We start from the raw sequence: 115,343 nt of genomic DNA on the forward strand, positions 1-115,343 counted from the left end.
AAGTTAATTAACGCAACAATCCAACTTCATCAGGATTATCACCATGTTTGACCATCAAAACACCTTAGCCAAAACCGATCCGCAATTATGGGCAGCTATTCAGAGCGAAAACAAGCGTCAGGAAGACCATATTGAGCTCATTGCTTCTGAGAACTACACCTCACCAGCGGTAATGGAAGCTCAAGGCTCCCAGTTAACCAATAAGTACGCCGAAGGTTATCCGGGCAAACGTTACTACGGCGGTTGTGAATTTGTAGACATTGCTGAGCAACTGGCGATTGATCGTGTAAAAGCGCTTTATGGCGCTGAAGCCGCAAACGTGCAACCGCATTGCGGCGCATCCGCCAATCAAGCGGTGTTCTTGGCCTTCTTAAAGCCAGGTGATACCTTTATGGGTATGAGCTTGGCCGAGGGTGGTCACTTAACTCATGGCATGGCTCTGAACATGAGTGGTAAATGGTTCAACCCTATTTCTTATGGCCTCGATAAAAATGAAGCAATCGACTATGAGCAAATGGAGCGTTTGGCACGTGAGCACAAACCTAAATTGATTATTGCTGGCGCATCTGCCTATTCTCTCGTCATTGATTGGGAGCGTATTGGTAAGTTAGCAAAAGAAGTGGGCGCGATTTTTATGGTGGACATGGCGCATTACTCTGGTTTGATTGCTGCTGGTGTTTATCCAAGCCCAGTGCCACATGCAGACATTGTTACTTCTACAACTCATAAGAGTTTGCGTGGTCCCCGTGGCGGCATCATCTTGATGAAGGCTGAGCACGAGAAGGCGATTAACTCCGCAGTCTTCCCAGGCTTGCAGGGCGGCCCTCTGATGCATGTAATTGCTGGTAAAGCCGCAGCATTTAAAGAGGCACAGGAGCCTAGATTTATTGATTATCAAAAGCAAGTGATTGCGAATGCAAAAGCACTTGCAGAAACTTTAATTGCTCGTGGATTGCGTATTGTTTCTGGCGGTACAGATTCTCACGTGATGTTAGTTGATTTGCGTGCCAAGAAAATGACCGGCAAAGAAGCTGAGCGTGTATTAGGCGAAGCGCATATCACTTGTAATAAGAATGGCATTCCAAATGATCCAGAAAAACCAATGGTGACGAGCGGTATTCGTTTGGGTTCACCAGCGATGACTACACGTGGATTTAAAGAAGCAGAAGCAAGACAAGTTGGAAACTTTATTGCTGACGTTTTGGATAATCCAAATGATGCAGACAACATTGCTAAGGTGCGTGCTCAAGTTTCTGAGCTCACTAAGCGTTTCCCGGTTTACGGTTAAGCACTTATTAAGAACTTAGTAACCCAGCTAAGAAAAGAAGAGCTCATTGCGCTGCCCCTTTTGCCATAATGAAGATACCCAGGTTCTCGATACCCGGGTATCAGACGAGGGCGATGCTATTCGCCGCCGCCGCCGTTGCGCCAAATGCGATAAGCGCTTTACAACTTATGAGCGCGTTGAATTAGTACTGCCAGCCATTGTTAAAAAGAACGGTAGCCGGGTTGAGTACAGTCACGATAAGCTAGCTAGTTCAATCAAGCTAGCGCTGCGTAAGCGCCCAGTATCTTCAGACTCCGTTGATGAATCTATTGCGCGTATTGAAGAGAAGCTTCTTAGTCTTGGTGAAAAAGAAATCCCGAGCGAGCGTGTAGGTGAGCTGGTGATGCGTGAGCTCAAACGTCTGGACAAAGTAGCCTACATCCGCTTTGCTTCGGTCTATAGAAGCTTTGCGGATATTGAATCTTTTGAGAGCGCTCTCAAAGAGCTGAAGTAATCAACGAACTTTTCTGTCGCTAAATTAGGTGTCCCCTGAGGAAAGTATGAAGACAATTTTAGTTACTGGCGGGACAGGCTATATCGGATCGCATACCGTAGTGCAGTTATTGAATGCTGGTATCAATGTGGTGATTTTGGATAACCTCTGTAACAGCAATAAAGCAGTTATCCAACGAATTGAAAACCTTACGAATAAGAGCCCCTATTTTGTTGAAGGGGATATTCGGGATCGGACAACCTTAAGACATTTATTTGAACAATATTCATGTGATGCGGTGATTCACTTTGCGGGATTAAAGGCGGTTGGTGAGTCTGAAGAAAATCCTTTGAAATATTTTGATAACAATGTCTCTGGAAGTGTGACCCTCTTTGAAGAAATGCTTCGGGTCAATGTCAATACCCTAATATTTTCATCCTCGGCTACCGTATATGGTAACCCAGGAGTTGTTTGTTATAGCGAAAGTACTCCGTTACAGCCAATTAATGTTTATGGTCAAACCAAATTGATGGTTGAGGATATTTTGCGATCCCTCAAAAAGTCAAAACCAGACTTTCAGATTGCATTACTACGCTATTTCAATCCGGTTGGTGCTCATGAATCCGGGCAAATGGGGGAAGACCCATTTGGAACCCCCAATAATTTGATGCCATTCATTTCTCAAGTGGCTATTGGTACGAGACCCCAGTTAATGGTTTACGGCAACAATTACCCAACACCAGATGGAACGGGCTTGAGAGACTATATTCATGTTGAAGATTTAGCTGCCGGGCATTTAGCTGCTTTAAATCATTTGGGCCCCGACAATTCGTTTATTACGGTCAACCTTGGCACAGGGAGGCCTTATAGCGTCCTTGAAGTCATTAAGTCGTTTGAGAAAGCTTCTGGCAAGACAATTCCGTATGAGGTCGTTGGACCTCGCTCTGGTGATTTAGCCGAGTACTATGCTGACCCTAGCTTTGCTAAAACAGTTTTGGGTTGGGAAGCTAAATTAGGTATTGATCGGATGTGCGCGGATTCGTGGAGATGGCAGAAAAATAACCCAAAGGGTTATCTATAAACATTCTCAATAGATAAATAAAAAAGGACTGCATTGCAGTCCTTTTTTGCTTTATAGGTTGAATTACTCTAATTCAGCAAAAATCGAAGTAGTAATGTCTTCGACGCTGCCAGTACCATTCACCTTGCGATAGGCTGGAGCTTTTACCTTGTCTGTTGAGTTGGCCTGCGCAGCCCATGAGGAGTAGTACTCCACTAATGGACGGGTCTGATCGTCGTAAACCTGTAAGCGTTTACGAACAGTTTCTTCTTTATCATCATCACGCTGAATAAGATCATCACCAGTCACATCGTCTTTACCCGCAACCTTTGGTGGGTTGTACTTGATGTGATAAGTACGACCTGAAGCTGGGTGAACACGACGTCCTCCCATGCGATCGATGATGGCATCAAATGGCACATCGATTTCTAGAACGTAATCAATAGGAACGCCAGCATCTTTCATGGCTTGTGCTTGAGGAATGGTTCTTGGAAAACCATCAAACAAATAACCTTTGCTGCAATCAGGTTGAGTTAAGCGATCTTTCACAAGGCCGATGATGATGTCATCAGAAACAAGTCCGCCAGCATCCATAATTTTTTTAGCAGCAACGCCGAGTTCAGTTCCCGCTTTCACAGCAGCGCGCAACATATCGCCTGTGGAAATTTGTGGAATAGCGAATTTTTCGCAAATGAACTGAGCTTGTGTGCCTTTTCCAGCACCTGGTGCACCGAGCAGAATCAACCGCATTGTTTTCCCCTTAGAAGAGCTGTCATTGTCCCGTATTTTGTCGGGATCTTAGTTACCTATTGCCTAGGATTATCCCCGAGAAACTTAAAGCCACGGTGGCTTTGGCTTTTGGCCCTCAGTTAGCCCAGGAGCGAGCCAGTAACTGACGTACTCTTTCAAGGTCTTCTAGGGTATCAACCCCAGCTGGGGGTGCTTCTGATGCGGTATGAACAGCTATGCGATAGCCATTCCACAGGGCGCGTAATTGCTCTAATGCTTCAGCTTGCTCTGGGGGTGCTGGTTCTAGGCGGGTATAGGCCTGTAAAAAGTCAGCTCGATAGGCATAAATCCCCAAATGGCGTAAATGCTCTATTTTTTGATTGGCTTGAAGATCTCTCACAAAAGGAATCGGCGCTCTTGAAAAATACAGTGCCTCACCTAAGCGATTCAGCACTACTTTCACCACATTGGGATTATTGATCTCTGATGCTTCAGTAAGGGGTACGGCTACTGTGGAGATGGCGCACTCTTTATGCTGCGCCAAAGTGCTAGCAACTTGATTAATGAGTTCTGGAGGAATGAGAGGCTCATCACCTTGTACATTCACGATTAATGCATTGTTGGGTAATTTGAGTAACTGCGCTACCTCTGCAATGCGATCGGTTCCTGTTGGGTGATCTGCGCCAGTCAGTAAGCACTCGATGCGGTGCTCATCACAAGCGGCTTGTACCTCTGGTGAATCAGTAGCTACCACTACGCTTTGTGCAAGTGATTGCTTGGCACGTTCAGCTACGCGGATCACCATAGGCTTGCCGCCAATGTCCGCCAAAGGTTTACGCGGTAAGCGTGTTGATCCTAGTCTAGCTGGAATAACAACTAAAAATTCGGGAGCCTTGGAGTCAGCGTTCATTGAAAGGTGATGTTTATTTAATTAAACGATTTCATCAGCGCTTATGCTGCGTGCTTCATCAACAAGCATCACTGGCACATCATCTCGAATGGGGTAAGCCAAGCGGTCTGCTTTGCAAATAAGTTCATGTTTCTCGGCATCTAAATGCAGTTGGCTTTTGCACAAAGGGCAAACCAAAATATTGAGCAGTCGTTTATCCATGATTTCTTTGCAGTGATCTAAATGAAGAGTTTAAATAAAAGAGGACACAGTGTAGTGCTATGTAGGCTAAACCTACAAGGTGTAGCGATAAGGATCCGGTCTTTGTAGGATAGATTGCAGCCAGTCAGCCAGACTATCTGGGAGGGTGAGATTCATTGGGACCACCCAAATACGCTCGTCTGCAATCGCTGCGCATTTCACGGCATCTTTTTCGGTAATGAGGATGCATTGCGCATTGATCTTGGTAAAGAACTCAGGAGTGAAGGTTGCGTGATCTGAGAGAGGAATGGATTTGCCGGCAATACCTTGTTTGAGCAAATCATCAAAAAAGCGTTGTGGATTACCCAGGGCGGCAACAGCAGTAATCTTATTAGGTAAATAACTATCGGCAATCTGAGCAAGCGTCTGTGTATTTGTTGGGTTGATCAATTGATAGGCATTTCCCAAATTGCCCTGCAGCGAAAATGCACGGCGCCCCAAAAAGTATTCTTCCTGATGGCCAGACCTGGATTCAGAACCTTTTGTTTTTCCAGTAAATAAAGTCGCATCACGTCCACGTGTAGCTGGTTCGCGCAAAGGACCGGCCGGCAGTAAAAAGCGATTGCCCTCGCCCCGTCCATCACGCACTACAAATTCGATATCGCGACCACCCTCGCGAGCAGGCCAGCGGGCTAACCCGCTATGTTGAAGGCCGTCATCGCTGATGATGACATTCACATCTGGTGAATGCTTGAGTAAAGACCGAATACTTTTCTGACGCTTTGGAAATACCCAGATCGGAAATTGATCATGCGTACGTTTTGCAATTAATACAGGTTCATCACCCACCAAAGATGGTTCAGAATGACTGCTAACTTGCAATGGAGTGGTTTGTGCAGAAGAACCATAGCCTCTGCTAATGATGCCGGGTCTCCAGCCAAGTTGTTGCAGGCGCTCTGCTAAAGCAATGACGATGGGTGTCTTTCCTGTTCCGCCTACGCGAATATTACCCACAATAATGACTGGTACTGAAGCAGGCTTTTGTTTTACTAGGCCGGTATCCTGAATCAATTTTCGTACGCGTATCACCAAGCCATACAGCCAAGAAATTGGCCATAAGAATAGGCTAGTAGGACCTCGTCTTTCCCAAAACTTGGGCGCTTTACGGAAAAAAGAAAATGACATGAAGAATAGTTTCTTTATTCGGAAATTATTTCTTAGTTTGATTACTAAATTGGCTGCTAAAGACAATATTAGAGAGATTGGCATCGCGTGCCGCCTCAAGCGCGCTCATGACCGCCTGGTGGGGCGCTCTTGCATCAGCATCGATGTTGACCTGCAAAGAGTTGGCGCCATCTTTCTGAGAGCTTTGTCCATTGAGCTGAGTTAGCGCATAACCGAGTTGTGATCGATCGGTGACTTTGCCATTAACCGCAAAGCGGCCATCACGACTGACTGCAATATGAATTTGCTTTATCTCTGCTTGGCTTTCACTGCCATTGGCAGTGGGTAAGGTAATAGCTAATTCTTGATAGCGTGTAAAAGTTGTGGAGATCATTAAGAAGATCAGCACTACTAAGAGCACATCAATAAAAGGAATGAGATTAATTTCTGGTTCTATTGATGCAGCGCTAGAGTCACTAACGCCTGCCCCCAGAGAAAATCTTCTCTTAGCTTGTGGGTGTGTATCTAACCAACTCATTTTGAAGTATCAATAGCGTTGTTTGGAACGTTTGGAGTGTTTGGATAGAGCTTCTTAAATAGTTGACGCGTAAATTCTTCGCATTCGCGTTGACGTTGATTGGCCATTGCACGTAGACCTCTCCATGCAGCAAGCGCTGGAATGGCGATCAATAATCCAAATGCAGTGTTGTACAACGCCACTGAGATACCATGCGCCAATTGTTGCGGGCTACCCGCAGTGCCATTCATTGCGCCTTGGCTACCAAAAATTTCAATCATGCCAACCACTGTGCCAAATAAACCAAGCAAAGGGGCAATCGTCGCAATCGTAGCTAGCGCGCCAAGGTAGCGATCTAAATTTTGCCAAGTCGCTTGTGCGCTAGCCTGTAATTCTTCTAAAGCAGCCTCGGAACTACTGCCAGACAATTTTTCTTTTAGTGCGCATGCCAATAAAGGGCTTGCTGGGGAAAGGCTGGCTAATGCTGCAATCTGCTGTTCAGAAACTGGGGATTTGCTCCCAACAATCTGATTTGCAAGAGAAAAGACACTTTCCAGACTGTTTTTGGGAAAAATATGGGTTTGTCGTAGATACCAGGTTCGCTCTAAGGCAATAGCCAGGCCAATAATGGAAATAATCAAGAGGGGCCAAATGGGCCAGCCAGCGGATAGTAAGATGGAGTACATAAGCTCAGTACTTTAGCTGAATTAAAAAGCCTGTTTCAGAAAGCTAGCCTGTGGATAACTCTGTGCAAAACTTTTTTCAATTTGCCCCGTAAGTCCTTGATAGATGGTTGACTAGGTTTTATATTGATTTAAATTGAGCTTATTGAGCAGATTAATTCTTATATAAATCAATGACTTGTATTTTGTATGTTGGATTTATGAGACGTTTTGGGTCAGTAATTACTTACTTATGAGCATTTAACCTAGAGTGAGTCTGTATCTGTGGATATTTATTGGCGCCTAAGCCAGATGGCCGTGTGATTAAAGAGAAAAAATGTCGGAAATATCAAGGGAAATTCTAAGTGTCGGTGATCTAAACCGCGCCATTGCTGCCTCTTTGGAGGATCGTTTCGATGCCGTTTGGGTTAGCGGGGAGATTTCGAACTTTAAAGCTTATGACAGTGGGCACTGGTATTTCTCTTTGAAAGACGAAGAGGGGCAGATTCGCTGTGTCATGTTCCGTGGCCGTAATGGTCAGGTCGGGTTTATGCCGCAATCCGGAGATTTGGTTGAGGTAAGCGCCAATCTGGGTATGTATGTTCCTCGCGGAGATATTCAGCTCACCATTCAGACTTTACGTCGCGCAGGTATGGGTGGACTTTATGAAGCCTTCTTAAAACTCAAAGCCAAACTCGCTAAAGAAGGTTTGTTTGATGATGAGCGCAAACGCGAGATCCCAACGCATCCAAGATCCATTGGCATCATCACATCACCACAAGCAGCTGCACTCAAAGATGTCTTAAGCACTTTGGCAAGAAGAGCGCCGCATATTCCGATTGTGATTTATCCAACCTTGGTTCAGGGTCCCGATGCTCCCGCTGGAATTGTTGCATCACTCAAAGCTGCTAATAAAGAAAAAGCAGTTGATGTCATCTTGCTGGTGCGCGGTGGTGGCAGCATTGAAGATCTGTGGGCATTTAATGATGAGCAACTCGCTTATGCGATTGCAGATTCATCCATCCCGGTCGTAAGCGGCGTTGGACATGAAACTGATTTCACGATTGCTGACTTTGTTGCTGACCTGCGTGCACCAACGCCGACGGGTGCGGCAGAGCTTGCGGCGCCACGTAGGGATCAAATGTTGCAAGAACTTGATGCCATCATGCAGGCCTTGCTTCAGCGCATCAGTCAGCGAGTTGAGCGCGAGGCACAAACCTTAGATCAATTGGCTTTGAGACTCAGTCATGCCTTGCCCAACCCGGACCGCATGCGTGAACAAATTTATGGCTGGCAGCAACGATTAAACCAAGCGTGGTCAGTGCGCATGGAAAACTGGAAGCGTAATCAAGTGCACTATCAATCTCAGTTAGAGATGCTCAATCCACAGAGAACGTTGGAGCGTGGATATGCGGTGATACTGAGTAAAAACAAAGAAGAGTTGCATGCAGTGCGCAAACCAAATGAACTGGTTACGGATCAAGAATATGAAATACAGGTTGCCGAGGGTAGTGTGACAGTAGAGTTAGCTAAAGTCGCTCGTGTGAAGTAGGCAAAATTCTACTTAGTGCTATGACTAGAGGATGTTCGGTTCAATCTGTAAGCTAACACCAAATTTATCGTGCACTTTTTCCTGAATGCATTTGGCCAAGCCCAGAATGTCTTGAGCGGTACCGCCACCATGATTGACTAGTACAAGCGCTTGATTTTCATAAACACCAACCGAGCCCATACGTTGGCCCTTAAAGCCGCATTGATCAATTAGCCAACCGGCTGCGAGTTTGCGCTTACCGGCTGCGTCTGGATAAGACACTAGATCTGAATGAGTCTTAAGCAAAGTTTCATACTGCTCAATAGGAACTACAGGGTTCTGAAAGAAGCTCCCAGCATTACCAATCACCTTGGGATCTGGCAGCTTATGAGTACGCACTTTACATACCGCTAAGAAGATATCTTCAGGACTTAGGCTGGAGTTCTCAGAAAATTGCTTTGCAAGATCTGCATAGTGGATACGCGCCTGCCAAGCTTTAGGCAGTTTAAAAACGACCTTTGTCACAATAAAGCGGTAGGGATTTTTCTTGAAGTAGCTATCGCGGTAAGCAAAGTGGCACGCCTCATTTTGGAGGGTGACAAAGGCATGCTCTTTTGTATCAAAGGCTTCAATGCTGTCTATGTAATCTGCAACTTCTACACCATAGGCGCCGATGTTCTGGATGGGTGCTGCCCCAACTGTCCCAGGGATAAGTGCTAGGTTTTCTAAACCAGGCAAATCATTCTCGAGCGTCCAGGCAACGAGTTCATGCCAGTTAACACCACCACCGACTGCTAGATAGCTTGCCTTGTCATCGGAGGAAATGATTTCTTGCCCAGCGATATTCATGAGGAGGGTGGCACCTGGCAAAGTGCTTGGGAGAATGACATTGCTACCCCCGCCTAAAACCCGCCATGGCAGTTTTTTTTCAGCAACCTCTGCGATTACTCCCGGAATTTGCTCGGGCGCGGTAATTTCGTAGGCCAGTTCCGCGCTAGCGTCAAAGCCAAAGGTGTTGCGGTGCTTCAATCCCAAATTTGGGATCAATTTTGCGGGCTGGGGCGCATTTTGAGCACGGTTCATGCCACAATCTTATTCGTAAAAGAACCCTGAGCATATTTTTTGGCAGCATAGGAAGCAAGAAATCTGTGATGGACGCCAAAATAGCCAGGAAATGTAAAGATTACGAGAGTAATTACGAGAAAACATAGGGAGTAAAAATGCCAACATTTGACGTAGTTTGTGAGCCTGACATGGTTGAGCTCAAAAATGCCATCGAGCAATCAAATAAAGAAATTACCAATCGTTTTGACTTCAAGGGGTCTGATAGCCGTGTTGAACAAAAAGACGAGGCACTCATTTTATTTGGTGATGACGATTTTAAATTAGGTCAAGTGCGTGATGTCTTGATTAATAAAATGGCTAAGCGCAATGTGGATGTGCGTTATCTCAAAGATGAGAAAACAGAAACCATTGGTAGCGATAAGCGTAAGCAAACGATGAAGATTCAAAAAGGGATCACTTCGGACTTAGCAAAAAAAGTTGTGCGCATCATTAAAGACAGCAAGCTCAAAGTACAAGCCAGTATTCAGGGTGATGCAGTGCGTGTCACGGGTGCAAAGCGTGATGACTTACAAGAAACAATGGCCTTGCTTAAAAAAGAAGTAACAGAAGCGCCATTGGGCTTTAATAATTTCCGTGACTAAGAAGAAGCTTAGTGCAATGAAGATGCTTAAACCCATTCCTATATTTCAATCAGAACTTGATGAAAGACGGTTTTGGGAAATGAATGATGCTTCTGATTATTTTGATTTAAATAAAGCATTAAGAGTGGCAACACCAAATCTAAGACCCCACTCTGCGACTATGAAGTCTCAAGTTGGGGTATTTGGAAAATTGATATAGGACTTTATTTGGTGAAGGAACCCGGAAATTAGTTAAATCAGGTATCCGTAATTTGCCGTTGATTTGGGTTAAATCCCATCTATTCAATGGGAGCGTAAAGATTGCAATTACACCCAAAATAGTATATATTTTATATATATATAAATTAACGAGGTGCCATCATGAGAGCTTCAAACGAAAACCTGTTGGTCAAATTCCGCTCTAAAGACACCCAATTTGGCGTGACTCGAACAACGGTTAAGGCAATTGCTAAAGAGCTCGATGTCAATGAAACGCAGGTTATCCATATGGCCTTGTCAAAATTTGCTACTGATGTTTTGCCTTCTTATGCCCCTGATGATGGCCCGTTGACCGCAAAACAAGTCTTGGCATTGCGCAAGGATGCGGCCAAGCGCTTACCAAAAGGAAAATTGCTTGCACGCGATGCATTGTTTGCATGAGTCAGGCTTGGATGTTGCCAGCACCTGGCGATATCGTTTGGTGTTTGTTTCCAGAAGTTCCTGATAGTGAGCCAGGACCCAAACCCAGACCAGCCATTGTCCTGAGTGTCGAGCGTAGGGATGATGGCAATCAGGTCAGCGTGGTGTATGGAACATCCCAAAATCTGACAAGGCTCAAAGCTGGCGAAGTAGCAATAACCCAGACCAAGAATCCAGCTGCTTACGCACTAGCTGGATTGGCTTACGACACAAAGTTTGATTTCAAGATGATTGTGGATCTGCCGTGGTCTGAGCGCTATTTCAAAGTGCCCGCTAGAAGCCCGCATGGCAATACACCCAAGCTAGGCACCTTGCACGCAACTATTCTTCGCGCTGTTGAAGCGGCTTATCGTGCAGCATCAAATCGATAGGATGAAAAAAAATACACCTCCAATTTCGGTGATAAGCCAGGAGGCCATTGAGCGCTTCTGCGATGCTTGCTGGCTAGAGGATGGGCTAGCCCAAAATAGCTTGTCTGCATACCGTAGAGACTTATTGTTATTGGCCCAGTGGCTATATAAGGACTCTGGAGCTGACCTGTATGGCGTTACTGAAAAAGATCTTACAGCCTACATAGCGCATCGACGTGCCGACAAAGCAACTACCGCTAATCGACGCTTGACGGTATTTAAGCGCTTCTATCGTCATGCACTCCGTATCAATTTAGTGAAGAGCGATCCCTGTATTGGTTTGCGCGCAGCTAAACAAGCTCTGCGTTTTCCAAAGACGCTGAGTGAAGATCAAATTACTGCATTGCTTAATGCGCCTGATATTGATACGCCATTGGGACTGCGCGATCGCACCATGTTGGAATTAATGTACGCCAGTGGTTTGCGTGTATCTGAAATTGTTTCTTTAAAAACAGTTGCCTTAGGTTTGAATGAGGGTGTAGTGAGGGTGGTTAATGGTAAGGGCGGCAAAGAGCGCTTAGTGCCATTTGGCGGTGAAGCAGGCCAGTGGTTAAGGCGTTACTTGGCGGAAGCACGAACACCCTTATTGGAGGGTAAAACAACGGATGCCGTTTTTGTAGGGCGCCACACTGGTACTGGTTTAACTCGACAAGCATTCTGGGCGCTGATTAAACGCTATGCAACATTGGCCAATATTCCGGTTGCTCTATCACCCCATACCCTTCGTCATGCATTTGCCACCCATTTACTCAATCATGGAGCGGATTTAAGGGTGGTCCAGCTCCTTTTGGGTCATGCTGATATTTCTACTACGCAGATCTATACCCATGTGGCAAGAGAAAGACTGAAATCCATACATCAGCAGCACCATCCCAGGGGTTCATAAGTGTTTAAGATAGCGGTATGGAATTGACTCTTGATCTCTTGCTTATCCCGATTGCCTATTTAATAGGCTCCATTTCATTTGCGGTAGTGGTGAGTAAGTGCATGCGCTTGCCTGATCCTCACTCCTACGGCTCTGGCAATCCAGGCGCAACAAACGTGCTGCGAACGGGCAATAAGTTAGCTGCTGTCTTAACGCTGATTGGCGACGCTTTGAAGGGTTACTTTGCTATCATGCTGGCGCGATTATTGCTTGGAGATGAATCTCTGACTTCCACGATGAACTCATGGCTTTTGTGCGGTGTTGTGCTCGCAGTATTTTTAGGACATCTCTTTCCAGTGTTTCATGGCTTTAAGGGTGGCAAAGGCGTTGCTACTGCTTGCGGTATTTTGTTTGGCATCAATTGGATTTTGGGATTAGCTACCCTCAGTACTTGGATTATTGTGGCGATGTTTATGCGCTACTCCTCTTTGGCGGCATTGGCTGCTGCAATCTTTGGCCCCATCTATTTTGTTTTCTTATTCGGCTTTCAGCCGATGGGCTTAGCCCTTCTGGTTGTATGTGCATTACTCATCTGGCGCCATCGAAGCAATATCAAGAATTTACTCAATGGCAAAGAGAGTCGCATTGGCTCCAAAAAAACTCCAACATAACTAAAAATAACTAACGGTACTTCTTATGACTATTGCTTACGCTTGCATTCTCTTCATGGGTCTTTTGCCTTATGTGGCAGCAGGCATCGCAAAAAAAGGTTTTGAAGGTTATGACAATGCGATGCCTAGGCAATGGCTGGCTAAGCAAACGGGGTTTAGAGCTAGAGCAAATGCTGCTCAAGCTAACTTATTTGAGTCTTTACCTTTGTTCTTTGCTGCAGTGATCATTGCTTCAGTTGCCAATGCTCCACAAGACAGAATTGACTTACTGGCAATGGGTTTTGTGCTGGCACGTATCGCCTATCTGATTTGCTATATCGCCAATTGGCCAACCACTAGATCAATCGTCTGGTTGTTTGGGATCATTTGTGTAGTGGCATTGTTTTTCCAGATCTAAACAGCACAATAGCTAATTCAGGCTAAGTTACGTAACGTCACCAATCAACATACCTAGAACCATTAACACCGAGACAAATTACTTTATGCCAACAAAAAAAACAGCGGTAACGAAAAAGCCAGTAGCAGTAAAAAAGGTAGCGGTTACTAAAAAAGAATCTGCAAAAGATGATTCTGGATTGCCATTGTCAGTAGTAATTCGTCGCCGTATTGAAGCGCAAAAAGCCCGCTTTCACGCTAATGACAATATTTCTGCATTTATTAAGCCAGGTGAGTTAGAGGGTCTGTTAGATGAGGTGGCAGAAAAGATGCAGGCCGTCTTAGAAAGCCTTGTCATTGATACTGAAAATGACCACAACACTCAAAATACGAGTCGTCGCGTAGCGAAGATGTATGTCCAAGAAGTTTTTAATGGACGCTATGTAGATCAACCGACCTTAACGAAATTTCCTAATGTGAGTCGCTTAAATGAGCTCATGATTATTGGGCCTATTACTGTTCGTAGCGCTTGTTCACACCATTTATGTCCAATCATGGGCCGTATTTGGATCGGTGTATTGCCAAGCAAAGCATCCGCTCTGATTGGCCTTTCTAAGTATTCGCGCTTGACCGAGTGGGTTATGTGCCGCCCCCAAATTCAAGAAGAAGCCGTTGTGGAATTGGCAGACATGCTTGAGAAAAAGATCAAGCCGGTAGGTGTAGCTGTCGTGATGGATGCAGATCACTTTTGTATGCAATGGCGCGGAGTTAAAGATCGAGACTCAAAGATGATCAATAGCGTGATGCGTGGAGCCTTTTTAAAAGATTCTAATTTGCGTAGAGAGTTCTTGGCATTAATTGATCGTAAGTAAGTTGGGGCACGTATTGAACACCAAGATATTTCGAATTAGATATCGGTTTTCACTGCTCTTACTTGTTTTGACCGTTGTCGCTTGCACAACTTTTCCCTCGGAAAATCAAGATCCAGCTAAGAATAACAAAGCGGCTTACAACAAAGATATCAAAGAGTGCAAGGAGGATTACCCCGAATCTGGTTCGGGGGTCCACATCCGTCAGTGGATTAATTGCATGAAGCTAAAGGGCTGGAATTAATCGATATTTCCAGTGTGAAATTTTATGAGAACAATTCTCAACTATATTCCCATATAAATCATTGACTTAGGTGTCAGCAAGCATCCCTAAATCTTCTCCACTATGATCACTATGACTTTTCAAAGTTGCGTATTGCTTCTTGATGCGTTTGCAAGTTAATCACTGATTTATTTTTGGAGAATCCATGAAAAATAGTCGTCGCCAATTTATGATTTTGTCTGCTGCTGGTGCCTGTACTTTGGCATTGAACGGTAAAGTTCAAGCTCAAGCAATGGTTGCAGAAACCGATCCACAAGCTGCAGCATTGGGTTACAAAGCGGATGCCTCTAAGGTAGATAAGGCAAAGTACGCGAAATATGCTGCTGGTCAACAGTGCAGCAATTGTGCTTTGTTCCAAGGTAAAGCTGACGCAGCTGCAGGTCCTTGCTCATTGTTTGCTGGTAAGCAAGTTGCTGGCAAAGGCTGGTGCTCTGCTTACGCTAAGAAGGCGTAATAAGATATCAAGCAGTTGTAATAAATTGTTTTGATGCCCTGTTTTAATGGGCACAATAAAAAGCCACTCTAGGGTGGCTTTTTGTATTCTGGCGATTAATGACTATAAGAGTGGGTTGAATAAATGACCGCATCTTATAGTGTCGCGCCTTCCTAATTGCTGCATTGGCTAAGACTCTGATTAAGGGGTGTATCCTTTTCGTAAAAGTCATCCAAGGAGATTTACCCTGAAAGTCTGGATCAAAAAGAATTTGCAGCGCTACGCTTTTTATTTTGGTGGCGACCAGCCTCCCGTAGCTATGTTGGAGCGATTACGCTCTGGTTTTGGCGCTTTTATTGGTCTTATGTTAGTGCTTACTACCGCTAAGTACCTTGGAGAACTTGGGGGCATTGATGAGTGGCTTATGGCTTCATTGGGAGCTAGCGCCTTGTTGGTATTTGCATTGCCAGGTAGTCCAATGGCTCAGCCATGGGCTGTGATCGCCGGCAATACTTTATCCGCCTTGGTTGGAATTTGCATTCTCCATGCAGTTGGGGAGCCTCTGATAGCCATGCCGTTAGCGGCTAGCTTTTCTATTTTGGGAATGTTTTTACTTCGGTGTTTACATCCTCCAGCTGCTGCAGTGTCTTTAATTGTGGTGCTAGGACATGTTTTACATTTCCGCTATGCGTTTTTTCCGGTAATGGTTGATTCGATTCTATTGGTTCTGGCTGGAGCGGCTTATAGCAACCTCACTGGTAAGCGCTACCCTAATAGACCAAGCTAGTCATTCGCGATGAGAACCAGCTTTACGAGCGTAGGGCTATAAAAAAGGGGCAAAGTGCCCTTTTTCTAAATTGTAAAAGGATCTATTTGATGCGTCCGGCTACTATGGAGGCCTTGCAGTCCTTAATTCCATAATTTTGGTATTTACCCGCATTTTCTTTGCGAATGGACTGACCACACTCTGTTAGTGAGTTTCGAAGGTTAATCTTCGGAATATTGCTTATTGTCATTTTGACTCCTTATTTATGGTTTTAAATACTGGCGCGTAACAGCATCTCCTATTGTGCGCCTGAAGAATATTAATAAATAATTGGCACTTTGTAACGAACTAAACCCTATAAAATGGAACTATTCAAATAAAAAAGGCTTTCGATAGACACATGGCTTTAGTTATCCCAGTCATCCTTTGCGGTGGGTCAGGCACCAGACTTTGGCCTTTATCGCGTTCCGGATTTCCTAAGCAGTTTTTAGTTTTGTCGGGTGATGGTTCTTCTGAAAGCCTATTTCAGCAAGCGGTAGATAGAATTAACTCCGCTGCTAGTCCAGATATAAAGCTTGGCAATACATTGGTAGTGACTAATGAAGACCATCGATTCTTGGTATTAGATCAATTGCGCGATTTGCCCTCCATTCATTCAACTTTATTGCTTGAACCAGTTGGACGAAATACAGCACCTGCATTAAGTATGGCTGCACTATGTGCACAGCAACTATCGAATAGCGAAGATCCTATTTTGGTGATTACACCCGCAGACCAAACCATTCAAAATCAAAACGCTTTCACCAAGGCATTACGGGATTGCATTCGATCTGTAGAGGTTACGCCAAACTCAATTGCTATTTTGGGTATTACACCAACCACACCAGAAACGGGATATGGTTATATTCAGCGCGCAGTAAGTAAGGATGTCAATGGTGCTTACGAGGTCAAACGTTTCGTGGAGAAGCCTAATAGCAAGACTGCAGAGATCTATCTGGCCGAGGGCTCATACCTCTGGAATAGCGGCATGTTTGTTATGAAAGCGAGTACATGGTTATCTTGTATCAAAGAGTTTCGTCCTGATATTGATGGCGCCACACGTAATGCATGGCAAGCAAAGTCTGAAGATAGCTCGGGTGGAGTGAGTTTCATTCGCCCAGGAAAGGCTGAGTTTGAAGCTGTTCCAAGCGAGTCGATTGACTATGCAGTCATTGAAAAATGTCCGCAATCCCATTTCCCTATAAAGATGATAGAGCTAAATGCGGGTTGGAGTGATCTGGGCGCATGGGATGCAGTCTGGCAAGTAGGTAAGCAGGATGCAAATGGTAATGTCACGAGTGGCGATACATTGCTTGCAAATACTAAAAACTCTTTAGTGCATGCTAGTAGCCGCTTAGTAAGTGCTGTTGGCATTGAAAACTTGGTCATTGTGGAAACCGCAGACGCAGTTTTAATTGCTAATCGCCAAAATAGTCAGGATGTTAAAAACATTGTTAGCCAACTTGATCTGCAGGGGCGCGAAGAAAAGAGTTTACATCGCAAAGTATCAAGGCCTTGGGGTTGGTATGATAGTGTAGACGAGGGCGAGCGTTTTAAGGTTAAGCGCATCCAGGTGAAGCCTGGCGCAAGCCTCTCATTGCAAATGCATCACCATAGGGCCGAACACTGGATTGTTGTGAGGGGTATAGCGGAGATTACCAATGGCGATCAAGTGGTAACTTTAAAAGAAAATGAAAGTACATTTATCCCCCAAGGACAAACTCATCGCTTAGCTAATCCTGGCAACACACCACTCGAAATTATTGAAGTGCAGTCAGGCAGTTATTTGGGTGAAGACGATATTATAAGATTTGAAGATACATACGGAAGAAGTTAAAAAATGAGCATTAGCATTCATGACAAAAAAATAGCACTCATTACCGGCATTACTGGGCAAGACGGCTCTTACCTTGCAGAGTTCTTGTTAGAAAAAGGATATATTGTTCATGGCATCAAACGTCGATCATCCTCCTTTAATACCGAACGTATTGATCACCTTTATCAAGATCCCCATATAAATCATCCTGATTTGATCTTGCATTATGGTGATCTCACGGATACTAGTAATTTGGTACGGATTATTCAAGAATGCCAGCCAGATGAAATCTATAACTTAGGCGCACAAAGTCACGTAGCCGTTTCATTTGAGTCTCCTGAATACACGGCTGACGTAGATGCCATCGGACCATTGCGTATTTTGGAAGCTATTCGTATTTTGGGTTTAGAAAAGAAAACTCGGTTTTACCAAGCATCTACTTCTGAGCTGTATGGTTTAGTGCAAGAAATTCCGCAAAAAGAAACCACTCCTTTTTATCCAAGAAGTCCCTATGCAGTAGCTAAGCTTTATGCCTATTGGATTACCGTTAATTATCGCGAGGCTTATGGGATGTATGCCTGTAATGGCATTCTCTTTAATCATGAATCTAAGCGACGCGGGGAGACCTTTGTTACGCGCAAAGTCACTCGTGGACTAGCCAATATCGCTCAAGGTCTAGAAAAATGCCTATTTATGGGTAATATTGATGCATTGCGCGATTGGGGGCATGCAAAAGACTATGTTCGAATGCAATGGCTCATGCTTCAGCAAGAACAGCCATCTGATTTTGTTATTGCCACAGGCGTTCAATTTACTGTGCGTGAATTTATTATTCGGAGTGCGAAACAATTAGGTATTAACCTTAAATTTGAAGGCATTGCTGAAAATGAGAAGGCCATTGTTGCATCCATTGAAGGTGATAAAGCCCCGGCCCTCAAGGTGGGGGACGTGATTGTACAAATTGATCCTCGCTACTACCGACCTACTGAAGTGGAAACATTGCTCGGCGATCCTGCAAAGGCAAAAGCAGAGCTTGGTTGGGTGCCTGAAATTACTCTTGACCAGATGATTGTAGAAATGGTTGCTAACGACTTAGATAAAGCTAAACAGCATGCCTTACTACTCAAGCATGGACATAGCGTCTCTGTTGGTAAGGAAAATTAAATGCGTAGCACGATTATTGGAGTGCTTGATTAATGTCTGCAGATTTAAAGCAAAAGATTTATGTAGCTGGCCACCGAGGCATGGTCGGCGCAGCTATTGTTCGCGCTCTAAAAGAAAAGGGATATCAGAATATTGTGACCCGAACGCATGCTGAACTCGATTTAACGAATCAGGAGGCAGTGAAATCTTTTTTTGAGTCTGAGAAGCCGGCCCAAGTATATTTAGCGGCTGCAAAAGTGGGCGGTATTTATGCTAACAATACTTTTCCAGCGCAATTTATTTATGAAAATTTGATGATGCAAAATAATGTCATTCATCAAGCCTTCGTATCCGGTGTAAAAAAACTTCTATTTTTGGGATCTAGCTGTATTTATCCAAGACTGGCTAAACAGCCAATGAGTGAGGATGATCTATTGACTGGAAAATTAGAGCCAACAAATGAGCCCTATGCGATTGCAAAGATTGCTGGAATTAAGATGTGTGAAAGCTACAACCGTCAGTATGGCATGACGCATGGTATTGAATATAGATCGGTAATGCCTACCAATCTATATGGTCCAGGCGATAACTATCACCCAGAAAATAGCCATGTAATTCCTGCACTCATTAGGAGATTTCATGAGGCTAAGGTAACCAACGCACCTGAAGTGGTCATTTGGGGCACGGGGAGTCCAAAGAGAGAATTTTTGTATGTAGATGATATGGCTGCAGCTTCAGTGTTTGTGATGGACCTAGATGAGTCTATTTATGGACAGCAAACTAGCTCAATGCAAAGCCATATTAATGTGGGCTTCGGTTCTGATGTGACCATTGCAGAGCTAGCTAGTACCATTGGCAAGGTGATTGGATATCAGGGCAATATCAGTTACGACTCCACAAAGCCCGACGGCGCTCCAAGAAAATGGATGGATTCCTGCCGTTTGAATAAGTTGGGTTGGAATCCCAAGGTTGATTTGGAGCAGGGGTTGCTGCTGGCTTATGCTGATTTTCAGAAAATAAATTCTCAATAAAACCCTTTATCAACATGATCATTTCCAATGCTCTATTGGGACAGCAGAAGCCGAAAGTTCCTAATTGGGTGATTTGGGTGCAATGCATTGCTTTCGTAGCTCTCTACGCGGTGTGGATATTGCCGGAAGTAGTGGGCGTACGTAATACGACTCTCATTGTGGGCGCACTTTTTGGTGCCTATGTCATTTTTCAATATAAAGAGTTATTTCTCAAGAAAAACGCATTCCCAGGCTATTTCCTCCTCATGTTATTTGCTTGGGCTACGTTGCACCTATTATTCATATCCCACGACTTTAATGCGCAATGGCGTGAATATTTACGAATCTGGAAGTACGCAGTCATTGGGTTTATTTTTGCGTTGGGTCTTGGTTTATCGCTTGCAATGAGTCGGGATAAGAAATATTGGAATGTGATTTATTTTGGAATGTGTATTCCAGTCACTATCTATGTTGTTAAATTTCTACTCACTACCTATGGTCCAAGCTTTGGATATATTGCTCCTAATTATTTGCAGATATACCAAAGTTCCGCTCCTTTTTATATTCCAAAGTCGGACTACATTCCATTTTGCCTGCCTGCTTTAGCGATTGCACTAGGGGAGATAAAGCATATTTTGCAAACTAAACAGTTAAATATGTTTGCAAGTCTATGGAAAATGCTCCCTTATTTAGTGGTAATTTTTATGACTCTTTTGCTGTTTTACGTACAAACCATGAAGAATGGTTTTCTGTATGTACTTCTTTGCGTGATAGTTTTTGTTGGATTTCTATTATTTGAAAAATCTACCAAGTCTATAAGACAAAGAATATTTCTCGCATTAGCGGGAGTGCTTATAACTAGCGTTGTCATGTTTGTGCATGTCCAACAAAATGCGCCGTGGAAAGCCTTAATGGCAGATGCAAAGATTGCAATCCAATTGGATAAATATGACAACTGGAAATATAACGAACGCAAAGGACTGCCAAAAAATGAGTTTGGACTTCAAGTATTCGGAACCAACTATCAAAGAATTGCGTGGGGTATTGCTGGCACTCAATTAAGCTTAGAAAACCCTTTGGGTTACGGTTTAATTGAAGACTCATTTTCTAAGCTTGCCAAGGAAAAGTGGCCAGATTCCGTAGATCTTTCTCATACTCATAGCGGTTGGTTGGATATTGCATTGGCTATTGGATTGCCAGGTCTTGCGCTTATATTGATGACATTGCTAATGCTCATTTGGCAAAGTTTTCAGGTCTCCTACCCATGGGGTGGTTTTGTATTTTGGTCTCTTCTTTCTATATTATTTCTTTGGATTACTACCGAGGCCGCCCAAACAATTACTTTTGTAGGCTTGATATTTTGGCTTTCATTCTGCACCGGGTTGGTTCAAGAGCAATCTTGTCAATCTGATTCCTTAAGGAAGATCTTATGAATATCCTTCTCACTGGTGGCGCAGGATATATTGGTAGTCATACGGCAGTTACCCTCACTGAAGCGGGTCATCAGATAGTTATTTTTGATAATTTTTGTAACAGCGATAAAAGTGTCTTAGATCGCTTGGAGAGAATTTTAAAAAAACGCCTGCCTTTGATTGATGGTGATGTCCGTAATACGGCGCTCATCGCTCAAACCCTCGAAAAATTTCAAATTGATACGGTGATCCATTTTGCCGGCCTCAAGGCTGTAGGTGAATCAGTTGATAGACCCATTGAGTACTATGCCAATAATGTCCAGGGAACGATTAGTCTGCTTGAGGCTATGAGCTTGGTAAATGTCAAAAGTTTAGTATTTAGTTCAAGTGCAACCGTTTACGGTGATCCACAATACTTACCCATTGATGAAGAACATCCTACTAGCGCAACCAATGCCTATGGACGCAGCAAGCTTCACATTGAGGAAATGTTAAAAGATGTGGCTAACTCGGATCGCGAATGGAAAATCATTTGCTTAAGATATTTCAATCCAGTGGGCGCCCATGAATCTGGGCTGATTGGAGAAGATCCTAATGGGATTCCTAATAATCTGGTTCCTTATATTGCACAAGTGGCAATTGGTAATTTAGAAAAACTCAGTGTTTATGGAGGCGATTACCCAACGCTTGATGGAACTGGAGTGAGAGATTACATCCACGTCATGGATTTAGCCGAGGGGCATTTGGCTGCATTAAATTATCTTTCGACTAATCCCGGTTGGATTGCGGTCAATTTAGGCGCTGGTAAGGGCATTAGTGTTCTTGAAGTTCTCAATGAATACGAAAAGGCTTCAGCAAAGTCAATACGCTATTCGATTGAAAAAAGACGTGCTGGCGATATCGCATCTTGTTTTGCTAAAGTAGATAAAGCCAAGAAAATTCTTGGCTGGCAAACAAAACGCAATGTTCATGACATGTGCGCTTCAGGATGGTTGTGGCAACAATACCGGAAAAATCTACCTTAATTGAAGCTAGAAACTTTTTTTGACCCGATACAATATAAGGCCTTATTTCAAAGCCAATTAGCTCGTAATATTTTTACGAATTACTTGGCGGTAATTTGGATGGGAGGGTTATCTATCCTACTGATTCCCTTTTATTTGAAATTTTTAGGTTCGGAACAGTGGGGAATAGTGGCCATATGCATGGCTCTTCAAGGTTTTTTTAATCTATTGGATGCGGGCTTGGCGCAAATTATGCCAAGGGACGTCGCTAGAGTTTCACACGATCCTGATGCCTGTCTAAAAACATATGTTATTTACCAAAGAACTTATCTGTTTTTAGCCTTAAGTGGTTTTCTCATTGGGCAGTTCTCTGTCCCTTGGTTAGTGGATCATTGGTTTAGTGGGGGCAACTCATTTAGCGCTCAAGATAGTTGGGCATTTCATTTGGTGATCGTTCAATTTTTATTTCAGTTTTCTAATAATGCCAATATTGGTTATTGGAATGGAAAACAACTTCAAGCTATGGCCAATTTTCGACAATGCGCTTTTGGCTCTTTAAAACATTTTGGAGCGCTCAGTCTCGTCTATTTTTGGCAGGCCGATGCTATCGCGTATCTCATCCCATTTACTGTGGTGTCTGCTTTTGAATTTTTCACAAATAGACATGCTATTTCTCAATCCCTAAAGGGCTCTCATGCGCAGCCCATTGATTGGATGGATTATAAAAAATTAGGAAGTGAAGGGGGTATGTTGTTTGTAGGCGTGCTCATTGGCATGCTTGCTTCGCAAATGGATCGCATTGTCTTATCAAAGTATGTCGATGTGGCATCCTTTGGTATCTACGTAATTGTAGCTAATTTAGGTTTGGCGGTGATGCAATTACAGCACCCTTTGGTAAGGGCCTTTTTACCGCGGATGACTCAAGATCTTGCCGGTAACAATAAGTCCTCATTCAGAAGGCTGGCCTTTGGAATGACTTTCCTTTGTATTGTGCCTTGTCTGGTTTTGGCCTTATTGTCACCCTGGATTCTTAAGGTGTGGATCGGAAATCCTGAAGTAGTTTCCGAAGGTTCCCTTGTTCTAAGTCTACTTTTTTGCGCGGTAGCATGTAATGCGATTTATCAGCTTATCTACCAGCGAGTTTTAGTTAGCGGTGATGGTAGGTGGGTTATCAAAACAAACGCAGTGATTCTGATATTAATTTTGCCTCTTATATTGTCTATAGTTTCAATTTTTGGAATTACAGCGGGCGGCATATACTGGCTAGCCATGACATTCTTGCAGTTAATCTTTGGTTTGCTATGGTTAAATATGCAATCTAGAGCGACAAAAGACTAAATAAACATGTTCTTTCAACATAAAATTTTATCAATTAAGGCGGGCGATAAAGTCTTGGAAATTGGTCCGGGTGCCACACCGCATCCAAGAGCCAATACATTTCTAGAATACCGGTTTCTTGATGAGAATGAGGCAATTGAGCAAAGGGGCGATATAAAAGCCTCTCCAAATTTTCAAGGTCGACCAGTTATTTATTATTCTGGAGAAAAGTTTCCATTCAACGACGGGGAATTTGACTATGTAATAGCTTCGCATGTTCTTGAGCACGTTCCCAACCCTGAAGTATTTATGTCGGAGATCTACCGAGTGGGAGGCGGGAGAGGATACTTAGAGTTCCCATTGCCTCCTTATGAGTATTTATTCAATTTCGATGTACATACGCAATTTGTGTGGTTTGATCTGCAAGAGTGCGTGATTAAATATTTACCAAAACGAAAAACTGCATTATCTCAATTTAACTCTATTTCTTCTGAAATGCGCACGGCCCTTGAGTTGGGTTGGGATGACTTAGTGAGCAACAATTTAGAACATTTTTTTATTGGCTTTGAGTATGAGAGCCCAGTTTCAATTATTGAGCAGAAAGACTTGTCGCAATATGACAGTAAATGGCAGCAAAATGGTAATACATTATCTCGTAGACTGATTAGAAAGTTCTCTCGTTTAATTAAACTATTGGGGCTCGGTAGGAGCTAATTCTACCTATGAATCTCAATGATTATTACTAAACTAAATGGAGGGTTGGGCAATCAATTATTTCAGTATGCTGCTGGGCGCTCACTTGCAGATCACCACAATACTGAGTTAATTCTTGATTTAGAGTGGTTTAAGAATGCTCCAGTTGGAAATACTCGCAGAAAGTTTGAGCTAGGTAAATATCCTATTATTGCTAGAGTAGCCTCACCAAAAGAAGTTGCTGCTTTTACTTTTTATCACGGTAGGGTTCTGCGCAGAATTCCTTTTTTACCGCGCCTTTGGAAATATCAACGTGAAAAACACTTTCAATATGATCCGTGCTTTTTTAACTTTGCTAATAATTGTTATTTAGATGGATATTGGCAGAGTCATCTATATTTCGATGATATCGGAGGGTCCCTTAGGGCTCAATTACAGCCCAATATAGAGCCTGGACCCGCTAATCAAAAACTTTTGGATGAGATAGCTATCGAAAATTCGGTTGCAGTTCACATTCGTCGAGGTGATTACTTAACTAATCCTAGCGCATCGAGTCACCATGGAGTATGTTCTCTAGATTACTATCAACAAGCGGTTGAGCAGATTACCTCAAAGGTAGCAAATCCACATTTTTATGTATTTTCGGATGACCTTGCTTGGGCTCGTGAAAATTTAATCTTCCATTTTCCAGTAACATTTGTTGGGCATAACCTTGCAGAGCAATCTTTTCAAGATTTGCATTTGATGTCGCACTGCAAACACCAAATTATTGCCAATAGTAGCTTTAGTTGGTGGGGTGCTTGGCTTAATTCCAATCCTGAAAAGATTGTAATTCACCCTAAAAGATGGTTCTTGGTGAATAAAGATACGAGCACTTTGTTTCCTTCTACTTGGCTTGGAATATGATGCGGGATGACCCCCTCTTTTCCATCATTATTCCGATCTTTAATCGCTCCTGGCAATTAAGGCGATCATTAGAGTCTTTGAAGTCTCAAACCTTTAAAGATTTTGAGGTCATCGTTTGTGATGATGGCTCTACTGAAGATATTGCCTCGGTCGTAAAAGAATTTGAGCAGACACTAGACATTGGACTTAATCAAATTCCAAACTGGGGCGGTCCCGCTAAACCCAGAAATGAAGGTTTAAAACTTGCACAGGGCGAATGGATTGCTTTCTTGGATTCAGATGATTGGTGGGATGAAAATCGCTTAGAGGCGGTTGCACAAGCCTTAAGTGAAAGCGTAGATTTTCTCTATCATCCCTTAAGGGTGATTAGGGAATTTGACTCTGGTAGCTCTCGAGAAAAACGCTCACGCTTAGGGGATCCTCTAAATGGTGATCCTTTTCAGCAAATGCTTTTGTTGGGCAACCCAATCCCAACCTCAGCTGCGGTAGTGAGAAAAGATCTGATTCTTTCTCATGGTGGCATGTCTGAGGAGAGGGGTTTAATTGCACTTGAGGATTTTGATTGTTGGCTCCGACTGGCAAGTTCGGGAGCCCATTTTTATTTTCTCAATCAATGCTTAGGTAATTACTGGGTGGGGTCTGATGCCATCAGCACTATCTCCCCTAAACAGATTGATGGTCAAAAGCTTCTTTATCAAAGGATAGAGTCTCGAATTAATCAAACCGTCATTCGGAGCGCATTAGGCCGCCAAAATTATGTATTGGGTTTACTCTACTTCAAAATTGGAAATCCTCATTTAGCATTTAAGCATTTGAAATTAGCATGCCCTCTGAGTTCTTGGAAGTTGCTGACTAAGCGTTGGGTGCTGATTGGTTTTTCCTTAATTAAAATGGCTGAAATGAAGCTCCATTATTTTTTGACTGGTGCTCATTAGTGCGAATTACATTAATTTCACGTTCTTGGCCGCCATTTGAGCGCTCTGGGGTATCGCTCAGTGCTTTCAGCCATGCTCGGATACTGCTCAAACAGGGCCATGAGGTTTCTATTATTGGCGCCATGCAGGGGCTAGATGCAATTTCGCTCTCATTAACTAGTAGAGTTCAAATTCCTGCATCTGGGTCGGGCGCGCTGTACTCACCAGTTCAGCTCGATAAAAATAGACTAAAACAAGTGCTCTCTGAAAATAAACCCGATCTAGTTATTGTTGAGGCTTGGCAAACTGCTTTAACCGATAGCGCGATTGAGATTGCCTCTGAATTGCATATCCCTATTTTGATGATTAGTCACGGAATCTCTTTGCATCCTTATGAGAATTCGCTTTCTCAATTTTTGCGTTCAATAGCATGGTTGCCGTATCGTATTTTCAAGCTTCCTCGCTTGATGAAAAAGTTGAGTGCGATTACCACCCTAGACGATCAATCCACTTCCAATAGATTTGCAGATCGAGATCTTGCAAAGGGAATGGGCGTCCCATTAGCAGTGCTCAAAAATTTTCCAGCCCATGAAATTAAATTGAATGTGCCTAGGGTAGAGCGCAAAATTCAGATCCTCGTGATAGGTTATTTTTCTTCGGTCAAAAATCAGCTTGCTGCCATACAACTGTTGTCTCGCTTAGAAAACCACATTAGCTGTCGTTTTATTGGTGATCGTCAGGGCAGATATTTTGAGGCATGCCAAAAACTTGTTTCTCAATTGAAGCTTCAAAATCGAATTAGCTTTTTACAGGATGATGAGTGCAATATTGCTCAAGAGATTGCTGAAAGTCTTTTGGTATTCTCACCATCCATTACTGAGGCATTACCAATGACCCTAATCGAGGCAATGGCTTGCGGCACCCCCTTTGTCGCAACGAGCGTTGGGGCTGTTAGTAGTTTTAAGGGGGGCATTTTGGCCAATACTGCGGATGAGCAATTGAAGGCCCTTCAGATCTTGATAGATATCCCAGAACTCTGGGAAACATATTCTGTGGCCGGTGAAAAACAATATCAAGCAGATTTTACGGAGGCAGCAATTTCAATTCAGTTGACCAATGCAATTGATCTTGCAGCTCAAGGGTATTCCAACATTAAAGGCTAATCTTGAGTACTTTGTATACTTTTCCTGGTGGATTTTGTGTGTTGATGGCGCTTTATGGCAAAGATAAGCCGACTTTATTTAAAAGGGCTTTGGCTAGTGTATTTGCCAATACCCTATTGCCTGACCAATGCATTGTGGTGATTGACGGACCTCTTCCAGCCGAGTTAGAGAATTTGGTTGGTCAACTCAAGGTTGATTACCCTCTAATTGAATTTATTGTCTTACCCCACAATGTTGGATTGGCTAAAGCCCTTAATGTTGGATTAAAGATGGTTAACTACCCTTGGGTTGTCAGGGCAGATTCGGATGATGTGAATTTGCCGATACGCTTTGAAGTCTTGGCAAAAACCCTAGATCAGCAGCCTGATTTGAAGCTCTTCGGTAGTGCCATATTGGAAATTGACGAGAATGAAAAGCCGCTGACTATGAGAGAAGTTCCTTGCAATGAGAAAGATATTCGCCAATTTGCTAAGACTCGTAACCCTTTTAACCATATGGCGGTGGCATATAGTCTTGAGGCTGTTTTGGCTTGTGGTTCTTACCCCAGTATTTTTCTCAAAGAGGATTACGGTTTATGGTGCCGCTTTTTAGAAAAACAATTTCCAGTAGCCAATATCAAAGAAGTGCTAGTACATGCTTCTGCTGGCATAGGGATGTTTCGTCGGCGGGGAGGAGTGGGTTATGCTAAATCTGAATGGCAGATTCAAAAAGTGTTGGTGGAATCTGGCTTGAAGGGAAGAGTACGAGCGGTATTGGATGGAGCGATACGCGCTATCTTCTTTTTAATACCATCGAGTGTGCGGGGCTTTCTGTATGTGCGACTCTTGCGTAAGCCAGCTGCAAAAGAGTCCGTTTAAAAATGCTTCAGAGTTTTTGGCGCTTACTTTAACCACCGTGGCGTATTAAATTGCACGATGCTGCGATAGATATAAACGTAAGATATGCAAAATAGAAGGCTGAAAGCTTCTAGCATCCAAGTATTATTCCACCAAAGTGCCGCAGGAAATACTGCAAGGCTAGATAAAACCCATAGAAATGGAGATGTTCTCGCATTGCTGGAAAAAAAAGGATTTTTTTGATCGGGATTTATCCAACGTGCAATCCGGCCATAAATGAGCATATGCAAATGCGTACCATCTGGCAATCCAGGATTCATTTTTTTGATAACCTTTTTTCTCCAAATAGAAAATAGAGTTTCAAAAATAGGGTATATGTTAATCAGACAGGCAAACCAAGGAGAAACGTCAGGGTTACGCATAATTAATAAAATAGACAGAGCGCCAATCCAAAAGCCGATTAGATATGCGCCACCATCACCCAGAAAAATCAATCCGCGTGGGAAATTCCAGATGAAAAATCCCATGATGCTACCGATAGTGGTAACCGCTATAAAAACCAACGCATAGTCATGATTACGAAAGGCGACATAGCCAATTGCTGTTAATGTAATCATGGCCACCATACAGGCAAGACCATTAAAGCCGTCAATAATATTGTACGAGTTTGTTAAGCCTGCAATCATGAGGCACGACAAGCTAGCCGCCACTATCGGAAAGCTTAGGATAGGATCAATCCAAGCAACTGAAATGGTGGTAATGGAGGTATGAAGAACCCAGTAAGCCAAAATACCAGATCCAAAACAGGCGCTTAATCTTGTCAACGGACTAATGCGTTTAGTGGCATCTTCAATTAATCCAGAAAGAAAGGCTGGTAGTGCGCAGATTAACATTTGTAGCATCAAGATGCCACTCGGCCAATCGGACAATAGTCGAACCAGTGCACCAGCAAGGAGTGCTGAGAAAATAGCAACTCCACCAATGCGCGGGACCGCAACGGTATGAAATTTCTGCGGCCCATCAAAATTATTATCCGTTGAAAAGCTCTCGTGAATAAATCGATAACGCACAATCAGCGCTGTCAATAGACAAGAAAGTACAAAAGCAACAAATAAGGCGGCCATTTAAAATCCAAGGCAATGTTAGGTGGTAAGATTGATCATTAAAACATGATCATCCAATTTTCAAATAATTTTGAGGTCTTAGGGGAATTGATCAATATCAAAAAGTTAAATATAAACATAAATGATAGAAGAGTCATTTATGCCATGCTATTCCCGGTGTTGCTATTTGTGATACAAGCCATAGTGGCGGCTAATTCACATCTCAATAATGTATTAAATTATTACCTAACTTTTCTTATTTCCTATTGCTTATTTTTTTCATTAGCCTATAAATTTACTAAAAAAGCTGAAAAAAATCAGCCTATCGAAGCTGCTTATTGGCTATTTAACTTTTTCTTGCTATTGAAATTAATTGTTATTGTGTATTTTTCATTGATTTTTGCCGAATATATAAGTCAAAATGGGTATTTGGGTATTCGTGGATATATGACTAGTGAAGCCATAAAAAATAATTCATTTTATTATGCGCCATTAATGTATTTAGATTCGTATATATTATCCCCTTTAAATTACATTGCCATTATTTTCTTTATTCAAACTAAGAAATTTGTTAAATTAATACTTTTGGCTTTAGAGATTATTATCCACTTTTCGTTATTCTACGCATCTAGAATGATTATATATAATTTCTTTATATTATTTATTATATATAGTTTGTATGCTGGTCAATGGAAAAAGGGATACACAGTTGCGCTATTTGTATTGGGTATCAGCTTAGCAACTGTATTACAAATGAATCGTGACAAGGACCCCTTTTTTTTGAGTCTAAGTCACAATTAGCTTCCAGTCTAGCAAGTTTTAATAGTGTGATTGCATACCATGAAGTGCCGCCATTCATTTTAAGTAAAATAAAAGAGAGGTCCGAGCTATTTAATAGCCCTATTAGACATAGTTTGGCGACTTTTGGATTTATATCTGACCCTTTCGTAGCTTTATTTGTTAAGGATAATTCGCGACAATATATGGACTCAAAGCTGATGAGTCAAGAAACTCAAAAATTTACGATAGAACATAAAGGTAATATTTATAATGGGTTTACAACCTTTTTATGGCCAGCTATCTATGACTTTGGGTTTTGGGGGCCAATAATATATGGGATATTTTTTGGTACTGTGCTAGGTTGGTCCCTAAAGTGTCGAGATCTTAGCCGGCAATTAATTTTTATTATTACCTCTTTCTTTATCTATTTCAATTCATTCACCTTTTTTATTACTGGAGACTGGTTTATTGTCCTTTTAATAGGCTATTTCTTTTACAGAAAAAATAATGTGAATTCGAAGTCTCCATTTAATGCATGAGTATTTAATCGGTTGCCTAATTTGCAGGGTTGATCTATTGAGGTATGGTCTTTAACCCAATTAAGTCAAAGTTAAGCAACAATTAATTGCGTAGTTCCTTAATCAATTGGCAACATTTGCAGTTATTTTGGTAAACTAAACTTGTGTGCTTTTAGCTGAATATTTTTTGTTAAGGTGGGATATGAAAATTAGTAAAATTGTTACAACAGGTTTTTCTGCCTTAGCCCTATGCTTAGGTCCATGGTTAGCTCAAAATGCTTTTGCGCAGTCCGATGCTGCGGCCCTATCTGGTAGCGGTGTTACTGCAACGGTAACACCAAGCACAACGGATGCAGCAGGTGCAGCACTTCTTCAGACAGGTGGCGGGACTACTGGTGCAGCAGGTGCGGCAGGTGCTACCGCAGCAGCAGCTGGAGGTTTATCTACCTTAGCTATTGTTGGCGGCGTTGTGGTGGTTGGCGCAGCGGTAGCTATTGGAGCATCTGGTGGCGGCGGCGGCGGCGGTAGTTCTGGCACGACCGGTACACGGTAATTCATTGAATGATGAAACCCCCCACTGTGTAGTGGGGGGTTTCATTTTTTAGAAGCAGCGTTTGCTAAGCTCATGAATCTATGTGAGTTCTTGATGGTCTCCTTTTGTGCCAACCCGATTAAACTCTAAGCCGCGCTTTTGTAGCGCTCTCTTCACCCTCGCTCTTTTAATCAACCTTAGTGGCTGCGTAGGAGAGAAACAATCCCTTATTTGGGATACTTTCAAGCTGGGTATTTTAGGCAATGACAGTCTCATTGATCAGGCGAATTTAAATCCCAGTTACCGTTACTTACGTGCTGATGTCAATGGCAACCCTGCGCTTTTAGTGCTCGGTTATGAAAATACTAAAGCGGGTAGTGCCATTGAAACTTGGTACTCAAGTAGTAAAGAGGTTTTACAGCTAGAGGGTGGGCGCCTAGCCGGAACGGGTGGCCTGGATACCAATTGGACAGACGTTTCTTTAATGGATGCACCCGCCATTACTTCACCAGAACTCTTTCCCAGTGATGACAGCAACACAGCAAAAGGAAAGCGCAATCCAAAACTCTTTTTCTTTCGTATCCGTAGTGTTATGCCGCAATACATAGTTAATATTCGTGAGGCCGTGGTGATGCAGGGCTTAAATGAAGCTCCAGAAGACGCACCAAAAGTATTGCGTGATCCTGCAAATAATTTAAATCTAAGATGGGTTCAAGAAACGGTTGTACTCCAGCCAAATAATCCAAGTTTGCCAACTCTGAAGGCAATTTATGCCTACGACAAAGCTACGAAAAAGATTATCTTTGGCCGTCAATGTTTAAATGAAAAAGAATGCCTATCCTGGCTTGCATGGCCATACCCTCAAGGGCAATCACAAGTGAGAGCAGTACGATGAGGGAAGTATTGCTCCGAGCAAGAATGCATTTCCTCATGAACTCTATGACGAGTGAGGATGGCACTCCACAATCGTTTTGGATTCAGTTTCCGTACCCTTTTTTGGTCAAATCCTTGTTATGGTCTTTTGCCACTATTTATTGTGTGTTGAATGCTGGGCAGAGTCAGGCTCAAGCCAGAATAAATGAAGTAGGTACTCAGGCTGTAGACCAAGTGAGCGTCTCATCAGTAACTGCTGAAGAGTCTTTGTCGCCAAAAATAGTAAAAGGTGAGCGCTTAAGCGATTGGTTATTACGAGATCATCAGGCGGAGCAATCTCCCGCTCAACAACAAACCCCTGAAGGCAATCCTAAAGCACCTTTCTATCTAGGAAGCTCATGGCTAACGCCTGTAGAGATACCGGACCAAGCAAAAGCGAAACAGAACTTATTAGATAGCTTGGATAAAATCCCGTTTCCTGTGGATGACCCAGCAGCTTTGCAAACGAAGGCATCTTTAACGAGGTTGATTGATTCCATGTCGGTGACTGGGCGCGTGGTGTTGCCCAATACCAATCCCCGTTTCTTGCAGGCTAACCCAAAGCAAGATCCCATTTTGCGTGGTAACGAGAAGGTGGTTGTTCCAATCACGCCGCAAAGTGTGACAGTGATTCGGAATAACGGAACTTTGTGTCAGATTGCCTATCGCCCTCATATTGAGACTCGGGTTTATTTAGAGGGATGTGCGCTCAAAGGCAAGGATCGAGAGCGTCAGCCAGATTGGGCATGGCTAGTCGAACCAAATGGCTCAGTCCATCAAGTTCCCACAGCCGCTTGGAATGCTGCCCAACAAATATTTCCGGCGCCTGGCTCTTGGATTTGGGCTCCTCCTCGGTATAGTGAGTGGACCAGTGCAGCAGGGGAAGCTTTTTCAAAAAATCTGGCACAGTTCTTGGGGACACAAGGACCCTCTGGTTTACCGCAAAGCCCTGGTATCAATGAGTCACAAATCGCCTATTTACCAAGATTAGGACCTCGAGAAATTTATAGCGCCTCTCGTAACCTCCCCATCTCTAATAATTTATGGGGTGAGACCGGCTTACTTCAAGTCCCATCAGCAAGAGTAGCTCCTGCCGGAACAGGTTCAGCCTCCTTGGCTTTGTGGCAGCCTTATGGCACAGTCAATTTAGGCTTTGCCCCATTAGATTGGTTTGAATTTGCCGTTCGATACACCAACATTAATAACGTACCGTACGGCTCCCAAGAACTCGCGGGTGGGCAGTCTTATAAAGATAAAAGTGCAGGTGTGAAATTTAGAGTTTGGGAGGAAAGTGCTTATATTCCCCAAATTGCTGTAGGTATACGTGATATTGCTGGTACAGGATTATTTAGCTCCGAATACGCTGTTGCTAGTAAACGGTATAACGATTTTGACTTGAGTTTGGGTGTGGGCTGGGGTCAGTTGGGTACCCGCAATAATATGAGCAATCCCATGAGTATTTTTGGCTCAAGTTTTAAAACTAGACCAGCACCAACGGTGGGCCAAGGCGGCACCGTCAATACTGGCGCCTTGTTTCATGGTACGAGTGCCCTGATCGGGGGGGTCCAATACCATACCCCTTGGGATCCTTTGGTCTTAAAGTTGGAGTTGGATGGCAATAGTTATCAACAAACACCGCAGCCAGATTTACCGTTTGGGCAAAACTTGACCACCAAAACGATGTTCAATTTCGGCGCAACCTATCAAGGCAGTTTTTGGGACGTCACAGTGGGTTTGCGTGGTGGACAGCAGGTGATGTTTGCCCTCAATTTACATGATCGCATCGATCTATTAAGCACTCCGAAAGTGGCTCAAGCAAAACCCGTTACAGTTGCACTCAAACCTGTTGGCTCCTATGACCCGGTAATGCCTGAAGTACTTGCTTCCAATAGCGGCAATGTAAATGGTGTGATTGGCTTCAGTCAAACTCAGAGTGCCACCAAGAGTCAGACTCAAGCAGCCCTCAAAACAAACCTTAAGGCTTCAGTCAACAACATCACGAACCCTAGCAATCAAAATGCTCAAGACATCGCAAATCGAGCGATTAAAAAATATGCTTTAGAGGCTCAGTCAAACAAGGGGCTGGTTTCTCAAAATGGAGGGGGGATTGATTTAAATACCCCATCAACAATGAGGGGCAGCTCCTCCTTGGAGGGGGGTTCTGCAAATGGCCTACGTGAGGCTAGTCAGTTAACTGCGGTCTACCACCAGACCTTGCTCGATTTTGAGGCTCAAACCCAGTGGAAAGTAAGCAGTCTGAGTGCGCAGGGTGATGTTTGGACATTGAATTTACAGGATGCCAGCGGTATTTTCATTCGCAATCGACTGGCTCGCGGTGTTGCGGTAATGCATCGTGATGCGCCCTCTCAAATTCAGTATTTTGAGATTCGTCTCAATAACTGGGGAATGTTAGTCAGTCAGTATCGTATTAATCGCAAAGATTGGATGTTGGCAGAGACGCAGTTATTACCACCCTCTGAGAGGCATCCTACTGTCCTCACGCAAAATCCTAGCGCTTACTCCACGCTGTGGAGCAACCGTTCATTGCCATCGGAATCTTCTTCTGCGCCTCCTTTATCAAATGCTACGGAGGAGTCCTTAGGAAAAACGCTAGCGACTCTGGAGCAAAATCCACTACAAACCAATTTGGGTGTCAGCTATAACCAGATCGTTGGCGGCCCTAACACGCCCTTGCTATTTGCATTGGGCGCGAAAGGTGACGCATCTTATAAATTCAGAGAGAACACCTGGGTTACGGGAACCGTGAATGCCCGTGTATTGGATAACTTTGGAAAGTACACCTATCAGCCTCCCCCCGATGGACTTTACCCAGTTCGCACTAATATTAGGCAATACATGACTACTTCAGTAGTTACCATGCCTAATTTGCAGGTGACCAATGCCGGTCAGTTAGGCGGGAATCACTTTGCGAGTGTATATGCAGGCTACTTGGAGATGATGTTTGCTGGAGCAGGTGCCGAGTATCTTTGGCGTCCTGTGGATAGCTCTATTGCATTAGGAGCAAATATTAACCGGGTCTATCAGCGCCAATTTAACCAGTGGACTTCATTTCAGAACTACAAGGTAAATACTGGCTTTGTAACGGGCTACTGGGATACTGGTGTACAAGATATTTTGGTAAAGCTCAGTTTAGGTCAATACTTAGCAGGGGACCGCGGAGGCACCTTGGATTTATCTAGGGTCTTTCAAAACGGGGTCAAAATTGGTGCATATGCAACTCGTACCAACGTGAGTTATTCGGCATTCGGTGAAGGCAGTTTTGATAAAGGTCTTTATGTAACTGTGCCCTTTGATGCCTTCTTTGCCAGAAACAGCGACTCTACAGCCAATTTATTGTTTACCCCCCTTATTCGTGACGGTGGTGCCATGCTCTTTAGGAAATACCAGCTCTACGATATGACGCGCACCCGCGATAGTCGGGCATTGTCATTTGGACCGGATTAAGTTCGGCAACATGAAATTAGCGGCATTAAGATTCTAAAAGGCCGGAATTGGGCTGAAAAGCGTGTTTGAGCGGGGAATTTTGCTAAAATCGTCCACTTAGTATTAAGTATTTTAAGTATTAAAACTTATTTTTTTAAATTGAAGACAGGTTACTAGCCTTCTGAAAATATCGGCAATATCTTAATTAATTAAACCTTACGCACTTTTACTTCATTAGCACTTATTTTTTAATTTAACCCATGTTCAAAATAAAACTGCGCCATTATTGGAATCGCTTTTGCGAGTTAGGCAATGCTCCTAGTAGCAGTCCCTCGTCCAAAAGAAATTCATTTCGCAGTGGTTTTCAGCGCTCAGTTTGGGCGTTTATTTTTCTATTTGGGTATCTAGTGCTTGCATCAAAGCGGCTTTATGGTGCGAAAGCCTCCATGAATAACAATGGTATTTATCTGCTTCTATTGTTTGGAATGATTGCAGCCGGAATGGGAGCCTTTTTTGCACCCAGAATTTCTGCTTTTATTCACTCACAATCATTATCGGGGCGCCGTGAGAAGTCGAGTAAATCTCGCCAGTCATCAAGGTCGCAGTCGGGGCGTCGACATCACCGCGAAAGATCCTCTGGAGGTAGTAGCAATCAAGGTCACCAAACAGAGACAGTCGATTCAGCATCAGAATTGAGTCAAGCTGCAAGCTCAGACTCCACCCACTCTGGACGATCAAATTAATGGCGTTTCGGATTATGACCGTCTGTACTGCAAACATTTGTAGAAGCCCCGTAGCTCAAATTTTTTTATCTCGCTTTTTGCATCATTTACCCGTAGAAGTACATTCGGCTGGAACTTTAGCAATCACAGGAAATTACGCTGACCAAACAATGCAAGCTTTACTCAGAGATAAGGGGTACTCTCATATTAATGACCATCGCTCGCAAGCTTTGATGCCTTCGCTCATTAGTAAATACGATCTACTCTTGTGCATGGAGGATGCGCATTTGAATTGGATTACGCAGCGCAGTCCCGTTGCAACTGCTAAGGTGAAATTATTGGGGCATTGGGATAATAAGAGGCAGGTGTCTGATCCAATTGGGCAAGAACGTGCCGAGTATGAGCGCTCTGTAGAGGAAATCGAGTATCTCTCTACTCAGTGGGCAAAAAAATTGATTGATTTAGGGGTGTGCGTATGAAACGAGGATTGATCCTTTGGACCATCCTACTGATGTTGAGTATCTCTGGTTGTACGTTCCTACCAGGAATGTCTTCGCACTACTTTGCCCCTGAAGTAGTGGATGAGGGCCCCACTGAAGCGCCGTATACATTAGTGCGTATTACTCCCTCATTTTTAGATAATATGAATGGTGTTCAAGCGGCGCGCAATAAAAAGCCCGCAGGTGTTGGCCCATTTAATCCGCCTGCTTCTGACGTTTATAAGCTTGGCCCACAAGATGTATTACGCATTTTTGTTTGGGGCAATCCTGATTTAACTCCAGTGATCAATACTGCTACTGGTAGTAATGTGGCTAGCTCGCCGGCAGGAAGAACCATTAATGAAAATGGTGATGTCTTTTTCCCAATGGTTGGTGAGATCCATGCTGCTGACATGACGATTTCTCAGTTTCGAAAAGTGCTGACTCAGAAATTAAGTAAGTACATTAAAGACCCCCAAATTGACGTAGACGTTGCAGGGTTTCGGAGTCAAAAAGTCTTTATCTCAGGAGAAGTCAAGGTACCTGGCATTATTCCTGTGACAGATCAGCCTCTACGTATTACTGATGCTATTGGTTTAGCGGGTGGACTCACTCCAGAGGCAGATCTTTATAACCTAGTGCTCACACGTGGCAAGGTGAGTGCCCAGATTGACCTAGACCGTATTTATTACGGTGGAGATACCTCGGCTAATTTATTGCTACAACACGGGGATGTCTTAGGGGTACCAGATCGTAATGTGCGCAAAATCTTTGTCTTGGGCGAAGTGGGTAATGCGAATGGTGTCAATCAATCTCGTTCCTACATCATGCGTCGAGGCAGGATGAGTTTGGCGGAAGTTTTATCTGATGCTGGTGGAACCAACCCCTTCTCTTCAGCCTCAAATAAAGTGTATGTCATGCGCGCTGATGAAAATGGAGATCCGATTATTTATCACTTAGCCGCAAGAGACCCTGTAGCCATGGTGATGGCTGACCAGTTTGAAATGCGCCCACGCGATGTAGTCTTTGTATCGCCGACTGATATGGTTGAAATCGGCCGCTTCATAGGTCAGTTTTTTCCTCTGACCTCCGCAGTTCAGACTGTCAAAGCAACCCCCTTTTAAAAGTAAGCAGGCTCTATTCATGAACACTGAAGTTAATTCAAACGGACAGCCCAATCAAAATGATAGTGGCGCACGTTTGATTCAAGAAGAGTCTCATGGCATTTCAATAGTAGAAATTGTTGAGAACGTTTATTTTTTTCGGTGGTTCTTTTTTGCCACCTTTGCGCTCATTACTTCCTTTGCTATTTTGTATGCGCTCTTTTCTCCCCCAATCTACAGAGCCGACACCCTCATTCAAGTGGAGGAGAAAAAAAGCGCTAGCTTAGGTGCTCTGAAAGATCTGACGAATGCGTTAGGGAGTGGCGGCAGCTCACCCGTTTTAGGGGAGATCGAGATTATCCGGTCCCGCACGGTGATTGGAGAGGCGGTAGAAGCGCTGAAAGCCAATATTAGCGTTAGCGTAGATAACCGCTTACCTATTGTAGGTGGTTGGCTTTCCCGTATTCTGAGTAAAGGCTCGGATGGCTTGGCGACTCCTTTATGGGGCGGTAGTTCTATAGCTTGGGGTGGCGAAAATTTAAAAATTGGGCGCATGGTTGTTCCGCCTAATATGTATGGTGAACCTTTTTATTTAACAATCGAGCCTGACCAATCTTGGAATTTGAGGGGTAGAGATGGCTCCAGCATTTTGACGGGCCAAGGTTTGAATACTGAGGCAGTCAGTGAAGATAAGAATTATTCACTCATGCTGGATCAATTCAAAGCCCGCCCGGGAACCGTATTCAAGTTAGTCGTCTATTCACCTCAATTGTTTATTTTAGATGTCCTTGATTACATCACTGCCGCTGAAACGAAGCGTCAATCAAGCATTATCAGAGTAACCTACGAAAGTTCTGATTCCCAGTACGCAGCAGGAATGTTGCGTGCGATTGCCGATGCTTATGTTGGGCAAAATATTAGCCGGCGCTCAGAAGAGTCGCAGAAAAGTTTAGCGTTTCTGAATAAAGAATTACCGCGCTTGAAGGCTGAATTAGAGGCGAACGAAGAGACTCTGAGTGAATATCGTCGCCAAAATAAATCGGTTGATATTCCGGGTGAGATTAAAGAATTGCTCACCCAAACAACAAATATTGAAAAAGCCCGCCTTGAATTGGAGTTAAAGCGTAAGGAGTATCAGACGCGTTATCAGCCCGATCACCCATTACTTAAAGGCGTGAACTTCCAATTAGCTCAAATTCAAACTCAAACTGGGCAGATGAATAAGGAAATTTCTAGTCTGCCTCAAGTTCAGCAAGACTATATTCGTAAAGAGCGAGATGTGGTCGTAAATAATCAGTTGTACGTCTCATTACTCAATAACGCCCAGCAACTTCAAATTGCTAAAGCGGGAACGATTGGCAATGTATATGTAGTGGATCCACCCGTCGCCCCTGAAATACCCTCTCGACCAGTCAAGCCTTTAGTGGTCGCTATTGGCGCACTCCTAGGACTTGTTTTAGGCTTTGTTGTTTGCCAGCTATTAGCTTTCTTATCGGGTGTTGTTAGAGATCCGAAAAAATTGGAGCAAGAGGTTGGCTTAAGTACTTTTGCAATTTTGCCGGTTGCTCAGGAGCAGATCGACATCATTGATGAAACCGATGATCAAGCGGTGTTTATGCTTTCTAAAGAAAGGCCTACTGCTATTCCAGTGGAGGCATTGCGTGCACTGCGAACCTCTACATTATTTGCACTTTCCGAGAAGCCTCGCTCTAAAGTTATTCTGATCACTTCAGCGGTACCCTCCCAAGGAAAATCGTTTATTTCGGCTAACCTTGCTTATCTATTGGCATCTACGGATAAACGCGTGCTCCTAATTGAGGCTGACGTGCGCAGAGCTTCACTGCACCGCTATATTGCTTTTGGTAAAGATGACCCAGGCTTAACAAGCGTTCTAAGGGATAAACATAGCGTAGATACCGTCATTTTGAGTAATGTCTACGAAAAATTAGATTTTCTACCGGCTGGCTTAACCGTAAAGAATCCTGGCGACATGCTTTCATCCGATGCCATGATTGAGTTAATTAATACCATGGCTGAACGCTATGATTATGTGGTGATCGACTCACCACCGCTTTTACCAGTAAACGATGCAAGATCATTAGCACGGGCCGCGGATGTAACCCTTTTTGTGGCACGTCAAAATATGACTTCGATCGCTGAGATTCGGGAAGCGATAGAGATTTTTGAAAAGGGTGGCTCAAAGATTGATGGTCTCATTTTTAATGGCTTTATTCCCTCACAGATTCGTTATGGCTATAACTACGGTTACGGCTACCGTAACTATGGTTTATATGGCCGATATGCAAGCTATGGCGGAAAATATGGACGTAAATACGGGCAATCGTATGATTCTCAAAAGGAATATCGTTACAAGGATTACGGTACAAAAGATACCAAAGCTAAAAAATGATTTTACAAAGACCTCAGTGGATAAATAACCGCTATTTTTTGATTGCTGCGATCTTTTATGCGGCAATGTTTATTCTTGCCTCAATGCACGTCTTGGAAAGTTCTTTGATATGGACTTTTAACGACAAACTTTTACATTTTGTAGCCTATTTTTTCTTGACTATCATGGTGTATTTGGGATTACGCGGGAGCCCCATTGGCGAGTTTTTGTTGCCAAGAGTGTTATGGTGCTTCGGTCTTGTTTCAGGGGCTGGAGCGCTTGATGAGTTTGCGCAATACTTTGTCGGTAGAGATGCAAGCTTTGATGATTGGTTGGCCGATACAGCCGCAGTCATTATTGCCCTCATGATAATCTTGCTCGGATATATAAGCCTAAAAGCTTTCAGACCAGACCCTATATCAGAGGATGATGATGAATAAGGGTCAACAACTTTCGTCATGTCCTTTGCTAGACCCCTCTGCAGAAGGTCAATAGATTATTATGTTTGAAGGTGAAATCCTAAGCACTTTCTTAGCTGGCATGCTTACTAGCATCCTAGTATTATTAGTCATTACCCACACAAGAGAAATTCATGAGGTGTGGACCTCGGGACCAAAAGAGGCGATTCAAAAAATGCATGCAGGTGCTGTGCCTCGTATTGGTGGAATAGGTATTCTTCTGGGAATGGGAGTAATGGTTGTGGTTTACCGACCCATTAACTCCATAGTCTTCTCGACCTTCATTGCGTCTAGCTTTATTTTTGCGATTGGATTTGCGGAAGACTTGAGTAACAAGATAAAAGTGTCTTGGCGTTTATTGCTTACTTTTATACCGGGTATTTTTATCGCAGTAAATTCAGGTATTTATCTAACCCATTTTGGTTGGGGGTGGATAGATTCATTGCTTTCCATTCAGTTTTTAGCAATTGGTTTTACTGCTTTCGCCCTTGCAGGAGTTAGCCATGCTTTTAATATGATTGACGGTTTGAATGGCTTAGTAAGTTTCACTAGTTTATGGATTTTAGGAGCTTATTTAAGTCTGGGATTTTATTATGACGATCTTCTAATTGTGCATATGTGTCTACTTCTGGCTGCCCCAATTCTAGGATTTTTGCTATTTAACTGGCCCTTAGGAAAATGCTTCTTAGGTGATGGAGGGGCATACCTGATCGGATTCTTCTTGGCATTTATTGGGGTGCTTTTAGCTGAGCGCCATTTGGTAATCTCACCCTTTGCACCATTGCTCATTTGCTCCTACCCAATTATTGAAGTTTTATATTCGAGTGTGCGCCGAATCTTAAAAGGTCGTAACTCTGGTGCTCCAGATAATCAACACTTACACCAACTCTTTAAATTTAGATTGATTAAGCCTCTGCTGAAAAAGCACAATCTTCAGACAGTGATTATCAATTCAATCACAGGCTTTGCTATTAGTTTGATTTGCTCGCCATTTTTGGTTTTGGCTGTTCTTTTTAAAACAGATCAAAATGTTCTGATTGGTCTATTTTTAATTGAGTTTTTTCTATACAGATTTCTATATAGATTTTTAGTTAACTCTAATGTGGAGCTTAAAGCCATAGTTAAGTCTTTTAAATAGAAGAACTTATAAAAACTAACAATAATTAGTTCGAAAATTTTTTATTAGCACTATTACTAGTTTTAATAAAGGCTTGATAGCCAATTTTTGCAAAGTCAAGTTCAATATTTTTATCCAAATTAAATAAGTTCATCAGATTGAAAATAAGAGACATTCTCTATCTAGCTCGGCTGACCCTACATGTTGAGGAAACTAAGGGTGATCGCCATAAAGAGCGATATAGATTGGCTAGAGTTGCTGCAATAAGCAATCTATTCTATAAAATTTCATTAATGGTTGTAATGATTTTCTCGGTTCGAATGACGCTTTTGTATTTGGGTGTAGAGCGTTATGGAATTTGGTTGACAATTTCTAGTTTGGTTGGGATATTAAATATTTTTGATTTAGGGGTTGGAAATGCATTAATTAATAGAGTTGCATCCGCATCCTCTAGAGTTAATAATAAAAAATTATGCAATATTATTAGTGGCGGATTATTCACATTAGGCCTTATTTCGTTTGCTGTCGGGATCTTATTTTATCTAGTGGTTGCTTTTGTGCCTTGGCATAGCCTTCTTAAAATTGATAATCAATTAATCTACCTAGAGACCTACGCAACTATAAAAACTTTTGTATTAATGTTTGCACTTACCATGTTTACAGAGGGGGTGAATAAAGTTTTTTATGGAATGCAACGAATATATGAGGCTAATATAATGCGCATTATTGGCGCATTTTTGACTTTGCCCTTTATTTGGTTTGCAATCAAGCTAAATGCAGGTATGCCCTATCTGCTGGTGGCAAGCATGTCTGGAGCTATAGTTGCAAATTTAGTGCTAATGGGATTATTGTTCTTGCGAAAGCAATTTTCACTAGAAAATCTATTCCTGAATTCAAGAATTGAGATGCCTCATCTTTTTAAGATGGGCGGACTATTTTTCTTCCTGCAAATGGGATCAATAGTAGTTTATGGGGCGGATAATCTAATTATTGCCAATTTTCTTGGTGCAACTTCTGTCGCAATTTACGGAGTGGTGCAAAAGATGTTTCAATTTACTAGTCAATCTTGTTTGGTTGTTAATAGTGGCCTTTGGCCTGCATATGCCAATGCAAAAGAGCATGGAGACAGCATTTTTATAAGGCATACATTAATAAAATCAATTCTTTTGACTTTGGCTATTGCTGTAAGTATGGGATTGATACTAATCATTTTCGGCGGTTCAATAATATCGCATTGGACTAATCATGAAATAATTGTATCGGTTGCATTACTAAGTGCTTTTTGTTTTTGGTCAATAGCTGATGCGGTAGCAAACTCATTTGCTATGTTTCTCAATGGACTTTCGTTACTAAAACCTCAGATGATGGCCTTGTTTACTCTTATTTTTTTTGGGATGCCTTTAAAGATTTGGCTGGCCAGTCAATTTGGTCTTGTGGCCATGTTGACGGGTTTCACAATATTCTTCCTAGCGAACATACTCTTTTGGTACTGTTTAGTAAATAAAGAGATAATTTTTTCTACGCTTTATGAAAAGAAATTTATATGATATTAATTCCAGTTTATAAACCTTCTTTATTTGGAAACGAAAGAAAATATGTTCTTGATTGCTTAGATTCAACATGGATATCGTCCAAAGGTGAGTACTTAAGAAAATTTGAGGATAAATTTTCAGAAAAAATAAATGTTAATTACGCTACAACCACATCCAACGGAACGGTGGCTCTGCATCTTGCACTTCTTTCTTTAGGAATTGGTGAGGGTGATGAAGTTATAGTGCCAACACTAACTTATATAGCTTCCGTAAATGCCATTACATATACTGGAGCAAAGCCGATTTTTGTTGACTCGCTGAGTGCTACATGGCAAATGGATCCGGCGGATGTAGAAAGAAAAATTACAAATAAAACAAAGGCGATAATGGCAGTCCATTTATATGGGCATCCATGTGAAATGGATGCGATTATGAGGATCGCTAATAAGCATGGATTATTAGTAATTGAAGATGCTGCAGAAGCTTTTGGGTCAAGATATAAAAATATTCCTGTCGGAGGTATTGGACATATAGCTACCTTTAGTTTTTTTGGTAATAAAACCATCACCACCGGCGAGGGAGGCATGGTTGTTACTAACGATAAAACCTTGATTGATAGAGCAATTCACTTTAAAGGCCAGGGCTTAGCTGCACATAGGCAGTATTGGCATGACGTAATTGGCTATAACTATCGAATGACAAATATCTGTGCGGCAATTGGGTTGGCGCAGATTGAACAGGCTGATATTTTTATTAAAAGAAAACGAGAAATTGCCGCGAGATATATTCAGGGCTTAAAGGATCTTCCTATTAAAGTTCATGAAGAGTCTCCGGATGTGTTTCATAGTTACTGGATGTTCTCAATTTTAGTTGATCCAACAAAACGAGATGGTTTACGAGAATTTTTGCTTGAAAATGGAATCGAGACTAGACCTCTCTTTTATCCCGTTCATACAATGCCAATGTATAGCAATTCTTTTCAGTCCCATCGTGTCGCAGAGGATTTGGGCTGGAGGGGGTTAAATTTACCTAGCTATCCAAGCCTTGAGGATGATGAGATTTTATTAATTTGCAACTGCATCCGAAAATTTTTTCTTAATTCAAAATCTATCGATTTTAAAAAAAGGTGAGGATATAAAGCATATCAATTGATAGTTTGATTTGAGCTGGATAGTTGAATTACCTTCTCCTATAAGCATAGGGCTTATCGAATATTTCAATTAGAGGGGCTTAAATTTTCTGCCGGAGTAGAATCATCATTTCAGGTATGGGTCGCCCTCAAGGCGGCTTCTAACTTGTTTGGCAGGCGTTCCGTAAGCGACTTGATTGCTTGGTAAGTCTTGATTTAAGTAACTATTAGCGCCAATGACGCAATCGCTACCTATCTTTAGCCCGTGTTTAATTATCGCGCCAATTGAAATAGCAGAACGCAAACCGATTTCAACTGTTCCGCCGGTTATCACTCCTGGTGCTAGAGATGAGTAATCAGACATTATGCAGTCATGGTCAATTGAGGATTGAGTATTTATTAAGCAAAATTTGCCAACCTTTGAGTTGGGGCCAATAATTGCATTTGGCATGATCACTGTGCCTTCTCCAATGGACGCGAATGAGGAGATTATTGCGGATGCATGAACTAAGGGCGGGAATTTCAAATTAGCATGTTTTGACCGTAGTTCATAGTAAATGCGCTCCCTAGTTGAATTATCACCAATAGCTATTCCAAAGTTATAAAGATCCAAATCCCCCAACTCTGCAATATTTCCCGCTATGTTGATGCCAAGTAAGTTCTGTCCAATTTTATTTTTGTCTACAAAGCATTTAATTGCATAGCCGGCTGAAAGGGCAACATTTGCAAAGCTTACCGCGTGTCCACCGGCACCAATAATCACCAATGATCCTAAGCATGTCGATTTATTGATATGTCTAACATGCTCGTTGTCTATTTTTTGCATTGAAATTCACTTTTGGTTTGATGGACGCTTTTTAATTTTACGTAGTGTAACTACAGAGGTGAGGAATATTAAATTTTTAACCGAGAGATAAAAATAGACTTATCCATCACAGACTACCATTTTTTTGATAAGAATCTTCAGAGAGCTGAATAAGACTACATTTACTTGCACAGTAAATTGGCTCTTACTAAATGCCATGATTAATGTATTAAAAATAAGCCTATAGATGCCCAACAGGTAAGATATTTGGAGATAAAAAAATTATAATTACAATAAGATCTTGATCATTCTTCTTTATACATCTAAAGCTGTTGGAAAATTCTCTAGCATCAAATGTTGGTGGTATCTATAATCTATTCATCAATTCAATGTGTTGAAAATTTAAGTTTTTAATATTACTTTTTTATAGATCAGGCAGAAATAAAGAATCAAAAATTTAGAATTTCGGGAATTTTTATAACTAACCCGCTTTAACGTGTTGCAAATTAATTTCAAATAATGGGTAATGATGGAGAAATTAAGAAAATTCCGAAGCATATCTACGTAGGGTGTCGATAAAAAATTTAGTTAATGTTGAAAGTCAATTTAAGCAAAAGGTAGCAGTGTGAAAAAAATAGGAATTCTTTTTGATGGTTTTGATTGGTGGGGTGGGGGTATAAGTTTTGTAGAGTTTATTCTGAGCGGAATTGTTAGTTATGCTGAAACTCAAGGTGATTATAAAATATATGTAATTAAAAAAAATAATATTTCAAGAAAATTACTAAGCTATATTTACTTATGTAAAAATATTTTTAGTAAAAATATACTAAATTCAGTATCTCTTTTTAAAAGTACAAAGAATCCCTTGGGATCGGAGGCAACTAGACGCTTAAAGAATATTTCACAAAAAATATTATTTATTCAGTATTTTCAAACCTTAGCCTCTCTTAATTCTCTTCTCCATAAGCACGATATAGATTGCGTGACCTTAACCTTAAAGCCCTTGGGTAAATTGCGCACAAAGTGGATAGGATATGTTCCAGATTGTCAGCATAAATATTTCCCGTATTTTTTTTCTGAAAGTGAAATTAAGGCAAGGGATAAATTAATATTGCAGATGTTAAATTGTGCTTCAGATGTAATATGTAATGGAAGAGAGGTAAGGGCCGACTTGTTGAAGTTTTATGGTCAAGAAATTAATAGCGTACCAAATATTCATTCGTTACCTTTTACCCCATATCTCTCCCGTACTCAAATTGAGGCAGCATATAATCCTAGCCATAACTTAAAAAAATACGGTTTGAAAAAAAATCAGTACTTTATTATCTGTAATCAATTTTGGGCGCACAAAGATCATGCTACTGCATTCGTTGCTTTCAATAATTTTTATAAAAATTTAGATAATGCTGAAAGCGATTGGCATTTAGTTTGCACGGGAGCACAAAATGATTATCGAGACCCAAGTCATTTTGAAAAGCTAACTAAATTATTGGAAGAGCTAAAGATTAAAAGCCAAGTTATATTAACTGGTCATATTGATCGATTGGATCAACTGTGTCTGTTGGCTATGTCCGCTGGTGTCATTCAGCCCACGCTTTTTGAGGGTGGTCCCGGTGGAGGGGCAGTTTATGATGGAGTTTCTTTGGGAAAGGTTTGTTTTACCACCAGTATTCCAATTAATTTAGAGGTTGAAGCGGAGCAGATTGAGTATTTCCCTCCGGGGGACTCAGATGAATTAAGTAAATTACTGAACCATCAAGCCTTGTTGATGGAAGATAAAGATATTTGCGTCGAAAAACTAGTGGAAAAAAGTAAAAAAAATCAGTTAAATTTGGGGAAATTTATATATTCTATTATTAAATGATAGTTTATTTAAAATGGATATTATATAAATATAATGCTTAAACTCTATTGGTGGAATAAAGAAAATTTCGGAGATTGGATTTCTCCATATATTTTTAAAAAATATTTAATCCCATATAAATATAGTGAGTTGATTGATGCCGATGTTGTATCCTTAGGCTCTACTCTTGGATGGAGTATTAAATCTTTTAAATTCATATTTCGAAGAAAAGAATTATCAGTTTTGGGTACAGGTTGCATGTCTAATTTTAGTTTATCTTTTTTTGACAAAATTAGAGTTAAATCTCATAAATTTTTATTATTGAGAGGGCCCTTAACTTTAAATATATTTAGGAACTATGCTGGTATTCATACTCCATGTGGAGACCCTGGTCTACTAGTTGGAATATTTAATGAAGCAGCTAAAATTAAAAATTATGAATGTGGAATCATACCTCACCACTCTCAATATTTAGACTTTCTAAAAATTGATATTCCTTCAAAATGGAAGTTAATAGACCCAAGAACAACTGATTGCGAAGAAGTAATTAACGCAATAGCAGATTGTGAATTTATAATGAGTCAATCTCTTCATGGGTTAATTGTTGCAGATTCTCTTCAGATTCCAAATGCTTGGATATGGAACCGCGACCTACATGAAGGAGGAAAGTTTAAATTCTTTGACTATTTTTTAACTGTTAAAAGACCATCCCCTTTGGTTTATCAATTTGAAGATTTTAGCGATATTAATTTGGATAATTTTGAAACAATTAAATATAATAAATTTCTAATAGATAAAAATACTCTTGAAAGTAGACAGAGAGTAATAATAGAAGCATTTAATCTTGTAAAAAATAAATATCCTATTTAGTTATATTAATGTGAAAAAAAATAATAATTTTATTAATATCTACCTAGTATTAATTCCATCTCTCATGTTTATAGAGATGAAAGTTGTAGGACGACTCTACTTATCTGAGGCTATCCTTCTATGTATTTTGCCTTTTGTGTATAGGATTCGCTCAAGACTTCTTTTCTCTCACTGGCCAAAAACTTTAATATTCCTAATAATACTGTGGCTTACTTCACAAATACTGACTGATATCATCAGGATGACACCTTTTGAGGACTGGACTAGGGGTTGGTCAAAGATTATTTTCTTATTAACGGATTTTATTGCTATATATTTATTAATAGATAATAGGGTAAATCGTTATTTATTATTTGCACTGGGCTTGGCATTTGGAAAATTGCTTACTTTTTACTTTAATCCCAATATTTATGCTATAGACGAACCTTGGAAGTTTGGATACGGAGCTGCAATTACCATCTTAGCAGTCATTTATGTTCAGTTGGGAATTTCTAAAAGGTCCGTACTATATAACATTAGTATATTAATTATCTTAGCTTTTGCTAATATATTTATGGGGTTTAGGTCTCTTGGTGCAGTTTGTTTGGCAACTGCCATTATGTTTTACGTACTTATTAATAATCAAAATAAAGTTGTACGGATTAAATTTAAAAATATCGTATTTTTATTGACATTAGGTATTATTTCATTTTTCATTTTTTATAAAATGTATGAATATATGGCGCTATCTGGATTATTGGGGGCTGTACAAGAAGATAAATTTTTAAATCAATCATCAGGTGATTTTGGTTTCCTATTGGGTGGTCGCAATGAACTTTTCGCATCGGTACAGGCCGTTATTGACTCTCCATTAATTGGTCATGGATCTTGGGCTAAAGATCCTAAGTATCGAGATATTATGTTTGATGCATTAATTGAGCATGGTTATATCAGTGACAACTTAATTATCAATGATAATGATTTAATTCCATCGCATTCTCATATAATGGGTGCATGGGTTGAAGCTGGACTAATGGGAGCTTTATTTTGGATTTGGACTGTTAGTATTTCTTTTAAAACATTATCTAGGCTTCTTGCTGGCCCTAACCCATTATTCATCTTGGCATCTTTTTTCACTATTGGATTTATTTGGGATATAATATTTTCTCCTCTCGGTGCTGAAGCTAGGGTTAACGATGCTTTTACATTATCTTTGATGATTTATGTATTAACTTATAATAATAAAAATATAAAAAAATATTAGATTTTATGATTTCTATATGAGAATATCTATTGTTACGATTTCATTTAATCAGGCCCAATTCTTGGAGGAGGCAATCTGCTCAGTATTGGATCAGGATTACCATGATGTTGAATATATAGTTGTAGACCCTGGCTCAACTGACGGCAGTAGAGAGATTATTGAAAAGTATCGCTCGAGAATTTCAAAAGTGATACTTGATTCAGACTTTGGTCCCGCAGATGGCCTTAATAAGGGGTTTGCAGTAGCTACTGGTGAGATTTTTGGTTTTCTTAATTCGGATGATGTGCTTGAAAAGGGGGCACTTTCGAGCGTTGTTTATTATTTTGATAAATTTCCATTGATAGATGTCATATCTGGAAATACTTTTATAGTTGATTCGAATGGGCATTTAATACGACGTTTCTTTTCCGATAGGTATTCAATTTGGATGGCTGCCCATCACGCAGCAATTCTCTCTCAAGCATCCACATTTTTTCGATCAAAAAGTTATTTAAATGCTGGCGGCTTCAACATTAAAAACCGAATTGCATGGGATGGTGAGCTTTACTTGGATATGGCTTTATCGGGTGCTCGTTTTGCTTGTGCAACTGAATTTTGGAGCAAATTTCGGATTCATCAGGAGGGGATTACTGGCTCGGGAAAATTAGACAATCTCTATAGTGATTACTATGACCATATCTTTACTAAGGTTATGGGCCGAAGTCCAACAAAGCTAGATAGGGCACTCACTTTTCTCGCCCGATTTATAAGAAAAATTAAAAACCCTAGCGACACAAAAGAACGCTTATTTTACGGTCCAATTTATAGAGCTTCTTCTACTTAATATGCGTATTTTAATTACTGGGGGATCAGGATTTATCGGAACTAATTTGTTGGAATATTTTATTCAACAAAATCATGAAGTATGCAATTTTGATATAGTTGAACCTCGAAATTCTGCTCACTATTCTTATTGGCATAAAGGGGATTTGCTTGAACTTGAGAAATTGCAATCGGCTATCTTAGAGTTCTCCCCACAGATAATTTTTCATTTAGCTGCTAGAACAGACTTAAATGGGCATTCAATTGATGATTATCCTGCCAATACAACTGGAGTAAAAAATCTTATTACTGCAATTCAAGGCGTCAATTCGCTAGAGCGAATAATATTTGCCTCAAGTCGACTAGTTTGCAAGATTGGTTATGTGCCGAAGGACGAGTTCGACTATTGCCCAACTACCCCTTATGGTGAAAGCAAGGTAATTGGAGAGGAAATAGTACGTAATGCTTCCTCCAGCCTGAAATGCCTCAGTTTTATTGTAAGGCCGACATCTATTTGGGGTCCTTGGTTTGATGTACCCTATAAAAACTTCTTCCTAACCATTTCAAATAGTCATTACGTCCACCCGGGTGAAGGTAGCGTACTTAAGTCATTTGGTTTTGTTGGTAACACCGTTTATTGTCTTGACAGGTTGATGAATGCATCCAAGGATGTAGTTGCTAATCAGAATTTTTATCTCGCTGACTATCCGCCTATTAATCTCAAGTTATTTGCTATTCAGATTCAGCAGAAAATTGGCGTCAATCCAATTAAAACTCTTCCAATATTTTTATTGAGAGCAATTGCCTGTTTCGGTGACTTTTTGAAATTCTTGGGCTGGAAAAATCCTCCTTTAACCTCATTTCGACTGAGTAACTTAATAACACCTATGGTTTACGACACTGCTCCATTGGAAACTCTTTCTGGGGACTTGCCATACAGCATGGAAGAGGGTGTCGACATCACTATTAATTGGTTGCGTACTCAAGGCGATATTTAATGGGTGAGAAGCATCTTTTTCGAATAGTTCATGTAGCCGAGGATATGGCCAAAGTGTCAGGAGGTATTCCTGCGGTAGTTTGTCAACTTTCAGCACATCTTGCTTCAAGTTGTAACCATATTGATATAGCGCATGCAACTGGTAACCCTAGGTTGGCCCTATTCAATACAGAGGTGCACAATTTCCCTCCTAGCGGCTGGGGGAATTCATGGTCTTTGGGTCCTAGCCTGCGTCTTGGGCTATCTAATCTTATAAGCCCTAATAAAGAAAGTGGCCAAATACTTCATATTCATGGCGCCTGGTCAGCCCCACAATTTTTTGCAGCACGTAGAGCTCATAAAGTTGGCGTGCCATTTGTCTTTACAGCACACGGGATGTTGGAGCCTTGGCTTTGGAATCAACAGGGTTGGCGAATTAAGATGAAGAAAGAGGCTTACTGGGCAGCAATGGCTTATCCCGCTTTAAAAAATGCTAGTGCACTACATGCTATTACTCCTCTTGAGCGTGACTCACTATCTCGTCTATTTCCGCGTAAAAGTATTTCAGTTATTCCAAATGCAATTGAAGTAAGTGAGCAGGATTTGGGCCATCCTACCCAAGCGGAGCGAACAAAGAGCATCTTGTTTCTAGGTCGAATTGAGCCCAAGAAAGGTGTAGACATACTTCTTCATGCATTTTCAATTGCCTCTATTGGCAAAGAATGGGCAATGGATATTGTTGGTCCCATATGGTCAGATGCTTACATGGAGTCATTAAGATCAATTGCCAAGAAAAGTGGTGTAGGTGATAGGGTGCGATTTCATGGGCCAGTGTTTGGCGAAGAAAAACTGAGGCTAATTGATCGGGCATGGGTACTCGCAGCCCCCTCACACTCAGAAGTAATGGGCCTTGTCAATTTGGAGGCTTCTGCTAGATGCTTGCCTTCAATCACTACTTATCAAACTGGTTTACATGATTGGGAGAGGGGTGGGGGGATACTAATTGAGCCCAGTATTAATGCCTTGAAGCGAGCATTAGAAAATGCATGTTCTTGGAGCGATCTAGAGCAACGCGAGCGAGGGCTGTCCAGTCAGCGTTTAGTGTTTGAGCGCTATAGTTGGCACGCAGTGAAACCGCAGTGGATAGAGCTATACAATTCATTATTATAAATAGGGTTACTCAAGAATGATTTCTCAGCTTATTAGATTCTTAGAATTAATTAATACTCCTGGTGCTCTATTGGCATTAATAAGCTGGCCAAAATTTTCACTTGCATCCTACAAGATTATTTCAAGAGCCAAACTAGCTGGTGTTGTCCCAAAAACAGTAATTGATGTTGGTGCCAATGTAGGACAATTTACCGTAGCTTCAGATAAGCTCTTTAAAAAAGTCAATATTTTTCCAATTGAGCCCGATCCGCGCACTGCAATCAAATTGAAAAAAAACGCTGGTTCACGCCTGGAAGAGAATATTCGGGTGACTGCAATTGGTGACATTATTGAATCTGGAATACTTAGAGTAAATAGCGACTCACAAGTGAGTTCATTATTGCCGCTGGGTATTGACAGAATTGAGTCTTTTCCGGCATCTAAAGTAATTGAGGAAATTTGTATTCCAATAACTACACTTGATGCTTTGTTCAATGGGATTCATTTAGAGCGCCCAATCCTATTAAAGATTGATGCACAAGGTTACGAGGATCGAATAATTCTTGGTGCAAGTAAAACTTTAAAAAATATTCAATGGGTATTGATTGAAGTTTCATTTTCAAAGCTTTACGACGGGGAGCGAGATTTTGAAACAATTGTGACTTTATTAAAAAAACATGGCTTTCGATTTATAAAACCTTTAAATTTTCATGTCTCCCCCAATACGGGGGAAATAATTGAAATGGATGCATTATTCGAATTAGAGTCAAAAGATTAATGACATCCAAAAACCTATATGAAGATATTGCTATACGGGATTAACTACGAGCCAGAATTAACGGGAGTCGGAAAATACACTGGTGAGATGGCGCGCTGGCTTGTTACTCGAGGCCATGATGTTCGGGTGGTAACAGCCATGCCGTATTATCCCCAGTGGAAAGTGAATGGTAAAAATTGGTATAGAAGAGAAATTTTGGGTGGTGTTCAAGTATGGCGTTGCCCACTTTATGTGCCACCTAACCCAAGTGGCTTAAAGAGGGTTTTAAATCTTGCAAGTTTTGCACTTACCAGCATACCTATTATGCTGCGACAGATTTTTTGGCGTCCTGATGTGGTTTGGGTCGTTGAGCCAGCCTTAATATGCACTCCAGGGGGATTGATAGTGGCCCTGCTTTCAGGGGCAAAGACTTGGTTACATATACAAGACTTTGAGGTAGATGGTGCTTTTGATTTAGGTTTGGTGAAATCGCATACGCTTAAGCGCATCGCCCTAGTTTGCGAACGATTGGTGATGAAGTGCTTTGATAGAGTTTCTACAATCTCAGATAATATGTTGTTGTTGCTGCAATCTAAGAGGGTAGCGACTCACAAAACTTATTTCTTCCCTAATTGGGTTGATACTGCATTTATTAAGCCTATTAGTATTCACGAATCAAAACACTCTTCCAATCGTGTGATAAGTTATCGCTCAGAATGGGGAATTCCTGATGAAGCAATCATTGCTCTATATTCAGGCAATATGGGAGAGAAGCAAGGCCTGGAAACTGTGATAGACGCAGCCCGGAAACTGCATGATGAGAAAAGTATTTTTTTTGTTATGTGCGGAGATGGTGCGGCATTTCCCCGCCTTCGCAAAATGGCGCTCGAATTAAAAAATATTCACTGGATTCCCTTGCAGCCTTTTAATTGTCTCAATGAGCTATTGAATGTTGCTGATATCCACTTGCTACCACAGTTGGCCGGTGCTGCGGATTTGGTAATGCCCTCCAAGCTAACTGGGATATTTGCAAGTGGTCGACCGGTAGTAGCAACAGCAGAGTATGGAACGGGTATTTATAAAACGGTGGCAAAAAGTGGGGGTGGCATTTTAGTTGCGCCCAATAACTCGGAAGACTTGGCATCAGCTATTATTGAGCTTGCTGATAATCCTGAAAAAAGACAACATCTTGGATCCTCAGCCCGGGATTATGCAATCAAACACTTTGATATTAATGAAATCCTTTCTCGTTTTGAATCGGAGTTGATGGGCTTGTAGTCTATGTTTTTAAGTATCTTCTTATGCATCAGATTTTAATTAATTATTTAAAGAGTATTTATGGATAAATCTAAGGAGCCTAGTGAGGCATTCCCTTATCAACCCCCAACTGACGAGATTCGAGCGAAATTTAAACATATCTTCGAATTAGGAGGTCCCTTACCTGGACGTTTTTGCAAAATATTTTTTGATAAGTTAATCGCCCTAATTTTTTTAGCACTTTCAATACCTGTATTTCTATTATTAAAATTTGCTTTTTTGATTGAGGGCTGGCTCATTCCAGAGAATTCCGGCCCTATGTTTTTCTATTACAACGCAGTAAGTGCTGGGCAAATAGTGCCAAAATATAAAATTCGGCTTATTAAGATGAAATACATTGACCCTGCGGGAGCGTCTCATGGGGACTGGAGGGCGTATTCTGCAGAGTGGTCAAATGAAAGCCGAACCCATATCGGTCGGTTTGTAAAGGCGTTTTATTTGGATGAATTGCCTCAGTTTTACAGTGTTCTCAAGGGGGATATGAGTCTTGTAGGCCCTAGACCATTAGCGGTAATTCACTATGACCGCGACTTGGCTCAGGGCAATGTGACTAGAAAACTTCTCAAGGGTGGCTTGTTAGGTTTGGGTCATATTAATAAAGGTACTTCCGAGCTCGGTAATCCTATTTATGAATATGAGTATGTGGACCAGTATTTAAAGCGATCTTCTTTTAGTTTATTGTGCCTCGATTTATGGATAATTTGGCGAGGTATGTTAGTTATTTCTAAAGGCGGAGGTCACTAAGCTTTCCATCACTATACTATGACGGTATAGATAATTAGAAAATATTTTTTATAACGTCATTAATGCTATTATTAAATAGAATCCACATTAATCTAGAAATAAATTTATAAAATTGAGCTCACTATTTAGTGACGCCAATCAAATTGAGGATCAAACGATCTCGAGTTTACGAATATTCCGAATCGAAAATAATACGTAAAATGAAAATTGCCTTTTTAACATTAGAAGATCCAAAGAATATTCTCGCTTGGTCTGGAATTCCTTTTTTCTTATCTCAAGCGCTCATAAGAAGAGGTCACGATCTTATTTTTCTGGGACCTCTTCAAAAAAAATACAATTTATTCACAGGCTTAAAATCAGTTATCTACAAATATTTACTAGGCAAAAAATATTTAAGAGATCGTGATGTGCTGCAAATAAACTCTTACTCTCAGCAAATTAGAAAAAAGCTAAAAGATATAGATTGCGATCTCATTTTATCTACAAGCACTCTTCCAGTCTCTAATCTGAATGCCCTGGATCAGCCGATAGTTACATGGTGCGATGCAACATTTTATGGAGTGCAGCAGTATTATCCAGAATTCACTAATTTATGTTCTGAAACAAGAAATTCAGGTAATAAATTAGAGTCCTCTGCATTAGAAAATGTTTCACTTGCGATTTTTTCATCGGCATGGGCTGCCCAATCGGCATTAGATGGATATGGTACACAGTCAAATAAAGTTAAAGTGATTCAATTTGGAGCAAATATTAATCAAAATAGAGATATTGAATTAATAAAAGACAATATATTTAATAAAAGAAAGGGTGTGTGTAAACTTCTTTTTATCGGCGTAGATTGGATTAGAAAAGGTGGAGATTTAGCTCTTAAAATCGCAGATAATCTAAATAGAATGGGTTTAGTAACAGAGTTACATATAGTTGGATGCACTCCACTTATTGACCACAATCCATCATTTTTAATAAAACATGGATTTTTAAACAAAAATATTCAGCAGGATAATCAGATCCTAGATGAGTTATTTCTTTGTTCTCATTTTCTGCTCGTTCCATCCATGGCCGAATGCTATGGACTTGTTTTTGCAGAGGCTAGCTCTTGGGGTTTGCCTTCCATTACAAGGCTTTCGGGGGGAATTGCTTCTGTTGTTAAGAGTGGTGTAAATGGCTATGCATTTGATCCTTCTGCCAGTATTGACGATTACTGTCAGTATATCTTTGATAAATTTAGTAATTCCCCAGAATACGAAGCATTATCTCTAAGCACTTTAAATCATTACGAGGATGTTTTAAATTGGGATGTTGCTATTAAAAAATTTGAATATCTCACCAATGAAATACTAAAAAAATAGATTTGATGATGTTATTAATGAGTTGTTGCAAGGACAACTCCTTCCCCATTCTCATTTACTAAAGTAGTGAAGTGCTCTTGGATGCCTTTACAAATTAATTACTTATTTGGGATCGAACGGGTTTCGAGATTAACCTCATCAGGCGACTTGCATTCCACAATAATTGAGCTGATATTGGTCTGGGTTACCGTGTAACCCCTTGTTGTACAGATCTCCCCGGCCTTCTGGTAGCAGTTACTCAGATCACCCGTCTCCAAAAAGCCTCCACACACTAATTGATAGCCTTCTTTTCCATGGGAGGTATAGGTTGGTGTGACTGGGGTGCTACAACCGCTAGTGAGAAGGATAAGACAAGAGATGGCGGTGGCGCCCAGAGTAAAACGCATTTTTTAAGTTCCATGTTCAAAACAATAAAAGTGATATTAATCACATTTATGCTAATATGCAACTCTTGATTTTGCCATAAAGATATGAAATGAAAGCATCTGCGCTGGGGGTTTTGCGGAACAACATCCCTAAAAATGAAATCACTGAAGCCTTACTTCAGTTTAAAAAAGCCTTTAGAAGTATTGGTATTTTCACAGCAATCATCAATTTGCTCATGCTTGTTCCCTCCATCTACATGATGCAGGTTTATGACCGAGTACTAGCCAGCAGAAACGATTTCACCCTATTCATGCTCAGCTTTATTGCCTTGGGCCTATATGGCTTGATTTCTGCTCTTGAGCATGTCAGAAGCATGATTGTGATTCGTATCGGCGCCAAAATTGATGCTTTTTTGAATCAACGTATCTACACCGCTGCTTTTGAGCAAAACTTGCGTGGAGCTGGTGTCAATGCTGGCCAGGCCCTGAATGACCTCACTACTATTCGTCAATTTGTGACTGGTAGCGGCATGTTTGCTTTCTTTGATGCCCCTTGGTTCCCTCTCTATTTATTAGTTATTTTTATCTTTAACCCTTGGGTTGGCCTATTCGCTTTAGTTTCAATCGTTATTTTGGTAGCTCTAGCTTGGTTAAACCAGTGGGTTTCTTCAGCAGCGCTCAATGAAGCAAGCGCCGTATCGATTCAATCTACCAGCATGGCAACCAACAACTTGCGAAATGCTGAAGTGATTGAAGCCATGGGAATGCTTCCTCAGATTCGCGAACGCTGGTTCTCGCTCCACAATCGTTTTTTGCATCTCCAGGCAGAAGCCAGTCGTAAGGCAGCTGTCATTACGGCCATCACAAAGTTTGTCAGAACCAGTGTGCAGTCCTTGATTTTGGGTGTTGCCGCTCTTTTGGTGATTAAGGGAGAGTTATCTGGTGGCGTCATGATTGCAGCTTCCATTCTTCTGGGGAGAACCTTAAGTCCAGTGGAGCAAATCATTGGAGTTTGGAAGCAGTGGCAGGGCGTAGTCAGTGCTTATAAAAGACTTGAAGACCTTCTGAAAAGACACCCGCCCAGAAAAGCAGGCATGAGCTTGCCGGATCCAGAGGGTAGTCTGAGGGTGGAGCAAGTGGCTGCTGCGCCGCCTGGGTCTAATAGAACCGTTGTTCGTAATATCAATTTTGAACTTCGTGCCGGTGAAATCATGGGCATGATTGGGGCGAGTGGCTCTGGCAAGTCAACCTTGGCCCGCTTACTCGTTGGAGTCTGGCCAGTGGCTATGGGAAGCGTTCGCATAGACGGAGCTGATGTTTTCCAATGGAGCAAGGATGAATTAGGCCCATTTATGGGATACCTACCGCAAGATATTGAACTCTTTGCGGGCACTATTGCTGAAAATATTGCGCGTTTTGGTGAGGTAGATTCATTTAAGGTTGTTGCAGCTGCCAAGCTTGCTGGTGTGCATGAATTAATCCTCCAAATGCCTGAGGGCTATGAAACTCGTGTGGGCGATGGTGGTGCTGGATTATCCGGTGGACAAAAGCAGCGCATCGGCTTGGCCCGTGCATTGTATGGAGATCCAGTCTTTATCGTCCTAGATGAGCCTAATTCCAACTTAGATGAGGCTGGCGAATTAGCGCTTGCACAATCGATTCTGGAGCTCAAGAAGCGCCAAAGAACGGTCATTATTATTAGCCACAGACCATCCATTATTCGAGTAACAGATAAATTGTTGGTACTTCAAAATGGAGCGGCAATTGCCTTTGGACCAACTGAGCAAGTTTTAGAAGCGATGGCTAAGGCACAAAATAAACCTCCGCTAGCTCAGGGCCCTAGCCCTGCCGCTCAATAAGACTGTAGGCATCATGAAAACTTTCCTTTTGAATTTGTTTCACTCCACTCTTCGAGTGTTGCATCTAGATACAAAGCCTGCAGAAGATGCGCCATCTCCTGATGCAAAAGATGAGGAGCACTATGCCCGTTTGGGATGGCTCATTTTGCTGATTGGCTTTGGCGGTTTTCTATTGTGGGCTACTTTCGCCCCCTTAGACAAAGGCGTTTCAGCTTCGGGTGTAGTGATAACCGACGGACAGCGCAAGGTTGTTCAGCCGATTGCTAATGGAGTGATTGACGAGATTTTGGTTAAGGACGGCGACCATGTCAAAGCGGGGCAAGTAATCATCAGGATGAATGACTTGCAAGCCGTTGCTCAGGCAGACGGAACACGCGACCAAATGCAAGGCGTGCAAGGACAAATTCGGGGGTTAGAGCTATCAATCTCTAGTCAAAAAGAGCAGCTTAATTACCTTAAAGCACAAAGTGCTGATCTGAGGACCTTAAGCAATGAGGGGTATATTCCGCGTAGTCGATATCTAGAGGTAGAGCGGACAAAGCAACAGGTGATGGGTCAATTGGCCGAGAATGAAGGCAATCTGATGCGTCAACGCAATTTATTGGCAGAGTTGGAAAAAAAATTACCTGCTTTTCAGTTTGATTTAGATAACGCCACTATTAAAGCCCCTGTGGATGGGCAAGTTATTAATCTGACGGTCTTTACTAAAGGACAGGTTGTCCAAGCGGGGGCGAAATTGATGGAGGTAGTCCCTGACGATCGCCCCTTGATTGTTGAAGCACGTGTGCCTGTTGTATTAATTGATAAGGTGCATATTGATTTACCAGTCCAAATGATTTTTTCTGCTCTCAATCAACGCGTTACCCCCCGAATTCCAGGGCGTGTCATGATGATCTCCTCGGATCGCACGACTGATGAGCGTACTGGCGAGCCCTATTACAAAATGCAGGCTCAAGTTACTGAAGCTGGTATGAAGCTATTAAAAGAAAATACCGTACGTGCCGGTATGCCAGTTGAAGTCTTTGTGGTGACTGGTGAGCGAAGCTTGATGAATTATTTATTGCGCCCTATTTTCGATCGTGCCAAAGGGTCTTTGATCGAGGAATGATCGTGCTTAAAAGACATTGCATTCTTTTCTTGTGTATCGCTAGCTTAGCGATGCCCGCATCTGCGCTCGATTTATTGACTGCATATGATGCCGCCTTAAGTAACGACCCTACCTTTAGGTCCGCTATTAAAGAAAATGAGGCGGGGCAGGCTAATCGGATGATCGGTCGATCCGCCTTGATGCCTAAAGTTTCAGGTACTTATACCCAACAAGCCAATGATAGTAAGGTCAATGGCCCTGCATATACCAATGGGCCATACACAACCTTCTCTGAAGCGTACCCTAGCACCAACGGCGGCGTTAATGTAACACTACCTCTCTTTAATTTGCAGGCTATTGCTCAATATCGTCAAGGCATGGCCCAGGCAAATCAAAGTCAAGCTAAGTTTCTCTATCAAACGCAAGACCTCTTAGTGCGCGTTGCGCAGGCATATACGGATCTGCTGTACGCCCAAGACCAACTGCGCTTTATACAGAAGCAAAAAGCTGCCTATCAAGAACAAATTAAGGTCAATACCCGTACGTTCGAGTTGGGCGAGGGGACGATTACAGATAAGTTGGAATCCTTGTCAGCCTATGAGTTGGCTGATGCGCAAGTGATTGAAGCGGAAAGTGATGTAGAAAATACCAAGCGCAAATTAGAGGCCATTATTGGGCAACCTATTTCTTCTGTGCAGACTGTTAAGAAATTGCAAACCGGATTTAAGCCGACCGCCTTAGATCCTACGGCATTTGATTTTTGGAAAGATATGGCTCTTGCCAGTAACCCTGAAATTATGATGGGTCAGTTTCAGATTGAGAGCGCTCGCCAAGAGTATTTAAAAAATAATTCAGCGCATTCTCCCACGGTTAACTTTATTGCTGGATGGAACGTACAAAAGTCGAATTTTGTGAGCTCTATATATCAAAACAGTAATACCACTTCTGCTGGTTTACAGCTTTCTTTGCCGATTTTCAGTGGTGGAGAGACTCAAGGCAGGGCAGCGCAGGCAGCCGCTAATTACGAAAAAAGCAAGGCTGACTTAGATATTGCCAAAGAACGGATTATTACCGAGGTTCGTAAGCAATACGATGCTGTTTCATCTGGACAGCGAAGAATTGCTGCACTGCAGCGTGCAGTGGAGTCAGCAACTGAGTTGACTCGCGCTATGAGAAGTAGTGTGCGTGGCGGAGTGCGTATTAATTTGGATATTTTGGTGGCAGAAAAAACCTTGGCCACGGCTCAGCGCGACCTAGCGCAAGCTAAGTATAACTTTGTGCTGGCCTACCTTAAGTTAAAGCAGCAGGCTGGTAACTTGACCTTAGAGGATTTAGAGAGAACTGCCTTAAATTTTCAGAAAGACTAAGGCTCATGGATCCCAAAGTTTCTGTATTGCATAGTCTTCCCTTGTTTAATCTGGTAGATACCCATCATTTGAGTGGTCTAGTAAGCAACTCCCAAATCATCAAAGTACCTAAAGGGGGGATCATTTACAAGGCAAATACTCGCTTTGAGCACTTAATCTATGTTGGTTCGGGCGCACTAAGATCGATAGAGCTTGGGAATGAGAGAAGGGTTAGCTCTGTAGCGAATATCCCGGCTGGTCAGCTGATTGGTCTGATGTACTTATTTGCAAAAAAATCACGATTAGATACCCTGCAGGCGCTTTCAGAGTCCCATATTTGGCTCTTAAATGCGGCGGAAGTTGAAAAGACCCTATTGCGCTCCCCTGCGGCAATGACTAAATATTGTCAAATTCTGATAGAAACAATGCACAAGATGCATAAGGAGCGGCTATTGCTCCTGATGGACAAGGCAGATGCCCGAATTTTGGGGATTTTATCCAAATACATCAAAATCCATAATAAAGTGATGTTCTTGGAGGATTTGCCAACCCAGCAAATGCTTGCTGACTTATCCAACACCTCTCGGGAAACGGTATCTAGAGCCATCAACAAGTGGTTCGTTGATGGCGTCTTGGCCAAAGAAAACGGTAAAATTTTGGTTAAAAGGGCCCAGGTTTTTAATTTTTTCATGTGATATCCGTCACATACTTTCCGCTTTTTCCCTGTAAAAATCATCACTAATTGCCATTTTTTAACGTTTGGATATAACGATGACCACTATTACTCCTGTAGCTACCGATTACCTTGTTTCTTCTGACTTGAGAAACATCACTTTGAAAGCCAATGCTGAACTGTTTTATGTCCGCCAAAGTGTTGTTAATGGGGTTGACTTTGGCTATGGCTCAGAGGAGTTTTTCCAGGTTCCAACGATGACGGCAGGGATGTATGCGAATTACTTTACGCTCGCATCCACTACAGATCTAACGCTATACCTATCTACAAACTCTTCGATTAAGTCCAATCTTCGGGCTGGTTACTCTGATGCAATTTTATTAGATGTTACTAATGGTTCTTTCCATGGCGAGTACTTAATTGTCAATACGAATTTAATTGCTGGTTTCCAAAGTGGCAGTGGTGGGGATTTGGTCATCTCCCTAACTGGCGCAACAAACCAAACGGACTTCAGCGTTTTGAATTTCACAACCGTGGCGTTCGGTACCGTACTCACATTGGATGATGCAATTGCATATAACGATGCTGGCGTACTTCCACCTGCTAATGCATACAGCATTACTGACTCTGCTGCTGCTATTGTGGCGGCCATAGATGAGGACTCTACCAGCGCAACTATTCTTCAGACAGCACGCGTTGTCTCAGCTGCTGGTCTGGCTTCCGCTTCGCAAGCCAATACCCTGCATAGCTTTAATTACTCAAACATTGTTTATAGTTTGGCTGACACTGCAGCTCATATTGTTTCCGCTAATGCTGGCGTAATCAATGCTGCATCAAGTGTTGCCGTAACTGATATCGCTACTACTTCACAGGTCGGCACAATCAGCGTGCAAGTTGCACAACCTGGCTCAACAACCTATGCTGGTATTACTGGAGCTGCAACTGATATCGTTGCTTTGATCTCTGGTGGATCTCCTGCAGTAGTTGCTGCGAATGTTGGTAGTATTTCTGCTACTGGCACAACTAGCGTTGCTAATTTCCACACCATTCAAGATCTGCATAGCAGCTCGAATTCTTTCGCTACGGTTGCTGGTGCTTATGTTGACATTACTGCTATCAGTAGCTTTAGTTCCATTGTTAATGTAACTATCAGTGATGACATATCTACCACCCAGGCGGTGTCTGTAATAAACAACCTAGGTAACAGCGGTACTACAACCGTTACTGGTGTTGTAGCTAGCACCTATGCTGACTTCTCTGACGCATTTGTTTCTGTTGTTTCTCATGTAGGCAACATCTTCGTTAGTGATTACCTAACGTCAGTACATGACGCTTCCATTGTTTTTGGCTATAGCAATACTGGTACAACTCGCTTTTTCGGAGTGCATGGCACTGCCGCAGAATTGGTTGGCGGCGGTTCGCTTATTGCTGACAGTGCTGTGTACATTAGCGTATCGGATTACGCAACGATTGCTCAGGTAGAGATATTGAATTCCTACAGCGCAGTACTGGCTGAAGTGACTTTGAAAGATACCGCTGACAATTTAGCGGGTGCTAGCGCTTCAGCCTTTGCGAATTCTGCAAGCGCTGTTGTTTCTACAGATGCCACAGTTGCTCAGTTGCAAATAATTAATAATCATGGCGCTGCAGTTGTTGCTGGCTATAGCCTTGCAGATACCGCTGCTCACATTGCTGACGCAGGAACTATTTCTGTATCTACTGATAGGGTAGTAGCTGACCAAGCTGTCGCATTGGGCGCGGCTACTGTTGACGTGACTACTGTTGCTACTACTGCTCAAGTACATGATATTGTTGCGGCAGGTGCGACCGCATCTATCACCACCTATACTGGTATTACTGGTGTTGCTACTGATATTTTGTCTTTAATTTCTGGTGGATCACCTGCGGTTTTAGCAAGTAACGTTGGCAGTATCGATGCTTCAGGCACCACAAGTGTTACTGATCTCCAAGCCATCCAGACTTTACATAGCAGCTCGAATTCCTTTGCCACAGTTGCTGGAACTTACATTGATATTACGGAAATTATCAGTTTCAGCGGAATTGTAAATGTAGCAGTCTCTGATAATGATTTATCAGTTAGCGATGCTGTCAATGCTATTAACAACCTAGGTAACAGCGGTACTACAACTGTTGCTGGTGTTGTAGCTAGCACCTATGCTGACTTCTCAGACGCATTTGTTTCTGCTGCCTCTCATGTAGGTAACATCTTCGTTAGTGATTACATGTTGTCAGTACATGACGCTGCAATCATCGAAGGCTATAGCAATACTGGTACAACTCGCTTTTTCGGAGTGCATGGCACTGCCGCAGAATTGGTTGGCGGTGGCGCTCTGATATCTGACCACTCTATTTACATTAGCGTATCTGATTACGCAACGATTGCTCAGGCAGAGATATTGAGTTCCTACAGCGCAGTACTGGCTGAAGTGACTTTGAAAGATACCGCTGACAATTTAGCGGGTGCTAGCGCTTCAGCCTTTGCGAATTCTGCAAGCGCTGTTGTTTCTACAGATGCCACAGTTGCTCAGTTGCAAATAATTAATAATCATGGCGCTGCAGTTGTTGCTGGCTATAGCCTTGCAGATACCGCTGCTCACATTGCTGACGCAGGAACTATTTCTGTATCTACTGATAGGGTAGTAGCTGACCAAGCTGTCGCATTGGGCGCGGCTACTGTTGACGTGACTACTGTTGCTACTACTGCTCAAGTACATGATATTGTTGCGGCAGGTGCGACCGCATCTATCACCACCTATACTGGTATTACTGGTGTTGCTACTGATATTTTGTCTTTAATTTCTGGTGGATCACCTGCGGTTTTAGCAAGTAACGTTGGCAGTATCGATGCTTCAGGCACCACAAGTGTTACTGATCTCCAAGCCATCCATTCCTTCGGAACCATCTCGGATAGCGCAAGCAGCCTAGCGGGCCTCGACTTCTCTGGCTATACCGCTAACTCCGTAGTAGCTACTGATGCGGCTACTATTGCCCAAGCTCAAACTTTAGATGGCTTTAAAACAGCTGGTGAAGTGACAACTGTAAGTTACAGTATTAGTGATAGCGCTTCAGCGCTGAGTGTTAGTATCATTTCACCTTACGATGGCAGTACCCACTACTCGCAAACGCATACGCAAGAGAGTATCGCTGGGGGCAGTTGGGTTGATTGGCGTGGAAATCTCGCTTGGTCAGCAGATTTTGGAGACCCAACATATAACATTAATACACTCCCACTTGACCTAAATGCCCCGGTAAACAACACTATTTTATATTTTGGCGGCGGTGGTTCGACTGGCGTCTATGGTGAAACCTTTACAGCACCAACATCGGTTCTCAATGGTTTTACATTCTTCATTAATTCACAAGATACTCAGGTTGTTAAGGCAGAAGTATTTGCATGGTCGGGACCATTGTCCGGATCCGATGCTGGCTACGCTACTGGTGAGCCCTTGGCTCTCATTGACGGAATTACACTCCTTGGCGACAGTCAGTACCACTTAGTGCAGGTCTCTACAGGCCTTGGCGGCATTGCCTTAACTCCGGGTGACCATTACGTAGTTATGCTTTTTAATAATAATTACTCAGACTACACTGTCGCGACTTGGGCTCAAGCGCCAGCTACAACATTGATTGACCAAGCTAGCCTCAATGCTGCTTACAACATCAATATCACTGATAACATTTATTTTGATTTGGCTGCTGCCAATCTAGTATTAACTGCCACTAATAGCGGCCAGACTGTTATTGATAGTGTAGAAGACACTGCCTACCATTTGGCGCAACTAACATTTGATTCAAACGATCACATTAATACCTTAACTGTGAATGATAATTGCGGCGGTCATTGGGCATCCCTGAGTGATGCAGCAACAATTGCAAGTTTTGAAGTTGCTGGTAAGGTTGGTAGCGCTCTCTATGATTTAGAGGACACTGGTTCAGCTTTTTATTCTGCTTCGATGCAGACGCTGAATCATGCGAGCAATATTCAGGTGGATGGCATTACAACTGCCTACGAAGCACAGTGGGTTGGAAGTATCACAGGAAATCTGCATATTGATAATATTTCCGACTTTTACACAAGCATTCAAGGGCTTTTGGCATCTGGCGGAGGACAGTACGCAGTCACAAACGCAGATTATGTTGCTGCTTATGGAGATAGCAATGCTAACTTTATGGATTTGGGCGCCTTCACAGGAAGTAACACTGTTAATCTACATGTATATACAGGGGCTGGCAACGATACTGTCTATACCGGAGCTGGTAACGACTTCGTACAGCAGTCAGATGGTGATTTCTATACAGTAGGAAATGATGTCATCCTCACTGGAGCAGGAAACGATACGATAACGGCAACCTTCGGTAACGATACGCTCACTGCCGGCACAGGCGCAGACACAATTTATGTCTCAGCTTCACGTAGCTATCAAAATACAATTTACCAAGGCCAGACAGACAGCCATATCGCATCAAGCTTTGACTTTTCCGAATCTGTTATCGGAGTGGGTGGTTCGATCGCCTTTAATGATGGCGTTGACGTTATTTATAATTTCAAAGCAGGCTTCGCTAATGACCAAGAAACTATCTTTACTGGCGATACTCTAAAAGTAGACTTCCACTATGCTCGCACCATTATTGGCGAGAGCACCTTCGATCTGACCCATTCTGGATATTTAGGTGTTAATTGGGATGGCTATGTATGGGTTGCCGTAGGTGAAGGAGAGTATTCGGATAGCACGATTATTTTGCAAGCGGGTGGTGGTGAGGGCAATACTTATCTAGGCTCCAATCTATCGATGGTCTTGTTGGAGGGTGTTAATCAGCTCGATCTGGTTAACGAGAACTTTGGTGGACGCAGCTTGACTGCTGCTTGGAACCGTACCGCTCAAACCTATACCGTCTATGGCGATGCCTTTACTGGCTTCTCAATGGACCAATATGGTGTGATGAATGTGCAAACCCGTTATCTCGGTGGCATCTTCAATGAATCTAGCGTGAAGTCGATTGACTTTAGCGGTGTTACTTTGCAAGAAACTTATGGTGGCTCGATTTATATTGATGTAGTTGGTAGCGTTTCATCACAACTTCAGGCCGTCACGGGCTCTGCGTATAATGACATTATCGTAGAAAGCTCTACTGATATTGGCGCGGACTATTCCTATATTGATGGTGGTGCAGGTGGCTACGACATCGTTGAGTTCCAAAGTTTTGATTCTGCTACCTTTGTTCTGCTCGGCAATGCTACATCAGGCTCACAAATCCAGATTGCCAATATCGACAGAATCACCCTCACTAACGGTACAACAGGAACGTTAACACTGGGCGATAGCGATCAACTGGATAACATTCAAGTTCGAAACTTAGCTTCTTATCAAGGCGCTTCTGTAGACCTAGGATCAGGTTACAACAATGGTTTTGTTGATTATGCATATTCTGAAACTATGGGCGGTGCTGCTGGTAATGAAATTTTCATGCGCGGAGAAAGTCAGTATGTTGATATCGCCCACGGTGACAATATCGTTAACTTACAATCGAATGTAAATTACTACGATTCAAGTATTAATTTTGGCGATGGCAACAATACGCTGAATGTCGAAACAGGCGACAGAATTGTTGAGACTTCAATCACCGTTAACAATGGTGGAACATGGGTTCTGAATCTGGCTGAAGGCGCCACTTTTTACACTGCAACCGACAAGTTGATTGGTGACTATGCGACAAGTGATATTACTGGCGGAGGTTCTGGCTCTGTAGCAAACGTCTATACAGGTTACGGCGCTCTAACAAATTACACCTTAGATGCCAATGTCCACTCTTGGGGAATTGGTTCATATATTAATGGCGATAACTGGGGTGGCAACAACAATGATGTAACCCTAGGGACATTGTTCCAAACCGTTGTTGCGGGCGATGGCAATGACACACTGCACGCGCTTGATTTCAATATCAATGGCGATATTGATTTGGGCGGCGGTCAAAACACGTTAATTTTGACTGGCAGCAACCAAGATATTTCATCTGCAGGCATCTCTGTAAGCGATAGCGGTACTACTGCTTTAGAAATTAATGCACAAAACTACCTCGTAACAGCAGTTGGCACTTGGTATATTGACTCCGGCGCTAATACAGCTGAAACAGACGCATACGAAGGCTACGTTTCTGTGATGGGTCAGAGCTTTTCGACTGTAAGCGATGCGACTTATCACGTTTCTTATCATGTAGATAACACTTACAGCAATCAAACTGGTGCAGCCCTAGCTATTGAAATTAATGGTGATGTAAAGCAGCTGAGCTACAACGTTGAAACCGGTGACTATAACTTTGACTTTATTGGCACTGGTTATGACAATATTGCTGTAGTTGGATTCGATATCCCTTCTGGTTTTTCTGTATCTAACTTCGTGATATCGGGTGAGGACAGTGGTTTTACTAATGGCAACTTTGCCGATGGCGATTTGCACTGGACTGACTATTCTCCAGAGGCTGTTCAATATCAATCTATCTTTACTGACTACTTTGCTAGTTTCACGCAAATGACTGTTGGTCAGTATGAAATCTTTGAAGATGCTGGACTGATCAATGCCCATGATCGTTTTTCTACGACCACCATCAGCTTCACAAACACATCAACCAATAGCGATGTGCTAGATGCCAATATTGGTAATTGGATCTTAGGTGGCGGAGAAGATGACTACAACACCTTTACTGTAGGTCAAGTGGAGCAAAGTGTTACTGGTAGCCAAGCAAACGATAGACTTATTCTCGATGATGCTGGTAGCTACTCCGGCACATTTGCCTTGCAGGCTGGTATCAACACCATGGTTTTGCATGATGGTGTGAGCATTATTGATGCAAGCATTTCTGCAGACAGCGGTAGCGGCAGCTGGACACTAGAAGTGGCCCAATTTTCTACTGCACAAGCGGCCTCTTATCAGCTGCAAGCTGCTGGGCATGCTTACTCTGTGGTAGGGGATGGCGCTGTTGGCGAGCAAAACCTAGATGTCAATACCGGCTACTACTATGGTGGCGCCTTAGGAGCATCAGGCGGCTATGATTCTTACGTCTTAGCAAGCTCCGTTGGAGATTGGGGTGTAGGTATTTCTTACTTTACTGGTGCGGATTTAGGTAACGGCGATAACCGAGTTACCTTAAGCACTGATACTGCTCCTAACAATGCTCAAAACGTTCGTTTTGGCTCTGGTGATGACACTCTGGATGTTTTGTCCTATGCCACATCAGGTTCATTCGATCTGGGTTATGGTTACAACATTATTCATGCCGATAATGGCGCAGATATTTCTGCCTCCACTGTTACTGCAGCAGGTAGCTGGATTCTGGAGTTTGGTCATGATGCTGGGGTAACAATCTCTACCGCTGAGGCTTACTCAATGCTAGAGATGGACACAATTTCTGGGTCAGTAATGACGACCGATGGTGTTAACACCCTAACCGTGAACACCACTGAAAACGCCTTACAGTATTACTATTTGGCTGCCAATGTGCCGAATTGGAATATTGGTGTCGATAGCGTAGGTAATGATCTAGGTGCGGGTGACAACGTAGTGGGACTGCGCTCTGATCCTATTGTTAGCTTAGACAATTACCAAAACGTCAACTTTGGTGGTGGTGACGATGAGCTTTATATCGGCCACTACATCACTCATGGCGACTTTAACCTTGGTGCCGGTACAAACACAATCTTCGCAGATAACGGTGCGAATATTGTTGACTCCTTTGTATATAGCTCTAATCGGGTTGAAGGTTCTGTGACGGCCGGTACTTGGACAATCTTGATTCAGGGAGAAGATTCTGTTGTAACAGTTGCTACTGATCATTTGATTTACATTTTGGATGCAAGCGATCATGCTTCTGGTATTGAAACGGAATATAGCTATCTCACCAGTAATGCTACAGTTGTAGTTGATACTAATGAGTATGGTGCGCTGACCAATTACAACTTAGACACAAGCGTGGCTAATTGGTATATCGGCATCGATACATCGTTTGCTTTATTAGGTCTTGGCGACAATAGCGTAGGCCTTGACCTAACAGAAGGTTCTAATAGTCAAAACGTATATTTTGGTTCTGGAACAGATACTATTACCCTCAATGCTGATGGTCAATATTCTGGCACGATTGATATGGGTCTTATTGATGCAGGTAGTGTTAATACCATCACTGCGAACGCTTCAGGCACCTATGACTTGAGGCTTGCTCAACTCTCCAATATCAATTTATTGAACACCGCATCTACAGGTGCCTTTGCATATGAATTAAGTGCAAATGACGTTTACAACATTGATCAAATTACCTTTAATGCTGATGAAGCAGCTACTCTGTATTTGACTAGCGGATTGTATGACTTTTCATCAACCGGAACTGGCTTAACCTTTGGTGCTTCCGGTTCAACATTGGATTTGGATACCTACGGCAATACTGATAACACTGATGTGACCCTAACAGGTGCAGAAGTTATTAATCTCAGCACTATTGTTGGCCAATCTGATGCTCTTGATTACGACACTACCCTGACCTTTGTTGATTCAGCTGATTTATCAGGCAAGACTGTTAGCGATGTTCAGACGGTAATTGAGAGTGGTTCGGCTGATACGCTTACCCTCGGTATTGATGGTTTCACAAGCAGTAATTACAACCATATCCACAACACAGGTTCTGCAGACAATCAATTGACCTTGTCAGGAACAATTGATGCTGACTTGACTAATACGTGGATTGAAGCATTTACCCAGATCAATACAGCGATGGGCGATCATTTAATTACTGTTGATAGCTCTACGATTACTGGTACAGATGGTGAAGTCTTAGGGGATTCTGTAACTTGGTCCGGTGATGCTGCTACTAACTTCCTGTTTACCCAGACTTATGATGCTTCAGCTTGGTCTCTGACTGAAGGTGACTTTGCAAACATTAATCTGAGTAGTGATGTCGATCTGATTGTGAGAGATACTTTCTTATCTAGCACTGTCATGTTCCAAGTTGGCTCTAACAATATCGTTACCATCAATTATGTGGGAGATAACGAGGGCCATCGTCAATACGTAGCAGCCGAAGGCACAACCAATGATGGCCAGGTCATCATTACTTCTGCAGACGAAGGTGCTCATGTTGATGTGAGTGCTGCTAGTGCATCCGACTCACTTTCAGGTGAGTGGACCATGGTTGGCGGAACAGGCAATGATTATTTCAAAGGTTCAAGCAATGGCCACACTACCTTTGAATTTGCATCTGGAGTGCTGAACAATAACGACTACGTTATTGGTGGCGGTAGCAGCAATCAAAATCGTATTCTGCTCACTACGCATGCAGACTACTATGGCGCTTCCACCGACATTGCTGATAGCGACTTTATTAACGTCGATAATGTCAACTACCTCTTTACAGTTGATGGTTGGGGTAGCCAGGGCGCTGGTGGCTGGTCATCTGATTCTATTCAACTTGCAACTTTTGCTCAAGAAGCTGGAATTAGAGTGCTCGATGCAAGCAATACGAACACAGGTGTGATTTTCTTGGCAGGTGGGTATATTAGTGCAGACTTGACGGTCGAACTATCTCAAAATACAACCACTTTCAATGCTGAGGGGGGTGGAGCTAGCCCTTATGGCTCTGCTTTCAACTCTAACTTAATTGTCAACTTTGATGGTCATGGCGACCCAAGTAATGGCACCAACATTTATACTGGTAATGGCGATGACACTGTAAACGCCGACTTGGGTGGAGAGAATATCCACACTGGTATTGGCGACGATGTCATTAACATGAGCTACGGTGCTAATTTATATGATACAAGTATTGATGGTGGATCCGACTACAACACATTAGTAGTCCATACTTACAACCCCAATTCAAGCAATATTAACGGCAGTGATTTGTACGATAGCTCCTTTAGCTACATGTCCAATCTGCAAGAATTGGTGCTCAATAACAATGGCGACTACCAAAACTATCAGTGGGTGCAGCTCGGTAGCCAGGCTAGTTCAGCCTTTGCCGAAAATGGCATGATTCTGACGGCTCAAGGCGTTGGCCAATTAGAAGTCCAAGGCGCAAGTCTGTCAGTGAACTTGACTGCTGGTGGTACTTATAACAACTCCTTTACCTACAATGACATTTACGACGAAACCATTGTTTCCGGTTCGGGTAGAGATACGATTTATGGAGCTGGTGCGTACAGCAGCATTACCGCTAACACCAATGCAGATACAGTCATTCTGGATCCATTGACATTTGATTACTCCAGCTACTATTCCAATGATGTTAACCAAGGTGAGCAGGACAGCTTGGTTGCAACCAGCATTGTTATTGCGGGTGAGGACAATGTGATTGCTGTTGGCGATACCCTTACCTTTGGTGAAGGTGTTGATATTGTCAATAACTTCCGTGCTGGTATTACTGACGTGGACTCCGGTAATGGTTATGCTGCCAACATTGATATCTTGTATACCAACCAATTCACAACGGTGCAGTATGTATTAGGTATGAATGCAAGCTCTCTGTCCCACGGTGGTATCTTGGCTGGTAACTTTGCTGGTGGTATCTTTACTGTAGCGGCTTATGATGATGCAGCGGCACTCGACACCTTGGTAATTCAATCTAGCGGTGGTGACAATTACAACCTTTCTACGAATAATTCGATGGTGGTCTTGACCGGTGTTAAAGCATCTGAATTGACTAGCTGGAACTTCGGTGGTCAAGGTATCGTTGCGAATTACACAAGCACTATCTACACCATTTGGGGTAGCTCAACTGATGTAGTTGTGGTTGACACTGCTCTTGATGGACACAATGTGGAGTCATATGACGTCTTCTACATCAATTCCTATGTAGCTGCTGATGTCACTGTGATCTCAGCCACCAATTTATTCTATGATTTTGCAAATGAACGCTATGACGGCGGTAGCCCGGGCGTCACATTGCATATTGATGGCACAGTCACCACTAATCTTACGGAAGTAGACGGTACTCGCTATGGCGATAACACCTTTATTTTCGCTAATGAGACAATGGGATCCAGCTCAGGCTTCCAGTTGTATGGCGGCTATGAAGGTGCCGGATTTAACAAGCTTCAATTCACCACCTTTGCACAAGGCACCTTATCAGATTCAAACGCAGGACTTGGTAACCATATCTACGACATCCATGAGATTGATCTGATGAGTGGTACCACAGGGGATGGTTTGGTCTTAAACCAAACTACCAATGATTGGTATGGTTTGAATGGTATTGATGTCTATAACAAGAGCAATTTTGCTAATGTAACGGTTGATCTAGGCAATGCAACAAATGCCACGATGAATTCAAGCACCTCTGGTACAGTCAGAATTAATCTTGGAAACTATACTCAGTCAGCTTATTTATCTGGCGACTCTGGCAGTGATTATGTGTCGTTGACTGACACAACTGATTCTTACTATGGTGATATTCAGTTTGGTTCCAATGTTTCTGCATCAAATAACACCTTGTTCCTAAATGACGGGGTAAATATTGATCAAGCGCATATCACTGCAGCTTCAGAAGCTTGGACTTTGGAGGTTGCAGCGGACGCTTCAGTGCGTGTGAATGCATGGCAATTGGTAGGTCCTAATGAAGCTACTGTCGTAGTGGGTGGCAACATGAATACCACTATCTCGGTCAACACTGACGCAAATGCTGATTTTTCACATTGGCTCGTTGACTACAGCCTGGCCTATTCCGTTGGTAATTGGTATATCGGCATAACACCAGACAATGAATCCATTGGTTTGGGCAATAACTCAGTTACCCTTCGTTCTGAGAATGATTCAGTAGGCGGTAGCACTGGTCCAAACTCCCAGAGCGTATACATGGGTGGCGGTAATTCCTACATCAACAGTATTTATGTTCAAGCCTTTACGACCGATGGCGATTTCAGCTTCGGCAATTCCAATGGCACGATTATTGCGGATGATGGGGCTGACATTTCTCTCTCAGGCGTCAGCGCTAGTTACCGGTGGACTTTAGAATTCAATCAAACCGATGCCGCTGTTACCGTATCTTCGGATGAAGCGAATTCAGTCTATCAATACACTACTGATGGCGATAACACAGTTACCGTAAACACTGTTGACGGTCCACTAACCAATGCCTTTGGCTTAGCTTCTAACGTTCTTAACTGGAACATTGGTGCGACAGCAGCTGGAGATGATTTTGCTCCAGCAATTGACAACGCAAACTCAGTAGCCCTGGGCGCAGCAAATCAAAATGTTAAATTTGGTAGCGGCGACGATACCTTAAGTGTTGGCGGCTATTCCACTACTGGCGACTTCAATTTGCGTGCCGGTAATAATACGATCACGGCCTATGACGGCGCAAACATTGCAGGTTCTGCTGTGTTGGCTACTGGTGGTGATTGGACATTGGCAATTACAGGTGAAGATGCGGCTGTAACAGTCAATAGCTCCCAATTGCAATTGGATACTTCTGGTGGAGGAAATGTTAGTGATGTGCTGACTGACATTACAGCAACATTTGGTGATTCAGTTGTAGTTGACACCTCTGTTACTGGATTGAATGGTTATGCTCTAGATTACAGCGTTGAAAATTGGTTCATTGGTATCACAACAGCGCTTGATCCGTTGGGAATTAATGCCAGCTCCGTGAGTCTCCAATCAGAGTCAGGTAGCAGCAATTCACAAAATGTGACCTTTGCCGATCAAGGTGACACGCTAAATGTGGGTGCTTACACCACCTCGGGAACCTTTAGCATGCATGGCGGAGATAACATCATCCAAGCGGCTAACGGAGCTGATATTTCTGGTTCGTCTGTTACAACAACCGGTGCAGGAACTTGGGAACTTGAATTTACAGAAACTGATGCTGGTGTAACAATTTCTACAGCCGAAGCGAATTCAGTCCATCAATACACTAATGATGGCGACAACACAGTTACCGTAAACACTGCTGGCGGCCCATTAATCGATGCCTTTGTGTTAGCTTCTAATGTCCGTTACTGGAATATTGGGGCGACAGCAGGTGGAGTTGATTTTGCTCCAGCAATTGATAATGCAAACTCAGTAGCCCTGGGTGCAGATAATCAATTTGTAGACTTTGGTAGTGGCGATGACACTTTGGGTGTTGGCAACTACGCCACAAGTGGTAACTTCAATTTACGTGCTGGTGACAATACGATTACCGCAATTAATGGCGCTAACATTGCAGGTTCTACTGTGTTGGCTACTGAAGGCACTTGGACTTTGGCGATTGCCGAAGAATACGCAACCGTAACGGTGAATGTTTCCCAATTGCAATTTGTTGATGAAGCAGGAGCAAGTGATGTTGTAGATAACATTACTACGATGACTGGCGATATTGTCATCGTGAACACTGATGTCCATGGCCGCAGCTTAGTCGATTACGACTTGCTAAGCAATGTACTGAAATGGGGTATCGGCATTGAATACTGGGGCTCAGCATTAGGTTACGGTAATAACTCCGTCAATCTAACCAACTCCGATTTAAGCGTTGATAACTATCAAAGCGTTCATATGGATGGTGTTGGCGCCGTGAATAGCGTGAATGTAGGTGCTTTTACTACTTACGGTGAACTTTGCTTCGGCGCTAGTACGGCAACTGTTTTTGCTAGCGATACGGCAGATATTTCTCATTCATATATGTCTCAGTATGGCGATGGCACCTGGACGTTGGAATTTACCTCGGTAGATGCTGGTGTAACCATCTCTACCACTCAGGCAGAGTCTGTTTATGCCTATACCAACGATGGTACTTCTAACACCATTACCGTAAACACAAGCGTGGGCGGTGCATTGAATGATGGATCAGGCGGTGCTTTTGGCTTGGCGTCAAATGTGAAGAACTGGAATATTGGTGCTACTGCTGATGGAACTGATCTGGGTGCACAAAATAACTTTGTTCAGATTACTAGCGATGTGCTGTTGGCCAATGCCCAAAACGTTTCTTCTGGTAGCGGCAACGATACCTTAAGCGTTCTAAATTACACCACTTCTGGAAACTTCAATTTGCGCGGTGGCGACAATATAGTTTCTGCAATCGATGGTGCGAATATTGCTGGTTCAACAGTATTGGCTACTGGAGGCGGTTGGACTTTGGCTTTTGCAGCTACATCTGCAACTGTTACTGTGAATAGCTCACAATTACAGTCATCTGAGCTGGACGGCGCTAGTCAGGTACTGGCTGATATCACAACGATGTCTGGCGATATTCTCCAAGTAGATACAAGTATCTTCGGTGCTTTGACTGACTACAATTTGAACGCTAATGTTGCAAGCTGGTTCATTGGTACTGACTCTAGCTTAGCTAGCCTAGGTAACGGAGACAATACGGTCAACATCAATTCAATGGTTGCTGATTTAAACACCCAGTCTGTTACTTTTGGAGAGGGTTCTGATACTCTGAATTTGAATGCGGATGGTGCCTATACTGGCAATATCAATATGCGCGACGGCCTCAATACCTTGCATACAGATTACAACGCAGACGTTTCTGGAGCTACATTAGCTAAGATTCAAAATGTGACCATTGGTGATAGCACCTTAATTGTTAAGCAAAATCAATTTACTACGACTAACTTCTTGTCAGTTATTGGTAATGGTTCTACTTTGACAGTGATGAGCGATCTCGTATCATCCGTATTCGATCTAACCAACACGGCAATGAGTGGTTTAAGTCAACTGAATGTTTCAGATTTAGGCGCTCAAACTGTCTTGTTTGATGGGCTAAGTATTGATACTTCTGATGAAATTACTTTGGTTGGTGGCCAAAGCGCTGATAAGACAAATTTAGAGTTCTCTGAAACTTATGATGCGTCTAATTGGTCTTTGGTGAATCAAGAATTTGCTAATGTCACCCTGGATACTAGTGTTCATCTGACCGCTGATCAAAGCTTCTTATCAGACTCGAATACTTCAGTAACATTCTTGATTGGAAGTAACGTTGATGCAACTGCTCACTTAACCTTAAATAGTATTTCTAACTATGTAGCAACTAGTGGAACATCTAACTTTGGTACGGCCGATCTGAATACTGCTGGTACGAATTCTATTATTGATCTTCATAACGCTTATCAAGATACTGTTGATGGATTGACTAATGGTTGGAATATCACTGGCGGTAATGGTGCTGAGACAATCATCGGAAGTGCTGATAGCGATACGATTTTAATTACTGGAACAGGTAGTAAAGTAATTGAGGGTTATAAAGGTGCAGATACTATTAGTACCGCTGGCTTGACTCACTCAAGTGCTAATATTTTCTATCAACACTTTGATGACAGTATCGAGCAAACATTTGCACAATTAGGTGGTGCTGGTGTGAACGTAGGCAAGGTGGTTGTTGGTAACTTCCTTGACTTCGCAGCTGGTGTTGACATTATTAATGGATTCAATACTGGCATCGATCAGATTGGAATTAGTAACTACACACTCAATGAGAATGCCACTTCAATTTTGAACACCAGGATTGGTAACTCGGTACTCTTCTCCGCGGGTGGACTTTATAAGTTGGAAGGTAATTGGGATGCTTCTGCTATGCGATTTACTGTAACAGCAGATGGAGGTGGCTCTGATGGTGGCGGGCATACCTTTGCAACCGCGATTATCGAGGGTGTTAGTGGTACCAACTTACTGAACACTGCGTCTATTGTTCTCTTGGTGGGTGTGCATGATACGGCGCTGACTTCAGGTAACTTTAACGCGATCCCTGGATAAGCTTGAGGAATAGACCTACTAGAGTGATATACTTTCACACTAGTAGGTTGTTTTAACTATTAAAATTGATTTTAGGAGAGAAGTTTTGGCTAATGAAAATGTAACTATTGACGGCAAAGAGTATCCTTTAGAGGATTTATCTGATGTTGTGAAGCAGCAGCTCGCAAGCTTGCGCGCTACTGATATGGAAATTGCTCGCACTGAGGCAACTTTAGCAATGCTCAAAACTGCACGTGTTGCATATGCACGAGCAGCTAAATCTGAATTAGAAAAATAATTTTCTTTTCAGTTTCTAGTTAAAAGGGGCGCTATGCGCCCTTTTTAATTGGATCGTTTGAATGATCCATATCGTATGAAAATTCTATTCATCCATCAAAATTTCCCCGGTCAATTTAAGCACCTGGCTCCCGCCTTAAGCCAATTGGGCCATGATGTGCGCGCGCTGACGATGAATGATAGGCGGGTACCGGGTATTCAATCGACGAAGTATTCCGTCAAGCAGTCCACTAGTAAAACGATTTTTCCACTCGCGACAGATTTTGAAACTAAGCTGATTCGTGCTGAGGGATGCGCGCAAGCCTTAAAGAAATTATTGGAAAGCGGCTTTTACCCTGATCTGGTCATTGCCCACCCTGGCTGGGGTGAAACGATGTTTTTAAAAGATATCTTTCCAAATACCAAACAACTTCATTTCCTCGAGTTCTACTACAACAACACCGGTGGTGATGTTGGATTTGATCCTGAATTCGATAATATCTATACCGACGCTTCTTTCCGTGTAACCGTTAAAAATGCTCATGTTTTAATGGCTTTAAACGATATGGACAGAGCCTATGCCCCGACACAGTGGCAAAAGTCGCGCTATCCAAAAGCATTCCATTCAAAAATTGATGTGATTTTTGATGGTATTAATACCTCTGAGGTGAAGCCATCAACGAACTTTAATAGGTCTCAAGTCAGCCTAAAAAATGCTAACGGCCAGACTCGGACGCTGCATGAAGGCGATCAAGTAATTACTTTTGTTAACCGAAATCTTGAGCCGTATCGTGGCTATCATGTTTTTATGCGGGCCTTACCGCAAATTCTTAAGAAAAACCCCAAGGCAATTGTCATCATAGTTGGTGGTGATGCAACTTCATATGGTTCTGCGCCGCCGCCGGGAAAAACATGGAAGTCGGTTTATTTGGATGAAGTTAAAGATCGTCTGGATTTATCCAGAGTCTTTTTTTTAGGAAATTTGGCCTATGAACATTATCTTCATGTTTTAAGGCTCAGTGATTGCCATGTCTACTTAACTTATCCCTTTGTCTTGTCTTGGAGTTGTTTGGAGGCTATGAGCATGGAGTGTGTTGTGGTCGGATCTGATACACCCCCGGTGGCCGAAGTGATTGAGCATGGGCATAATGGATTGCTGGTAGATTTTTTTGATATTGAAAAATTATCAGATCAAATCACCAAAGTACTTGTTTCACCAAATGACTTCTTACAGATGCGTAAAAATGCTCGTCAAACAGTTGTGGAGCGCTATGATTTGCACGCAATGTCTTTGCCTAGACAATTGGCTATCGTTGAGGAAATGTTACAAGAAAGTAAGTAATCACTCACTTATTTTATCTTAAGAGCATTATTCATGTAGGATAGTTATCTTAGGTTTTAAATCGGCAAAAGAATCCATAAAGGAATATGCAATTGAATGATGCTAGTCAACGTCTAAAAGGCCTCTCTGTTTCTTATGTGCAAGATGAAGATCGCCTGCTCCTGGAGGTACTCATGGAGGGCTCCAGCAGACCCCTTTGGATTACGCGCCGCGCTGCACTGCGTTTGATTGATATCTTTAATCAACAATTGGCTGGTGGCATCAAAGAGAAAAAAAGTGCTCCCGAGCGGGATGGTAGTAAATATGCGGAGAATAAGCCTGTGGTGGAGGATCAAAAGAAGAGTGTTCAAGTGATCGATCAAACACCTGTTGAAAAAAAGGTTCCCGCGGACCTTAAAGCCCCGGTAGCGTTTGAGCGAGATATTGCTGCCACCAAGAATCCACCAAAACCAGGTGTGATGAAGTTGAATCTAGAAGAGGTACGAAGGGGAGAGGCGCGAGTTGGGGTATTAAAGACCATGCAGTTTGCACAGCTAGACGGCCAACCGGTTCTCTATCGCATTAACTTTGTAGATACCCATAATCAATCGATTGGCCTAAAGATGACTCGCGAACTTCTCTTGAACTTAGAGACGCTCATTATTCAGCAAATAGAGCGGGCTCAGTGGTAGAAAAATATTCCACTCATGAGATCCCCTTTAATCTTTTTTAATCCACAGGCAGCCCCTGCTTTGCTGCTACTAGAACAATTACGTGGCTTTCAAAAGCAAGATTTAGAGAGTCAAACAGCGGCTCAGTTACATCAACTGAAAGCATTACTTTCCCATGCTTATCAACATAGCCCATTTTGGAAGAAACGACTCGATGCGGTTGGGTACAGCGCTAACTCTGATATTGCCCAATTATTACAAACGCTAACTCCGCTCACTCGGCATGATATTCAAGATGAGTTTGATAATCTGCAGGCAAAGTGGCCGGGCTTAAATCAGGATGATATTTTTTCAGTGGCTTCTTCTGGCTCTACCGGTAAACCAGTGAGAGTCAATCGATTAAAGAGTATTCAGAATCCATTAGTGGGTGCCTATGCTTTATTGGAGGGTGAATGGCATAAAACAGATCCCAATCAAACCATCGCCTTCTTAGGTTTTAGCATTCAAAATAATGTCAATGCTAGTTGGGGTGGGATCTTCCAAGCGCTCAATTGTCGAGGGCGCTATATCACTCGGAGTGTTGCGGAAGCTAGCTTACAGTCCCACTTGGATTGGCTGATACGAGAAAAACCTAGTTATTTAAAAGCAAGTCCTTTTGTCGTTGCCCAGCTTGCACAGTTGGCGCTTGAGCAAAATATTGAAATTTCACTGAAAGCGGTAATATCCCAATCTGAAAAAGTATCAGCAACCCATCGTGCGCTCTGTTATGAAGCGTTCGGAGCTCGAATTATTGATCGGTATTCCAGCGAAGAAACGGGTTTGATTTCCTTGCAATGCCCTAAGCATGATCATCAGCATGTCATGGGGGCAAGTGTCATAGTAGAAATTGTGAATGAGCAAGGTCAACCATGTGCTGTTGGTGAAGTAGGGCGTGTCTTAGTAACGAATTTATTTAGTTATGCTATGCCCCTGATCCGCTATGACTTGGGAGACTTAGCATCTTGGGGGGTACCTTGTGATTGCGGCATTCACTTGCCAGTGATTTCCAAGCTTTGGGGGCGCGTCAGAAATGCGGTGATTCATGCTGATGGAAGTACGCACCCAATGGGTTTTTTGGGTGATGATATTGGATTAATGCCTAATATTCTGGAGTTTAGGGTAAGGCAATATATTGGTCGTGAACTGAGTTTAGAGCTTGTCTGCAAGCAAGCCTTGAGTTCAATTGAGATTGATACTATTCGAAAGATTTTTATTAAAGACGGCCTCGCCGGCTTATGGCTATACATTCAGCAACCCACTAACTTGCTACAAAAGGATAATCGGAAGCGGGAGGAATTTGAGCAAGTTCCACAGGAATGGTTTCCACCCGAAGATTGCATCAAAATTTTGATATGAATTATTTTCGCCCAACCATTTTTTTTGGACTGTTACTTTGCTTTTCACTGACGAGTTGGGGTGATGAGGGAGTCGACTCGGCTCGTATTAATGGAATACAAAAAACAGTATCCGTAGGTAGTGGATTTTTTATTTCTAATGATGGTTATGTACTCACTGCCAATCATGTGCTTGCTAAGCGCGAAAAAGTATTGGTCAGGCTTAGTGGGAACATCATTAAAAATGCTACCTTAATCAAATCCGACCCTGTTAGTGATCTAGCTTTATTAAAAATTGAAGGACCATCTACACCTCTAGCGATTGCTAATTGGTCCGATATACCTGTGGGCTTGGAGGTATATGTCATTGGGTTTCCATTGCCATCATCTACCAATATGGGAATTCGGATTACGGAAGGTTTGATTAACGGAGCTTTTGGTGTGGGTCCAAGACGCTTAGATCTTTTTCAATTAAGCGCACAAGTTCAAAAAGGCAATTCTGGTGGCCCAGTTCTAACGCCTGATGGTATGGTGGTCGGTATGGTCCAGGGAAAATTAGACGCTCTACAGGTGGCTGAAAAGACACATGACTTACCGCAAAATGTGAACTTTGCTGTGAAGTCCTCTGTTCTCATGCGCTTTCTGGAGAGCTCCGAAGTGAAGGTTCAGTATTCGTGGATAAACTTGTCTAAACGCTATCGCCCTTATGAGATTTTGCGCTTGAGTGAGCAGTCAATTGTTCAAGTTATTGGGGTAGATAATAAATAGTAGTCTTACCTAAATCCATTGATTTAGCACGATTGAGTCAATTTATAATAATTTTAAGTCACAAGAGCCTAAGGGCCTGCCATGAATATTTATCAAAAAATTATTAGCGCTGCCCAACGGAATCCAGCGGCACCGGCTTTTATATCCGCTCAAGGTTACCTCACTTACGGCCAGTTCATTTCTCTGATTGCATTTGCCTCACAAGAATTACATCGGCAAGGAGTGGTTAAAGGCGATGTGGTAGGGGTGATGCTCTCTCATATTCCGTTACATGCCGCAGTAGTGGTTGCGATTGCGCAGCTTGGAGGAATTTCCATTAGCCTAAATCAGGATATTCCTGCTCCTGAAATGGCTAAGCGGGTAAAACGCTTTTCCGTAAAGTATCTTGTACGTACGGCTGATATACCGCCAGCTATTGGAGTTAAAAATATTGAATTCACAAAAATTAATTTCGGAGCAGGACAGTATCACTTCGACTTAAGCAAGGAGGGCTTACCAGAGCCAAAGTCTGATGACCCAGCACGTTTTTTACTAACGTCTGGATCTACTGGAGATGGTCAAGCTATTTTGCATACCCAGCAATCGTGGGTAGAGAGAGTTAATAAAACAGTTGATGGAATTGAGTCAAGTTCTCGCATAGTTCTTCCAGATATCTATAGCACCTTAGGAAACATCTTTTTATTGGGTACTTTATTTTCCGGCGCTGCTTTGATTGTTAATAGAAGAGCTACGATACTTGAGTTGATAACCGATATTAATACGTACGCTGCAACCCATCTAATTTTCCCTCCCTATATTTTTCAGCGCATGCTTGAACATATTCCGGAAAAGGGCATTGCTTTTCCAACTGTTCAGCATTTGAGGCCTGTGGGATCGAGCTTGTCAAAACCCTTATTAGATGCTTTGCTAACTCGAGTGTCACCTAATGTCTACTATCCTTATGGCATCAGTGAAGTTGGTGCAATCAGCATAGCTACACCAGCTATGCTAAAAAAATACCCTCGCACTAGCGGCAAAATTAAGTCTTGGAGCAAGGCCGAGATAGTGGATGAAAATGAAATGATTGTAAAAGCTGGTGAGATTGGGCAAATACGGGTAAAAGTAGAAGGCATGACCAATCAGTACTATGAGGCCCCTGATGTTAGCAAGGCGAAATTTCGTGATGGGTGGTTTTATAGCAGTGACCATGGCTACATTAATGAAGAGGGCCTGCTCTTTATTCAAGGTCGCATGGATGATCTAATCAATTTAGATGGCAAGAAATTATTTCCTACGCAATTAGAGGAGCAAATCATTAACACGAGTCATATTGCTGATTGCGCATTTTTTACCATCAAGGCGAAAGAAGTGGACCAACTCTTTGGAGCATTTGTAGCGAGTAGGCATGATATTGATAGAGCCTTGGCAAACCATCCTCACCTGAAGTCTTTACTGGGCGATCGTTATTTTTCTGTGGCTTCTTTGCCACGCAATACAAATGGAAAAATTTTACGTAAAGATTTAGTCAGTATTTTTTCCAAGGAAATTTCTGAAATTTCGAAAACTTAGCCCTTTTAAGTGGTGCGAAAAAATGAATAACAATACTTAATTTCAATAATGAATATTTACCAAAAAGTGAAAGCTGGTGCTGAAATTAATTTAGCAGCCCCCGCATTCATCTCACCCCAAGGCTACCTTACGCATGGCCAATTTCTTGCGCTGATTGGATGGGCAGCAAAGCAGCTACACGCCCGCGGCGTTCGTAAGGGAAGCATCGTTGGCATCTCCCTTCCTCATTCTGCTTTGCATGCAGCCGTCTTGGTTGCGGTAGCGCAATTGGGGGCAGTTTCTGTTAGCTTGCAACATTTTTTTCCTCCCCTTGAAATTGCTGGGCGGATTAAACGATTTAAAGTGCAATATCTCATCCGAAATACAGATCTCAAAGAAGTGCCTGATGTCATCAATATTGAATTGGGAAAAATCGATATTAAAAAGAATGACCCACTTTTTGATCCAACAAAATTAGGTTTAGAAAACGCAACTTCAGATGATTCCGCTCGTTTTTTATTAACTTCGGGATCTACAGGCGAACCCCAAGCGGTGCTACATACTCATGCCTCCTGGATTGAAAGGGCGATTAGAACGGTAGATGCCATTGACTCAAGTTCAAGGGTGATATTGCCTGATATGTATGGAACCCTCGGGAATGTTTTTTTGCTGGGCACTTTATTTGCAGGTGGTGCTGTAGTGCTGGCAAGAATGGATAATTATCAAACCTTGATCAGTGATATTAATTGTTTTGCTGTTACCCATTTGATATTTCCTCCATACATATTCATGGCTATGATGCCTTTTCTTCCTAAGGATGGTGTTGCCTTTCCGACAGTTAAACATCTAAGGCCAGTAGGCTCAGGATTATCAACACCCTTTATCCAGGACTTAATCACCCGTTTTTCACCTCATGTTTGTTTTCCTTATGGCATTAGTGAGGTGGGCGCAATTAGTCTCGCCACTGCAGAGATGCTGCAACGCTATCCTGAAACTAGTGGAAAAATTAAGGATTGGAGTAAGGCTCAAGTGGTGGATGAGAATGATCAGGTCTTACCTTTTGGGCGGTCTGGACAGATTCGGGTTGCAGTAGCAGGGATGCCAAATGAGTATTACGGTGAGCCTGAATTATCTAAATTAAAGTTTCGTGATGGTTGGTTTTATAGCAGTGATCACGGCTATATCAACGAAGAGGGTTACTTATTTATCGAAGGGCGTTTGGATGATTTGATTAACTTTGATGGCAGCAAAATTAATCCTATCCGAATAGAGTCCTATGTTGTGAATAATACCCCCATCAAAGAGTGTGCCATTTTTGCCATAAAGGTTAATGGTAAAAATAGACTTTGTGGCGCATTCGTAGCTAGCAAAGAAACAGTTGCTAAATCTTTAGAAGATCACCCATCTATTCGTGACGTATTAAAGGGTTGTTACTTCTCGATAAATGCATTGCCCAGAAATGACAATGGCAAGGTCAGAAGAAAAGATTTAGCTAGCGTTTTTGCAAATGAGATTGCTCAATTCTCCAAAGCATAGAAATCCTCTTTCTTGCTCAAAGAGCTTAACATTGCTCACTATCTCTTGTAAATGATTTGAGGTTTGGTATAAAAATCTCGATTCCAACGCCCATGCTCTGGCATGCCAATGCCTGATTCTTTCCAGCCTAAAAACGGACCATTAACATTGAAGGGTGGTCTTGCTTTGTTAAGGGATAGCAGGCCTGCTTGTGCTTGCTGCATAAAATAATCTTGATTTGCTGGCATGGCTGAATAGAGCACTCCAAGTAAGCCTTGCTCTACACCATTGTGTAACGCAATTGCTTCTTCAAGATCCTGGCATTGACATATAGCAATGACTGGTCCAAAAAGTTCTTCAGTCCAAATGGGTGAGGTGATGCTGGGATTGATGAAAATGGTCGGCGTCATCCAATTGCCATTTTCAGAAAGGTCTTGTGGGGTCAATGCTATTGCTAGGGTTTTAGTTCCCTTGCTTTTCTCAAGCTCAATTTGATTTAATAAAAATGCTTTTTGCTCAGAGTTGATGATAGGCCCCATCTGAGTTTTGGAATCATGCGGACAGCCTATATTAAGTGCATCAATTGCATCCTTAAAAAGCAGAGAAAATTCGTCCGCTATAACTGATTCAACAATGATTCTTCGGATCGCAGTGCAGCGTTGTCCGGCAAAGCTAAAAATTGCACCCGCTAGATCCTGGGCGGCCTCCGATAAATTGGCATCACGTAATATGATTGCCGCATTATTTCCGCCCAGTTCAGCTTGCAGAGGTATCCCAAGCCGATGGGTAACGCTGGCTACTTTTTTCCCAACTACGAGGGATCCTGTAAATGAGATGGCTGTTGAGAATGGGGATTCAATGAGAGATTTACCCGTATGGGCCCCGCCCAAAATTAAGCCGATGAGGTGATCAAGATTGGCTTCTTTTAAGGAGTCCATCAACAATTCAGAAAGATGCGATGCAGGAAGGGCTGGCTTCCAGAGGGCAACATTGCCAAATCCAAGGGCGGGCCCTATTTTGCTGATAGGAATAGCAAAAGGATTATTCCAAGGGGTAATTAAAGTGACTAAACCAAGCGGATGGTAGCGCACATCGTGATTGGCAAAAGACTCTATATCGTCAAGAGTGGCGCAGATATTTTCAAGTAAATTAAACCCGTACTGGACTTCAGCGTTGGCATCATTGAGTGGCTTACCTAAATCAGTAATGAGTGTATCAACCCAAAGCTTCTCTTTATTCTTGAGAATACGAAGCCAATTTTTTAACTCTGCAGAACGAGTCTGAATGGATAATTTTTTCCAAGATGCTTGGGCATTGAGGACGTCTCTTCCAATAGCTTCAATTTGGAATGAGGTTTGTGGAATGACTTCAAACAAAACCTCTTCGACGTTACAGGGATTCAAGTGTTTCCAAGTCGAAGATGCATTCGCGAAGAGTGGAGTGCTCTCCCAATCCCGCATTAAATTTTTTGAGCTAGTGCAGACTGCCGCCCTTCCATCTAACCAATGCAATGTGGAATCCGCGTGCAGCGCATCATAAGATCCTACCGCATCTATAGGAATGATTACCTTTAGGCCTCTAGCATAGGCTCCCAGGGCTGCTTCTCTAATACATGCATGGGTGTATAGGCCCATCACTATTAAGGTGTGAATGCCAGCTAAATTGATGGCTTGATTTAATTCAGGTAGATCAAAAGCATTAAAGAATTGCTTTGTAAAGACGGGCTCATTTAAATGGGGTGCCAATAGTGGGGGAGGTTTTACTCCCACAGAGCCGAGTCGACAGGTTGATATAGAGTTGGTATGCCAATGCGGCATGGCATTTGAGCCGTCTTGGGCTACTACGGTATGGGTATGAAAAATAGGTATTGTGTTTTGACGTGCCCAATCAAGCAGAGCATGCATTGAAGCAATGATTTCAGACCTAGTGGGCATCAGATTAGGGTGATTGAAAAAATCCTCTTGAGCATCAATCACCAAAATTCCGAAACCCTTACTCATAGGGTTAGGCCTTGCAATTGCTGTCTTAAAGAGTGACCAACCTGTTCGCCAAATTCACGTGTGCCATAAGTTCCGCAGCCAGCAGGGGCAATATCTGAGGTGTAAATGCCTCTTTGTAATGTAGTCTTTACCGCTTGACGCAGAGCGTTATCGCCTTCGGGCCAATGGAAGCTCTCTCTCAGTAGCATTCCAAGAGAAAAGATTTGTCCTATGGGATTTGCAATATCTTTACCTGCGATATCTCGGGCAGCCCCATGACCTGTTTGGTATACACCATTACCAGCTGAATTAAAGTTGCCTGAATAGGATAGGCCCCGCGAGGCAAGTAAGAGTGAGGCGCAGTCTGCCAATACATCGCCGAATAAATTAGGGGAAACAACAACATCAAATTGAGACGGGTTTGCAATGAGTTGATAGACAGCGTTATCAATCTCATGTTGAAAGAGTGCAACATCTGAAAATTCAGCTTGCATCTGTTGCGCACATTCCCACCATAACTCAGAAATACTTGGAATCCCACCGGGTTTTAAAACCACATGAAGGCGTTGACGACGTTTATGTGCTAATTTAAACGCTACCTTCAAGATTTGCATAATTTGTGATTGTGTATAGGCAAAATTTTGGCTTGCAACGACTTCACCTTCATTTGTAATTGCTTTGGACCATTCGCCCTGATAAATTCCGGCCATGTTTTCTCGTACCATGATGATGTCAGTATTTCTCACTTGATTAGGGCGAATGGCACCTGATTCAATTAACTCAGGAAGGGGCTCAATAGGAGTGAACTTGCAGTAAAGTTCAAATTGTCTACGCATCTCATAGACAAAGCGTTCGCCGCCTGGGCCACAAAAAAGAGCGCCCTTTTGCAAAAAGATTGACTCACTAAAATCAATAATCTCACTCGACAAGCTAGAGCCATACTTTTCTTTGGCTGGGTACCCAATCAATCCACCCGTCTCTAGCTTAAACTCACGTTGCGTATGCAATTTCAAAATTTCAAGCAAACTGAGTGCCACTGAAACAACTTCGCTACCTACACCCTCGCCTATTAAAACTCCAATGACGTGTTTATTTTTAGGGTCAAACGAAGAAGGGGTGCCATCAATGCATTTTAATAGCTGACGATTTGATGTATGGCTAAACATGGCTATCACTTTTCATTAATATGCTGCCCAGGTTAATGGGTAAGATTCAATATTTTATCAGGACAGCTATTCCTATTCATTAGATTCACCAACTTTCGCTAATAGGGGCGTGTATTTAATGAGTTATTTTTATGGGGTTGGTATCAGCATGGCCTAAAAGTCGTGTCTTACAGGTAACTGATGAGTATCGATTACCAGTACGGCCAATAACTATAAGTTAAAAGATTTAACCTGCTGCCCACCAAATCAAATCCTTAAATACCACTTGAGGAAATCAATAGCGTGCGATGGCGACCTGTACACTTAATACAAAAGATAGGCAGTACAAAACTATTGGATTTCATCCCAAGGCTCAGAACTTTCAAGGACAGACTATGGTGGAAGGTGGTTATTACTGTGTCCCACAGTAAGGGATAAACGGTCGTTTGGAATACATTATGCAATCTTAAGTTTTGCCCAAACCAAAATGTTGATACTGGGATTAATAATCAGAGTAACTTGTTGGCAGCCTTAATGAGCCTTTGCTGGCGGATCAAAGCGATCGGTTTGGATTTTCGCTCACCCTTTTTAAAGTGTCTTTTGAACAAGATATCTTGACGTTGATAAATTTTGATGAACTGCTTCCAAAGAGGGAGCAGTACCCCTGGCTCAATTCCAGAAAATGCAGTGCAATAAATAGCCTCACCCTTGGCAACTAACTCATTGGTATAGGGGCTTCTGTCTTCGCGCAAACAATCTTCCTTTACTTTTGCGCTCACACCCATCCATAGCATGACTCCCAAAACCTTATTTTCACTAAGCAATAAGAGGTAATTATCGTTGCTGATACTGGCATAAAAAGTATGGATTTGCCGCATTGGCAACATCTGGTAACTTGGATCTCTGATTAATATCAACAGGATGATTCTTAGGGCTTCATCCTTGTTATTAAGACGAGCAAAGGTATAAGCAGGCAAATTTGAACTCACTTTAAGATGAGATATGGATTGAGTATTTAACTAAAGCAGTATATAAGTTAAGCTTACGTCAGTATTTGGTTCAACTTTGCATTTCTGAACTATGGCACCAAGCTCAGGAATAGGTATTCAAAGAAAATGATCAAATGAACCACCCCTTGTAAGCGGGTGGTTCTACCAATAGCTAGTGTGAGCGCACCAATAAAGAGGGTCAAGTACATCAGCGTCATATTGAGATCACTGATTCCTAGGCTCAAGGGTAAATTAAAGAAGATGGCAATCGCAGCAATCACTGGAATAGATAAGCCAATACTGGCTAGGGCTGAGCCGAGCGCTAAATTGAGGCTACTTTGCAAGCGGTTTGCTCGGGCTGCTCTGACTGCGGCTAAAGCCTCTGGTAGTAAGACTAATAGTGCAATAGCAATGCCTACAATCGTCTTGGGTGCTCCCGCAGCTTTCACGCCAGCTTCAATCGCAGGACTAAGTAACTCCGCTAAACCTACTACGACTATTAAAGACAAAATCAGCAGTGCAACGCTCACCGCCGTTTTGAGGTTGCTGGGCTTTAGCGCATGAAAATTAATATCTGTTTTTTTATCTTGCGCCTTAGGTAGGTAGTAGTCACGATGACTCACAGTTTGAAAAAATAAGAAGGCGATATACAGCACGAATGAGGCAATTCCAGCAAAGGCCAATTGACTCTTAGTAAAGTCTGGTCCTGGAGTGCTTGTAGTTACGATTGGCATTACCAAAATAAATGTTGCTAAAGCAGTTAGTACTGCTAAGGCAGAGTTAGCACCTTCATTGCGAAATGACATTTCATGGTGCTTAAGGCCGCCGATAAAAATACATAAACCAATCACGCCATTAATCACAATCATGACTGTTGCAAATACGGCATCGCGAGCAATGAATTCAGACCCGTCATGACCGGAAAGCATCATTGAAACAATGAGGGATACCTCAATAATAGTGACGCTGATAGCCAGCACTAATGCTCCATATGGCTCCCCAGTTTTATGTGCCACCACTTCAGCATGGTGAACTGCTGAAAGAACTCCACCGATGAGTATGACGCTCATTAGGACAATGAACCAAGTTTGGCCGCTAAGCTGGTGTAGAAGATTTAGCATAAGTATTTTGAATGAGGGATTTTAGAGAGTACTTAACGAGGTTGAGTGAAAAATATTGAATGCTATTAATATGTATCAGATTATCCATTTATTAAGACATCAAAAGGAAATTTAAAGAAAATGCAGGCAATTATCTTATTTGGTCATGGTGCACGTGATGTGCGTTGGCGTGAACCGTTTGATAGGCTAATCGATCTATGGCGACAACAACATGCAGGTATCCTTGTAGAGCTGGCTTTTCTAGAAATGATGCAACCCTCCCTAGAAGAGGCGGTCACAACCCTAGGAACTCAAGGGGCTACTGAAATTAAAGTAGTGCCGGTATTTTTTGGTCAGGGCGGTCATTTACGCAATGACTTTCCAGTATTGCTAGACGCTTGTAGAGACAAATTTCCCAATATTCATTTAAGCACGACGCCGGCTGTTGGGGAGGATTTGGCTGTCTTGCAAGCCATTGTTGACTTTGGGGCAAGAGCTCTTTGAATTGATGGCTGCGTCTTTAGTTTCGCTGCGCAGAGCTTCACCAACCATGATCAGTGCTGGTGAACTGCTATCAAACCAATCATCTGCTTTGCCGGCGGCTAATTGTGCAAGGGTACTGTCCCATAATCTTTCTCTAGATGTGCTCACCGCTTCTAATATTTTTACTGGCGTTTCTGGGCCATGGCTCTTGCCTAGGACAATCAACTGCCCAGCAATTTTGCTAGCATCTTTGCGCCCCATGTAATACACAAGGGTATCTGCGCTAGGATTTGAAATCGGCGTTCCAGCAACGAGATTTTCCCCTAATGACGCATTGGCTTGTGCCAGTGTTACGAAAGCAACGCTGCGAGAAATGCCACGTAAGGTGAGGGATTTCTCGATGCTTGCTGCGCCCGCTAGCGCTGCTGTAATACCGGGAACAACAGCTACTTCAATCCCAGCTTCTTTAAGACTATTGAGTTCTTCATCAGCCCTTCCAAAGAGCATTGGATCCCCACCTTTAAGACGCACAATAATTTTGTATTTTTGAGCTGCATCGATGAGGCGCTTGTTAATGAATTGCTGGGCTGAAGATAATTTGCCACAACGTTTTCCAACCGCCACTAAAACAGCTTGAGGACATAAATCTAGCATCTCAGGCTCTACCAAAGCATCATGAAATACGATATCTGCATCCGCTAACAGTTTGGCGCCCCGAATGGTAATGAGGTCAGCGGCGCCAGGGCCAGCGCCAACCAAATACACTTTACCGAGGATGGGTGGAGTTGTCATGATCTAGAAGTTCTGAGGTTTTTCAGTGCGAGGATGCAAATCACTGTGTTTGGTCAAGTAAAGTTCTTTTGTCGCGCCAACTATTTTGGGTGGTTACTGAATACAAATCAAATTGCTTGAGTGCTACCCCGAGATCTTGGTCGTTGCGTAGTGCAAAGCTATCAAAACCTACGCGTGCGCCTTGTAAAAGTTGATCAATCAGTACATCGCCAATCATACGAATTTCTTTTGTCCAACCCAAACGTTCGCGTAGAAGAGCGGCAGTACTAAAACTTCTGCCATCCCTGAAGAGTGGGAAATAGGCTGCGACCAAAGGCCAATATTGCTTACCCGCTTCGATCAGTTCAGCGTGTTTCAAAATATCATCGTCAGCTGCAAACCAAACACCAATCTGACCATTTTTTGCTTTAGCGATCACATCCATTTCATGGTGATGCTCAATCCACCAGACCAGGGGAACTAATACACCATGACTTACCAAATCAAGAGCAGGCAGGCCACCTTCATCTTGAGAGCCGTTCCATACTTGCCATTTATTTGAAGTAAGACTGGGATTGCCACCCTTAGGAAAAACTAAGACCTCATCATGGGATTGCACTAGGCTGGATGGGGTCGAATTAGCGTCACTCATCACACTGACTCCCCGGCCGATTTAGCATCTGCTTTTTCTTTCTTCTTGGCATTCTGATAAGCCGCCTCTTTGAAAGGAGCAACACCAAGGCGACGATAGGCCTGTATAAAGGACTCATCTTCGCTACGATGATTTACATAGGTATTAATCACATTCGTAATGACATCAGGAATTTCATCGGCGTAGAAGGAAGGTCCAATGACTTTACCTATCGAGGTATCGTTACCTTGCTCACCGCCTAAAGTAATTTGATACCACTCTTCACCATCTTTATCGACGCCTAACACGCCAATATTGCCTACGTGATGATGACCGCAGGAATTAATGCAGCCGGAGATGTTTAAGCTGATATCACCCAAGTCAAATAAGTAGTCCAAATCATCAAAGCGCTCCTGAATTGCTTTGGCAATAGGTAAGGACTTTGCATTGGCCAGAGAACAGAAATCGCCGCCAGGGCAAGCGATGATATCGGTTAATAAGCCAACATTGGGAAGGGCTACATTTTGCTTCTTAGCTTGTTGCCAAAGCTCATAAAGCTCAGCTTGCTCAACGTCGGCAAGCACCAAGTTTTGTTCGTGAGTGGAGCGTAATTCTCCAAAGCTAAATTTATCGGCTAAATCAGCAATCGCATTCATCTGTGCTGTAGTCGCATCACCAGGTGCAACGGTGCCATGAGGCTTGAGGGAAAGGATCACACTAGCATAGCCTGGCACCTGATGTGGCTTGACGTTGCGTTCTAACCAACGAGTGAATGCAGTTGCTTCCGCCTCAGAAACATTTTCTAAAATATGCTCAGTAGTCAGCATGGGCAGAGTCTTATAGGGAGGTTTAGTAAAGTGTTTGGCAACACGATCCCATTCAACTTGTGTGAAATTATCATCACTATTTTGAAGATGTAGCCACTCACCCTCAACCTGACGTGAAAATTCTTCTGGACCTAAGGCTTTTACTAAGATCTTAATACGGGCCTTATAAAGATTATCTCTTCTACCAAAACGGTTATATACGCGTAATAGAGCGGTGAGATAACTCGGCAAAAGCTGCCACGGCAATTCCGTTTTAATCAGCGAGCCCAAAATAGGGGTGCGACCCATGCCACCACCTGCATAAATATTGGCAGTTAATTCTCCAACAACATTTTTCTTGAGTTCGATACCAACATCATGGCACAGCATTACTGTGCGGTCTTCCTTAGCGCCATTAACTGCAAACTTAAATTTACGCGGCAAATGCGCGAATTCAGGATGTAGGGTTGACCATTGACGAAGTAGTTCACATATGGGGCGAGTGTCTACGTATTCATCTGCAGCCACTCCAGCAAATGCATCACTCGTAATATTACGAATACAGTTACCCGAAGTTTGAATAGCATGCATTTCAACTTTGGCAAGATCAGCCAAGATATCTGGTGTATCTTCCAGAGTTACCCAGTTGTATTGAATATTTTGGCGCGTTGTGAAATGACCATAACCTCGGTCATATTTCTCAGAGATGTTTGCTAGCGTCCTCAGTTGTTTTGAATTAAACAATCCGTAAGGAATAGCAACACGCAACATGTAAGCGTGGCGCTGATGGTACAGACCGTTTTGTAGTCGTAATGGGCGAAATGCCTCCTCCGTTAAAGTGCCATTGAGGCGCCGAGTAACTTGGTCACGAAATTGGGCAACCCGTTGATCTACAAGGGTTTTGTCAATATTGTCATATTTATACATAGCTTATGATTGTCTTAGATTTTCAATATTCCTTCAACTACTCAAAAGTCTGTTCTATATATCTAATACGATATAAAAGAATCAAATCCCAGTCTTTTTATAAAAAGTCTGCTTCAATAGCCTTAGAGGGGTAAAACCTCCAGGGTTTGAATTAAAAAACAATAGTGGAGACAAGAATGAAAAAATTACAGGCAATCAGCCTCGTTGCTAGTTTATTAGTCAGTACAACTCTATTTGCCGCCGATAGTGTAAAAGCACCATTGCCGCTTAGCGCAACTCCTGGGCAAGGATTTAGCCAAGCAGGTCTCAAGCGAATTGATGCATTTTTTGCTGATCAGATTGCCGCCAATAATATGGCTGGGGCTGTACTAGCGGTCACTAAAAACGGTAAGCTCACTATTTTCAAGCCGTATGGATATTTAGATAAGGCAAATAACAGACCTATGACGACCGATGCCATCTTTAATTTGGCATCGATGACTAAAGTCATGACTTCAGTGAGCGCCTTAACCTTCTACGAGGAGGGTAAGTTACCCTTAAATGCACCCATTTCCAATTGGTTGCCTCAGTTTAAGGAGATGAAGGTGGGACAAGTGGATGCTGATGGAAAATTAAGTGTAGTGCCAGCTAAAAATCCTATCACCGTGCAAGATCTCATGCGTCACACTAATGGCTTAACGTATGGTGGACGGGGTGCCACTCCTGTGCACAAATTGTATCCAGCTGGATCAGCACCAGCTGCAGTTCAATATACCGCCCAAGAATTTATCGATAAATTAGCTAGTAATCCACTTTTATATGAACCAGGAACTGCTTGGGATTATGGTTTTGGGCTTGATGTACTAGGGATTATTGAAGAAAAAATTGCTGGTAAACCTTTGGGTGCAGTGATGCAAGAACGTATCTGGAATAAAGTTGGCATGCCCAATACCACTTTTGAACTTGCTGAAAAAGATCGTATTCGTTTAGCGCAGCCTTTACCGCTAGACCCATTCACTGGCAAACCACAGAAGGTTGACATTCATACGCAGAAAGTGAAATTTGATTGTGGTGGCTCATGCGCCTACTCCACAGCTGGCGATTACATTCGCTTTGGTCAAATGTTGCTCAATGGTGGAAGTCTAGAAGGTAAAAGCGTCTTGGGGCCAGAGACAGTGGCTTTTATGACATCAAACCATCTTAATAAAGATATTAAAAACAATGTAAGCGGTACTGAGCCCGGTCGTGTAGGTTATGGATTTGGTTTGGGTGTAGCAGTTCGAACTGATAGAGGTTTGGCAGCAATTAACGGTAACGTTGGAGACTACACTTGGAATGGCGCTTATGGAACGATATTTTGGGCCGATCCTAAAGAGCAGATGGTAGTGGTAATGATGGGTGTGGCACCGGGAGAGATTCGGAAAGTGCACCGTGAGCAATTGAATGCCGTGATTTATGGCGCCTTAGAAAGATAAACTATTTGTCATGAACCTAAAAAAGTTTGTTAAGTCATGATGAGATGGTCTTAATTGAGTTTTGCTTTAGTCAGCGGACGTCTATCGAAAGACGTGTTGCATTCAGAATTAACTAGCCTTTGCATGCTAAGGCATACTAAGATCAGAATGTAGAATTTATGATTAATAAGCTTAATAGAATTAATAAATATTTTACCTAAAACCATCATGTTAGAGCTCGAAAATATTGAAGGATTTGAATTTGCTAGTAAAAAAACATCCTTAACTGCTGCTGATGGCACGCCTTTGTTATCGCCTATTGAGGGATTGATATTTCGGCCCATGAGAGCTGTTTCTCATGATAAGGGGTACCTTACTGAAATCTATAGAACGGATTGGGGTGTTACGGATCTTCCCTTGGTTCAAATTAATTCAACAACCACTTTTCCTGGGCAAGTGCGGGCTTGGGGCATACATCAAAATATCACTGATAGGCTGTTCGCATTGTCTGGCTCACTATGTGTGGCGGTTTTTGATGGCCGTAAGCACTCAAAGACCTATGGATGTGTAAACGAATTTTTTATAGGCGAGCACTCTCAAGGGCTAGTGCTCATACCTCCAGGCCTCTGGCATGGATGGAAAAATATCGGTAACGCCGAAGCCACTATCATTAGTATGCCGAGCGATCTATACAACTATGACGACCCCGATCGATGGGAATTACCATGGGATTCCTTAAAAGCAGAGCAAGCTATTCCATACCGATGGCCTGTTGGGGCTAACTCATAACGCTCTGCTTTGAAACAGCTGAATGCACTCTCGCAATCTATCGATCAAGAGGTCAATATACCTCTGGTTACGGTCATACTTTCAACTTACAACTGGAGTGCAGTTCTACCATATTCAATTGGAACGGTTTTAAATCAAACCTTTGTTAATTTTGAGCTCTTAGTAATAGGTGATGGCTGCACAGATGATTCGAAGCAAGTTGTAGAGAGCTTTCAAGACTCGCGTGTGCGATGGATAAATTTAACGAGAAATTCTGGTAGCCAATCAGGTCCAAACAATGAGGGATTGAGACAGGCTAGAGGCAAATTAATTGCATATCTTGGTCATGATGATTTATGGTCACAATATCATCTTGAATCATTGATTTCATTTTGTCGAGAAAAAGAAGATGTATTTGCATCAGCCGCAATCATCTGGTTTGAGGAGGATTGCAAAGTGCGATTTATCGGTGCTCTCAATGAGCTCATGGATAAGCCTAACTACGCCAATACAAGCGCAATCATGCATAGTCGATCTTTAATAGATCAAGTTGGTTTTTGGAAGGAATATAGTTCAGGGCAAAACTTTTATCCGGACTTAGAATTTTTCGCACGAATGAAGATAATTCAGCCAAAATTCATGATCGGATCTGTAAGTGTTGCAAAAGTTCCCGCGTCCTGGAGAAAAAATATATATAAGAGACTAGATATCACGCCTCAAAAGATTTTATTTGATGCGTTGGTTGAAAATCCCTTATTTCTTCGAGAGACTGCATTGGCTTTTTATGCGGCAAAAGATAACAGGCTTATTAATGCAGATGCTCTATGGCGAATGGTTAAACGACCTTTAGAATTTGTTAGACACACCATTGAAAATCTTCAATTACGTTATGTTCAGCAGCGCGCTGGGTACTCATCCCAAGATGAGGCCACAACTCGAAATCACTACGAAGAGTACCGCCGCTTTAAAGGCCTTGAATAAAGGGGGTTAACTAGGCGCTGTTTTAATGCCACCTTAGCTAGAGCTCAGAGAATTTTTTTAAGGCCGCAATCAACTTATTTTTGTTATGAATAAATTGGGAGTTTGCAACATTTGAATCATTAAGATTTTCAATAAAATTTAATAGCTTTGGCCATCTATCAAACGGATTTATTTTTGGAGAAAAACCATTTCCCTCAGAGCCCATAAAGAAATTATCTTGATGGATGCGATAAATTGCTAAAGTTTGGTGTAGGTAGCTAATTTTTTGATTTATCAGAAAAGCCCCCCAGACTAAAGGATTGTCGGCTCCTCGTTTCCATTCATTAGGCGATATTTGATCTAAAAGTAGGCCAATGATGCTGGAGTGAAAAATAAGGCCGCATGGGACTGTGAAAGGGTAGGTGGATACAAAATCATTGATCGTAGAACTATCGTTTTGTATTAAGTGTTTATTAAACCATTGCTCGGAGTACCCAGTTTCTTGATTCCACATTTTCAGATCGTGGCATAAGAATAAATCAACATCTATTTTTTTATTAATAAATAGTGCCAGTGTCTTCAGTTTATCGCGAAAAAAAATATCATCTGAGTCTAGCAAGCATATCCAGTTATGCTTGGCTGACTCAATGCCTGATTTGAAGGCAGCATATTGACCATCATTTTTTTTATGGAAGATCGCGGAAAAATTTGCGTGATGTTTGAAGCTATCTATTATGGATCTTGAATGGTCTGAAGATCCATCATCAACGGTAATGACTTCAAAATGACTGATGGGATAATCTTGATTAAGGGCGCTAAAAATTGCATCGCTAACAAAATCGGCGTAGTTAAAATTACAGACAATGATTGAGAATGTCGGTTCAGTATTTACATTTCGCACAATAGTTCTTGCAGAAAATTAATTACAGCTAGTTTGGGCGATTCAGGGCGGTTGCAATGCTATCTAGACTGATCTTGTCATTAGGCAAAGAAATCATTTCCCATATCTTTAAATGCACAATTGACATCGCCTCTTCAAAATCTAATTGATTATTCAGGTCTTTTTGAGATAAAAATTCTACATTCCAGTTAATTAATTTTACGGAATCGTTGGGTAATGCAGGCATTTCCTCTGAACTATCTTCACAAAGATTTACGGCATAGTCAAAATTTATTTCCTCATTAATTTTGTACTCTTTTAAATGATTGCAGAGCATATGCCCATTTGAATAGCCCAATTCATCAACGATTTTTTGCAAATGTGGATTAAATGTTGTTGCTTGTTGCTCAATCATTGAGTATCCAATGAATTTACGATTGCTGAGTGTTGAAGCAAATAAGTTTGCCATATCGCATAAGACCGAATTCCTTTTGCTAACAAAAAGAATCTTGTAGAAATGGAGGTAATCTAGCGGCCGAAAACCTAATTTCTCACTGCACTCAGAATTTCCATCCTTGGATCTAAGAAAATTTAGCGCTGGTATAAATTCACTTTCACTCTTAAGATTTAAAGGGGGCGCAGAGTTTAAATTGAAATAATGCGATAGATACTTACTCCTAAATGCAACTGTACGCAGTTTGGTAGAGCAAAAGCGATATTTTTTATTTTTAATGGCCGAAAAGAAAATAACATCACATATTGGACCTAAAATCTTTGGCATATCGAGCCATATCTGCAATAAATCAAAGCACGATTTATGTAAAAAAAAGCAGCTGGTATCCACATGATCAAGAGAGTTTTCTGTAGCTTCTTCAATGTAGAGATTCTCACCATTTTCATGATGAAAGGTCCTGAAGGAACAGATCACTGGGAAATGAGTTTCCTTCCATTTGGTGAACATGGTTTGTAAGTGATTTTCATAATACCAATTATCGGCATCAAGATAGGCGATAAAGTCATATCCTTCAATCTTTGCCAGTAAGCCCCCGAGACCACGTGGTGTATTGCCATTATCATCGTGAGCAGTTGGCAAGACGATATGTTTCGCATTCCAAGAATCAATCTCCTGCTGAGGGTAACCGTCAGCAATTAAAAAATGTGTGAATTCAATATCGATATTTTGATTGATTACGCTGAGGTGACATTGCCTAAGAGTCTCGATGGATTCCTGATAGTAGGGGGTAATTACAGCGATTTTCATAATGCTTCAGTTGATAATTGAATATTCAGTGTTTGAATTTGAAGTGTTGTAAATTGTAGATGATGGTCAGCAAGGTCTGGCGCTACCCGTTTATTACGCTTGTTTTACATATTCCCACATGATACTTGTAATATATCGGTGGAGTCCCAAATGTAAAATGATTTACGGAAGACATCCGCATCTGTTGGTTTTAAGAAGTTTTTAAACGCCAACGCAAAACTCTAATATTCATCATATAAGGCTAAAGTTGTCCGCAGATCTAAACGCAACTACTATTGAATTAAATTTGAGGCCAGTTGCAGGATACTGTTATGGCTCGACGCAGAAAAGTTGCCTAGGTTATATGATGGTCAATAAATTTTCTGCGGATTATATTAGTCGCATAACTCCCCATTTAAAAGAATACTTTTCTACTAATTTTCTTGAAGAAATTGAAAAGTCACCAATCACAAATGAATTGGATTTGTTGAATTGTTTCATGCGACTTGGAATCGAAGTTCAAAGGAAGTATGGCATCCCTGCATCTGATCAAGGCATGATTTTAAGGAAAATCACTACTAAATCTGGGCCCAATAAGTTTTTCGTATCTTTCCCTTACTGCAATCTGGTTGCCTTAGAGAAAACACTTAAATGGCTCTTAATGTTCTTTAATAAAGCCGCCAATATCTGCTTTTCTAATAAAGATGGACAGTCAATTAATGAAGCCTATTTAGATTTGGCTTTAAACCTGAAGCGACTAGTGAGTACTGGTCAAAATCATCCTTACATTATCGAGGCTGCTGTGCAATTGCGGCTTCCCATACTAAAAGATCTCCATGACTGGACAAGGATTGGAATTGGAGCTAAAGGCACTGATTTTTTTAGCTCAATCACTATGCATACTTCCTCAATAGGAGTGAGGTTGGTTAAAAATAAAATAAGAGCAGGGCAATGTTTAAGAGAAATGGGTTTTCCTTGTCCTGAGCATGTAATAGTTAAAGATGAATTGGCTGCCTGTGAGATGGCAAATAAAATGGGTTACCCAGTGGTGATCAAGCCAGTCGATCAAGATGCTGGTCTAGGAGTTTCTGCTGATATTAGCTCTGATGATATGGTCAAAATTGCATTTCAACATGCATCAAAGCATTCAAATTCGATTATGGTCGAAAAGCACTTTAATGGCCTTGGCCATCGATTACTTGTATTGCGTGGTAACGTAATTAAGGTGACTCAAAAACTTCCTTGGGGGGTAGTTGGAGATGGCAAAAGCTCAATTGAACAATTAGTAAAGTTTGATTTTGATGAAAGATACGGAAAAGAGGCTTTAAAAGGAAAGGTAACCTCAACCGACTCTTTTCCCACCCTAGATGAAGAAGCATTAAGTCTGCTGACTCAGTATGGACTTTCACCAAACTCTATCTTGGAGAGTCAACGTTTTTTTGCGCTAAAAAGAAAGAACAATGCTTCATCAGGTGGCAGTGTTGAAGTGATTCCCGTTGCAAATGTTCATCCAGACAATATTCATTTATGCGTCCGAGTAGCCTTGCTGTTTGGGTTAGATATCTGTGGAGTTGACCTTATCTTGCCGGATATTAAAAGATCCTGGCTAGAGGGCGGTGCCGTTATATGTGATGTTAATGCCCAGCCCCAGACAGATCCGCAAACTATCGTCAGTATTTTGGAGTCAATCATTGAGGACAATGGCAGAGTGCCAATGCATTTACTTCTGTATGAAGAGGCCGCCTTGCCTGATAGCGAACTTGACGCTTGCTTAAAAAAAATAAGTAATGAATTGAGTTGCAATGGAGTTTCCTCAAGACAAGCTGTTTATATCAATGGCTCGAAAGTGGCCATCAATTTGCGATCTAGTTTTCATGCAGCACGGATATTGATGCTTGATCGACAACTTTTGTCTGGGCTATGCGCTATTCCTTTTGGAGAATTGGTGAAGTTTGGTTTGCCAATCGATAGATTTGAAACCATCAGGATATTAAAAGCTGGTACCGATAATCTGTTGGGGGACGCCAATAACTCGGGTGATCGAAATGCATATACCCTCTCTCAGGTTATATCGATGATTAAACCCCATACCTCAAGCTTAATGATGTTGGGTTGAGCGATCTCTTTAGAAGCTCCATGCAGTGATATGTTTTAATATCCGATTTGAGATATTGGATTGGAGTTATAAAGTGAATGAGTGGATAGATAACTTATTTAGATATCCCGAACTGCAATCCATGGGGCATTGTCAGGACGCGGGGAATAGAGATTTAGGCTTGGGATGGTTGTACTATTCCCAAATCAGGCTGTTAAAGCCCAAGACTGTAGTGTGCATCGGATCCTGGCGTGGCTTTGTACCTCTGATTTTGGCTAAGGGACTTTTAGATAATGCCAACGGAGGAAAGCTGCACTTTATTGATCCATCCTTGGCGGATGATTTTTGGGTTGATCGAGCTAAGACCTTAAAGTGGTTTGAAAATTTTGGGTTGAATAATGTCGAACATTATCTTGCAACTACGCAAGATTTTATTGAAATGCCAGCGTATAAGCGGATTAAAAAAGTGAAGTTACTTTTTATTGATGGCTATCACAGCGCTAAGCAGGCAAAAATCGACTATGAGGCGTTCGAGAAAGTTTTGACACCTGATTCATCAGTGTTTTTTCATGACAGCATTAGAAAATTTGCTTCTGGAATTTATGGTGAGGATAAGGTGTACAACCATTCTGTCTATTCTTATATTCGCAAGCTAAAGAAAAGGCATGATTTGCAATGCATGGATTTTGATTTTGGGTCTGGAGTCACTTTAGTTAGGAAGGTTCCGACTCCTTAAGAAAAATCAAAGACTATGCGCCGCGAAACTTGGCGCATGTTTGCACACATACTGTTATTATTAGCTCCTAAAGCCGATGTGTTTATAGGTATCTATGACGGTTTGCGCCAGAAATTCAGAATCTAAATTCCCGATAGTGCCTATATAAGTTGGCAATGGAGGAAAATCCTAGAACAACAATTAGCACTGCAAATAGATATTCTGTATTGAGATAAGTGAATACGCTGAAACGAATCAAAATCACTGCGCCAATGAAAGTTGTGATTGATCCAAAAACAACCAGCTTGAAATTAGGGATAAATGCGCCCAGGGTAATGGCTATAAATACTAAATAGAGCTCCGAGACTAATTGGTCAGCTGTATTAAAAACCGTATTAGTAAATTCTGGATTAGTGAATTTGCCCAATACAGCTAACGCCAAAATACTTGCCAAAATAGCAAAGTTGAGCTTTGCCTTGACTAGAATTACTTTGAGTTGCTCGTTCATTTTTAAGAGCCGTTGCTATTAAATACAAGACTGATGCCTAGCCAAAGTATTACAAAGGCAACTAAAACAGTTGAACCAATTTTTTTCAGAAAATATTCTAGGGTATCCATATAGGCTTCATCACCTCTTCCAAAGTAATGATCAAAACGTTTCCAGAAAAGACGACCTACAACTAGCGGCAAGAGCATCGCAACTATTCCTAAAATAACGGTGAGTGTATTGTCCATATTAATTTCTAATCTCTCTTGCTAAATTCATAAATGTAGACCCGCCACTTAGGGAGTGGGGTCTTCTAGCTTTTGAGGGCCGGAAAGTCATACAGGATACAGGGGTTATTGATCAATATCGAATTTCTGAGATCAGCGTCTTGAACCCAGGAACCTAGAAGGTCGCAAAGATCGGCATCGTGTGGCATTTGCTTCTTGACCATGACGTGTGGCCAGTCACTTCCCCAAATCAAGCGATTCGGATTTGCCTCAATGACAGCATCGCTAAATGGGCGCATATCAACATAAGGAAGATCGTCATCACAAATGCGATAAGGTCCCGTCATCTTGACCCAGGCACGTTTATGCTTCATTAAATCGAGAAGCCCCTGAAATCCCTTATCGGCAACACCATACTTTACATGGGTATAACCAAAGTGACCGAATACTAAATCTACTGGAAAATCTTCGAAGGTCTTAGCAAGATCGGGATATTCATTCACGTGCATCAATAACTCTAGATGCCAGCCAAATGGTTGAATTCGTTTTGCTAGGTTTTTTAGTTGTTCAATTGGGAGTCCGGCAGATTTATCAGCGATATCGACAATATTGCAACGCAGCCCTCTTACTCCGGCCGCATGCAAGTCAGCAAGATCTTGATCCTTTACTTTATGGGGATCGTTAGAGATAACTGCAACACCTCTCAATTGCTGGGGGTTGGATTTCAGCGCAGCCAGCATCGCACGGTTGTCGGTGCCATACACGCTGGGTTGCACTAAAACAGCTCGATCCACTCCTAACATTTTTAAAAGCGTTTGATAGCTTTCAAGGGTGGCATCAGGCGGTGTATATATGCGCTCTTGTGCGTACGGAAATTGCGTAGCAAGACCACATACATGAGCATGGCAGTCCACAGACCCTGCCGGGAAATGGATCAGGGGTGAGCGTACTTCACTGCTCGGAGCTTGGCAAAGAGGCGCCAAATTACTGGGGTTCAATGGCTGCTTCTTTGGCGATCTTTTGATATTTACTCATTTCTTCGCGAACAAACTTTGTAAATTCTGCGGGACTCATTGGGGTTGCCTTGATACCTTTGCTTTCATAGGCGTTTTTGACTTCAGGGTCCTGCATTGCTTGATTAATATCTTGATTAATCTTTTTCACGATTGAAGGTGGTGTGGCTGCTGGCGCCCACACACCAAACCATAAGCCAATTTCAAAATTGGCATAGCCTTGTTCAGCAACACTCGGAATATCGGGAACTGCAGCATTACGTGTCTTGCTGGTGACTCCCAGGGCGCGCAATTTGCCGCCTTTGAGTTGACCAATGGCGGTATCCAAAGGAGCCATATAAAAAGCGGTGCGCCCAGACATCGTGTCCTGAATGGCTTCAGGCGATCCCTTGTAGGGAACGTGAATGAGTTTGATTCCCATGACTTGATTGAAATACTCAGCAGCTAGGTGGGTTGAACTGCCAACACCAGCAGATGCAAAAGTAATTTCATTGGGTTTGGATTTGGCTGCAATGACAAGTTCGCGAATAGATTGATAGGGACCATCTGCGGCGGTAATCATCACATAAGGTGTTTGCCCCAAAATGGCTACATCGACCAAACTCTTTAGTGGGTCGTATGGCAACTTCTTGTAGATTGCGGGATTGGCAGCATAAGAGGCTGATTGAACTAATAAGGTGTAACCATCGGGTTCAGAGTTCACAACCACTCCAGTGCCAATGAGTCCTCCAGCACCAGGCCGGTTTTCAACAATGACGGGTTGTTTCCAGGTTTCAGTGAGGCTTTTTGCTACGACCCGACCTGCAATATCGGCACCTGAGCCTGTAGTTAGGGGTACGATCATTTTTACGGAGCGGTTGGGGTAGCTTTGCGCGTTGGCAAGGCTCAGCCCAAAAGCAAGGCATAACGCAAGGATAAGATTATTGCGCTTATGGGTGCCTCTCCCGCACTTGGGTGTTGTAAACATCTTGTCTCCTTAGTATTTTTATAGTTTCATTGGATAATCTAACATGCTCTGACAAATAGATAAATAGAACTTGAGATAGGGTGGAAATAAATGACTCAAATGCAGGATCAGAAAATCATTAAGGTAAATGGTGTCGATGTTGCCTATAGCTTTGATGGCCCCAAAGACGGCCCCGTTTTATTGGTCGCCAATAGTTTGATGGCTAATGGCAGCATGTGGGATGGCAATGTTCCTGCACTAGCAGATCGCTATCGCGTATTGCGCTATGATAAAAGAGGACATGGGGGCTCTGGTCTTAGCGCTGGTCCTTACACCATTGCTCAATTGGCGGATGATGCTATCGGATTGCTAGATGCTCTTGGCATTCAGAAAGTGCACTTCATGGGTTTATCGATTGGCGGCATGATCGGTCAGCAGCTAGGAGCTCGCTTTCCTGACCGCATCCTTTCGTTGTCACTTTGTAATACCGCCTCAGAAATGCCACCACGTAGTTTGTGGGAGGAGCGTTTTGAAATTGCGCGCTCACAAGGGATTGCTGGATTGGTGGAGGGCACGATTAAGCGCTGGTTTACCGCTCCATTTATTGAGCGTGCCCCTCAAGAAATTGAGAAGGTGCGCCAAATGATTTTGGGTACCAACGTTGAGGGCTATATGGCTTGCGGTAGTGCGGTACGAGATATGGCGCAAAGTACAATGTTGCTTAAGATTAAGACACCCACCCTAGTGCTGTCAGGGCGCGATGATCCAGCTTGTACAGTTGATCAAGGTATTGTTTTGCATCGCTTAATAGATCACTCCAAAATGGTGATACTAGAAGAGGCGGCACATTTATCGAATATTGAGCAGCCAGAAGCTTTTAACAAAACGGTGCGTCAATTTATAGATTCTGTTGAAGACACTTTGTAATTGCTTAGCATTATTTAGATTTTATTAATAACATTCATTTAAAAAAGGTACCTTTATGGCCGAACTATCAAATGCTCAGATTCAAGAGCTCCGTGCAAAAGTATTGGGTGCAGCAGCAAAAATTCCCGGCGCATTAATTGGCCTTGGAATTTTATTTATCGTATTAGGCATGATTGGCATTGCAGGCCAAACCTTGTTTTCTTTTATCTCGGTTAATGTCTTGGGAATTTTCTTGTTCGCGGGCGGTATTCTCCAAGGTGCGCACGCTCTTAAATCACAAGGTTGGAAAAGCGTAGGCATTCAACTGATCTTGGCAGCGCTTTATATTGCTGCAGCAATCTTTACCTGGGCGTTTCCAATTCCAGCACTTGAGGCAATTACTTTATGGCTAGCTGCAATCTTTTTTGTGACTGGTGTACTGCGCTTGATCTCAGCATTTCAGCATCGTCATTTTCGCGAATGGTTCTGGTTGGTTTTGTCATCAGCAATTTCCATCTTGATGGGCGTTCTCATCATGAACGGCTATCCCGACTCTAGCCTTTGGCTTCCAGGCATGTTGATTGCGATTGAATTGCTGTTGCAAGGTTGGTCATTGTTGTTTATTGGTTTGGCAGCACGCTCACTCACGAAATAACTAACCAAGCAAGTAATTTGATCAAGAACAGGAGACCTTCATCATGACAATGAAAAAAACAGATCTCTATAAAAACTTGGCTTTGAAAACTGCGCAGGGAATGAAAAACGCTGCTAAGAATCCTAAGTTGGGTGCAGATGAGAAGGCAAAATCCAAAAAAGAACTAGCAAGCGCCAATCCCTTGCTAGCTTCTCTGATGGGCAAGACTAAGTCTAAGTAGTTGCCTGCTTAGTTATCTGAAATGCGTCAAGGGACACTCTCCAGTTTTTGTCTTTTGACGCTTATTTTGCTCGTTCCGCAGTATGGGGCGATTGCACAAGTTGCGCCACCTCCGGATTACGATCAAAAGCTCAGTGATGTTGTTGTCAATGCAACGCGTTCAGGTACTCCGCTTGATCAGATGTCCTTAAATACTACCATCCTGACTAAGGAGGTTTTAGAGGCCTCTCCTGACCAAACAATTGACCAAGTACTTAAGAATGTCCCTGGAGTTTTTCTAAATGATGTGCCCTACTATCAAAAAGATCCAACAGGGCAGAGTATTAATGTGCGCGGCTTGGGTTACGGTCGCACTCTTGTCTTAATAGATGGCCTGCCTGCGAATGATGCCTTTTATGGAACGGTTCAATGGAATTTAGTTCCCATGTCCTCAATTGAATCTGTGGAATTTGTGCGTGGTGGCGTTTCTAGTTTGTGGGGTAACTATGGCATGGGCGGTGTCATTAATATTAATACTAAGACACCCAAAAATAGCTCCCAAGATGTATCTGCTAGCTACGGATCATTTGCCACCGGCAATGTTGCAGCATCAAAAGATTTAATTGTTTCGGATGCCATGCAGATGCGTTTCTCGGCAGACTACTTCTCGAGCGAAGGTTTTCAGAATTACGCCACGATTTCACCGGGATCGCCAGGTAATATTAAAAATGGTATGGGTACAGATGCCGTCAAGAATTCGAATATCCGGTTGCAAAATTACTTCAAACCCACTCAAGATACGAATGCCTTTTTGAGATTAGGCTATAGCACGATGGCAGATTTAAGTAATAACTATGCGATTGCCCCTAATTTGATTCAGATGGCAGATGTAGCGGGAGGCTCTACTACTAATCTGGATGTCAATAAAAAAGTGCAGGTCAATGTTTACTACCAAGCAACTAATTTCTATAAGCAAACTGCCAACAATTTAGCGGCGCCATCATATAAACCATACATCAATGCTAATTACACGGATCCTTATTCCACGGTAGGTGCATCAGCGCAATATACGCATGATCTAAATTTTGCTGGAATAGACCAATACATCGTAGGGCTTGATGCCAGAAATATTTCCGCATCCAATCAGACGAATAATCTTGCTTCATCGGGTGCTGTGAACTCTGTAAGTTATGCTCAGGGTCAGCAAAACTTTTATGGATTATTGGGCCAGATTAAATCCAGTGCAAGTGCAATTCCTCTTGAGGCAACTCTAGGTGCGCGCGTGGATGCTTGGAACAGCCAAACCCCAACCTCATACAACACTGGCGCCAATGGCGTAAACCCTTTGTACCAAGCTATACCTAACCAGAGTAAAACGCAATTGAGTCCATCTTTGGGCTTACTCTACAAGGCAACGTCAAATTGGGATTTGCGCGGCGCTGCTTATCAAGCCTTCCATGCGCCCAGTATGAATAACACTCTACGCAGTTATGGTAACTCTGTGAGCGGCTATTCGTTAGCAAATCCGAATTTAACGCCTGAAACGATGACGGGTTATGAAGTTGGAACGGACTATCGATGGAAGAGTGGCTTTGCGCAATTAACTGCTTTTAATAACTACATTCAAAATGCAATTGCCAGTTATAAGATCACCAATGCAAATGTAGCTTTTGCAACTGGTCTATGTGCAGCGGTAGGTATTTCGGGTTGTAGTGCGAGTACGGGTGGCTTCACAAACGTCAGCTACTACACAAACCAGCAAAATTTATTAAGTCGTGGTATTGAGCTGCAGTATCACCACGATGTAAATGCGCAGTGGGCTTTGGATGGTGGTTATAGCTACACCAACACCATCCTGACTTGGAGTGCTACAACTGACCCTATTAATACCCAGGTTGGCGGTGTTCCAAAAAATATGGCTAATGCTGGCATTACTTATTACCCAGTTCCGCAAGCCAGCCTCACCACAACAGTTCGATATGTCGGTAATTCTTGGATGTCTACGGGCTCACTGCCGGTACCTGCTTATGCGGTTGTAGGTATGAGAGCCAACTATCAAGTAACACAGCAGGCCTCTGTTTATGCTTCAGTGGTTAACTTATTTAATCGGCAGTACGTGACATTTAATATCGCCTCTCAAGCATCAGCCTATCAGGCGGGTATGCCGCAAGCAATTACTGTGGGTGCTCGACTTCAGTTTTAAGTTGTTATTTTGTTGCGCTGCAGTAGATTGAATGGGTTAAATTAGATACACAAAAATGCTATAGCATTGCTTTATCCAAAAAATAAACAAAATCATGGGAGATTCAGAATGAAGTACAGCACAAAGAACAGCGCTCTTCACGCATTAATGCTTGCTGCCGGTTTGGCAGTTGTTAGCATTGCGGGCGCGCAGGCTCCGGCCGCTCCACCAGCTAGCGGTATTCCGCCAACCTGGGCCCAAGGTAGAACGGCTGATGGTATGAATCCTTCATTGGCGCCTAATCCTCCTGGTATCTCTGCGATGCCTGCGGATGAGATCCCTGTTAGCAAGCTCAAAGTTCCTGCGGGCTTTAAGGTAGAGCTGTGGGCATCGGGCATGCCTAATGGCCGCTCCATGACTGAGTCTCCAAGTGGCACTGTTTATGTGGGCACTCGCTTTACTGGAAATGTCTATGCGGTAGTGACAAAAGATGGCAAACGCGAAGTGAAGACAATTGCCAAAGGCTTGCATCGTCCTAATGGCGTTGCATTTGTGAATGGCTCGCTTTATGTTGCTGAACTCTCACGCATTATTCGCTATGACAATATTGAAAAGAACTTAGATAATCCACCGGCACCAGTGGTGGTATTCGATGCACTCCCTAAAGACGAGCCGCATGGTTGGAAGTTCATGACATTAAGCCCTGACGGACAGTATTTGTATTTCCAGATCGGTACACCAGCTAATATTGTTGTACCGCCATCTACTCATGCTGCGATAGTACGCTTGAACTTAAAAACTAATATTTTGGAATACGTGGCTACTGGTGTTCGTAATAGCGTTGGCATGGATTTCCAAAAGGGTACGAAAGAGCTTTGGTTTACCAATAATGGCCGTGATTGGGTAGATGAGAGCCTACCAAACGACACCTTAAATCGATTGGCTCATAAAGGGATGAACTTCGGCTATCCGTTCTGCCATCAAGGCGACTTCTTGGATCCTGAGTTCGGTAAGGGCCGTTCATGCGATGAGTTTGATAAGCCAGAAATGAAACTAGGTGCTCACGTTGCTGCTTTGGGTATGCGTTTTTATAACGGCAATATGTTCCCAGCAGAATACAAAGGCAACATCTTTATTGCTGAGCATGGCTCTTGGAATAAAACGAAGAAATCCGGCTATCAAGTGGTACGCGTAGTTTTGGATGGCAAGAACAAACCAGTCAAGCTAGAGCCATTCATTACCGGTTGGCTTGAGGGTGAAAATTTCTGGGGTCGTCCAGTAGATGTACAAATGCTTAAAGACGGATCGATGCTGGTATCGGATGATGAGACTGGTGCAATCTTCCGCGTGTCATACGGCAAATGAAATTCGTAATTAGCACTAAGGCCATCCTCGTGGTGGCCTTTTTTAATCTCTCTTTTCTGTCGTTGAATGCATCTGCTGCGCCACCTGATGCTGCTGCAGGTAAAGTCAAAGCACAAAGCTGCTTTGCTTGTCATGGTGAAAATGGCATTGGCATCTCTCCAGAGATTCCGAATCTTGCTGCACAACCGCCCCTCTCAATAACGTATCAACTGATTCAGTTTAGGGGGCAGCAGCGTAATGGTGGGGCAATGGCAGCGCTTGCGGCCGGCTTAAGCGACCAGGACATGCGCGATATTGCTGCTTACTATGCTAGCTTGCCTGCGCCGCCTGCAAAATCAGGTAACGCCGATCAAATTGCCAAAGGGCAACAAATCTCTAGTACCCAGTATTGCAACTCCTGTCATGGTCCGCAGTTTCAGGGTCAGAAACACATTGCACGATTGGCTGGGCAATCCAAGGAATACCTCGTTACTCAACTGAAGAATATTCGATCTGGTGTGCGAATTGATATGGATGGCACAATGGGAAGTGCGGCACGTGGCCTCAGCGATGATGATATTGATGCCTTGGCTGCATATGCTGCTTCTTTGAAGTAGTTCTAGCAATCCCTAATCAACTCTTTACTCAATATTCTCATTGCAGTCCAAAAACCATTTTCTTCTCGTCGATTTTTTAAAGACCTTCGCAGCCTTAATCATCATCCTGCATCATTTCTCGAGTTATGGGCAAATTGCAGAAGATGCACGGCTGCTACTCCCGGTGGCAATGACTTGGTTATTTGAGTATGGTCGGTACGCAGTGCAAATCTTTTTAGTGATGGGCGGCTATTTGGCAGCCCAATCATTGACTCGTTCCACTGACCTGAAGAATGTCCGCAATGTGTTGAAGGTAATCTTTAATCGTTACCTGCGATTGTTTGCACCCTATGTAGTAGCGCTGATTCTAACGATTTTGTGTGCCTGGATTGCGCGCTTTTGGGTTCAAGATGAATTTGTTGGTGAATCAGAAACACTGGGGCAGTTCTTAGCCCATTTATTTTTTCTACAAGGGATCTTAGGTTTAGATTCGATTTCTGCTGGCGTTTGGTATGTGGCAATTGATTGGCAGCTTTATGCCATTCTGGCAATCATGTTGAGCATGTTCTCCAGTTTTCGTTCCCTGATATGGATTCTGTTGGTGCTCTGCGTAGCATCCTTACTATTTTTTAATCGCTCTGGTGCTTATGAAAACTATTTCATTTACTTTATGGGAGCTTATGGACTTGGGGTACTGGCACAGCTTTGTAAAAACTATCCTGACCCTAAAGTAAATCGATTTGCCAAAATGATGTTTGTAGGGATTGGTGTAGTTATCGTTGTTTCAAGCTTTCACCAATTTTGGCTCAGAAATATATTGGCCTACATAGTGGCCATTGCCCTTATCCTATGGGGGGACTCGGCTTACAAAGATCAGAAGCAAGATCAGAAGCGTCCTCAACATCAGTCTAGAAAACATAAGCTAGTAAATGTCATTCTCTGGGGAAGCAGAAGATCGTACTGTGCTTTCTTGGTTCATTTCTCGTTTGTATTACTGGCAAATACGCTATATATCGCCTGGGGAATGAGTCGCCCTCATGATGGTGTCATGGCGCTTGCTTTGATGTTGGTTGCTGTAGTAGCTAGTTGGTTAGCAGCAACCTATCTTTATCGCTGGGTGGAAGTACCAGCCCGCAAGATTAGACTTTAAAGACCCATATCTTTAAGAACGCGGAAAATTTCGCGGTAGGCCTTAGGTGGCTTGTTTAGTTCTTTCTCACGACGCGCATTGCGAATTAAAGTGCGCATATTCTGAATATCCATATCGGGATATTGTTCAATCATCTTGGTGAAGGCTTCATCGTTTGCAATGAGTCTATCGCGATAGCTCTCTAAAAAATGTAACTTAGCGGTCTCAGCTTTACTAACACCCTGAATCGCATCCAAACGTTTCTGAATCGCATCTAATTCTTCATCATCCAAAAAACGCATGAGTTTGCCAAGATATTGCTTATGACGACGAATCGCCTCAAAACTCTTAATCTTATTTGTCTCGGCAATAGCGGTTTTAATTGCCTCATCCAAGGGGATGCTCTTTAAGGCGTCGCTACTCAGGGCAGCCAAAACTTCCGCCAATTTCTGGCGCTCTGTCATTTGGCGCTTTAGCTCAGACTTGCTGGGCCCTTCATCAGCCTCAACTAGCTTGGGAGTGCGATTTTTCTCATTAATATGCATACCCTCATTTTAGACTGCTATTTGCAGCGCCTATAGGGATGCCTAATTTGCAAGATTGGTAAATAATAGGCGCTCAGGGCGAGGAATCCTGCGAACCATTGAATAACGCCTTATTAGACGCATACAACATGACTCAAGCAAATACTTACGACTACATCATTATTGGGGCAGGCAGTGCTGGCTGCATGTTGGCTAAGCGTTTAACTGAAAATCCCAACAAGAAGGTCTTGTTGATTGAGGCTGGCAAAAACGATAACTACATCTGGATTCATATTCCAGTGGGGTATTTGTATTGCATTGATAACCCAAGGGCAGATTGGCGCTTTAAAACAGCTGCTGAAAAAGGTTTGAATGGTCGCTCGTTGTTGTATCCCCGCGGGCGCGTTTTAGGTGGATGCTCATCTATTAATGGCATGATTTATATGCGCGGCCAGGCGGGTGATTATGAGTCTTGGGTGCAAGCAACTGGCGATGAGTCTTGGTCTTGGGAAAACGCACTGAAGCGCTACAAATCCTTTGAGGATTACCACAGCGCTGCAAATGAGTGGCATGGCAAAAGTGGTGAGTGGACTGTTTCTAAGCAGCGCTTACGTTGGCCCATCATGGATCGATTTAAGGATGCTGCAGTTCAGGCGGGCATTCCAGCCTCGGAAGACTTCAATCGTGGCGATAACTTTGGCGTAGGCTACTTTGACGTGAGTCAGCGCGCTGGTTGGCGCTTAAATACTTCCAAGGCTTTTTTAAGAGATGCTGCCAAGCGCAGTAATCTCACTGTTATTACTGAAGCCATAGTGACTAAACTCAAAATTGATCCTGTTACTAAAAATTGTCTTGGGGTTGAGTATTTAAAGAATGGGATTGCCACTGAGGCTCTCTGTGCAATCGAGCAGGGTGGTGAAGTATTGCTCAGTGCTGGTGCAATTGGTAGCGTGCAAATTCTAGAGCGCTCCGGTGTTGGCGCGTCTGCACATTTAAAGCAATTGGGTATCCCCGTCATTGCTGATCTCCCTGGAGTTGGTGAGAATCTCCAAGACCATCTTCAGTTACGCATGGTTTACAAAGTGAATGGGATTAAGACCTTAAATACCAAAGCCAATACGCTATGGGGCAAGATGATGATTGGCTTGGAGTATGTACTCAAGCGCTCCGGACCAATGTCGATGGCACCATCCCAGCTCGGTGCATTTGCTTATAGTTCGCCAGAACAAAAGCGCGCCAATGTGGAATATCACGTGCAACCTTTGTCATTGGAAAAGTTTGGTGAAGACTTGCATTCGTTTAATGCATTTACTGCGAGTGTCTGTAACTTGCGTCCGACTTCGCGCGGTAGTGTGCACATCAACTCAATTAACCCAGAAGCGCCACCAGTAATTAGCCCCAATTATTTATCAACAGAGGAAGACCGTAAGGTAGCAGCAGAATCTTTGCGCCTTACTCGCAAGATTGTGGAACAGGCTGCGTTGGGACCATACACGCCAGAAGAATATAAGCCTGGTGCGCAATATCAAACTGATGCGCAATTAATCAAAGCGGCTGGTGATATAGGAACCACCATCTTTCATCCAGTTGGCACTTGCAAAATGGGTCGTGATGACGACTCCATGGCAGTGCTTGACTCAGAATTACGCGTGAGGGGCATTCATCATCTACGCGTAGTGGATGCTTCAGCCATGCCAACAATTACCTCGGGTAATACCGCCGCACCTACGATGATGATTGCGCAGCGTGTCGCAGAATTACTGACGCGTGCCTAAGACTTCACAGAAAAGCTATTCATTACCCGCTAGTCATTTATTGCTAGCGTTGGCTATTGTGGCGGTATGGGGCACGAACTTTGTAGTCATTAAATTGTCACTCGCAGCTTTTCCACCATTTTTGTTCGCTGCACTGAGGTATACCTTTGCATTTCTTCCGTTGGTCTTCTTTGTGCCAAGACCCAAAACATCTTGGGTCAATCTTTGTATTTATGGTTTGGCAGTAGGTGTGGGACAGTTCGGAGTTCTGTACTTTGCGATCGATGGCCGAATCTCCCCGGGCCTAGCTTCTCTGGTGATCCAAACTCAGGTATTTTTTACTATCGGCTTTGCAATGTTTTTTGCCAAAGAGCGTTTGCGTACTTACCAAATGCTGGCGGTATTAGTTGCTATGACTGGTTTGGGAATTATTGCGCTGCACACAGATGCCACAACCACCTTCTTGGGTCTTGCCTTGGTGGTATTCACTGGCTTTTCTTGGGGGGTTGCCAATACGGTTAGTCGAAGGGCAGGTTCCATCAATATGCTGGCCTACGTGGTTTGGGCGAGCGCTTTTGCGATTCCTCCCTTATTTGCAATTTCCTTCCTTTTTGAGGGCGGGTGGGAGCATATGAGCACTTCTTTAACCTCAGCACCAGTAGGGGCATGGGCTGGTGTTCTTTGGCAGTCTTGGGGAAACACCATCTTTGGTTATTCGGCTTGGGCCTGGCTTCTTTCCAAGCATCCAGCGGCAGTGGTGGCACCTGCGCCTTTGCTGGTGCCTGTTTTTGGCATGGGGGCAGCAGCCTATTTCCTGGGGGAGTCTTTGCCTCTCTGGAAGATCCTGGCAGCAGGCTTGGTGATCGTTGGGCTAATCATCAACCTTTTTTGGCCAAACATTGAACGCAGCCTGAAACGGCAATTTTTATAAGCCTCTAGAGCTAATGTAAAACCCTAATACAAAGCCCTTTTTTTGCCTTTGTATTAACAGTAAGATAACTGTTCGTTTCGGTTTTACCTATAAAAAAGTATTTATTAATTAGCAATTTTTAGTCATGGAGACTTTATGAACATTCGTCATCACATTTTTGCAGTAGCCGCTGCTGCAATGCTTACAACCGGCGCTTATGCTGCCGATATCAAACTTGGTGTTGCAGGTCCGTTTACTGGTGGTTCATCCTCAATGGGTGTCAGTATGCGTGACGGTGTTCGCCTTGCTGCAAAAGAAATTAATGCTGCTGGTGGTATCAACGGCAACAAAATCGTTTTGGTTGAGCGCGATGATGAAGCGAAAAACGAGCGTGGTGTTCAAATTGCACAAGAATTGATTAACAACGAGAAAGTAGTTGCTACTTTGGGTTACATCAATACCGGTGTTGCATTGGCTTCACAACGATTTTATCAAGAAGCAAAGATTCCAGTATTCAACAACGTTGCAACAGGTACATTGATTACTCATCAGTTTCCAAATGCTGCTGAAAACTATGTTTTCCGTAATGCTGCAGCTGACAATATTCAAGCACCAATGATCGCTAAAGAAGCGGTTGAGAAGCGCGGCTTGAAAAAAGTGGCAATTTTGGCTGACTCAACAAACTACGGCCAGTTAGGCCGCGAGGACTTAGAGAAGGCATTGAAAGGTTACGGCGTAACTCCAGTTGCAACTGAAAAGTTCAATATTGGTGACGTCGATATGACTTCACAGTTGCTCAAAGCAAAAAATGCTGGTGCTGATGTTGTTTTGACATACGCAATTGGACCAGAGTTGGCACAAATTGCTAACGGTATGGCGAAGTTGGGTTGGAAAAAACCAATGATCGGTAGCTGGACATTATCTATGGCTAGCTTTATTGATACAGCCGGTAAAAATGGTGATGGCGCAACAATGCCAGAAACTTTCATTCAACAGCCTGCAACAACTCCAAAGCGCAAAGCTTTCGTTGAGGCTTACTTGAAAGACTTCAAACCTAAGAATGGCATCATTGCTTCCCCAGTTTCTGCTGCCCAAGGGTATGACTCTGTTTATTTGTTGGCTGCCGCTATCAAGCAGGCAAACAGCACAGAGGGACCAAAGATTT

At 42.5% G+C, this 115,343-nt stretch carries 99 protein-coding genes (1 of these 99 running past the window's edge); 75 read left to right on the forward strand and 24 right to left on the reverse strand.

Annotated elements, in window-relative coordinates; genetic code table 11:
* The first annotated feature begins 43 nt into the window (after positions 1 to 43).
* From glyA to galE (ICV90_RS01550), 3 genes are read left to right on the forward strand one after another with little or no spacing between them, the layout of a single operon-like run.
* Positions 44 to 1,288 carry a serine hydroxymethyltransferase gene (glyA, locus tag ICV90_RS01540; RefSeq protein WP_215359107.1) on the forward strand — a complete coding sequence of 415 codons (1,245 nt, stop codon included), beginning with the start codon at positions 44 to 46 and terminating at the stop codon, positions 1,286 to 1,288.
* A 46-nt stretch (positions 1,289 to 1,334) separates the two neighbouring features.
* Positions 1,335 to 1,781 carry a transcriptional regulator NrdR gene (nrdR, locus tag ICV90_RS01545; protein ID WP_215359109.1) on the forward strand — a complete coding sequence of 149 codons (447 nt, stop codon included), beginning with the start codon at positions 1,335 to 1,337 and terminating at the stop codon, positions 1,779 to 1,781.
* Positions 1,782 to 1,827: 46 nt separating this feature from the next.
* Positions 1,828 to 2,841, forward strand: coding sequence for a UDP-glucose 4-epimerase GalE (gene galE / locus ICV90_RS01550; RefSeq protein ID WP_215359111.1), 1,014 nt, complete (start codon positions 1,828 to 1,830; stop codon positions 2,839 to 2,841).
* A gap of 63 nt (positions 2,842 to 2,904) precedes the next feature.
* Here galE (ICV90_RS01550) and adk read toward each other — a convergent pair whose 3' ends face one another.
* From adk to ICV90_RS01580, 6 genes are all read right to left on the reverse strand, one after another.
* Positions 2,905 to 3,570 carry an adenylate kinase gene (gene adk, locus ICV90_RS01555; protein ID WP_215359112.1) on the reverse strand — a complete coding sequence of 222 codons (666 nt, stop codon included), beginning with the start codon at positions 3,568 to 3,570 and terminating at the stop codon, positions 2,905 to 2,907.
* Between the two features lie 115 nt (positions 3,571 to 3,685).
* On the reverse strand, positions 3,686 to 4,459 hold the full coding sequence (gene kdsB, locus ICV90_RS01560) for a 3-deoxy-manno-octulosonate cytidylyltransferase (RefSeq protein ID WP_215359114.1): 774 nt from the start codon (positions 4,457 to 4,459) through the stop codon (positions 3,686 to 3,688).
* Between the two features lie 21 nt (positions 4,460 to 4,480).
* Entirely contained in the window at positions 4,481 to 4,660 is a 180-nt protein-coding gene (locus tag ICV90_RS01565; protein WP_215359116.1) for a Trm112 family protein, read from the reverse strand.
* A gap of 72 nt (positions 4,661 to 4,732) precedes the next feature.
* Complete coding sequence (lpxK, locus tag ICV90_RS01570) at positions 4,733 to 5,824, reverse strand: tetraacyldisaccharide 4'-kinase (protein ID WP_215359118.1); 1,092 nt, start codon at positions 5,822 to 5,824, stop codon at positions 4,733 to 4,735.
* Between the two features lie 25 nt (positions 5,825 to 5,849).
* Positions 5,850 to 6,341: a biopolymer transporter ExbD gene (locus ICV90_RS01575; RefSeq protein WP_215359120.1), complete on the reverse strand. Its 492-nt coding sequence runs from the start codon at positions 6,339 to 6,341 to the stop codon at positions 5,850 to 5,852.
* Positions 6,338 to 7,006, reverse strand: a complete 669-nt coding sequence (locus tag ICV90_RS01580) for a MotA/TolQ/ExbB proton channel family protein (RefSeq protein WP_215359121.1) — start codon at positions 7,004 to 7,006, stop codon at positions 6,338 to 6,340. Before ICV90_RS01580 ends, ICV90_RS01575 begins: the two co-directional genes overlap by 4 nt.
* Positions 7,007 to 7,319: 313 nt before the next feature.
* Between ICV90_RS01580 and xseA the strand changes: the two genes are divergently transcribed.
* Complete coding sequence (xseA, locus tag ICV90_RS01585; RefSeq protein ID WP_215359123.1) at positions 7,320 to 8,534, forward strand: exodeoxyribonuclease VII large subunit; 1,215 nt, start codon at positions 7,320 to 7,322, stop codon at positions 8,532 to 8,534.
* A gap of 24 nt (positions 8,535 to 8,558) precedes the next feature.
* Here the strand turns inward: xseA and murB are convergent, their stop codons facing one another.
* On the reverse strand, positions 8,559 to 9,596 hold the full coding sequence (murB, locus tag ICV90_RS01590) for a UDP-N-acetylmuramate dehydrogenase (protein WP_215359125.1): 1,038 nt from the start codon (positions 9,594 to 9,596) through the stop codon (positions 8,559 to 8,561).
* A gap of 137 nt (positions 9,597 to 9,733) precedes the next feature.
* On the opposite strand from murB, the gene ICV90_RS01595 reads away from it, so the two are divergent.
* The 21 genes from ICV90_RS01595 to ICV90_RS01695 all read left to right on the forward strand — a co-directional run bounded on the left by ICV90_RS01595 (position 9,734) and on the right by ICV90_RS01695 (position 27,843).
* Entirely contained in the window at positions 9,734 to 10,219 is a 486-nt protein-coding gene (locus ICV90_RS01595; RefSeq protein ID WP_215321476.1) for a YajQ family cyclic di-GMP-binding protein, read from the forward strand.
* Positions 10,220 to 10,235: 16 nt separating this feature from the next.
* On the forward strand, positions 10,236 to 10,418 hold the full coding sequence (locus ICV90_RS01600; protein ID WP_215359127.1) for a CopG family antitoxin: 183 nt from the start codon (positions 10,236 to 10,238) through the stop codon (positions 10,416 to 10,418).
* Positions 10,419 to 10,579: 161 nt separating this feature from the next.
* Positions 10,580 to 10,858, forward strand: coding sequence for a hypothetical protein (locus tag ICV90_RS01605; RefSeq protein WP_215360499.1), 279 nt, complete (start codon positions 10,580 to 10,582; stop codon positions 10,856 to 10,858).
* A complete protein-coding gene (locus ICV90_RS01610; RefSeq protein WP_215359129.1) occupies positions 10,855 to 11,268 on the forward strand; it encodes a type II toxin-antitoxin system PemK/MazF family toxin in 414 nt (137 codons plus the stop codon). The genes ICV90_RS01605 and ICV90_RS01610 overlap by 4 nt, the downstream gene beginning before the upstream one ends.
* Positions 11,261 to 12,193, forward strand: a complete 933-nt coding sequence (gene xerD / locus ICV90_RS01615) for a site-specific tyrosine recombinase XerD (RefSeq protein ID WP_371743882.1) — start codon at positions 11,261 to 11,263, stop codon at positions 12,191 to 12,193. The genes ICV90_RS01610 and xerD overlap by 8 nt, the downstream gene beginning before the upstream one ends.
* A 17-nt stretch (positions 12,194 to 12,210) precedes the next feature.
* Positions 12,211 to 12,843 carry a glycerol-3-phosphate 1-O-acyltransferase PlsY gene (plsY, locus tag ICV90_RS01620; RefSeq protein WP_215359133.1) on the forward strand — a complete coding sequence of 211 codons (633 nt, stop codon included), beginning with the start codon at positions 12,211 to 12,213 and terminating at the stop codon, positions 12,841 to 12,843.
* A gap of 25 nt (positions 12,844 to 12,868) precedes the next feature.
* Positions 12,869 to 13,240, forward strand: a complete 372-nt coding sequence (locus ICV90_RS01625; RefSeq protein WP_215359134.1) for an MAPEG family protein — start codon at positions 12,869 to 12,871, stop codon at positions 13,238 to 13,240.
* An 85-nt stretch (positions 13,241 to 13,325) separates the two neighbouring features.
* Positions 13,326 to 14,090: a GTP cyclohydrolase I gene (gene folE, locus ICV90_RS01630; RefSeq protein ID WP_215359136.1), complete on the forward strand. Its 765-nt coding sequence runs from the start codon at positions 13,326 to 13,328 to the stop codon at positions 14,088 to 14,090.
* 425 nt (positions 14,091 to 14,515) lie between these two features.
* The gene (locus ICV90_RS01635; RefSeq protein ID WP_215359138.1) at positions 14,516 to 14,824 is read left to right on the forward strand and encodes a high-potential iron-sulfur protein; all 309 of its coding nucleotides are present in this window, start codon (positions 14,516 to 14,518) and stop codon (positions 14,822 to 14,824) included.
* A 250-nt stretch (positions 14,825 to 15,074) separates the two neighbouring features.
* Entirely contained in the window at positions 15,075 to 15,590 is a 516-nt protein-coding gene (locus ICV90_RS01640; protein ID WP_251367761.1) for an HPP family protein, read from the forward strand.
* Between the two features lie 379 nt (positions 15,591 to 15,969).
* Entirely contained in the window at positions 15,970 to 17,445 is a 1,476-nt protein-coding gene (locus ICV90_RS01645) for a mannose-1-phosphate guanylyltransferase/mannose-6-phosphate isomerase (protein ID WP_215359141.1), read from the forward strand.
* A 3-nt stretch (positions 17,446 to 17,448) separates the two neighbouring features.
* On the forward strand, positions 17,449 to 18,588 hold the full coding sequence (gene gmd, locus ICV90_RS01650) for a GDP-mannose 4,6-dehydratase (protein WP_215359143.1): 1,140 nt from the start codon (positions 17,449 to 17,451) through the stop codon (positions 18,586 to 18,588).
* Positions 18,589 to 18,620: 32 nt separating this feature from the next.
* Positions 18,621 to 19,598 (forward strand): GDP-L-fucose synthase, encoded by a 978-nt coding sequence (locus ICV90_RS01655; protein WP_215359145.1) that lies wholly within the window; start codon positions 18,621 to 18,623, stop codon positions 19,596 to 19,598.
* Between the two features lie 14 nt (positions 19,599 to 19,612).
* Positions 19,613 to 21,010 (forward strand): O-antigen ligase family protein, encoded by a 1,398-nt coding sequence (locus ICV90_RS01660; RefSeq protein WP_215359147.1) that lies wholly within the window; start codon positions 19,613 to 19,615, stop codon positions 21,008 to 21,010.
* Positions 21,007 to 22,014 (forward strand): UDP-glucose 4-epimerase GalE, encoded by a 1,008-nt coding sequence (gene galE, locus ICV90_RS01665; protein WP_215359149.1) that lies wholly within the window; start codon positions 21,007 to 21,009, stop codon positions 22,012 to 22,014. Before ICV90_RS01660 ends, galE (ICV90_RS01665) begins: the two co-directional genes overlap by 4 nt.
* Entirely contained in the window at positions 22,015 to 23,331 is a 1,317-nt protein-coding gene (locus ICV90_RS01670; RefSeq protein ID WP_215359151.1) for a lipopolysaccharide biosynthesis protein, read from the forward strand.
* 6 nt (positions 23,332 to 23,337) lie between these two features.
* Positions 23,338 to 24,024 (forward strand): class I SAM-dependent methyltransferase, encoded by a 687-nt coding sequence (locus tag ICV90_RS01675; RefSeq protein ID WP_215359153.1) that lies wholly within the window; start codon positions 23,338 to 23,340, stop codon positions 24,022 to 24,024.
* Positions 24,025 to 24,042: 18 nt separating this feature from the next.
* Positions 24,043 to 24,909 carry an alpha-1,2-fucosyltransferase gene (locus ICV90_RS01680; protein ID WP_215359155.1) on the forward strand — a complete coding sequence of 289 codons (867 nt, stop codon included), beginning with the start codon at positions 24,043 to 24,045 and terminating at the stop codon, positions 24,907 to 24,909.
* Entirely contained in the window at positions 24,906 to 25,844 is a 939-nt protein-coding gene (locus ICV90_RS01685) for a glycosyltransferase family A protein (RefSeq protein WP_215359157.1), read from the forward strand. Before ICV90_RS01680 ends, ICV90_RS01685 begins: the two co-directional genes overlap by 4 nt.
* A complete protein-coding gene (locus tag ICV90_RS01690) occupies positions 25,844 to 26,986 on the forward strand; it encodes a glycosyltransferase family 4 protein (protein ID WP_215359159.1) in 1,143 nt (380 codons plus the stop codon). The genes ICV90_RS01685 and ICV90_RS01690 overlap by 1 nt, the downstream gene beginning before the upstream one ends.
* 2 nt (positions 26,987 to 26,988) lie before the next feature.
* Complete coding sequence (locus ICV90_RS01695; RefSeq protein WP_215359161.1) at positions 26,989 to 27,843, forward strand: glycosyltransferase; 855 nt, start codon at positions 26,989 to 26,991, stop codon at positions 27,841 to 27,843.
* A gap of 23 nt (positions 27,844 to 27,866) precedes the next feature.
* On the opposite strand, the gene ICV90_RS01700 is transcribed toward ICV90_RS01695, so the two are convergent.
* On the reverse strand, positions 27,867 to 28,946 hold the full coding sequence (locus ICV90_RS01700; protein WP_215359162.1) for a glycosyltransferase: 1,080 nt from the start codon (positions 28,944 to 28,946) through the stop codon (positions 27,867 to 27,869).
* Between the two features lie 45 nt (positions 28,947 to 28,991).
* On the opposite strand from ICV90_RS01700, the gene ICV90_RS01705 reads away from it, so the two are divergent.
* The 12 genes from ICV90_RS01705 (at position 28,992) to ICV90_RS01760 (ending at position 44,041) form a co-directional block, all read left to right on the forward strand.
* A complete protein-coding gene (locus ICV90_RS01705) occupies positions 28,992 to 29,726 on the forward strand; it encodes a hypothetical protein (RefSeq protein ID WP_215359164.1) in 735 nt (244 codons plus the stop codon).
* Between the two features lie 699 nt (positions 29,727 to 30,425).
* Positions 30,426 to 30,776 (forward strand): hypothetical protein, encoded by a 351-nt coding sequence (locus tag ICV90_RS01710; protein WP_215360500.1) that lies wholly within the window; start codon positions 30,426 to 30,428, stop codon positions 30,774 to 30,776.
* Positions 30,777 to 30,882: 106 nt separating this feature from the next.
* Positions 30,883 to 31,650 carry a YjbF family lipoprotein gene (locus ICV90_RS01715; protein ID WP_215359166.1) on the forward strand — a complete coding sequence of 256 codons (768 nt, stop codon included), beginning with the start codon at positions 30,883 to 30,885 and terminating at the stop codon, positions 31,648 to 31,650.
* 35 nt (positions 31,651 to 31,685) lie between these two features.
* Positions 31,686 to 35,132 (forward strand): YjbH domain-containing protein, encoded by a 3,447-nt coding sequence (locus tag ICV90_RS01720; protein ID WP_215359168.1) that lies wholly within the window; start codon positions 31,686 to 31,688, stop codon positions 35,130 to 35,132.
* A gap of 425 nt (positions 35,133 to 35,557) precedes the next feature.
* The gene (locus ICV90_RS01725) at positions 35,558 to 35,854 is read left to right on the forward strand and encodes a hypothetical protein (protein ID WP_215359170.1); all 297 of its coding nucleotides are present in this window, start codon (positions 35,558 to 35,560) and stop codon (positions 35,852 to 35,854) included.
* Complete coding sequence (locus ICV90_RS01730) at positions 35,854 to 36,312, forward strand: hypothetical protein (protein ID WP_215359171.1); 459 nt, start codon at positions 35,854 to 35,856, stop codon at positions 36,310 to 36,312. Before ICV90_RS01725 ends, ICV90_RS01730 begins: the two co-directional genes overlap by 1 nt.
* The gene (locus ICV90_RS01735) at positions 36,309 to 37,436 is read left to right on the forward strand and encodes a polysaccharide biosynthesis/export family protein (RefSeq protein ID WP_215359173.1); all 1,128 of its coding nucleotides are present in this window, start codon (positions 36,309 to 36,311) and stop codon (positions 37,434 to 37,436) included. The genes ICV90_RS01730 and ICV90_RS01735 overlap by 4 nt, the downstream gene beginning before the upstream one ends.
* A 19-nt stretch (positions 37,437 to 37,455) precedes the next feature.
* Positions 37,456 to 39,825, forward strand: coding sequence for a polysaccharide biosynthesis tyrosine autokinase (locus ICV90_RS01740; RefSeq protein ID WP_215359175.1), 2,370 nt, complete (start codon positions 37,456 to 37,458; stop codon positions 39,823 to 39,825).
* Entirely contained in the window at positions 39,822 to 40,244 is a 423-nt protein-coding gene (locus tag ICV90_RS01745) for a VanZ family protein (RefSeq protein ID WP_215359177.1), read from the forward strand. Before ICV90_RS01740 ends, ICV90_RS01745 begins: the two co-directional genes overlap by 4 nt.
* Before the next feature lie 61 nt (positions 40,245 to 40,305).
* Positions 40,306 to 41,400, forward strand: a complete 1,095-nt coding sequence (locus ICV90_RS01750; RefSeq protein ID WP_215359179.1) for a glycosyltransferase family 4 protein — start codon at positions 40,306 to 40,308, stop codon at positions 41,398 to 41,400.
* A gap of 224 nt (positions 41,401 to 41,624) precedes the next feature.
* A complete protein-coding gene (locus tag ICV90_RS01755; protein ID WP_215359182.1) occupies positions 41,625 to 42,926 on the forward strand; it encodes an MATE family efflux transporter in 1,302 nt (433 codons plus the stop codon).
* Entirely contained in the window at positions 42,923 to 44,041 is a 1,119-nt protein-coding gene (locus ICV90_RS01760) for a DegT/DnrJ/EryC1/StrS aminotransferase family protein (RefSeq protein ID WP_215359184.1), read from the forward strand. The genes ICV90_RS01755 and ICV90_RS01760 overlap by 4 nt, the downstream gene beginning before the upstream one ends.
* A gap of 126 nt (positions 44,042 to 44,167) precedes the next feature.
* Here the strand turns inward: ICV90_RS01760 and ICV90_RS01765 are convergent, their stop codons facing one another.
* On the reverse strand, positions 44,168 to 44,866 hold the full coding sequence (locus ICV90_RS01765; protein WP_215359186.1) for an acetyltransferase: 699 nt from the start codon (positions 44,864 to 44,866) through the stop codon (positions 44,168 to 44,170).
* A 604-nt stretch (positions 44,867 to 45,470) separates the two neighbouring features.
* Here ICV90_RS01765 and ICV90_RS01770 point away from each other — a divergent pair.
* The 10 genes from ICV90_RS01770 to ICV90_RS01815 all read left to right on the forward strand — a co-directional run bounded on the left by ICV90_RS01770 (position 45,471) and on the right by ICV90_RS01815 (position 55,894).
* The gene (locus ICV90_RS01770) at positions 45,471 to 46,709 is read left to right on the forward strand and encodes a glycosyltransferase (RefSeq protein ID WP_215359188.1); all 1,239 of its coding nucleotides are present in this window, start codon (positions 45,471 to 45,473) and stop codon (positions 46,707 to 46,709) included.
* Between the two features lie 33 nt (positions 46,710 to 46,742).
* Entirely contained in the window at positions 46,743 to 47,558 is an 816-nt protein-coding gene (locus ICV90_RS01775) for a polysaccharide pyruvyl transferase family protein (RefSeq protein WP_215359190.1), read from the forward strand.
* A gap of 76 nt (positions 47,559 to 47,634) precedes the next feature.
* The gene (locus tag ICV90_RS01780) at positions 47,635 to 48,801 is read left to right on the forward strand and encodes a hypothetical protein (protein WP_215359192.1); all 1,167 of its coding nucleotides are present in this window, start codon (positions 47,635 to 47,637) and stop codon (positions 48,799 to 48,801) included.
* A 16-nt stretch (positions 48,802 to 48,817) separates the two neighbouring features.
* Entirely contained in the window at positions 48,818 to 49,624 is an 807-nt protein-coding gene (locus ICV90_RS01785; protein WP_215359194.1) for a glycosyltransferase family 2 protein, read from the forward strand.
* A gap of 1 nt (position 49,625) precedes the next feature.
* On the forward strand, positions 49,626 to 50,600 hold the full coding sequence (locus ICV90_RS01790; protein WP_215359196.1) for an NAD(P)-dependent oxidoreductase: 975 nt from the start codon (positions 49,626 to 49,628) through the stop codon (positions 50,598 to 50,600).
* Between the two features lie 44 nt (positions 50,601 to 50,644).
* The gene (locus tag ICV90_RS01795; protein WP_215359198.1) at positions 50,645 to 51,748 is read left to right on the forward strand and encodes a glycosyltransferase; all 1,104 of its coding nucleotides are present in this window, start codon (positions 50,645 to 50,647) and stop codon (positions 51,746 to 51,748) included.
* Positions 51,749 to 51,764: 16 nt separating this feature from the next.
* Entirely contained in the window at positions 51,765 to 52,505 is a 741-nt protein-coding gene (locus ICV90_RS01800; RefSeq protein ID WP_215359200.1) for an FkbM family methyltransferase, read from the forward strand.
* A gap of 18 nt (positions 52,506 to 52,523) precedes the next feature.
* Positions 52,524 to 53,762, forward strand: coding sequence for a glycosyltransferase WbuB (locus ICV90_RS01805; RefSeq protein ID WP_215359201.1), 1,239 nt, complete (start codon positions 52,524 to 52,526; stop codon positions 53,760 to 53,762).
* Between the two features lie 60 nt (positions 53,763 to 53,822).
* The gene (locus ICV90_RS01810) at positions 53,823 to 54,545 is read left to right on the forward strand and encodes a sugar transferase (RefSeq protein ID WP_215359203.1); all 723 of its coding nucleotides are present in this window, start codon (positions 53,823 to 53,825) and stop codon (positions 54,543 to 54,545) included.
* 200 nt (positions 54,546 to 54,745) lie between these two features.
* Positions 54,746 to 55,894 (forward strand): glycosyltransferase family 4 protein, encoded by a 1,149-nt coding sequence (locus ICV90_RS01815; RefSeq protein ID WP_215359205.1) that lies wholly within the window; start codon positions 54,746 to 54,748, stop codon positions 55,892 to 55,894.
* A 98-nt stretch (positions 55,895 to 55,992) separates the two neighbouring features.
* On the opposite strand, the gene ICV90_RS01820 is transcribed toward ICV90_RS01815, so the two are convergent.
* Positions 55,993 to 56,280 (reverse strand): hypothetical protein, encoded by a 288-nt coding sequence (locus ICV90_RS01820; protein WP_215359207.1) that lies wholly within the window; start codon positions 56,278 to 56,280, stop codon positions 55,993 to 55,995.
* Positions 56,281 to 56,369: 89 nt separating this feature from the next.
* Here ICV90_RS01820 and ICV90_RS01825 point away from each other — a divergent pair, with 89 nt between their 5' ends.
* From ICV90_RS01825 to ICV90_RS01880, 12 genes are all read left to right on the forward strand, one after another.
* Complete coding sequence (locus ICV90_RS01825) at positions 56,370 to 58,118, forward strand: type I secretion system permease/ATPase (RefSeq protein ID WP_215359209.1); 1,749 nt, start codon at positions 56,370 to 56,372, stop codon at positions 58,116 to 58,118.
* Positions 58,119 to 58,131: 13 nt separating this feature from the next.
* Positions 58,132 to 59,226: an HlyD family efflux transporter periplasmic adaptor subunit gene (locus ICV90_RS01830; RefSeq protein ID WP_215359211.1), complete on the forward strand. Its 1,095-nt coding sequence runs from the start codon at positions 58,132 to 58,134 to the stop codon at positions 59,224 to 59,226.
* Entirely contained in the window at positions 59,223 to 60,572 is a 1,350-nt protein-coding gene (locus ICV90_RS01835; protein WP_215359213.1) for a TolC family outer membrane protein, read from the forward strand. Before ICV90_RS01830 ends, ICV90_RS01835 begins: the two co-directional genes overlap by 4 nt.
* Before the next feature lie 5 nt (positions 60,573 to 60,577).
* Positions 60,578 to 61,246, forward strand: coding sequence for a Crp/Fnr family transcriptional regulator (locus tag ICV90_RS01840; protein ID WP_215359215.1), 669 nt, complete (start codon positions 60,578 to 60,580; stop codon positions 61,244 to 61,246).
* Positions 61,247 to 61,322: 76 nt separating this feature from the next.
* The gene (locus tag ICV90_RS01845; protein WP_215359216.1) at positions 61,323 to 76,955 is read left to right on the forward strand and encodes a hypothetical protein; all 15,633 of its coding nucleotides are present in this window, start codon (positions 61,323 to 61,325) and stop codon (positions 76,953 to 76,955) included.
* An 85-nt stretch (positions 76,956 to 77,040) separates the two neighbouring features.
* Positions 77,041 to 77,232 carry a DUF6447 family protein gene (locus ICV90_RS01850; RefSeq protein ID WP_215359218.1) on the forward strand — a complete coding sequence of 64 codons (192 nt, stop codon included), beginning with the start codon at positions 77,041 to 77,043 and terminating at the stop codon, positions 77,230 to 77,232.
* A gap of 75 nt (positions 77,233 to 77,307) precedes the next feature.
* Positions 77,308 to 78,552, forward strand: a complete 1,245-nt coding sequence (locus ICV90_RS01855) for a glycosyltransferase (protein ID WP_215359220.1) — start codon at positions 77,308 to 77,310, stop codon at positions 78,550 to 78,552.
* An 86-nt stretch (positions 78,553 to 78,638) separates the two neighbouring features.
* Positions 78,639 to 79,223: a hypothetical protein gene (locus ICV90_RS01860; protein WP_215359221.1), complete on the forward strand. Its 585-nt coding sequence runs from the start codon at positions 78,639 to 78,641 to the stop codon at positions 79,221 to 79,223.
* A 15-nt stretch (positions 79,224 to 79,238) separates the two neighbouring features.
* Positions 79,239 to 80,597 carry a phenylacetate--CoA ligase family protein gene (locus ICV90_RS01865; protein ID WP_215359223.1) on the forward strand — a complete coding sequence of 453 codons (1,359 nt, stop codon included), beginning with the start codon at positions 79,239 to 79,241 and terminating at the stop codon, positions 80,595 to 80,597.
* On the forward strand, positions 80,594 to 81,343 hold the full coding sequence (locus ICV90_RS01870) for a S1C family serine protease (protein ID WP_215359225.1): 750 nt from the start codon (positions 80,594 to 80,596) through the stop codon (positions 81,341 to 81,343). Before ICV90_RS01865 ends, ICV90_RS01870 begins: the two co-directional genes overlap by 4 nt.
* An 81-nt stretch (positions 81,344 to 81,424) precedes the next feature.
* Positions 81,425 to 82,891 carry a class I adenylate-forming enzyme family protein gene (locus ICV90_RS01875; RefSeq protein ID WP_215359226.1) on the forward strand — a complete coding sequence of 489 codons (1,467 nt, stop codon included), beginning with the start codon at positions 81,425 to 81,427 and terminating at the stop codon, positions 82,889 to 82,891.
* Between the two features lie 48 nt (positions 82,892 to 82,939).
* Positions 82,940 to 84,406 carry a class I adenylate-forming enzyme family protein gene (locus tag ICV90_RS01880; protein ID WP_215359228.1) on the forward strand — a complete coding sequence of 489 codons (1,467 nt, stop codon included), beginning with the start codon at positions 82,940 to 82,942 and terminating at the stop codon, positions 84,404 to 84,406.
* Between the two features lie 38 nt (positions 84,407 to 84,444).
* Here the strand turns inward: ICV90_RS01880 and ICV90_RS01885 are convergent, their stop codons facing one another.
* The 4 genes from ICV90_RS01885 to ICV90_RS01900 form a co-directional block, all read right to left on the reverse strand.
* On the reverse strand, positions 84,445 to 86,385 hold the full coding sequence (locus tag ICV90_RS01885; protein WP_215359230.1) for an aldehyde dehydrogenase family protein: 1,941 nt from the start codon (positions 86,383 to 86,385) through the stop codon (positions 84,445 to 84,447).
* On the reverse strand, positions 86,382 to 87,530 hold the full coding sequence (locus ICV90_RS01890) for an isocitrate/isopropylmalate family dehydrogenase (RefSeq protein WP_215359232.1): 1,149 nt from the start codon (positions 87,528 to 87,530) through the stop codon (positions 86,382 to 86,384). The genes ICV90_RS01885 and ICV90_RS01890 overlap by 4 nt, the downstream gene beginning before the upstream one ends.
* A gap of 488 nt (positions 87,531 to 88,018) precedes the next feature.
* Positions 88,019 to 88,498: a hypothetical protein gene (locus tag ICV90_RS01895; RefSeq protein WP_215359234.1), complete on the reverse strand. Its 480-nt coding sequence runs from the start codon at positions 88,496 to 88,498 to the stop codon at positions 88,019 to 88,021.
* An 89-nt stretch (positions 88,499 to 88,587) separates the two neighbouring features.
* On the reverse strand, positions 88,588 to 89,619 hold the full coding sequence (locus ICV90_RS01900) for a calcium:proton antiporter (RefSeq protein ID WP_215359236.1): 1,032 nt from the start codon (positions 89,617 to 89,619) through the stop codon (positions 88,588 to 88,590).
* Positions 89,620 to 89,739: 120 nt separating this feature from the next.
* On the opposite strand from ICV90_RS01900, the gene ICV90_RS01905 reads away from it, so the two are divergent.
* Positions 89,740 to 90,102: a sirohydrochlorin chelatase gene (locus ICV90_RS01905; protein ID WP_215359238.1), complete on the forward strand. Its 363-nt coding sequence runs from the start codon at positions 89,740 to 89,742 to the stop codon at positions 90,100 to 90,102.
* On the opposite strand, the gene cobA is transcribed toward ICV90_RS01905, so the two are convergent.
* The 3 genes from cobA to ICV90_RS01920 are packed head-to-tail and all read right to left on the reverse strand — an operon-like array spanning position 90,025 to position 93,216.
* Entirely contained in the window at positions 90,025 to 90,873 is an 849-nt protein-coding gene (gene cobA / locus ICV90_RS01910; protein ID WP_215359240.1) for a uroporphyrinogen-III C-methyltransferase, read from the reverse strand. The two genes, ICV90_RS01905 and cobA, sit on opposite strands and share 78 nt — an antisense overlap.
* Before the next feature lie 40 nt (positions 90,874 to 90,913).
* A complete protein-coding gene (locus ICV90_RS01915) occupies positions 90,914 to 91,504 on the reverse strand; it encodes a DUF934 domain-containing protein (protein ID WP_215359242.1) in 591 nt (196 codons plus the stop codon).
* Entirely contained in the window at positions 91,504 to 93,216 is a 1,713-nt protein-coding gene (locus ICV90_RS01920; RefSeq protein ID WP_215359244.1) for a nitrite/sulfite reductase, read from the reverse strand. The genes ICV90_RS01915 and ICV90_RS01920 overlap by 1 nt, the downstream gene beginning before the upstream one ends.
* 176 nt (positions 93,217 to 93,392) lie before the next feature.
* Here ICV90_RS01920 and ICV90_RS01925 point away from each other — a divergent pair, with 176 nt between their 5' ends.
* The 3 genes from ICV90_RS01925 (at position 93,393) to ICV90_RS01935 (ending at position 96,398) form a co-directional block, all read left to right on the forward strand.
* Complete coding sequence (locus tag ICV90_RS01925) at positions 93,393 to 94,670, forward strand: serine hydrolase (protein ID WP_215359245.1); 1,278 nt, start codon at positions 93,393 to 93,395, stop codon at positions 94,668 to 94,670.
* Positions 94,671 to 94,877: 207 nt separating this feature from the next.
* Positions 94,878 to 95,438 carry a dTDP-4-dehydrorhamnose 3,5-epimerase family protein gene (locus ICV90_RS01930; RefSeq protein WP_215359247.1) on the forward strand — a complete coding sequence of 187 codons (561 nt, stop codon included), beginning with the start codon at positions 94,878 to 94,880 and terminating at the stop codon, positions 95,436 to 95,438.
* Between the two features lie 9 nt (positions 95,439 to 95,447).
* Positions 95,448 to 96,398: a glycosyltransferase family A protein gene (locus ICV90_RS01935; RefSeq protein ID WP_215359249.1), complete on the forward strand. Its 951-nt coding sequence runs from the start codon at positions 95,448 to 95,450 to the stop codon at positions 96,396 to 96,398.
* 37 nt (positions 96,399 to 96,435) lie between these two features.
* Here the strand turns inward: ICV90_RS01935 and ICV90_RS01940 are convergent, their stop codons facing one another.
* Together ICV90_RS01940 and ICV90_RS01945 are read right to left on the reverse strand one after the other, a co-directional pair.
* Positions 96,436 to 97,278, reverse strand: coding sequence for a glycosyltransferase family A protein (locus tag ICV90_RS01940; protein WP_215359250.1), 843 nt, complete (start codon positions 97,276 to 97,278; stop codon positions 96,436 to 96,438).
* A 28-nt stretch (positions 97,279 to 97,306) separates the two neighbouring features.
* Positions 97,307 to 98,518: a glycosyltransferase gene (locus tag ICV90_RS01945; RefSeq protein ID WP_215359252.1), complete on the reverse strand. Its 1,212-nt coding sequence runs from the start codon at positions 98,516 to 98,518 to the stop codon at positions 97,307 to 97,309.
* A gap of 343 nt (positions 98,519 to 98,861) precedes the next feature.
* Between ICV90_RS01945 and ICV90_RS01950 the strand changes: the two genes are divergently transcribed.
* Both ICV90_RS01950 and ICV90_RS01955 read left to right on the forward strand, forming a co-directional pair.
* Entirely contained in the window at positions 98,862 to 100,613 is a 1,752-nt protein-coding gene (locus ICV90_RS01950) for a hypothetical protein (RefSeq protein WP_215359253.1), read from the forward strand.
* A 73-nt stretch (positions 100,614 to 100,686) separates the two neighbouring features.
* Positions 100,687 to 101,328, forward strand: coding sequence for a class I SAM-dependent methyltransferase (locus ICV90_RS01955; protein ID WP_215359255.1), 642 nt, complete (start codon positions 100,687 to 100,689; stop codon positions 101,326 to 101,328).
* Between the two features lie 115 nt (positions 101,329 to 101,443).
* On the opposite strand, the gene ICV90_RS01960 is transcribed toward ICV90_RS01955, so the two are convergent.
* From ICV90_RS01960 to ICV90_RS01975, 4 genes are all read right to left on the reverse strand, one after another.
* Positions 101,444 to 101,815, reverse strand: coding sequence for a hypothetical protein (locus ICV90_RS01960; protein WP_215359257.1), 372 nt, complete (start codon positions 101,813 to 101,815; stop codon positions 101,444 to 101,446).
* Positions 101,816 to 101,817: 2 nt separating this feature from the next.
* Complete coding sequence (locus tag ICV90_RS01965) at positions 101,818 to 102,042, reverse strand: hypothetical protein (RefSeq protein WP_215359259.1); 225 nt, start codon at positions 102,040 to 102,042, stop codon at positions 101,818 to 101,820.
* Positions 102,043 to 102,107: 65 nt separating this feature from the next.
* Entirely contained in the window at positions 102,108 to 103,019 is a 912-nt protein-coding gene (locus ICV90_RS01970) for an amidohydrolase (protein WP_215359261.1), read from the reverse strand.
* On the reverse strand, positions 103,006 to 104,001 hold the full coding sequence (locus ICV90_RS01975; protein WP_215359262.1) for a tripartite tricarboxylate transporter substrate binding protein: 996 nt from the start codon (positions 103,999 to 104,001) through the stop codon (positions 103,006 to 103,008). The genes ICV90_RS01970 and ICV90_RS01975 overlap by 14 nt, the downstream gene beginning before the upstream one ends.
* A gap of 90 nt (positions 104,002 to 104,091) precedes the next feature.
* Between ICV90_RS01975 and pcaD the strand changes: the two genes are divergently transcribed.
* The 7 genes from pcaD to ICV90_RS02010 all read left to right on the forward strand — a co-directional run bounded on the left by pcaD (position 104,092) and on the right by ICV90_RS02010 (position 111,011).
* Entirely contained in the window at positions 104,092 to 104,907 is an 816-nt protein-coding gene (gene pcaD, locus ICV90_RS01980; protein WP_215359264.1) for a 3-oxoadipate enol-lactonase, read from the forward strand.
* A gap of 55 nt (positions 104,908 to 104,962) precedes the next feature.
* Positions 104,963 to 105,541, forward strand: coding sequence for an HdeD family acid-resistance protein (locus ICV90_RS01985; RefSeq protein ID WP_215359266.1), 579 nt, complete (start codon positions 104,963 to 104,965; stop codon positions 105,539 to 105,541).
* Positions 105,542 to 105,584: 43 nt separating this feature from the next.
* A complete protein-coding gene (locus tag ICV90_RS01990; RefSeq protein ID WP_215359267.1) occupies positions 105,585 to 105,761 on the forward strand; it encodes a hypothetical protein in 177 nt (58 codons plus the stop codon).
* A 66-nt stretch (positions 105,762 to 105,827) separates the two neighbouring features.
* Positions 105,828 to 107,942, forward strand: a complete 2,115-nt coding sequence (locus tag ICV90_RS01995) for a TonB-dependent receptor (RefSeq protein ID WP_215359269.1) — start codon at positions 105,828 to 105,830, stop codon at positions 107,940 to 107,942.
* Between the two features lie 108 nt (positions 107,943 to 108,050).
* Positions 108,051 to 109,286, forward strand: coding sequence for a sorbosone dehydrogenase family protein (locus ICV90_RS02000; RefSeq protein ID WP_251367763.1), 1,236 nt, complete (start codon positions 108,051 to 108,053; stop codon positions 109,284 to 109,286).
* Positions 109,283 to 109,882, forward strand: a complete 600-nt coding sequence (locus ICV90_RS02005) for a c-type cytochrome (protein WP_215359271.1) — start codon at positions 109,283 to 109,285, stop codon at positions 109,880 to 109,882. Before ICV90_RS02000 ends, ICV90_RS02005 begins: the two co-directional genes overlap by 4 nt.
* A gap of 40 nt (positions 109,883 to 109,922) precedes the next feature.
* Positions 109,923 to 111,011: an acyltransferase gene (locus tag ICV90_RS02010; RefSeq protein WP_215359273.1), complete on the forward strand. Its 1,089-nt coding sequence runs from the start codon at positions 109,923 to 109,925 to the stop codon at positions 111,009 to 111,011.
* Here ICV90_RS02010 and yjgA read toward each other — a convergent pair.
* On the reverse strand, positions 111,008 to 111,535 hold the full coding sequence (yjgA, locus tag ICV90_RS02015; protein WP_215359275.1) for a ribosome biogenesis factor YjgA: 528 nt from the start codon (positions 111,533 to 111,535) through the stop codon (positions 111,008 to 111,010). The two genes, ICV90_RS02010 and yjgA, sit on opposite strands and share 4 nt — an antisense overlap.
* A gap of 128 nt (positions 111,536 to 111,663) precedes the next feature.
* Between yjgA and ICV90_RS02020 the strand changes: the two genes are divergently transcribed.
* The 3 genes from ICV90_RS02020 to ICV90_RS02030 all read left to right on the forward strand — a co-directional run.
* Entirely contained in the window at positions 111,664 to 113,289 is a 1,626-nt protein-coding gene (locus ICV90_RS02020; protein WP_215359277.1) for a GMC family oxidoreductase, read from the forward strand.
* Positions 113,282 to 114,199 carry an EamA family transporter gene (locus tag ICV90_RS02025; RefSeq protein WP_215359279.1) on the forward strand — a complete coding sequence of 306 codons (918 nt, stop codon included), beginning with the start codon at positions 113,282 to 113,284 and terminating at the stop codon, positions 114,197 to 114,199. The genes ICV90_RS02020 and ICV90_RS02025 overlap by 8 nt, the downstream gene beginning before the upstream one ends.
* 135 nt (positions 114,200 to 114,334) lie before the next feature.
* Positions 114,335 to 115,343, forward strand: partial view of an ABC transporter substrate-binding protein gene (locus ICV90_RS02030; RefSeq protein WP_215359281.1) — the 5' portion only. The gene runs 176 nt beyond the window's last position; the window shows 1,009 of its 1,185 coding nt (coding positions 1-1,009); the start codon lies at positions 114,335 to 114,337; its stop codon lies beyond the right edge, outside the window.

Source organism: Polynucleobacter sp. JS-JIR-II-b4, from assembly GCF_018687815.1.
Taxonomy (GTDB): domain Bacteria; phylum Pseudomonadota; class Gammaproteobacteria; order Burkholderiales; family Burkholderiaceae; genus Polynucleobacter.

Coding starts and splice junctions, on each gene's coding strand:
- glyA (WP_215359107.1), top strand. CDS start 44: ATGTTTGACCATCAAAACACCTTAGCCAAAACCGATCCGCAATTATGG.
- galE (WP_215359111.1), top strand. CDS start 1,828: ATGAAGACAATTTTAGTTACTGGCGGGACAGGCTATATCGGATCGCAT.
- adk (WP_215359112.1), bottom strand. CDS start 3,570: ATGCGGTTGATTCTGCTCGGTGCACCAGGTGCTGGAAAAGGCACACAA.
- kdsB (WP_215359114.1), bottom strand. CDS start 4,459: ATGAACGCTGACTCCAAGGCTCCCGAATTTTTAGTTGTTATTCCAGCT.
- ICV90_RS01565 (WP_215359116.1), bottom strand. CDS start 4,660: ATGGATAAACGACTGCTCAATATTTTGGTTTGCCCTTTGTGCAAAAGC.
- lpxK (WP_215359118.1), bottom strand. CDS start 5,824: ATGTCATTTTCTTTTTTCCGTAAAGCGCCCAAGTTTTGGGAAAGACGA.
- ICV90_RS01575 (WP_215359120.1), bottom strand. CDS start 6,341: ATGAGTTGGTTAGATACACACCCACAAGCTAAGAGAAGATTTTCTCTG.
- ICV90_RS01580 (WP_215359121.1), bottom strand. CDS start 7,006: ATGTACTCCATCTTACTATCCGCTGGCTGGCCCATTTGGCCCCTCTTG.
- xseA (WP_215359123.1), top strand. CDS start 7,320: ATGTCGGAAATATCAAGGGAAATTCTAAGTGTCGGTGATCTAAACCGC.
- murB (WP_215359125.1), bottom strand. CDS start 9,596: ATGAACCGTGCTCAAAATGCGCCCCAGCCCGCAAAATTGATCCCAAAT.
- ICV90_RS01595 (WP_215321476.1), top strand. CDS start 9,734: ATGCCAACATTTGACGTAGTTTGTGAGCCTGACATGGTTGAGCTCAAA.
- ICV90_RS01600 (WP_215359127.1), top strand. CDS start 10,236: ATGAAGATGCTTAAACCCATTCCTATATTTCAATCAGAACTTGATGAA.
- ICV90_RS01605 (WP_215360499.1), top strand. CDS start 10,580: ATGAGAGCTTCAAACGAAAACCTGTTGGTCAAATTCCGCTCTAAAGAC.
- ICV90_RS01610 (WP_215359129.1), top strand. CDS start 10,855: ATGAGTCAGGCTTGGATGTTGCCAGCACCTGGCGATATCGTTTGGTGT.
- plsY (WP_215359133.1), top strand. CDS start 12,211: ATGGAATTGACTCTTGATCTCTTGCTTATCCCGATTGCCTATTTAATA.
- ICV90_RS01625 (WP_215359134.1), top strand. CDS start 12,869: ATGACTATTGCTTACGCTTGCATTCTCTTCATGGGTCTTTTGCCTTAT.
- folE (WP_215359136.1), top strand. CDS start 13,326: ATGCCAACAAAAAAAACAGCGGTAACGAAAAAGCCAGTAGCAGTAAAA.
- ICV90_RS01635 (WP_215359138.1), top strand. CDS start 14,516: ATGAAAAATAGTCGTCGCCAATTTATGATTTTGTCTGCTGCTGGTGCC.
- ICV90_RS01645 (WP_215359141.1), top strand. CDS start 15,970: ATGGCTTTAGTTATCCCAGTCATCCTTTGCGGTGGGTCAGGCACCAGA.
- gmd (WP_215359143.1), top strand. CDS start 17,449: ATGAGCATTAGCATTCATGACAAAAAAATAGCACTCATTACCGGCATT.
- ICV90_RS01655 (WP_215359145.1), top strand. CDS start 18,621: ATGTCTGCAGATTTAAAGCAAAAGATTTATGTAGCTGGCCACCGAGGC.
- ICV90_RS01660 (WP_215359147.1), top strand. CDS start 19,613: ATGATCATTTCCAATGCTCTATTGGGACAGCAGAAGCCGAAAGTTCCT.
- galE (WP_215359149.1), top strand. CDS start 21,007: ATGAATATCCTTCTCACTGGTGGCGCAGGATATATTGGTAGTCATACG.
- ICV90_RS01675 (WP_215359153.1), top strand. CDS start 23,338: ATGTTCTTTCAACATAAAATTTTATCAATTAAGGCGGGCGATAAAGTC.
- ICV90_RS01680 (WP_215359155.1), top strand. CDS start 24,043: ATGATTATTACTAAACTAAATGGAGGGTTGGGCAATCAATTATTTCAG.
- ICV90_RS01685 (WP_215359157.1), top strand. CDS start 24,906: ATGATGCGGGATGACCCCCTCTTTTCCATCATTATTCCGATCTTTAAT.
- ICV90_RS01700 (WP_215359162.1), bottom strand. CDS start 28,946: ATGGCCGCCTTATTTGTTGCTTTTGTACTTTCTTGTCTATTGACAGCG.
- ICV90_RS01705 (WP_215359164.1), top strand. CDS start 28,992: ATGATCATCCAATTTTCAAATAATTTTGAGGTCTTAGGGGAATTGATC.
- ICV90_RS01710 (WP_215360500.1), top strand. CDS start 30,426: ATGAAAATTAGTAAAATTGTTACAACAGGTTTTTCTGCCTTAGCCCTA.
- ICV90_RS01720 (WP_215359168.1), top strand. CDS start 31,686: ATGAACTCTATGACGAGTGAGGATGGCACTCCACAATCGTTTTGGATT.
- ICV90_RS01725 (WP_215359170.1), top strand. CDS start 35,558: ATGAATAACAATGGTATTTATCTGCTTCTATTGTTTGGAATGATTGCA.
- ICV90_RS01730 (WP_215359171.1), top strand. CDS start 35,854: ATGGCGTTTCGGATTATGACCGTCTGTACTGCAAACATTTGTAGAAGC.
- ICV90_RS01735 (WP_215359173.1), top strand. CDS start 36,309: ATGAAACGAGGATTGATCCTTTGGACCATCCTACTGATGTTGAGTATC.
- ICV90_RS01740 (WP_215359175.1), top strand. CDS start 37,456: ATGAACACTGAAGTTAATTCAAACGGACAGCCCAATCAAAATGATAGT.
- ICV90_RS01745 (WP_215359177.1), top strand. CDS start 39,822: ATGATTTTACAAAGACCTCAGTGGATAAATAACCGCTATTTTTTGATT.
- ICV90_RS01750 (WP_215359179.1), top strand. CDS start 40,306: ATGTTTGAAGGTGAAATCCTAAGCACTTTCTTAGCTGGCATGCTTACT.
- ICV90_RS01760 (WP_215359184.1), top strand. CDS start 42,923: ATGATATTAATTCCAGTTTATAAACCTTCTTTATTTGGAAACGAAAGA.
- ICV90_RS01765 (WP_215359186.1), bottom strand. CDS start 44,866: ATGCAAAAAATAGACAACGAGCATGTTAGACATATCAATAAATCGACA.
- ICV90_RS01775 (WP_215359190.1), top strand. CDS start 46,743: ATGCTTAAACTCTATTGGTGGAATAAAGAAAATTTCGGAGATTGGATT.
- ICV90_RS01780 (WP_215359192.1), top strand. CDS start 47,635: ATGAAAGTTGTAGGACGACTCTACTTATCTGAGGCTATCCTTCTATGT.
- ICV90_RS01785 (WP_215359194.1), top strand. CDS start 48,818: ATGAGAATATCTATTGTTACGATTTCATTTAATCAGGCCCAATTCTTG.
- ICV90_RS01790 (WP_215359196.1), top strand. CDS start 49,626: ATGCGTATTTTAATTACTGGGGGATCAGGATTTATCGGAACTAATTTG.
- ICV90_RS01795 (WP_215359198.1), top strand. CDS start 50,645: ATGGCCAAAGTGTCAGGAGGTATTCCTGCGGTAGTTTGTCAACTTTCA.
- ICV90_RS01800 (WP_215359200.1), top strand. CDS start 51,765: ATGATTTCTCAGCTTATTAGATTCTTAGAATTAATTAATACTCCTGGT.
- ICV90_RS01805 (WP_215359201.1), top strand. CDS start 52,524: ATGAAGATATTGCTATACGGGATTAACTACGAGCCAGAATTAACGGGA.
- ICV90_RS01810 (WP_215359203.1), top strand. CDS start 53,823: ATGGATAAATCTAAGGAGCCTAGTGAGGCATTCCCTTATCAACCCCCA.
- ICV90_RS01815 (WP_215359205.1), top strand. CDS start 54,746: ATGAAAATTGCCTTTTTAACATTAGAAGATCCAAAGAATATTCTCGCT.
- ICV90_RS01820 (WP_215359207.1), bottom strand. CDS start 56,280: ATGCGTTTTACTCTGGGCGCCACCGCCATCTCTTGTCTTATCCTTCTC.
- ICV90_RS01825 (WP_215359209.1), top strand. CDS start 56,370: ATGAAAGCATCTGCGCTGGGGGTTTTGCGGAACAACATCCCTAAAAAT.
- ICV90_RS01830 (WP_215359211.1), top strand. CDS start 58,132: ATGAAAACTTTCCTTTTGAATTTGTTTCACTCCACTCTTCGAGTGTTG.
- ICV90_RS01835 (WP_215359213.1), top strand. CDS start 59,223: ATGATCGTGCTTAAAAGACATTGCATTCTTTTCTTGTGTATCGCTAGC.
- ICV90_RS01840 (WP_215359215.1), top strand. CDS start 60,578: ATGGATCCCAAAGTTTCTGTATTGCATAGTCTTCCCTTGTTTAATCTG.
- ICV90_RS01845 (WP_215359216.1), top strand. CDS start 61,323: ATGACCACTATTACTCCTGTAGCTACCGATTACCTTGTTTCTTCTGAC.
- ICV90_RS01855 (WP_215359220.1), top strand. CDS start 77,308: ATGAAAATTCTATTCATCCATCAAAATTTCCCCGGTCAATTTAAGCAC.
- ICV90_RS01860 (WP_215359221.1), top strand. CDS start 78,639: ATGCAATTGAATGATGCTAGTCAACGTCTAAAAGGCCTCTCTGTTTCT.
- ICV90_RS01865 (WP_215359223.1), top strand. CDS start 79,239: ATGAGATCCCCTTTAATCTTTTTTAATCCACAGGCAGCCCCTGCTTTG.
- ICV90_RS01870 (WP_215359225.1), top strand. CDS start 80,594: ATGAATTATTTTCGCCCAACCATTTTTTTTGGACTGTTACTTTGCTTT.
- ICV90_RS01875 (WP_215359226.1), top strand. CDS start 81,425: ATGAATATTTATCAAAAAATTATTAGCGCTGCCCAACGGAATCCAGCG.
- ICV90_RS01880 (WP_215359228.1), top strand. CDS start 82,940: ATGAATATTTACCAAAAAGTGAAAGCTGGTGCTGAAATTAATTTAGCA.
- ICV90_RS01885 (WP_215359230.1), bottom strand. CDS start 86,385: ATGAGTAAGGGTTTCGGAATTTTGGTGATTGATGCTCAAGAGGATTTT.
- ICV90_RS01890 (WP_215359232.1), bottom strand. CDS start 87,530: ATGTTTAGCCATACATCAAATCGTCAGCTATTAAAATGCATTGATGGC.
- ICV90_RS01900 (WP_215359236.1), bottom strand. CDS start 89,619: ATGCTAAATCTTCTACACCAGCTTAGCGGCCAAACTTGGTTCATTGTC.
- ICV90_RS01905 (WP_215359238.1), top strand. CDS start 89,740: ATGCAGGCAATTATCTTATTTGGTCATGGTGCACGTGATGTGCGTTGG.
- cobA (WP_215359240.1), bottom strand. CDS start 90,873: ATGACAACTCCACCCATCCTCGGTAAAGTGTATTTGGTTGGCGCTGGC.
- ICV90_RS01915 (WP_215359242.1), bottom strand. CDS start 91,504: ATGAGTGACGCTAATTCGACCCCATCCAGCCTAGTGCAATCCCATGAT.
- ICV90_RS01920 (WP_215359244.1), bottom strand. CDS start 93,216: ATGTATAAATATGACAATATTGACAAAACCCTTGTAGATCAACGGGTT.
- ICV90_RS01925 (WP_215359245.1), top strand. CDS start 93,393: ATGAAAAAATTACAGGCAATCAGCCTCGTTGCTAGTTTATTAGTCAGT.
- ICV90_RS01930 (WP_215359247.1), top strand. CDS start 94,878: ATGTTAGAGCTCGAAAATATTGAAGGATTTGAATTTGCTAGTAAAAAA.
- ICV90_RS01945 (WP_215359252.1), bottom strand. CDS start 98,518: ATGAAAATCGCTGTAATTACCCCCTACTATCAGGAATCCATCGAGACT.
- ICV90_RS01950 (WP_215359253.1), top strand. CDS start 98,862: ATGATGGTCAATAAATTTTCTGCGGATTATATTAGTCGCATAACTCCC.
- ICV90_RS01960 (WP_215359257.1), bottom strand. CDS start 101,815: ATGAACGAGCAACTCAAAGTAATTCTAGTCAAGGCAAAGCTCAACTTT.
- ICV90_RS01965 (WP_215359259.1), bottom strand. CDS start 102,042: ATGGACAATACACTCACCGTTATTTTAGGAATAGTTGCGATGCTCTTG.
- ICV90_RS01975 (WP_215359262.1), bottom strand. CDS start 104,001: ATGTTTACAACACCCAAGTGCGGGAGAGGCACCCATAAGCGCAATAAT.
- pcaD (WP_215359264.1), top strand. CDS start 104,092: ATGACTCAAATGCAGGATCAGAAAATCATTAAGGTAAATGGTGTCGAT.
- ICV90_RS01985 (WP_215359266.1), top strand. CDS start 104,963: ATGGCCGAACTATCAAATGCTCAGATTCAAGAGCTCCGTGCAAAAGTA.
- ICV90_RS01990 (WP_215359267.1), top strand. CDS start 105,585: ATGACAATGAAAAAAACAGATCTCTATAAAAACTTGGCTTTGAAAACT.
- ICV90_RS02000 (WP_251367763.1), top strand. CDS start 108,051: ATGAAGTACAGCACAAAGAACAGCGCTCTTCACGCATTAATGCTTGCT.
- ICV90_RS02005 (WP_215359271.1), top strand. CDS start 109,283: ATGAAATTCGTAATTAGCACTAAGGCCATCCTCGTGGTGGCCTTTTTT.
- yjgA (WP_215359275.1), bottom strand. CDS start 111,535: ATGCATATTAATGAGAAAAATCGCACTCCCAAGCTAGTTGAGGCTGAT.
- ICV90_RS02020 (WP_215359277.1), top strand. CDS start 111,664: ATGACTCAAGCAAATACTTACGACTACATCATTATTGGGGCAGGCAGT.